The 86,784-nt window shown below is 45.5% G+C and carries 69 protein-coding genes, 2 tRNA genes and 3 pseudogenes; 33 read left to right on the top strand and 41 right to left on the bottom strand.

The annotated features are described in order from the left end of the window. The first annotated feature begins 19 nt into the window (after nucleotides 1–19). The 8 genes from EKG38_RS22590 (at nucleotide 20) to EKG38_RS22555 (ending at nucleotide 7,712) form a co-directional block, all read left to right on the top strand. Nucleotides 20–95, top strand: a tRNA-Val gene (locus EKG38_RS22590). 41 nt (nucleotides 96–136) lie between these two features. Continuing rightward, nucleotides 137–212: transfer RNA gene (locus EKG38_RS22585), tRNA-Val, on the top strand. 350 nt (nucleotides 213–562) lie between these two features. After that, nucleotides 563–790, top strand: coding sequence for a hypothetical protein (locus EKG38_RS22580; protein WP_126523240.1), 228 nt, complete (start codon nucleotides 563–565; stop codon nucleotides 788–790). Between the two features lie 392 nt (nucleotides 791–1,182). Beyond that, complete coding sequence (locus EKG38_RS22575; protein ID WP_126523239.1) at nucleotides 1,183–2,217, top strand: TRAP transporter substrate-binding protein; 1,035 nt, start codon at nucleotides 1,183–1,185, stop codon at nucleotides 2,215–2,217. A 75-nt stretch (nucleotides 2,218–2,292) separates the two neighbouring features. Next, on the top strand, nucleotides 2,293–3,003 hold the full coding sequence (locus tag EKG38_RS22570; protein ID WP_126523238.1) for a TRAP transporter small permease: 711 nt from the start codon (nucleotides 2,293–2,295) through the stop codon (nucleotides 3,001–3,003). Next, nucleotides 3,003–4,400 (top strand): TRAP transporter large permease, encoded by a 1,398-nt coding sequence (locus tag EKG38_RS22565; protein WP_126523237.1) that lies wholly within the window; start codon nucleotides 3,003–3,005, stop codon nucleotides 4,398–4,400. Before EKG38_RS22570 ends, EKG38_RS22565 begins: the two co-directional genes overlap by 1 nt. A gap of 116 nt (nucleotides 4,401–4,516) precedes the next feature. After that, nucleotides 4,517–6,358 (top strand): sensor histidine kinase, encoded by a 1,842-nt coding sequence (locus EKG38_RS22560; protein WP_126523236.1) that lies wholly within the window; start codon nucleotides 4,517–4,519, stop codon nucleotides 6,356–6,358. Continuing rightward, nucleotides 6,345–7,712: a sigma-54-dependent transcriptional regulator gene (locus EKG38_RS22555; RefSeq protein WP_126523235.1), complete on the top strand. Its 1,368-nt coding sequence runs from the start codon at nucleotides 6,345–6,347 to the stop codon at nucleotides 7,710–7,712. Before EKG38_RS22560 ends, EKG38_RS22555 begins: the two co-directional genes overlap by 14 nt. Before the next feature lie 52 nt (nucleotides 7,713–7,764). Here the strand turns inward: EKG38_RS22555 and EKG38_RS22550 are convergent, their stop codons facing one another. Further along, nucleotides 7,765–9,048, bottom strand: a complete 1,284-nt coding sequence (locus EKG38_RS22550; RefSeq protein ID WP_126523246.1) for an MFS transporter — start codon at nucleotides 9,046–9,048, stop codon at nucleotides 7,765–7,767. 154 nt (nucleotides 9,049–9,202) lie between these two features. On the opposite strand from EKG38_RS22550, the gene EKG38_RS22545 reads away from it, so the two are divergent. Then, the gene (locus EKG38_RS22545; RefSeq protein ID WP_126523234.1) at nucleotides 9,203–10,090 is read left to right on the top strand and encodes a LysR family transcriptional regulator; all 888 of its coding nucleotides are present in this window, start codon (nucleotides 9,203–9,205) and stop codon (nucleotides 10,088–10,090) included. A gap of 28 nt (nucleotides 10,091–10,118) precedes the next feature. Here the strand turns inward: EKG38_RS22545 and EKG38_RS22540 are convergent, their stop codons facing one another. The 17 genes from EKG38_RS22540 to phhA form a co-directional block, all read right to left on the bottom strand. Continuing rightward, nucleotides 10,119–13,226, bottom strand: a complete 3,108-nt coding sequence (locus EKG38_RS22540) for an efflux RND transporter permease subunit (RefSeq protein ID WP_126523233.1) — start codon at nucleotides 13,224–13,226, stop codon at nucleotides 10,119–10,121. Continuing rightward, nucleotides 13,223–14,572, bottom strand: coding sequence for an efflux RND transporter periplasmic adaptor subunit (locus EKG38_RS22535; RefSeq protein WP_126523232.1), 1,350 nt, complete (start codon nucleotides 14,570–14,572; stop codon nucleotides 13,223–13,225). Before EKG38_RS22535 ends, EKG38_RS22540 begins: the two co-directional genes overlap by 4 nt. Then, complete coding sequence (locus EKG38_RS22530; RefSeq protein WP_126523231.1) at nucleotides 14,562–15,218, bottom strand: TetR/AcrR family transcriptional regulator; 657 nt, start codon at nucleotides 15,216–15,218, stop codon at nucleotides 14,562–14,564. Before EKG38_RS22530 ends, EKG38_RS22535 begins: the two co-directional genes overlap by 11 nt. A gap of 274 nt (nucleotides 15,219–15,492) precedes the next feature. After that, on the bottom strand, nucleotides 15,493–15,663 hold the full coding sequence (locus tag EKG38_RS25030) for a hypothetical protein (protein ID WP_185826939.1): 171 nt from the start codon (nucleotides 15,661–15,663) through the stop codon (nucleotides 15,493–15,495). Between the two features lie 62 nt (nucleotides 15,664–15,725). Continuing rightward, nucleotides 15,726–17,096, bottom strand: a complete 1,371-nt coding sequence (locus EKG38_RS22525; protein WP_246033251.1) for a multiheme c-type cytochrome — start codon at nucleotides 17,094–17,096, stop codon at nucleotides 15,726–15,728. A gap of 222 nt (nucleotides 17,097–17,318) precedes the next feature. After that, a complete protein-coding gene (locus EKG38_RS22520) occupies nucleotides 17,319–18,284 on the bottom strand; it encodes a LysR family transcriptional regulator (RefSeq protein ID WP_126523230.1) in 966 nt (321 codons plus the stop codon). Between the two features lie 118 nt (nucleotides 18,285–18,402). Next, nucleotides 18,403–18,858, bottom strand: a complete 456-nt coding sequence (locus EKG38_RS22515; RefSeq protein ID WP_126523229.1) for a hypothetical protein — start codon at nucleotides 18,856–18,858, stop codon at nucleotides 18,403–18,405. Nucleotides 18,859–18,876: 18 nt separating this feature from the next. After that, nucleotides 18,877–19,533, bottom strand: coding sequence for a TorD/DmsD family molecular chaperone (locus EKG38_RS22510; protein WP_126523228.1), 657 nt, complete (start codon nucleotides 19,531–19,533; stop codon nucleotides 18,877–18,879). Nucleotides 19,534–19,595: 62 nt separating this feature from the next. Continuing rightward, on the bottom strand, nucleotides 19,596–20,231 hold the full coding sequence (locus EKG38_RS22505; protein ID WP_012143259.1) for a DMSO/selenate family reductase complex B subunit: 636 nt from the start codon (nucleotides 20,229–20,231) through the stop codon (nucleotides 19,596–19,598). Nucleotides 20,232–20,243: 12 nt separating this feature from the next. After that, the gene (locus EKG38_RS22500) at nucleotides 20,244–22,676 is read right to left on the bottom strand and encodes a DMSO/selenate family reductase complex A subunit (protein ID WP_012143260.1); all 2,433 of its coding nucleotides are present in this window, start codon (nucleotides 22,674–22,676) and stop codon (nucleotides 20,244–20,246) included. A gap of 37 nt (nucleotides 22,677–22,713) precedes the next feature. After that, entirely contained in the window at nucleotides 22,714–24,717 is a 2,004-nt protein-coding gene (locus EKG38_RS22495) for an MtrB/PioB family decaheme-associated outer membrane protein (protein WP_126523227.1), read from the bottom strand. A gap of 15 nt (nucleotides 24,718–24,732) precedes the next feature. Further along, nucleotides 24,733–25,680, bottom strand: coding sequence for a DmsE family decaheme c-type cytochrome (locus EKG38_RS22490; RefSeq protein WP_126523244.1), 948 nt, complete (start codon nucleotides 25,678–25,680; stop codon nucleotides 24,733–24,735). Between the two features lie 906 nt (nucleotides 25,681–26,586). Then, complete coding sequence (maiA, locus tag EKG38_RS22485) at nucleotides 26,587–27,249, bottom strand: maleylacetoacetate isomerase (protein ID WP_185826940.1); 663 nt, start codon at nucleotides 27,247–27,249, stop codon at nucleotides 26,587–26,589. A 138-nt stretch (nucleotides 27,250–27,387) separates the two neighbouring features. Next, a complete protein-coding gene (locus tag EKG38_RS22480) occupies nucleotides 27,388–28,374 on the bottom strand; it encodes a fumarylacetoacetate hydrolase family protein (protein ID WP_126523225.1) in 987 nt (328 codons plus the stop codon). 230 nt (nucleotides 28,375–28,604) lie between these two features. After that, a complete protein-coding gene (gene tyrR / locus EKG38_RS22475; RefSeq protein WP_126523224.1) occupies nucleotides 28,605–30,143 on the bottom strand; it encodes a transcriptional regulator TyrR in 1,539 nt (512 codons plus the stop codon). A 227-nt stretch (nucleotides 30,144–30,370) separates the two neighbouring features. Then, nucleotides 30,371–30,703, bottom strand: a complete 333-nt coding sequence (locus EKG38_RS22470; RefSeq protein ID WP_126523223.1) for a 4a-hydroxytetrahydrobiopterin dehydratase — start codon at nucleotides 30,701–30,703, stop codon at nucleotides 30,371–30,373. Between the two features lie 68 nt (nucleotides 30,704–30,771). Next, on the bottom strand, nucleotides 30,772–31,569 hold the full coding sequence (gene phhA / locus EKG38_RS22465; protein ID WP_126523222.1) for a phenylalanine 4-monooxygenase: 798 nt from the start codon (nucleotides 31,567–31,569) through the stop codon (nucleotides 30,772–30,774). Between the two features lie 295 nt (nucleotides 31,570–31,864). Here phhA and galU point away from each other — a divergent pair, with 295 nt between their 5' ends. The 4 genes from galU to EKG38_RS22445 all read left to right on the top strand — a co-directional run bounded on the left by galU (nucleotide 31,865) and on the right by EKG38_RS22445 (nucleotide 34,964). Further along, nucleotides 31,865–32,785: a UTP--glucose-1-phosphate uridylyltransferase GalU gene (galU, locus tag EKG38_RS22460; protein ID WP_126523221.1), complete on the top strand. Its 921-nt coding sequence runs from the start codon at nucleotides 31,865–31,867 to the stop codon at nucleotides 32,783–32,785. Continuing rightward, nucleotides 32,785–33,798, top strand: coding sequence for a UDP-glucose 4-epimerase GalE (galE, locus tag EKG38_RS22455; RefSeq protein ID WP_126523220.1), 1,014 nt, complete (start codon nucleotides 32,785–32,787; stop codon nucleotides 33,796–33,798). Before galU ends, galE (EKG38_RS22455) begins: the two co-directional genes overlap by 1 nt. A gap of 139 nt (nucleotides 33,799–33,937) precedes the next feature. Beyond that, nucleotides 33,938–34,426 carry a ferredoxin-type protein NapF gene (gene napF / locus EKG38_RS22450; RefSeq protein ID WP_126523219.1) on the top strand — a complete coding sequence of 163 codons (489 nt, stop codon included), beginning with the start codon at nucleotides 33,938–33,940 and terminating at the stop codon, nucleotides 34,424–34,426. Nucleotides 34,427–34,568: 142 nt separating this feature from the next. Continuing rightward, nucleotides 34,569–34,964, top strand: a complete 396-nt coding sequence (locus tag EKG38_RS22445) for a bactofilin family protein (RefSeq protein WP_126523218.1) — start codon at nucleotides 34,569–34,571, stop codon at nucleotides 34,962–34,964. A 138-nt stretch (nucleotides 34,965–35,102) separates the two neighbouring features. Here EKG38_RS22445 and EKG38_RS22440 read toward each other — a convergent pair whose 3' ends face one another. The 3 genes from EKG38_RS22440 to mak all read right to left on the bottom strand — a co-directional run bounded on the left by EKG38_RS22440 (nucleotide 35,103) and on the right by mak (nucleotide 37,639). Beyond that, a complete protein-coding gene (locus tag EKG38_RS22440; RefSeq protein ID WP_246033250.1) occupies nucleotides 35,103–35,780 on the bottom strand; it encodes a DUF2982 domain-containing protein in 678 nt (225 codons plus the stop codon). A gap of 37 nt (nucleotides 35,781–35,817) precedes the next feature. Further along, nucleotides 35,818–36,573, bottom strand: coding sequence for a YdcF family protein (locus tag EKG38_RS22435; protein WP_126523216.1), 756 nt, complete (start codon nucleotides 36,571–36,573; stop codon nucleotides 35,818–35,820). A 175-nt stretch (nucleotides 36,574–36,748) separates the two neighbouring features. Then, complete coding sequence (gene mak, locus EKG38_RS22430) at nucleotides 36,749–37,639, bottom strand: fructokinase (RefSeq protein WP_126523215.1); 891 nt, start codon at nucleotides 37,637–37,639, stop codon at nucleotides 36,749–36,751. Between the two features lie 386 nt (nucleotides 37,640–38,025). Here mak and EKG38_RS22425 point away from each other — a divergent pair, with 386 nt between their 5' ends. Next, complete coding sequence (locus EKG38_RS22425; protein ID WP_126523214.1) at nucleotides 38,026–39,489, top strand: capsule assembly Wzi family protein; 1,464 nt, start codon at nucleotides 38,026–38,028, stop codon at nucleotides 39,487–39,489. Nucleotides 39,490–39,551: 62 nt separating this feature from the next. Here EKG38_RS22425 and EKG38_RS22420 read toward each other — a convergent pair whose 3' ends face one another. The 4 genes from EKG38_RS22420 to EKG38_RS22405 all read right to left on the bottom strand — a co-directional run bounded on the left by EKG38_RS22420 (nucleotide 39,552) and on the right by EKG38_RS22405 (nucleotide 46,419). Then, nucleotides 39,552–40,292 (bottom strand): phosphatase, encoded by a 741-nt coding sequence (locus tag EKG38_RS22420; protein WP_126523213.1) that lies wholly within the window; start codon nucleotides 40,290–40,292, stop codon nucleotides 39,552–39,554. A 113-nt stretch (nucleotides 40,293–40,405) separates the two neighbouring features. After that, the gene (locus EKG38_RS22415; protein WP_126523212.1) at nucleotides 40,406–41,908 is read right to left on the bottom strand and encodes a sigma-54-dependent transcriptional regulator; all 1,503 of its coding nucleotides are present in this window, start codon (nucleotides 41,906–41,908) and stop codon (nucleotides 40,406–40,408) included. A 69-nt stretch (nucleotides 41,909–41,977) separates the two neighbouring features. Continuing rightward, nucleotides 41,978–45,487: a PAS domain S-box protein gene (locus tag EKG38_RS22410; protein ID WP_126523211.1), complete on the bottom strand. Its 3,510-nt coding sequence runs from the start codon at nucleotides 45,485–45,487 to the stop codon at nucleotides 41,978–41,980. Then, nucleotides 45,487–46,419: a phosphate/phosphite/phosphonate ABC transporter substrate-binding protein gene (locus tag EKG38_RS22405; protein WP_126523210.1), complete on the bottom strand. Its 933-nt coding sequence runs from the start codon at nucleotides 46,417–46,419 to the stop codon at nucleotides 45,487–45,489. Before EKG38_RS22405 ends, EKG38_RS22410 begins: the two co-directional genes overlap by 1 nt. Before the next feature lie 273 nt (nucleotides 46,420–46,692). Between EKG38_RS22405 and EKG38_RS22400 the strand changes: the two genes are divergently transcribed. The 12 genes from EKG38_RS22400 to EKG38_RS22345 all read left to right on the top strand — a co-directional run bounded on the left by EKG38_RS22400 (nucleotide 46,693) and on the right by EKG38_RS22345 (nucleotide 62,942). Next, nucleotides 46,693–48,102 carry a SpoIIE family protein phosphatase gene (locus tag EKG38_RS22400; RefSeq protein WP_126523209.1) on the top strand — a complete coding sequence of 470 codons (1,410 nt, stop codon included), beginning with the start codon at nucleotides 46,693–46,695 and terminating at the stop codon, nucleotides 48,100–48,102. 47 nt (nucleotides 48,103–48,149) lie between these two features. Further along, nucleotides 48,150–48,542 (top strand): ATP-binding protein, encoded by a 393-nt coding sequence (locus EKG38_RS22395; protein WP_126523208.1) that lies wholly within the window; start codon nucleotides 48,150–48,152, stop codon nucleotides 48,540–48,542. Between the two features lie 806 nt (nucleotides 48,543–49,348). Further along, nucleotides 49,349–49,690 carry an STAS domain-containing protein gene (locus tag EKG38_RS22390; RefSeq protein ID WP_126523207.1) on the top strand — a complete coding sequence of 114 codons (342 nt, stop codon included), beginning with the start codon at nucleotides 49,349–49,351 and terminating at the stop codon, nucleotides 49,688–49,690. A 123-nt stretch (nucleotides 49,691–49,813) separates the two neighbouring features. Further along, nucleotides 49,814–51,133: a polysaccharide biosynthesis/export family protein gene (locus tag EKG38_RS22385; protein ID WP_126523206.1), complete on the top strand. Its 1,320-nt coding sequence runs from the start codon at nucleotides 49,814–49,816 to the stop codon at nucleotides 51,131–51,133. Nucleotides 51,134–51,167: 34 nt separating this feature from the next. Next, the gene (locus EKG38_RS22380) at nucleotides 51,168–52,577 is read left to right on the top strand and encodes a GumC domain-containing protein (RefSeq protein ID WP_126523205.1); all 1,410 of its coding nucleotides are present in this window, start codon (nucleotides 51,168–51,170) and stop codon (nucleotides 52,575–52,577) included. Between the two features lie 78 nt (nucleotides 52,578–52,655). Further along, nucleotides 52,656–53,903 (top strand): O-antigen ligase domain-containing protein, encoded by a 1,248-nt coding sequence (locus EKG38_RS22375; RefSeq protein WP_126523204.1) that lies wholly within the window; start codon nucleotides 52,656–52,658, stop codon nucleotides 53,901–53,903. 568 nt (nucleotides 53,904–54,471) lie between these two features. Then, nucleotides 54,472–55,839 carry an oligosaccharide flippase family protein gene (locus tag EKG38_RS22370; protein ID WP_126523203.1) on the top strand — a complete coding sequence of 456 codons (1,368 nt, stop codon included), beginning with the start codon at nucleotides 54,472–54,474 and terminating at the stop codon, nucleotides 55,837–55,839. Next, nucleotides 55,829–56,872 (top strand): glycosyltransferase family 2 protein, encoded by a 1,044-nt coding sequence (locus EKG38_RS22365; RefSeq protein WP_126523202.1) that lies wholly within the window; start codon nucleotides 55,829–55,831, stop codon nucleotides 56,870–56,872. The genes EKG38_RS22370 and EKG38_RS22365 overlap by 11 nt, the downstream gene beginning before the upstream one ends. Nucleotides 56,873–57,450: 578 nt before the next feature. After that, the gene (locus tag EKG38_RS22360) at nucleotides 57,451–59,553 is read left to right on the top strand and encodes a WecB/TagA/CpsF family glycosyltransferase (RefSeq protein WP_126523201.1); all 2,103 of its coding nucleotides are present in this window, start codon (nucleotides 57,451–57,453) and stop codon (nucleotides 59,551–59,553) included. Nucleotides 59,554–59,611: 58 nt separating this feature from the next. Then, the gene (locus EKG38_RS22355) at nucleotides 59,612–61,129 is read left to right on the top strand and encodes a sugar phosphate nucleotidyltransferase (RefSeq protein ID WP_126523200.1); all 1,518 of its coding nucleotides are present in this window, start codon (nucleotides 59,612–59,614) and stop codon (nucleotides 61,127–61,129) included. Between the two features lie 90 nt (nucleotides 61,130–61,219). After that, complete coding sequence (gene tagD, locus EKG38_RS22350) at nucleotides 61,220–61,615, top strand: glycerol-3-phosphate cytidylyltransferase (RefSeq protein ID WP_126523199.1); 396 nt, start codon at nucleotides 61,220–61,222, stop codon at nucleotides 61,613–61,615. Next, nucleotides 61,605–62,942, top strand: a complete 1,338-nt coding sequence (locus tag EKG38_RS22345) for a CDP-glycerol glycerophosphotransferase family protein (protein ID WP_246033249.1) — start codon at nucleotides 61,605–61,607, stop codon at nucleotides 62,940–62,942. The genes tagD and EKG38_RS22345 overlap by 11 nt, the downstream gene beginning before the upstream one ends. A gap of 289 nt (nucleotides 62,943–63,231) precedes the next feature. Here the strand turns inward: EKG38_RS22345 and rfbA are convergent, their stop codons facing one another. Then, nucleotides 63,232–64,131 (bottom strand): glucose-1-phosphate thymidylyltransferase RfbA, encoded by a 900-nt coding sequence (gene rfbA, locus EKG38_RS22340; RefSeq protein WP_126523242.1) that lies wholly within the window; start codon nucleotides 64,129–64,131, stop codon nucleotides 63,232–63,234. 439 nt (nucleotides 64,132–64,570) lie between these two features. Between rfbA and EKG38_RS22335 the strand changes: the two genes are divergently transcribed. Then, nucleotides 64,571–65,023 carry an REP-associated tyrosine transposase gene (locus EKG38_RS22335; RefSeq protein WP_126523198.1) on the top strand — a complete coding sequence of 151 codons (453 nt, stop codon included), beginning with the start codon at nucleotides 64,571–64,573 and terminating at the stop codon, nucleotides 65,021–65,023. A gap of 144 nt (nucleotides 65,024–65,167) precedes the next feature. Here the strand turns inward: EKG38_RS22335 and EKG38_RS22330 are convergent, their stop codons facing one another. The 5 genes from EKG38_RS22330 to cysD form a co-directional block, all read right to left on the bottom strand. Further along, complete coding sequence (locus EKG38_RS22330) at nucleotides 65,168–66,166, bottom strand: DHHA1 domain-containing protein (RefSeq protein ID WP_126523197.1); 999 nt, start codon at nucleotides 66,164–66,166, stop codon at nucleotides 65,168–65,170. A gap of 424 nt (nucleotides 66,167–66,590) precedes the next feature. Then, complete coding sequence (gene cysC, locus EKG38_RS22325; RefSeq protein WP_126523196.1) at nucleotides 66,591–67,232, bottom strand: adenylyl-sulfate kinase; 642 nt, start codon at nucleotides 67,230–67,232, stop codon at nucleotides 66,591–66,593. Nucleotides 67,233–67,602: 370 nt separating this feature from the next. Then, nucleotides 67,603–69,330 (bottom strand): SLC13 family permease, encoded by a 1,728-nt coding sequence (locus EKG38_RS22320; protein WP_126523195.1) that lies wholly within the window; start codon nucleotides 69,328–69,330, stop codon nucleotides 67,603–67,605. Nucleotides 69,331–69,573: 243 nt separating this feature from the next. Beyond that, nucleotides 69,574–70,983, bottom strand: a complete 1,410-nt coding sequence (gene cysN / locus EKG38_RS22315; protein WP_126523194.1) for a sulfate adenylyltransferase subunit CysN — start codon at nucleotides 70,981–70,983, stop codon at nucleotides 69,574–69,576. A gap of 181 nt (nucleotides 70,984–71,164) precedes the next feature. Then, complete coding sequence (gene cysD, locus EKG38_RS22310; protein WP_126523193.1) at nucleotides 71,165–72,070, bottom strand: sulfate adenylyltransferase subunit CysD; 906 nt, start codon at nucleotides 72,068–72,070, stop codon at nucleotides 71,165–71,167. Nucleotides 72,071–72,800: 730 nt separating this feature from the next. Between cysD and EKG38_RS22305 the strand changes: the two genes are divergently transcribed. Further along, complete coding sequence (locus EKG38_RS22305) at nucleotides 72,801–74,405, top strand: MBL fold metallo-hydrolase RNA specificity domain-containing protein (RefSeq protein ID WP_246033248.1); 1,605 nt, start codon at nucleotides 72,801–72,803, stop codon at nucleotides 74,403–74,405. A gap of 289 nt (nucleotides 74,406–74,694) precedes the next feature. Here the strand turns inward: EKG38_RS22305 and EKG38_RS22300 are convergent, their stop codons facing one another. After that, complete coding sequence (locus tag EKG38_RS22300) at nucleotides 74,695–75,024, bottom strand: hypothetical protein (RefSeq protein WP_126523192.1); 330 nt, start codon at nucleotides 75,022–75,024, stop codon at nucleotides 74,695–74,697. 949 nt (nucleotides 75,025–75,973) lie between these two features. Between EKG38_RS22300 and EKG38_RS22295 the strand changes: the two genes are divergently transcribed. Then, on the top strand, nucleotides 75,974–76,225 hold the full coding sequence (locus EKG38_RS22295) for an MbcA/ParS/Xre antitoxin family protein (protein WP_126523191.1): 252 nt from the start codon (nucleotides 75,974–75,976) through the stop codon (nucleotides 76,223–76,225). 1,172 nt (nucleotides 76,226–77,397) lie between these two features. After that, nucleotides 77,398–78,402 carry a BMP family lipoprotein gene (locus EKG38_RS22290; protein ID WP_126523190.1) on the top strand — a complete coding sequence of 335 codons (1,005 nt, stop codon included), beginning with the start codon at nucleotides 77,398–77,400 and terminating at the stop codon, nucleotides 78,400–78,402. 163 nt (nucleotides 78,403–78,565) lie between these two features. Here EKG38_RS22290 and EKG38_RS22285 read toward each other — a convergent pair whose 3' ends face one another. Continuing rightward, the gene (locus EKG38_RS22285) at nucleotides 78,566–78,847 is read right to left on the bottom strand and encodes a hypothetical protein (protein ID WP_185826941.1); all 282 of its coding nucleotides are present in this window, start codon (nucleotides 78,845–78,847) and stop codon (nucleotides 78,566–78,568) included. Here EKG38_RS22285 and EKG38_RS22280 point away from each other — a divergent pair. Continuing rightward, nucleotides 78,843–79,037 (top strand): annotated as a pseudogene (locus EKG38_RS22280) (IS66 family transposase); the annotation flags it as partial. The gene EKG38_RS22285 and the pseudogene EKG38_RS22280 overlap by 5 nt on opposite strands. A 1,067-nt stretch (nucleotides 79,038–80,104) precedes the next feature. Here EKG38_RS22280 and EKG38_RS25025 read toward each other — a convergent pair. The 7 genes and pseudogenes from EKG38_RS25025 to EKG38_RS25485 form a co-directional block, all read right to left on the bottom strand. Beyond that, nucleotides 80,105–80,248: a hypothetical protein gene (locus EKG38_RS25025; protein ID WP_185826938.1), complete on the bottom strand. Its 144-nt coding sequence runs from the start codon at nucleotides 80,246–80,248 to the stop codon at nucleotides 80,105–80,107. A gap of 169 nt (nucleotides 80,249–80,417) precedes the next feature. After that, nucleotides 80,418–80,915, bottom strand: a complete 498-nt coding sequence (locus EKG38_RS22275; protein WP_126523188.1) for a GNAT family N-acetyltransferase — start codon at nucleotides 80,913–80,915, stop codon at nucleotides 80,418–80,420. Then, nucleotides 80,912–81,184 carry a type II toxin-antitoxin system TacA family antitoxin gene (locus tag EKG38_RS22270; protein WP_126523187.1) on the bottom strand — a complete coding sequence of 91 codons (273 nt, stop codon included), beginning with the start codon at nucleotides 81,182–81,184 and terminating at the stop codon, nucleotides 80,912–80,914. Before EKG38_RS22270 ends, EKG38_RS22275 begins: the two co-directional genes overlap by 4 nt. A 719-nt stretch (nucleotides 81,185–81,903) precedes the next feature. Further along, nucleotides 81,904–82,641, bottom strand: a pseudogene (gene galE, locus EKG38_RS22265) (UDP-glucose 4-epimerase GalE); the annotation flags it as partial. A 1,381-nt stretch (nucleotides 82,642–84,022) separates the two neighbouring features. Next, nucleotides 84,023–84,193, bottom strand: coding sequence for a hypothetical protein (locus EKG38_RS25020; RefSeq protein ID WP_185826937.1), 171 nt, complete (start codon nucleotides 84,191–84,193; stop codon nucleotides 84,023–84,025). Beyond that, on the bottom strand, nucleotides 84,190–84,891 hold the full coding sequence (locus tag EKG38_RS22260; RefSeq protein ID WP_246033253.1) for a hypothetical protein: 702 nt from the start codon (nucleotides 84,889–84,891) through the stop codon (nucleotides 84,190–84,192). Before EKG38_RS22260 ends, EKG38_RS25020 begins: the two co-directional genes overlap by 4 nt. Before the next feature lie 75 nt (nucleotides 84,892–84,966). Continuing rightward, nucleotides 84,967–85,047: pseudogene (locus tag EKG38_RS25485) on the bottom strand (RHS repeat-associated core domain-containing protein); the annotation flags it as partial. 127 nt (nucleotides 85,048–85,174) lie between these two features. On the opposite strand from EKG38_RS25485, the gene EKG38_RS22255 reads away from it, so the two are divergent. Beyond that, complete coding sequence (locus tag EKG38_RS22255) at nucleotides 85,175–85,579, top strand: type II toxin-antitoxin system RelE/ParE family toxin (RefSeq protein WP_342775876.1); 405 nt, start codon at nucleotides 85,175–85,177, stop codon at nucleotides 85,577–85,579. Beyond that, the gene (locus EKG38_RS22250; protein WP_126523184.1) at nucleotides 85,569–85,877 is read left to right on the top strand and encodes a helix-turn-helix domain-containing protein; all 309 of its coding nucleotides are present in this window, start codon (nucleotides 85,569–85,571) and stop codon (nucleotides 85,875–85,877) included. Before EKG38_RS22255 ends, EKG38_RS22250 begins: the two co-directional genes overlap by 11 nt. Before the next feature lie 191 nt (nucleotides 85,878–86,068). On the opposite strand, the gene EKG38_RS22245 is transcribed toward EKG38_RS22250, so the two are convergent. Then, the coding region (locus tag EKG38_RS22245; RefSeq protein WP_126523183.1) for an IS256 family transposase at nucleotides 86,069–86,784 on the bottom strand (716 nt) is incomplete at its 5' end.

The raw sequence follows: 86,784 nt of genomic DNA, 5'->3' as shown, positions 1-86,784 counted from the left end.
GTACAAATAGAAAGTCCCAGGTCGATTAGCTCAGCTGGGAGAGCACCTCCCTTACAAGGAGGGGGTCACTGGTTCGAGCCCAGTATCGACCACCATTCTCTTTTGAGAAGTGTTACTGTACAAATAGAAAGTCCCAGGTCGATTAGCTCAGCTGGGAGAGCACCTCCCTTACAAGGAGGGGGTCACTGGTTCGAGCCCAGTATCGACCACCATTTATCTTAATCCCTTCATCTTTTTCATCTTTTTCATCTTTTTCATCTTTTTCATCTTTTTCATCTTTTTCATCTTAAACAATCTTATACTTACTCATTAAATATCAAATACCTACCTATTTTAAACAACACATATAGCAATTTCGTACATACAGATTCCTGCTTCAAATATATTATCCGTTACAACCTTATCGCCACCTACCCTTACTAGATCAACACTATTTCGGTGATCTTACTTAATCGAATAACATCCCTACTCTCTATAACATTTCTCAATATTGGCCTGTAGACTCCCCTAATACTGTGAATTTCAACTATTCTTCAATAATAATGCACATTGGAATCATATTATGGCAGATGTCAGTCAGTCCGCCTCGTTGAGCAGCATAGCGGCTTATTTGAAGCTAACTAACAACTGTGATGAACAGGCGGCGTTGAAAGAAGCAAAAGAAGTAATGCATAACCTTGTGACTATGAGGCAGAAAGGATTTATTACGGGTTGGTATTTCGACGAACACGGTCACTTAGAGTTACTACCCAGTGATTCATTAATCAAACATATTACGCCAGAGAAGTAGATATTGGATTTCACCGAAGCTGAAAAATCAGTTTTTCGATAGAATGGTATAAGCTCTTAAGGTACAAACACTTTTGGGCTTACAATTTATTTCGTGGGTGGTTTTCCACCCATTGAGCCCTCCCCCCTTGGCCACTTCCCACTCATCGACGAAAAAACCCTTAGCCGCAACAAAGCCGCAACACCATAACAACAAACGACTTCCCCTTAAATTTATAAAGTTGGCTTACTCTTTGCTGATGTCATTATGAAGTGATTTATATAGTGAAGCGTAAAGCCACTTTAAATTAGCTAAGGGAAGCCAGGTCGTATCCCTACGATGATAAACCCAACTCCAAGTGAATTTTACTGATTTACTCCGGAGATAATAAAATGAAATTAAAGGGAAAAAAGATGACTACTCAACTTATACCTACAAATATTTGTGCACTTACACGCCCACTGAAAGTGCTTTTAAAAATGACGGTACTCGCAGGTTGTCTAACCAGCAGTATTCAAGCTTTTGCCGAGCCAATACAGATTAAATTCTCTCACGTCGTAGCAGAAAACACTCCCAAAGGGCAGATGGCGTTAAAATTCAAAGAGCTTGTCGAACAACGTTTACCAGGTGAATACCAAGTGAATGTTTTCCCTAACTCCCAGCTATTTGGTGATAATAATGAAGTCGCAGCACTTCTGCTGAATGATGTGCAGTTTGTCGCTCCCTCACTTTCTAAGTTTGAACGCTATACAAAGAAACTGCAGATCTTCGACCTGCCTTTTCTATTTGAAAATATGGAGTCTGTAAACAGGTTTCAACAGAGTGACTCAGGACAAAAACTGTTAAATTCGATGAAACGTAAGGGAATTGTAGGTCTTGGGTACCTGCACAATGGAATGAAACAACTCTCAGCCAGTAGCCCTTTGATCCTGCCTACGGATGCTAACGGGAAGAAATTTAGAATTATGGCATCAGATGTTTTAGCCGCACAATTTCAAGCTGTCGATGCTATCCCAGTCAAAAAGCCATTTTCAGAAGTATTTACCTTGCTACAAACCCGCGCTATCGATGGCCAAGAGAACACTTGGTCAAACATTTATTCAAAGAAATTCTTTGAAGTTCAAAGTTATATAACAGAAAGCAATCATGGTGTACTCGATTATATGGTCGTCACATCGGCTGAATTCTGGAAAAGCCTGCCAGCAGACAAGCGTACCGTGATCAAAGCATCTCTGGACGAAGCGCTGGCCCACGGTAACCAAATCGCTGCCGCTAAGGTAAATAAAGACAAAGCGACAATTGAAGCCTCAAAACGCTCAGACATCATCCAGTTAACTGCAGAACAACGTCAGGAGTGGGTGTCTTCGATGAAACCTGTTTGGCGTCAATTTGAAGCAAAGATAGGGAAAGACCTTATCGACGCAGCCGTCGCTTCAAATAAGCTGTAGCAAAAATAATAACAATAATAATTAGGGCTGAGGTAACCACTCAGCCCTCACGATACATTCAGGGGGAGAGCGCTGGTGATAAAACGAATATTTTCTCATCTAGAGGAGGGGGTTCTCAATCTGTTGATCACCTCCATGACTTTTTTGGTCTTTATCGAAGTGATCGCACGATTTTTCTTTAATACCGGTTTTCTATGGATACAGGAGCTAACTCTGACCTTATGTGCCTGGTTTGTGCTTTTCGGCATGTCCTACGGAGTAAAAGTCGGCGCCCATATTGGCGTAGATGCTTTCGTCGTTAAACTGCCAAAGCAAGCCAGAAAAATGGTAGCTCTGCTGGCCGTAACGATATGTATCGCTTATTGCGTGATGTTCTTGAAAGGGAGTTGGGATTATCTGAACAAGATGTATGAGATCGGGATCCCGATGGAAGACATAGACTTCCCTCACCAGCTGTTCAGTAATATGGACCCGGATCTTGTATGGGAGACTCTTCGTATCGATGTAGAAGAACCTGCAGTTCCCCTTTGGATATCACAAAGCATATTGATCATTGGGTTTGGACTACTTAGTTTCCGCTTTATCGAACTCTTGGTTGCCATTTTAAAAAACCAAAAACTCGGATTTACATTAGCCGATGAGGCTGAAGAGAGCATGCACTTAGCCGAAGCTGTCAAAGATGCAATGCCGCAAAACAGTGAGGCTTCCGTTACGCCAACAGACCATGACACAAACAAAAAAATGGATATTTCATCTAAAAACCAAAATGAAAAGGATGACCGATAATGACGATAGCCACCCTATTCATCACCCTACTCGTTTGCATGATCTTAGGCATGCCGATCGCCATCGCGCTTGGCTTTTCAAGCATGCTGACCATCCTGCTATTTTCAAATGATTCATTAGCCTCCGTAGCCCTGAAGCTCTACGAATCCACATCAGAACATTACACCTTGCTCGCTATCCCTTTCTTTATCCTATCTTCAGCGTTTTTATCTACCGGTGGTGTGGCCAGAAGAATAATCGACTTTGCCATGGACAGTGTTGGACACATTCGAGGCGGACTCGCTATGGCCTCTGTTATGGCCTGTATGTTATTCGCAGCCGTGTCAGGTTCATCACCCGCTACCGTCGCCGCCATTGGCTCTATCGTTATTGTCGGTATGGTTCGCGCAGGTTACCCTGAAAAATTTGCAGCTGGGGTCATTACTACATCTGGCACCTTAGGGATATTAATCCCGCCATCGATTGTCATGCTTGTTTACGCTGCAGCGACCGAGGTGTCGGCGGCTAGAATGTTTATGGCAGGCCTTGTCCCCGGGTTAATGATGGGCTTTCTGCTGATGCTAGCCATATACATAGTTGCCAGAGTAAAGAACCTCCCCTCCAGGCCTTTTCCTGGTGTCAAAGTGCTGGCAATATCCAGTTCAAAGGCGATGGGCGGTTTAGCACTCATCCTTATCGTACTGGGTTCAATTTATGGTGGTGTGGCCAGCCCAACCGAAGCTGCGGCCGTGGCATGTGTATACGCTTACTTTATCGCTGTGTTTGGTTACCGGGACATCGGCCCCCTAAGAGGCGTAGCCTGGAAAAATAAACAGGAATCTTTGATTGGTGCCGCAATCCGCAATCTGGGATATATGTTACTCGCGGTAGTTAAAACCCCTATCGATAAAGAGATACGCCACGTAGTCCGGGATGGGGCAAAAGTCAGTATCATGCTGCTTTTCATTATTGCCAACGCCATGTTATTCGCCCATGTTCTTACGACTGAGCGTATACCTCATATCATCGCCGAAGCCATTGTGGGTATGGGCCTGCCAGCATGGGGATTTCTGATTATCGTTAACCTGTTACTTCTGGCTGCCGGCAACTTCATGGAACCATCGGCTATTTTACTTATCATGGCCCCCATCCTGTTCCCCATCGCAACCCAACTGGGTATCGACCCGATCCACCTGGGTATTATCATGGTGGTTAATATGGAGATAGGAATGCTGACGCCGCCGGTGGGACTCAATCTCTTTGTGACCGCAGGGATCACAGGAAAGAGTATGGGCTGGGTTATAAAATCTTGCGTTCCGTGGTTGGGGCTTCTGTTGATTTTCCTCATGCTGATCACATATGTACCGCAGATATCCCTATTCTTGCCTGAGTACATAGATAAATTGAATGGGTATTGAGTTTCCCTGTAACCCATTAAGCTAGTAATAATTAAGAGTTTCAAGCGTGCCTAACCAGTAGTATAGTTATTGAACTGTTAGGCGCGCTATATTTTCACCGGGATGTGTATAGCTTTATGGCATTTACAATAAAAATAAAAAAATATCTTCTCATCTCTATCATTTTACTCATAGGTCTTGCCGTTATATTGAAGGCAACTCATTGGTTATATCTTAATAAGGGATACACTCAAACGGCGCAAAAATCGAAGCAGCAGATGACTGAGCTCATCAACTTCCTCGATGGTTCTCTGTCACGATATGAGAGTATTCCGCATGTATTATCCACAAACCCATTATTAAAAAATGCACTTTTGGACCACGAAAATCCAGATAGCATTCAAACGCTCAACCTCTATTTAGAAGAGATCCAACATATCACTGAATCTCTGGACATCTATTTAATTGATGCTTCGGGCGTTGCGATATCGGCCAGTAACTGGCAGAAAAGTTACTCTTTTATTGACAAAGACTTCTCCTTTCGTCCTTATTATCAAGAAGCCATTTCCGGGAGGCTCGGCCGTTACTATGCCGTGGGCACCTCATCTAATAAACGTGGCTTTTACTTTTCATACCCTATCTATAATCAATCGATTATTTTAGGCGCAATCGTTGTTAAAGTAGATATCACCGAAATTGAACAGCAGAGCACAGGCATAGCCAGAGCCGGTGGTTATGAGTTTGCCATTACCGACCCCGATAACATTATTTTTCTCTCCAGCATCAATAGCTGGCGGTTAAATTCATTATCGCCCATAGAGCAACCCCGGCAATATGCGATAAATGAATCTAAACGGTACGCTAACAGAGTCATCAATGAATTAGCGATTAACCCCTCTTACGATGAAAGCGCTTCGGCAGAGCAAAGGATATACGCCATAAACTCCAGCAAAGGAGTTTTTGACTATATGGAAATCCATCAGTCGATGATAAAGGCCGGGTGGAATATACATATTATGGCGCCTCTATCCCCCATTTACAGCTCCCTACCCGCTTTTATGATGCTATATGCCACTGTGTATCTATTATTGGCATTAGGGGCTTTATTCGCCTTAGAGAAGCGTAAGAGTTCATTACGGATACAACAGGCCAATGACCAGCTCGAACAGCGTGTTCAGGCCAGAACACAAGCCCTACAAGCCAGTAATCAAAAGCTAAACGAGACACAAGATGAGTTAATACAGGCGGCTAAGCTCACCGTCATAGGCAGTTTGTCTGCGAGCATAAACCACGAGATAAATCAGCCTCTGGCCGCAATAAGAAGCTATGCACAAAATACTCAGACCTTGGTAAGCAGAAATCAACTCGAGCAGGTTTCCGACAATATAAATACCATCATTTCACTGACAGACAGGCTCGCTGCCATCGTCGGCCAATTTAAAAATTTCACCCGAAAAAGTCAGGGAGACGACAGCGCAACGAACATCAATCAATGTATTCAAGACTCTCTCACCATTATCCAACCTGAAATAGATAAGCAAGGCATTGAACTTATCCTCTCATCGAATGAAATCAGATGTGAGGTCTGGGGAGATAATATCAGGCTACAACAAGTACTCGTTAACTTAATGAGCAATGCCATCGTCGCAATGAAGCATTGCATACATAAAAAACTGATAGTCACTGCAGAGCAAGGCACAATGCTGCGTATTCGCATTCAAGACAGCGGCCCGGGCGTACGGGAAAGCCAGATGGAAAAGATATTCGAACCTTACTATACCACCAGCGAACGCCAAGGTTTAGGTCTGGGGTTATCCATCTCCAGACGCATTGTCGAATCGATGCAAGGCAATATTACGGTTTCCAACGCTCACCTTAGTGGTGCCATATTTGAAATCACCTTACCCATTTATCTTGATGGGACATCACTCAAATCAGCTAACGGTCAGCAGGGAGAATTTACCGATGAACATCAGTAATTTAGATAACATCAAAGTGCTCATTGTCGATGATGAGCCCTTAATCGGTTCAGCCCTAATGCAGCTATTTGAATTAGAAGGCATTCCAGCACTCGCCACTACTACGCCTAAGAGCTTACCGGAACAGATCCACCTCAATTGGCCCGGTGTCGTCATCACAGATGTCAATATGCCACAGCTTGATGGCATCTCCCTGATGCGTAACCTGCTGGCAAAAGATAAAGATCTGCCCATCATACTACTCACAGGCTTCGGCGATATCGCCATGGCAGTACAAGCACTTAAACAAGGTGCCTACGATTTTCTGGAAAAACCATTCAACAATGAACATATTCTGGATGTGGTGAAACGGGCCTTAGAAAAAAGAGAGTTAACCCTAGAAAACCGCAAGCTGAAGAGAGAGCTGGAATCACAGAGTCTGCCGGGTCCCAGAATATTGGGTCGTAGCCCCGGCATTGAACAGATGAAACACATCATACATCAGGTAATAGATATGCCTGCCGATGTGCTCATCGAAGGTGAAACCGGAACAGGGAAAGAGTTAGTCGCACGCTATCTGCACGATCACAGCATTCGTCATCAAGCTAATTTTGTCGCCATAAACTGTGGGGCGATACCGGAAACCATCATAGAGAGTGAGTTATTCGGGGCCGAATCGGGGGCATTTACTGGTGCAGATAAAACCCGTATAGGTAAGTTCGAGTATGCCAATGGTGGCACAATCTTTCTCGATGAGATTGAAAGTACGCCGCTGTCACTGCAGATAAAACTGCTGAGAGTCCTGGAAGATAGAAAAGTCGAACGACTCGGTTCAAACAGGAGTATTGAACTCGATATTCGGGTGATTGCCGCCACTAAGGTCGACCTGACTCAATTGTGTAAAACCGGCGAGTTCAGGCAGGACCTGCTTTACCGATTAAACTTAGTCACAGTGCCGATTCCCGCTTTGCGAGAGAGGCGCGAAGATATCGGTCTGTTATTTTTACATTTCGCTCGTATCGCGTCATCCCGTTACCATAAGGCTCTGATCGCACTCAACGCAGAACAGATGACTCAACTGGCCTCCCATGATTGGCCCGGAAATGTAAGAGAGCTCAGAAATCTGGCCGAGCGCTATGTACTCCTTGGAGGAGAAGCCGCTTTTGCCACGGCAATAAACAGCTCTGTAAACCTCAATTGTGGCATGTCGCTACAACAAAGAGTGGAGTTTTTTGAACGCCTCTTGATTGAAGAGGCGCTGAGTCACAACAAGGGCAGCATCAAACTCACCATGGAACAACTGGAAGTGCCTCGCAAGACACTCTATGACAAGATGCAAAAATATGAGTTAGACCGTAAACTGTTCATTCAATAGTTACTGCATCATTTGACTCGGTATCGGCACCTGTGTGTATGAAGACCTACACTTACGATGCACTCACCTGAGCGATGTCGAGTCGCTCCACTCTGGTCACTTTAACTATGGCCAAGGCTAACACAGCCAGTGCGATAATTGAGCCCAGTACGACTCCGCTCCAGCCCCAATGCTGCCAAAATGGCATCAGATATGGCCCACCCAATGCGGCGCCAAGATAGTAACAGCACAAATATAGGGCAGTGGCCTTTGCCCTGTGCAACTTAGCCCGCTGCGCAACCCAGGCATTACAGCTGCTGTGGATAAAGAAAAAGCCAAACGCCGTTAATAAAAAACCGATACAGATGAAGCCGACAGTATCAAATAGCGTCACGACACTGCCTGAAACCATTAATAACAGCGCCAGCTTAAACAGTCGCTCACGACCGTAGCGCTTTATCCAATGTACCGAATAATAGGAGGCTAATGTGCCACTCAGATAACAGAGGAAGATGAGCGTTACTTCAAAACGTCCCCAATTAAAGGGAGATGACATCAGGTGCAGCTGGATAAAGCTAAATTGATTCACCATCACCAAAAATGCCAGACCTCCAATCAGGTAGATATTACGTAGCTTAGGATCCCCAAGATGAAGCCTGAAGCCGTTAAAATCTGTAACCTTAAACAGTTTTCGCGTTTTAACTGCTGCTTCAACAGTCTCCTTATCAGACTCTGAAACCAGCGGCTTTATGCGGCTCGGTAACAGGTAGTGAACGATGATCACGCCAAACAGTGAAAGCAGTAAAATTACCGACATCAACTCCTGCCAGCTCATATAAAGCGATAAGCCGCCACCAATCAGTCTACCGGCTATTCCGCCCACACTGTTAGCTGCAATATAGATGGCCCCGGCCTTTAGCATCGCCCCTTGGCTCAGCTCATCTTTAAAGTAAGCCATAGCAATGGCCGGAACGGCCGCAAGTAATCCTCCCTGAAGTAAGCGAAGCACCACCAAATGGCTGAACTCGGCAACGAAGAGCATCATTAGATCTGAGAGTAATAACAGATATAAGCTGACGAGTAGCGGTGTCTTACGCCCCACCCTATCGGATAAGATGGCATAAAATAGCAGTGAAAATGCCATCGCAAAGCTGGTTACTGACAGCAGTAAGGTCGCATGACTGGTTGCAACATCGAAAGTTTCAGCGATTAAAGGCAAGATCCCCTGCACTAAATAGAGGTTGATATAGATAACCACAGAGGCGATTGACAGACCCCATATAAGGCGGATCTCCCTAGACTCTTTCAAGCCCCTTTCATCACAAGAGTGCTCATCACTAAGGCATCGACTCTCCATGCTAATGTCGTTAAAGCTTATGTTTCGTTGAGCCGTCATCTGTCTCTGCAATTAAATTATCCACACTCGATAGACATAGGTTAGCATCGGTAATAACATAACAATAATAGATTAAAACAATCACAATCATTGATTTTTGTTATGGGCGGTTATTGTGGACATTCGTCAGTTAAAACATTTAGATGCATTAGCTAAAGAGGGCAGTTTTACTAAAGCCGCCGAGAGCCTCAACATGGCTCAACCCGCCTTAAGCCAGAGTATTAAACGGCTAGAGCTCTCACTGGGTGTCACTCTGGTTAACAGAGGGGGCACGGCCAATAAACGAGAGAAAAAACTCAGCCTGACGGCAGAAGGTGCGGCTCTGCATCAACACGCCTTACTCATCATCAAACAACTCAAACAAGCCGAAGCCCATATCAAATCGATGGCAAACTTAACTAAAGGGGAGGTCCGGATAGGCGTACCCGGTATGTTGGGTTCATTTTACCTTCCCTCCAGACTGATGGCCTTTCGCCATCAATACCCGGATCTCAAGCTGTCACTGTTCGAAGGTGGGACCCGGGATTCACTGAAAATGCTATCCCGTGAAGAGGTCGATATCGCCATCATCACGGCTCAAGATCTCAGCCCTGAGTTTGAGAGTCACCTGCTGCTCACAGAGCAGATGGTGGTTGCCATAGGGACAGAACACCCGCTGGCCGATGAAACGGCTATCAGCCTGGAACAGTTCTTCGAGCATGAGTTGGTGATGTTCAAACCTGGCTACTTTCATCGGGAGTGGATGCTGTCACAGGCGAAAACATTGGGGTTAAATGCAAACATCGCCTTCGAAACCAACCTGATCAACTTAATCAAGCAAGTGGTCTCACAAGGCTTTGCCATCACCAGTGTGCTGGAGATGGTAATAAGTGAAAGAGATGACATCTTAGCCAAACCCTTTAATCCAGAGGTCTATCTTGACCTTCACATCGCATGGAAGAGAGAGAGACCGATAAGTCAGGCCGACAGAGCCTTTGTCGATTTTCTTATGAAGAACAGGTAGGCTCAGATCTGAGCCTACCTTATAGGTTCTATATTTTCTGGTGTTTCTTCACGACACCAAAGTCAGCCAAAATCGCGTAGGCACAAGGAATGATGAATAACACCATCAAGGTTGAGGCAAAGATCCCGAATACGATTGAGACAACCAAGGGCTGTACCACTTGCGCCTGAAGGCTGGATTCGAGTAACAGGGGTAACAGACCTGCTGCAGTCGTCAGCGACGTTAAGAATACCGCCCTGAATCGTTCCCGACTAGCGCTCACAACGGCTTCATGGACGCTATCCCCCTCATCGACATGATGACGTATATATTGCACTAACAAGATGGAGTCATTCACGACGATACCCGCCAGGGAGATGAAGCCCATAATCGATGGCATAGACAGATTATAGCCAAGTAGCACATGCCCCCAAAGCACACCAATCAACGCCAAAGGTATCGCCAACATGACGACCACGGGCTCCAGGTAACTTCTGAACTGAAAACTGAGTATGGCAAAGAGTCCAAATATTCCGATAAGGAATCCCTTCCCGAGAGAAGCGCCCGTCTTAGCCGTCTCTTTTGCCGAACCTTCGAAGTCGACTCTTACCCCGGGATAATCCTGTATGGCTTGAGGCAGCCAATCAGACTGTATCTTAGCTAAGGTTTCGGTGGAATTTCCCTTGCGGTTGTCCACATCGGCCATCACGGTAACCGACCGCTGGCTATCTATCCGTTGAATGCGGACATAAGATCTTTGATTCTCTAATTTGGCTATTGCCGATAGGGGCAGCTGATTACCATCGGGTAATATAATGGGGAAATTAGCCAAAGCATGCAGATCCCCGGCTTGTACTTTATTCAGCCTTACCTCAATTTCGATATTCTCCGGACCTACCTGGACCTCATCGGCGCGTTGGCCAAAGAACGCACTGCGTAACTGATTGGCAACTAACTGACCGTCTATGCCAAAGGTTTCCGCTCCGGGTCTGAGGCTCACCTTGATCTCCTCTTTTCCCGGACGCATATCATCGAGAATGCCGTTGATACCATCAAACTGAGCAAGATAAGATTGCAGCGATACAGAAGCCTGCTTTAGCATATCCAGATCGTCACCCTGCAGGCGAACCTCGATATCACGACCGGCTGGTCCCATTGTTGGCTGTTTAAATACCATAGACAAAGGAGCTGCCAGTTCACCTGTGCTATCACGCCAGTCATGGATAAACTCTTCTATTAGCGTGTCACGGGTTTCGGCCGACAAGATATCTAACCTGACCGTCGCCACATGAGGTCCCTTCTCTCCCGCATCGGCATTAAAATTATATTGAGCGGTAATATCTTGAATAAGCTCAACCCCCTCCTCCACCTCTTCGGTATAGCGAGCCGCAGTCTCTTTAGCACTGAAGATCACTTGCTCGACAACCTGTTGAGTCGAACTCAATGGGCTGCCAGGTGGCAAAATGATTCTAACTTCGGCGATATCACCATCGAGTTCCGGAAAGGGCACAAATTTCAACACCCCACCCGCGACGAGCGCGACAGATGACAGGAGAATACCTAAGGTTATGCCGACGCTGGCGTAGCGCCAATGAACCACAAATCTAACGGCATTGACGAGTGTAGTATTACGAAACTCTTCGAATTTAGCTAAGAAATCTCGCTTAAATTTAAGCTCGCCCCTCGCTGCTTTCTTGGGTGCATGGCTCAATGAATGGTTCAAATGGTTAGGCAAGATTAAAAACGCCTCAATCAAACTGATACTGAGCACCATAATCAGTACTGTCGGGATAGCCGAGAGTACGGCCCCCATCTGACCATCTAGCCCCAGCAAGCTACTGAAGATTAAAATGGTGGTCAAAAATGAGGAGACTACTCCCGGTGCGACCTTCTTGACTCCCTGCACCACCGCGTCGTGAGGCGCTAAGCCCCTGTCGACATGGGAGGCGATTGACTCGGCTATAACGATGGCATCATCCATCATTATACCGATTGCCATGAGCAAACCGACTAAGCTCATGATGTTGATGGAGACGCCGAAGAGACTCATCAAATAGATGCCGCCCAGAAAGGCGACGGGAAGACCTGCCGATACCCAAAAAGAGTAACGCAAAGAGAAAAATAACCACATACTGAAGAAGACCAGGATGATCCCTTGCCAGCCATTGGTTAACATCATATCCAGACGATCTTTAAGCAGCGAAGAGAGATCGTTCGTCAGCGTCAAACTCACCCCATCGGGCACACGTAAACGCTCCAGCTCGATAAAACTGCTTACCTTCTCTTTTATCCTTAACGCATCATCGGCTTTATTCTTTTGCACCTTGATTATGGCGGCGTGCTGACCGTTAAAAAGAATATGTTCTTCATCGAGTTCGAATCGGTCAGTAACGGTAGCAATATCTCCGAGTCGGACCACGCTCCCGTCGCTGGTAGAGGCCACGATGGTTTGCTTTAGCGCTTTGGGAGTGACTTTGCGCTCATCGAATCTGAGCAGTAGATTTTTATCCTTCAGCTCAATATTACCGGCCGGTATCTTTACATTTTGCCGACCCACTTTATCGGCAATGTCCGCCGCAGTCAGCCCCAGACGTCGCATATCTATTTGATTGAGTTCGACCCGCAGCTGATGGTCTGAAAAGCCTGCAACCGACACTAAACTCACTCCGGCATCGATTTTCAAACGATGCTTGAGATCCTCGGCATAACTCTTAAGATGTGGCCAGCTGGCATCGGCCGAGATAGCAATATCTACGACAGGCTCAGCCCAATCGAGCTCTTTAACGATGGGCGGTTCAATTTGTGCTGGAAAGTTTTTAATCGCATTGATCTGCGTCTGCACATCAACCAGAGAGCGCCCAATATCGGCTTTGCCGTCCAGCTTGATGGTCATGGACGCAACGCCTTCCTGCGCATCACACTTTACCTCTTCGACATTACCCAATCCATCGACCGCATCTTCCATGCGCAGACATAGGCTTTCTTCCACTTCTATCGGTGACGCGCCGGGATAAACGACGGTCGCAGTCACGTAGGGAGGCGCAAACTCAGGAAATGTCTCACGTTTTATCGAGCCCAGATTCAATAAACCGAGAAAGAGTAAGCTGAGCATCAACAGATTGGCTAATGTTGGATGACGGGTGATGTAAGCTATCACTGACCGGCCTCCTCTTGATTCACCTGAGACTGCTCAGCACCATTAGCGCTCAAGCCTGATGAGATATCTTTTAAAGACATCCCCTCGATAGCGGGAATAAGATCGTTCAACACAATTTTATCACCCACAGCCACTTCGGCTTTAATCGCCACTTGTTCTTGATTACGGAACAGGATTTTCACCGGCTTGATCATCAGCTTATTGTCCAGGCTCATCAGGTAGATCTTGTCACCATGAAGTGCCTTTTCAGGTACGAAGAAATGTGGCCTTGCCTGACCGTATATCAGCGCCGAAACAAACATTCCCTTCGTCAGAGGAGGCCTGCTGAATGGCTTAAGTTTCCGAAAATCCTGCTCGACCTCCAGATAAATGCCGATGGTAGCCTGATTCGGATTAACGGTTTCTGCCACTCTGGTGACTTTAGCTGGCCAGGTAAAACGATTGCTTCCTACCTGAAACTCTACGTTGGCTTGTAGTGCAAAAAGCTCGAAGGAGGGTAGACTATTTTCTTCCGGGATCATTTGAATACTGCTCACTAAGGTGCGCATGTCCTGCAGTGATATTTCAGCCATGATCTCCGCAGTGCCCAGTTTATGGGCGATCAACATGGTTGACCCCAGTGCAACCACCTGATCTTGTTCGATATTGATATCGGAAACTCTGGCATCGAAAGGCAGCACTACCTTGGTTTGCTTGAGCCTTCTGTGGGCATCTTCTAATTGCGCAATATCCACACTCTGCTGCGCTTGGGTCACTTTTCTATCGTCAGGGAGGAGCTTAATTGAATTTTGTAGATCTTCCACCAGCTTGGTTTGTACCAACAAGGACTGATGCTGGCTTTCAAGCTCAGAGCTCGATACCAGATTGCGCTTTTTAAGGGTAAGCTTACGCTGGTATTCTTGCTCAGCGAGGATCAGTTTCTGGTTCTCTATCTTCAGACTGCTATTAAGATTTCGCTCTTGTTGTTCCAGCCTCGTCAGTTGCGCTTGCGTCGCATTAAGACTCGCCTCTGCCTGTGCCAGCTTCAACTCATATTCCAGAGGATCGATTTCAAGTACCAATGTCCCCTTTGGTAACATCCGACCCGTTTCGAGCTGAGGATGGCGATAGATGACTTTCCCCCCGACTTCGGCGACGGCTTGCCAAATATGTTTAGGGGTTACGCGGCCAAATCCCTGAATTCTTGGGGCCAACTCAGCTTTTCCAAGCGTGAGAACTTCAACCGCCCTTGCTTTATCATAACCCTGAACAACCGGAGGGGATGGTTTTAGGGCGACAGCTAAGACCAGAACCAATACTCCGGCCAGGATACCGGGGAGTAGAAAACGTTTCTTATTACTGGTCATTATTTTTGTCCTTTGTAGCCATCAAGCCTCTTGTAAGCAGCTGGGTATTTTGCTCTGCAAGTTTAATTAAAAATTCCGGTGTAATTTGTAAATCGATCCTTTTCAATAGCCCTTCGGGCACAAGAAATGGGAAGATCATCATCGAAAAAAAACTCACTTGTGCGCATTGGATATCGACATCATCCCGCAGCAGCCCCTTTGCTTTGAGCTTATCGAACATCATGATGTCATCCATATCGACAATTTCATTGAACACCTTGGTTATCTCTTTATTTTCAGGAATGCTCTGATCTAGCCCTGCCAGGCGGAAGATCAACCTTGGAAAAAGGGGATAAGCCGACATGACTTGATAGTAGGTCTGCATGAGGCTTGCCGGGCCACCCGCCTTTTTTTCTTTAATCACCTTTTTGAGCTGCTGTTTAACGGGCGCCGCCGTCTCTCGCAACATCGCGGTGAACAGATTTTCTTTAGAGCCAAAATAGTAGCGAATAAGCCCGGGGTCTGTGCCAGCAAGCGCCGCGACATCACGAATGGTGACCTGAGAGTAGTCTCGCTCGACAAAGAGTGTTCTCGCAGCCTGAATAAGTTTATCGCGATTTTGGGTCTCTCCGCAGGGTCGTCCCACTTTATTCTTGGTATCAGGCATACACTATTCCTCAGTTAAAGAATTTATTTTAAGAGCTGATCAAACTAATTGGCAGTGAAATAATTCCACAAAATCAGCTGTAATGAAGAATACAAGAGTTAACAACCTGTTAAATATGAAAAAAAGTATTCATAACACCATGATTATAGCGCTTTATGTTTGGAGAGGAGGTGATTTTGTTAATGCTTTAGGTCCTTTGTTTGCCTGGTCCTGAAACCGTTTTCTGGTATACGCTTCTTAATATCGGCCTTCAAGAACGAGACTGAGGTTGGCATTAAAGATTTCTATCCATGCTGCGATATTGACGATGTCGCAGGCTTTGCAGCTTTTCAAGCTTCAGACAAAGATTGGAAATATGTTCCTGAAACAGCTTGAGTTCAGGTGTTCGACTCAAGATTTCTATAGATGATGTCAGACTTCCTGAGGCATTCTCTGCGGTCATCATGCCCCTACTTATTGCACAGGTAGTAATGCCAGCTGATTAGCTGGCATTACATTATACACTTATCAGAAGCCTACATCCTTATGGATCTTACCGATCTTCTGCGCTCTTGCATCATAGTCTTCCGCATGACAACCAGAACAACTATCCCAAGCACGAAGCCAAGGCATTTGAAACTCACCGTCTGCTGAGAAGTGTCTTGGGTCGTCCTTTGCGCCCTCAAGGTCAATCTTAAGCAGATGTGATTCTGTAGGCATATGGCAGTCTGTACACTTCGCAATGAACTCGTGAGCTGCTGAAGCGATATCACTACCTTGAACATCTGCAAACCCTTTGGTGTGGCAGTCTGTACACTGTCTAACCATCGCGTTCTCATGGCCAGCTTTATCATGATTTACTGCTGATTGGTGTGGATTGTGACAGGTTGAACAGGTAAAGCCTTTCTTCTTACCCATTGCAACCCCTGTATTAGGGTCAACACGTTTAAGCGTTGCCGCCGCATGTCTACCGCCACCACTAACATCATCTTTACGTCCTTCAGGCTGACCAAACTCACCTACAACTGGTAAACGTGAGTTCATAGTACCCTCACCGAATGCGTGCTCATACTCTGTCACATAATCAGGGTACAGTCTTCGCGCATCTTCAGTTGTATGGCACTCAACACATGAAACAGCTTTACCATTCGCCATATCTTCAGCAAGAAAATCCTCTGCAATTCGTGCTTCAGCTATTTTAACAATGTTATGTTTTGAAGGCCCTTTGATATGTTCACTACCCGCACCGTGACAACTTTCACACTGAATCCCAGTCATAGCGAACGTGCCTTGCATTCCATCCATATCATTCTGCATATGCAAGTTTCTTTCGTCACCAGAGGCAGAGGTATAAGCTTTCCAGCCTGTGGTATGACATCTACCACACGGCCCATAGGGATGACCGTCCGGCTCAGTGCTCCTTATGTATGGCATCATCATTTCAGAGGTGATTTGCGTTCCCTTTGGCTTTAGCATCATACCAGCCTTTTGACCGTTCATAATGTAGCCGTTCTTATCAATAAAGAGATTAGCCGTTATTGTCCCGCCAAGAACATACCCTACATCCTTCCAGCCATCAGGGTCACCAAGTGTATTGAAAAGACCCTCAATAACATCAGCAGCACCGTTTACAGATGTGAAGGGATATAGAGGCTCCTCATCGTTAACAACCTCCGTTAGCATCATGTTATGACCTGTCTCTAAGAATGATTTCTTATCTGAATGACAAGCAAGGCATTTCTCAGTTCCAATATACTCTAATACAACCTCTTCGGGCACTGTCTCAACTGGTGTTTCAACAGGCGTTTCAACAGGTGTTTCAATTGGTGTCTCAACTGGAACCTCTACAATAATCACCTCAGTGTCATCATCTCCACAAGCTGACAGCATTACTAGCATACTGGCAAACACCAGCGCCTTACGTGTTGTTCTAAAATGTATTAAGTTCATCATCAGTCCCTAAATAAGTTTTTCCTGCATTCGCAGTAGAACCAATATAAAAGAACCCAAGATAAATGATGTAATTAGGTGGTTAAATTGTGACTAACAATTAAAGATTCAGATATATTAATTTCAATATATTCAAAAGGTTATTTCGATAAGGAGAATCAATACCAATAATCATGAAGAAGCCAGTAGCTCTTTAATGGTATTGATTATTACCCCCCTGTTTTCAACTGTGTATCGGCGATGAGAAACTGGTTTTTCAATTAAATAGTATTTTTGGGGTAGCACATTACCATGAAGCTTATTTACCTCAACTTCGGGTAATCGCTCGACATGGATCCCGGGCATATTTTTATAAATTTCAGCCTCTACCGCTGGAGTAAATGCCAAACTCCCCATGGTCAATAAGTTGCTGTACCACTGCTCTTTACCTGTAACCTTTTCAACACTTACAGGCTTTATTCCTGATTGGTGGCTATAGACCTCCAGGGGGGCCATCTTGTCATTGACCCCCTTACACTCCTGATAAAGACAGGGGTATTTACAAATCTCATTTAAGGTAAAATGAGGAAGCCTTGCCCAAATGGGGTGTCTCACATTTCCGACCAGATAGACCGAGTCTAAGGTACCTAAATGTTCAAAATTAAGATCATGCTGACAAGAAGTATCTAAGGTCACCCCTAAATCTAACTCTCCACTATGAATTAACTCGGCTGAGTCATCTTTCCAAGAATGGAGCCGAACCAGCCCAATTCGATTGAGAGAACAGTTATTGGATAAAATCAGAGAGAGACTCGCCATTATGCCCGGCGTCACCGCGATATTAAGAATGGGAGTTGAGTCGCGATGGTTTACTTCAAACGCCACTTGTTCGATTTTAGCTACCGAGTAGCAAAATCGACAGATGGGCTCAAACAGATGCTCGGCTAACGGAGTTGGTTTCAAACCAAACTGGCGACGATAGAAAAGCTGATCATCAAACGTCGCCCGTAAAGTGGTTAGGCAGCGACTGATTTTAGGCGCAGATACATTCAGCTCTTTTGCTGCTGCATTCGCATGACCGGTTTGAAAAATGATTTTAAATACCTGTAAACAAAATACGTCGAGTTCACTGATTTTTTTGATTGCTTGATTAGTCATTTGATTTTAATTTTATCTGTTCATGTTATTAATAAATGGAGTCAGAGTGTGAGGGCCCCCACAAATTTAAAAACTAACTTGCGGCGTATCATATTCAGGCTAAAGTCGGTATCTGCCATTAAACGTTTCTCCCCATACTGCGATATTGACTACGTTGCAGTCTCTGCAGCTTTTCAAGTTTCTGACAGAGAGCACTAATATGCTCCTGAAACAGCTTGAGCTCAGCCGTATAGCCAAGCTCGGTTTCAGAGACATAGGTTTTGGAGGCATAATGTTTAGCAATTTGGATGATCAGGTGTTCGGCTTGGTTGAGTTTGTCGTGCTCAATCTGTTTAACCACCAGCAGCCTGAAGCAATCGAATAAGATAATAAGCATATGAGCATCATCGAGACTCTCCTCAAGGAACTCGTCATCCAGACCATAGTAGCTCATGGCTGCAATAAGGTTTGCCACTGCCATTATATTAGTCGCGCCGCAGAACAGATGTCGCACCTCAGTTTCGAGTACTGAAGCAATTTTTTCAGCAAACTCAGACTTCTTCCACTGCTCACCCACAGATCTTATAAAGTTCATGAGTCCTCCCAGACGGCATTAACGAAACAACTGAGCCGATATAGGCACAATTTGCAGTGACTTCGTCAGCTGTAACAGATAACTTTTAGTCAGCAGAGCAATACCGCGATAAAAATCACTCTCGGCGTGATGATGCATTAACTCGAGGCAGCGATCGGACCAGGGGAGTAGATGTTGCTGCAGCAAGATGATGCAACTGCCGACTAACTCAGGGTTATCTTCCTCGGCCAGTTGACCGAAGATCGGATCCAGTACGGCGAAGAATAACCCCAGGTGATCGATAGGCTGATTCGATTCCAGTTCAAACCTGATGCCCCTCTCCCGGTAGAAATTCATCAAAGACAGGGTGGACTCACCGTTGAGAAGTTGCTTCTCACTCAAATAGACAGAGCCCCAAGGGGCGGCACTGGGATCGCCCGGTCCATAAAAAAGTTGCCCATAATCCAGCTTTAGTGACAGCCTCTGCTCCTGACTCCAGTGTTTCAAGTAGTTGTTAATTAACTGCTTAGTCTGTGACTCATTATCATCCAGTCCATATTCTGGCCAACTCTCTATAGTCTTAAACGCAATAAAACTACCGATAAGATCGACGCTGGGATCAAAGAAGAGTACGTTGTGCAATATACGAGCGATCCCCTGATACTCCAGGTAAGTGTCTCTGGTCAAAGTTGACATAGGTTCCTCTGTTTTGGTTGCAAATTTTAACAAGCGGCGTCCCAAAGGACGCCGCTAACGGATCAGACCTCTGAATGGTTTAACACGACACCATCTATGCTGCCGCTGGCGCGAGCATGACGATTCGGTTTCATCAACAGATTCGGCGATGTGATACTGCTGCTGGGTAAAGGAGCGAAGTTGGGCTTAACTGCATCCGGGTATTTCTCTTTGAGCGCATCCATAGTGCCAAAGTCGATGGCGCGCATCGGACATGACTCGACACAGGTCGGATTCTTACCTTCGGCCAGACGCTCAAAGCAGCCATCGCACTTGGTCATCACCTTACGGGCCTTGTCAATTTGCGGCGCATCATATGGGCAGGCACGGGCACAACTCTCGCAGCCAATACATAGGTCAGACGCCACATGCACCAAACCATCTTGCTTACGTTTGTGCATGGCTCCCACCGGGCAAGCCTTGACACAGGCGGGCTCACTACAGTGGTTGCAGCCAATAGAGGTATAGTAGGCGAAAACATTCTGGTTGACAGTGCCATCGGCATTCTCTGTCCACAGACCGCCACCATACTCATACACCCGGCGCCAGTTGATACCTACGGGCAGATCCTTACGATCTTTGCACGTTACCTGACAGGTCTTACAACCCGTACACTTACTTGAATCGACATAAAAGCCGTACTGAACATTATTACTCATTGTTAACTCCTATCAGGCTCTGCGGATCTCGACCCGGTTAGTGTGCTGTGGATTGCCTTTCGACAAAGGCGTGGGGCGTTGTGAAGTAATAGTATTCACATTGCCTCCCTTATCGATGCCATCCTCAAATTTCGACCAGGCACCTTGGCCCAGTGCGGTGACACCTATCATGATCCGAGGCGTCACCTTAACTTCGACCTCCAGGGTGCCGCGATCGTTAAAGACATGCACCAAGTCGCCGGTTTTCAGGTTTCTCGCCTGAGCATCGATAGGATTCATCCACACGGCATCTTGCACCACCTCTCTGAGCCAGGGGATATTATGGTAACTGGAGTGAACCCGCCCCTTAGTGTGATAACAGGTCAGCTGCAGTGGATATTTTTCCCGGGTTTCACTGTCCTCATAGCCGTCCCAGGTGGGGGTATATTTGGGCAGCGCCGATATCACGTCCCCCTCTCTGAGCTCCCAGGTTTTGGCCTTATGGGCCAAACGTGATGAGTAGATCTCAATCTTACCCGATGGCGTATAGAGGCGGTTGGCCTCAGGATCGTCACGGAACCCCTTCATCGCAATCTGACTGCCGTGGGGCAGATACTTACGATAGATCCCCTGCTTCAACATCACCTCTTTATCGGGCAAACCAGGGTTGGCCGCTTGTGACATTGCATACATCTCATTTAGCCATTGCTGCATCGTCTTGCCTTCGGTGAACGCCTGTTCACAGCCCATTCTCTTGGCGATTTCGGTGCAGATATCATAGGAGTGACGGCTCTCAAACAGAGGTTCGATACCCGAACTCATCTGAATAACGGTCCCTGTATCGCCTGGTACATGGTTTTGATTGACCAGCTCTTCATCCTCCAGCCAGGTAGTATCCGGCAAGATGATGTCGGAGAATTTAGCGCTAGGGGTCATGATATTATCGACCGTAAGGATAAATTCACACAGACTTTCATCCTTTATCACCTCTTCAGACTTTCGCACATCTGAATGCTGATTAATCATGGAGTTGCTGAACCAGTTGACGATAGCCTTGATATCGGTACCCAGCTTGCCATCGCCATTCTCATCCAGTTCGACACCTCGAACGCCATCGGCTAACACGGTCATATTCTTGCCGTCTTCGACAGCCTGCAAATAGGTAAAGAAAGAGATCTCTTTCTTTACCGGATTTTCTAGTTCCGCGATACGGGGGACAACACAGTGGCCTCCCGAGCTATCTCCACCGTTATTGGTCCCGGGTAAACCAAGTTGCCCCAGCAGGATGGGGAGCATGTAACCGGCGCGCATATTGTTTTCACCTGCCGCATGACGGTTCAATGTGAGCCCTAACTTGATAAACGGCGCCTTGGCGGCGGCCAACTCCCTCGCCAATTCAATAATGGTGTGCTCGGGGATACCTGTGATACCCGCCGCCCAAGCCGGCGTCTTGGCATTATCTCCCGGGGTCAGCTCGCCGATAGTGGCATTGTCCAAAATATAAGACTTATAGCTCTCCCCATAGTCCACGCCCTCGGGTAGGGTCTTCTCGTCGTAGCCAACACAATACTTGTTCAGGAAGGCCTGATCGACTTTCCCCTGAGTGATCCACTCATAAGCCAGCGCCTCGAACAACGCTGCATCCGTCCCGGGACGAATGGCGATCCACTGATCTTCCTTACCCACAGCAGTATCGGTATAACGCGGATCTATGATGATGGTCTTAAAATTATTAGTTTGTTTCTGATTCAGGAAGTCATAACCTTGCCCCGAGCCACTCATGCGCAGCTCCGACGGGTTATGGCCTACAAATAACACCAGATCTGAGTGTTGCATCTCGGAATAGGTACTCCCCTGCAGCCCCACGAAGGGAGTTCCATAGGTATATCTTGACGCTTCGAACAACTGTGCATAGCTATACACACCATAGCGCTTCAAGCTACCGCCCATGGCGTTTAGCAGGCGGTGTACCATGGCGAGTGATTTAAAGTGTCCAAAAGTACCCGTCCCCGTCATATCAAAGATAGACTCGTTACCATATTGGTCGATAATGCCCTGCAACCTTTCGGCGACAGTATTCAGAGCCTCATCCCAACTGATCCGCTCGAATTGACCGCTGCCGCGGGGACCGACCCGCTTCATGGGGTATTTTAACCGCTCTGGCGCATACACACGCTTTCGTAACGAGCGTCCACGCAGACAGGCGCGCACATCGTGATTACCATAAGTGTCTTCGGTGGTAAACTGCGACTCTATGCGGGTGATCACCCCATCTTTTGAGTAGACTCTGACCGGGCAGTTAGAGCCACAGTTCACCAGACAGGAGGACCAGTTCATGGTTTCACCTTCGGTGACCGGAGGCGTTGGTGGCACAACGTCGACATCGCTTGAGCTGGAGTTACAGCCTGCCACCGTCGCGGCGCAGCCCATAGCGGCACTCATTTTTAAGAAACTTCTGCGTTCCATTATTTTTTTCCTCATTAGTAATGATTAGCTGCTGGCACTAGCGCAACTGGTAGCTAAACGACAACATCACCTGGTGCGCGTTATAGTTATGGTTAAGTTTGCCCAGAGTCGTTAATCCATCTATGGCATTGACATCGACCTGCGCATTGTCGGTGTCGTAGTATCGTTCGTACCGGTAACCCAGCCTGACGGCCATCAGATCGCTCAGCAGATAGTTGGCATACATCTCTACACTGTGGTTGTAGGAGTAGTAATCCCCCTGAGGCTGCGTGGTGGTATAAACCACCTGCTTATCGCTGTTTGAATTGGAAAACAGATAGTCCAGCCCCAGATTTAACTTATCTTGCATGAGTCCGGTGTAGTTCATCCCCGCCCCCAGGTTGATAAACTCATCATCAACGTCTGCAGACCAATCGGCTGTGCTAAAACTCTGGCTGCCATTTTGCTTAGACTCTATCCACTGCTGACCGGCAAAGGCATAACCCGATAGCTGTTTATCAAATTGCATATCAGCATTGAGGTTGTAGCTGTAGTCTTTCGATGATGTGAGGCCTAGGGCGGTATCGCTGTAATCATCTTCGGCATAGCGGCCAATAAGGCTCACGTTAATCCAATCTGCCAGGGCGTGATTGAACTTAGCTTCAAAAGCGCTGCGGTCACGGTCTGCAAGATAGAACTTACGCAGTAGTGGGTTTTCAATGCTCGATGTCAGACCGCTGGCTTGATATTGGCTACCATCACGCTGGCTGAAGCTGGCTTTAAGCTTGAGCTTGCTGTTGGCAAAGCTGCGGATATCGAGCTTGGTCCAGACGGTGCTTTCATCGGTTTGCTCGCGGGCACTGTGGCTACGCTCCAGCTCTTCGCGGTCAAAACCTGCTTGTAGGCGGTAGTCGCTATTGATGCGATAGCTGACGTTGACTTTGTAATTCAGCTTTTCCGTATCCAGCAGCACGTTTTGTTTGAAGGCGCCGCTGATACCGTCAGATTCCAGTTGAGCAAATTCCCATACCGAGCTCTTGTTATCACGCTTGGAGTAGCTGACACTTCCGCCAAGGCGGAGGCGATTATCCAGAACCGAGGTGATAGCCAGCTTGCCATCAGTGGTATCGACTTGGCCATCCCAGTTTTGGATAGGGTTACCTGTAGTTTGAATCACAGCCGCATCTTGTATCATTCGTCCTGTCGCAAGCTGAGTACTGATGGCGGTGCGATTAAACAAGTATTGACCTGACAGGCTGAGTTGATAGGCACTGTTATCCGGTGCCGGCGCGTAGATATCAGCCAGATAAGGCAGGCTGAGTGACTCGATTTGGTTATCGTATTCGCTGTATTGATAATTCAGAGAAGTCAGCCAATTTTGACCGCTGATGCTCAGGCCCGAAGTGAGCTTGTCAGTTGTGGCATCGAAAGGCTTGCCAAAATTAATGGGACGCGGCGTCACCATGCTCGCGCTCTGATAACCTGTCTTCTCTTCTTGGCTATAGCGGGCAAAGACTTGGTAGTTTTGCTCGCCCCATTGATGCCCGGCCGATAGGCCCATACCCATCTGTTTACGCTTAAGCGATAACTCTTGGGCTTGCACTTGGGCACTAGGGGTTAACGTCCCATCGGCATACCAGAGGTTGCTCTTCGCATTATCGTGTTGATATTGACTTAGCTGACGGTAATCTAACTCGGCTTGATAACTACCTACCTTACCCGCTTCAAGGTGAGCACGGCTGTTAGCCAGCCCCAGATTAATCGCCTGCGCCTTGGCTTGATAGCCCGTTTTGCCGCGATACTGCACATCTGCATTCAATACTCCATGGGTGCCATCTTCACTATTGAGCGCATTAGCACTATGAATATCATCACTGTCACTATAGGCCGCGCCTAACTCAACACTACCGCGGTAGCCTGTTGTATCAGGACAACGCTTACATTGAAATTTGTCAGCGTTAACACCATCGGTGTTGGCCTTGTTCACACTAAAATCGGCGGCCATCGCGCTGCCGGACACTGAGACGAGTGCAAGGGTGATGAGGTTTAGTTTGTATCTCATATATATTACTCCTCGTTAGCGCTGCAGCTTGCTGCCGGCAGGATGGTTAGAACCATGGATTTGACTGTGACAATTAAGACAACTCTTGCCACCACCGAAGGCATCTTGGCCATCTTGTGGTACAACGCGGCTGGCGTGACCATCATCCATATGACATTGCTGACAAAGCTGGGGCGCACGACTGTTGAGTAGTGACTCATTCACACTGCCGTGAGGGTTATGGCAGCTGGCGCAGTTGTCAGTCACTGGGGCATGCTCCCACAGGAATGGACCACGCTTCTCGGCATGGCAGCTATAGCAAGTATCGTTAACGGTTATCTGATTGAGGGCACTCTCGCCCATGGAGCCGTGTGGGTTATGACAATCGATACAGCTCATATGATCCCATTTCAGCAGATGAGAGGATCGCTTGTTCATCGCCGCTTTTACCTCGGCATGACAACTGGTACAAGTGTCATTGACACTCATCTTGTCCATCACAGGGTCTTTGGCAGTATGGATTTGATGACAATCCACACAGGCCACCTCATCAAGATTATGACTACTGCTGTGCCATGCCATCTGTTTCGGGTCGTTATGACAACCAAGGCAGACACTGTTTTTGCTACCTGCATCGAGCTGACTGTCTTTGCCAAAGGCAATCATAGGTTCCTTGCCACCCTTATTATGCTTACCTAGGGGGCCATGACAGGCTTCACATTGCAGACCCGCCATTGGTGATTTTGCATTATTTTCTTGTCCATGCACGCCATCAAATAGCGCCATCACAGTGTCACTCTTCTTGTGGCACATCAGACAGGTGTCGGCACCTTTTTTAGAATACTTGCCTTCGGCAAATTTCTGCTCAAGTTGCTGTGCGAGTTGCTCTGCGGTTAATTGGCTCCAGGGAACCGCCTGTATTGAAAAGGAGAGCAACACTAAAGCGGCTATCCCATAAAATATATTGTAGATACGGAGTTGCATCATTATCTTGGCCTTATACCTTTTACTTATGAATTAACGCAATTTTTATTAATTATTATCTCACCTGTTGCTCAACACTTTATTTATATTCAGGCACCTCCCGAGTCAGGATGTTTTTCATTGCCAAATAAATATCTAACCATTTATTAATAAGCGGCAATCGTAACAATCTAGGTATTTTCGAAACGAATATATTCATCAACCAAAAACAAAACAACAAAAAACAAACAAAAGTGTGACATCAATCTATTCCACCCAAGCAGGGAACACTGCGAATAAAAACAATTAAACTTATTAATGATTTATTGAAAATGTAACGAAAATTCTTCAACACAAGCTGATCAATGAATTTAATGTAGGATAGAGTTAATGACAGAACAGTATTGCACTGTCGATTACCGAACAGCGGCCAACCCTGAATAACACAGCAAAGAGCTTCAATTACAGCAGCTTGAGGCGGGGCCTGTGATTTATTTGAGGTAAGGATGACTGTGATCAATCTATAACGCACAGATTATGCGTTACACTTCAATGAAGATGTTATTAGGCCAAACACATATAACTATCACTGTTTATATAATCAAAAATAAATTCTACAAACATTTAAACATGAGGAATTATTTTTAATCGTGAAAAATGATAAACGAGAATGAGCAATCTTTACGCTGAATATTTAAAAGCAATAATTAATAAAATAAATTCTTCAATAGGTCATTTTAAAAGAATTGAATCTCGACCTAATTCTACACAGATCAGGCATTGATGAATTAACAAACCTTTATAATAAACACAACCTGTTGATTAATGGATACCGTCCCACCGCAAAACAGCAAACCTAAATATTTAAGACGAATGAGAGAAAGGGTGGTGAAAGCCTGATTCGAGCATTTCACCATCTCAAAGCAGCTAGCCTGCGTCGGCCTGATTCTCGGGGGCGGCATCGATAAATGCATCGAGTCGATTGCAATTATCTACAATGCGCACAATATTGGGGTATGGCGACAGGTCGACGTTAAAGCGATTAGCGTTATACACTTGGGGGATCAAGCATAGATCCGCCAGGGTAATGCTGTCACCGAAGCAGTAACGACCCGAGTATTTAACCAACTGTTTTTCGAATGCACTAAAGCCTTCATCTATCCAATGATGGTACCAGGCCGACTTAGCCTCATCATCGAGGGCGAGCTCTTTGGACAAGTATTGCAACACCTTTAGGTTATTGAGCGGGTGCACTTCACAGGCTATAGACATAGCCATAGAGCGAACAATCGCCTTCTCATGGAGGTCTTGGGGTAGTAGTGCGTTCTCGGGAAATTTTTCATCAAGATATTCGATGATGGCAAGGGATTGAGACAACACGAAAGCCTCCTCGCCCTCTTCTTTATTATCAATGTCGATAAGTGCTGGCACTAACTCCTGAGGGTTTAACTTGGCATACTCGGCCTGATGTTGTTCACCGCCATCTTTAACTAAGTGAACAGACACTAGCTCGGCATCGAGTCCTTTATGGTTGAGGGCAACTCTCACCCGATAAGCCGCACTCGAACGCCAATATCCATAGAGCTTCAACATAATTATTCCTTAAACAATATCGATTTGTATAAAAAAGGCCAATTCAACGAATTGGCCTTTTTAAAAGTATATACCCAAGCCACTTCTCGACATGTTGAATCCTGCATTTCGAGGTCGCTTGGGTATAGCTATGAATTACCCTTTATACTCGACAACTTGCTGATCGATAGAGCCAAAAATGGTCTGCTGGTTATCATCCAGCATCTCAATACGTACGCGGTCACCAAACTTCATAAATGAGGTCGATGGTTTGCCTTCTGCTATCGTTTCCAACATTCGCGTTTCGGCTAAACAGCTGGAGCCGGCACTGCGGTCATAATTTGAGATAGTCCCTGAGCCTATGATGGCGCCAGCACCTAAAGGGCGTGTTTTGGCCACATGAGAGACCAATTGACTGAAGTTGAACGTCATATCGACGCCCGCATTGGGGCGACCGAAAAGGGATTCATTCAGATGGGTGATTAAAGGCAGGTGCACCTTAGAGTCTTCCCAGCGTGCACCTAACTCTTCCGGTGTCACCGCAACCGGAGAGAAGCTGCTCGACGGCTTAGCTTGATAGAAGCCAAAGCCCTTCGCCAATTCACCAGGAATAAGGTTACGCAACGACACGTCATTGACGAGCATTAACAGCTTAATGTGCTTTTCGGCATTCTGCGTTGTAACGCCCATCGGCACATCATCTGTTACCACCGCGATCTCAGACTCAAAATCGATGCCCCACTCTTCACTCGCTAACGGGATATCGGCCTTAGGCGCGATAAAACAGTCGGAGCCACCTTGGTAAACCAGAGGATCGGTCCAGAATGTTTCTGGCATCTGTGCGCCTCGCGCCTTACGCACCAATTCGACGTGATTAACATAGGCACTACCGTCGGCCCATTGATAGGCGCGCGGCAGAGGAGACAAACATTGCGCTTCATCAAAATCGACAGCACTGTCAATCAGGCCATCATTTAACGCTTCATACAACTCTTGCAGTTGTGGCTGAAGCAGCTCCCATGTATCGAGTAATTGCTGCATGGTATGGGCAATGGCGGGGACAGCCACAGCTTTAGATAGATCTTTACTCACTAACATCAACTGACCGTCGCGACGACCATTGTTATAACTGGCTAACTTCATACCTGCTCCTGTGGACAATCTCACCATACGATAGCTCGTATGTTTATCTAATTAACAGAAATACCCTAAGCTTAGACAGATAGAAATAGTGTGATGTGAATCACGCTCGGCTCAATGAAGCACTAAAGCGTAAATAAACAATTACACTCTATCTATGCGGCTCAAACTTGGGCTTTTCACACTGAAACTGATGAAAAACCCGGCATTGTTGTGGCAACAAGCTTTTACATCTATTTTTGCTTGCTGATCTTATATTCTCGCAATTTATTCGCAATCGCCGTATGGGATACGCCTAGCTTCTTGGCTAACTGACGTGTACTTGGGTAAGCCGGATACAGCCTTCTCAGCAGGCTCGATTCGAACTGCTTCATCGCTTGATCTAAGCTGCCTTCGAATTGGTGATCGAAATAACCGAATCCTTCGGCGTAGGAGGGAAGCTTCAAATGCTCCACCGATAGCTCGGCTGATCCGTCCCACATGGATACCGCCCGAAAGATGGCATTTTTAAGCTGCCTGACATTACCGGGCCAAGCGTAGTTGAGTAGATGTTCACGACACTGGGCCGAAATACGTCTGATCGGAATCGATAATTGCTGGCTGTAATGTTCTAAAAACATTTCGGTTAAGGGGATGACATCGACTTTTCGCTCTCGAAGCGATGGCAGATGAAAGCTCAATACATGGATCCGATAGTAGAGATCTTCTCTAAACTCTCCCGTTTGGCACATTTCGGCGAGGTTTTTTTGAGTCGAACAGATGATTCTGACATCGGCCCTAACCTCACTATCCTCTCCCAAGCGTCTGAAGGTGCCATCCTGCAGTAAACGCAGTAACTTTACCTGGGCAGATTTTGACATCTCGGCAATCTCATCGAGAAAAACCGTGCCACCTTTGCCCTCCTCGAAGAAGCCCCTCTTGACTATCTCTCCGTTACTCACAAACCCAAAGAGCTCCTCCTCTGCGGCGCTGTCTGGTAAAGCGGCGCAGTTAATCGCAATGAAGGGGTGCTCTCTACGCATGCTCGCATCATGGCACGCGCGCGCCATCAGCTCTTTCCCCGTCCCGGTTTCACCGGTAATAAGTAAAGGGGCATCGAGTTGCGCCATGCGCCTGGCCTGAACCAGAACTTCTTTCATCTTGTCACTGGTGGCAAGTACGCTTTCAAAGCCCGTTGTTTGACTCTGTAAAGCGTTAAACTGCTTACCGACCCTGGCGGGTGATTTAAGTGATACGACGGCGCCGGCAAGAATGGATTTATCACTCTCATCCGGTAGATAAATAGGCAACATCTCAGCCAAATATTCATTTTGACCTATGTTGACGCGTGTTGCTTGGGCAAGTACTAAGGTTTCACTTAGCCAACGACTGAAATTGAAGCCCTGAACCCAATGGTTGAGTGACTCATCGAGTATTTCATGCTCACTCATGCCTACGGTCATAAGAGCCGACTCATTAACGATACGAACGCGCCCTTTCACATCGATAGAAAACACCGAATCAGGCAGTGTCTTTAAGAGTGTTTTCAAGGCGTAGTGCTCTTGCTCAGACGGCATAAAAGAGACGGTACGAACATCATGAACGCCTTCAACCTTTCTGATCGAGGGCAGCAATTCGCTAAGCGTATCGAAATTAACTTCAGCAAATTGTAAATAGAGAAACCCCTGATTACTGGCATCGATAGCAATCAAGTTAATGCCATAACCTTCCAAGACCATCAAAATATCTTTCGCTAGACCAACACGGTCCAAGCAACATACTTCAAGACGCATACTGTAATATTTCCCTTTATTAAGAGTATTGTTTTTATCCCTTGGTGCAAAATTTTCAATGCGAAGAGTGAATACGGCAAAGAGAAAGACAGCAACTCAGGCGCTTATACCCTAGAAGGTTATGATTATTGTGGCAAGTCTTGTTTACAGCAGAATGGGGGTTAGTTGAAATTAACAGCAGGTTTATTAGAGTTAACCTGCTGATAATCAAGATTTAAGCTTTAACTTTATAACTGGTCGGTCTTGGCCGCCATAATGAAATCGTTACGGTGAAGTCCTTTAACAGAATGAGACCACCAGGTCACAGTGACTTTGCCCCACTCGGTTAAGATCCCCGGGTGGTGAAAATCGGCTTCAGCGAGATCGGCAAGTTTATTGGTAAACTCCATCGCCAACTTGAAATTTTTAAACTTATATACCCGTTCCAGCTGCATAATTCCATCACGCACTTCAACTCCCCAATCCGGGATCATACGGATCAGTTCCGCGAGTTCACTGTCAGTCACTTGAGGAGCATCTGCCTGGCAGGCTTCACACTTCATATCGGCTAATTTTGTCATCTGGATTCCTTTGCCATCTTGATTTAGTTATTGTTATTGATGTTATTTTTGCATTATTATTTCGAGCATTAACCCGCTTTAGACTTAGGTTCAAAAAGCGGTTCAAATAAACCGAGTTTCTTAGCCTCACGCACGCCAGCCATGATATCCATATTAACGATTTCATCAAGGAACGCTATGCTCTCTATGGCGTAATAGACAGGCTGCATAATATCGATACGATAAGGCGTCCTCAGCACATCCACTAGATTAAACGGCTTAACCAGCGGCTTATCACCCATCGCATATTGCGTCTCGCCGGGTGAGCTTAAAATGCCTCCACCGTAGATCAGAAGTGAGCTATCTTTGGCTTGAAGTAAGCCAAACTCTACGGTAAACCAATACAACCTGGCCAGATAAACTCGATCCTCTTTACTGGCCGCCAATCCCAGTTTCCCATAGGCATGGGAAAACCTCGCAAAAGAGGCATTGGTGAGCAAGGGGCAATGACCAAATACTTCATGAAATATATCGGGCTCTCTCAAATAATCGAACTCCTCTTTGCTGCGTATGAAGGTAGCAACGGGGAACTCCCTATTAGCCAGCAGCTCAAAGAAACGCTCGAAAGAGATCAGTGCCGGCACGGCGGACGTTTTCCAGCCACTGGTCTCTAAGAGCACCTTATCAATTTCAGTCAACTGCGGGATCTTTTCACCCGATAAACCCAGATCTTTCAACCCCTGACGGTATTCAGGACATGCATATTGAGACAAATTACCCACTTGCCTTAAATACAACTCTCGCCAAATATCATGCTCTTCTTGTGGATAATGAATGTGACCGTTTGCATCAGGCTGCCGGGCCACATACTCAGTTATTTTACTCATAGTAGGTTGTAATCATTTATGGATCCCATATTCATAGTTGACCAAACCGAGGTTTTTGTTAACTCCATCACAGTTTATTTTCTGGTCTTCCAACCCCCTCATGCGTAACAAATTGCTTACAACTCATTTTCGCAATCTGGTAAGCACTTTAAAAACAATGGATTACCTCGTCACCATTTATTGACAAAAACTGGCCGAATATTCATTTTTTGACTAAGTTCACTATTAACATGGCTTTTCCGTGTCAATTTATTAAAATATGTCTATTGAGCTTTAAGTGTATGAAAGGGAAAGAATGAAACCACATAGAATTCGTAAAGCCGTTATCCCCGTCGCGGGACTGGGAACAAGGATGCTTCCGGCCACTAAAGCTATTCCAAAAGAGATGCTGCCAGTCGTCGATAAACCCTTGATACAATATGTTGTTAATGAAGCCATTGCGGCCGGTATCAATGAGATAGTATTAGTTACCCATGCCAGTAAAAACCCCATTGAAAACCATTTCGACACGAGTTTCGAACTGGAAGCTCAGCTAGAGAGGCGTGTTAAACGTCAGCTACTCTCTGAGGTTCAATCCATTTGCCCCAAAGGGGTTACGGTTATCAGCGTGCGTCAATCTCAGGCTAAAGGCTTAGGACACGCCATTTTATGTGCCAAGTCCGTCGTAGGCGACGCTCCATTTGCTGTGTTACTGCCGGATGTCATCGTCGATGAAGCCAGTTGCAACCTCAATAAAGATAATCTGGCAGAGATGGTCAAGCTATTTGAACAAACTGACACCGGACAGATTATGGTGGAAGGCGTACCGGAAGATCAGGTTAACCAATATGGTATCGCTGATGTTAACGGGCTAGAACTTCAACCCGGAGAGTCTAAGCCTTTGGTTCAGCTTGTAGAAAAACCCAGTATAGATGAGGCACCATCAAACCTTTCCGTTGTGGGCCGTTACATATTACCCGCTGATATTTGGTCACTCTTGGCTAAGACGCCCGCCGGAGCCGGCGATGAGATACAGTTAACCGATGCCATCGCCATGATGATGGAGAAAAAGACGGTTAATGCCTATTACATGAAAGGAAAAAGCCACGACTGTGGTAATAAGCAAGGTTATATGCAGGCCAGCGTCGAGCATGCCCTGCGTCATAAAGAGATTGGAACTGATTTCAAAAACTACCTGAAAAAGCTGGTAGAAGACTTCGACAAGGATATGAATTAATGACGATATTAGTCACAGGTGGTGCGGGATATATTGGTAGCCATACCGTGGTTGAGCTTTTAAACGCTGGCCAGAAAGTTGTCATCGTCGATAACCTCGTTAATTCGAGTATAGAAGCGCTGCATAGAGTCGAGAGCATCACCGGAAAGTCTGTGACCTTCTATCAGGGAGATGTACTCAACAAGGCACTCCTTCAGAAGGTATTCAGCGATCACCAGATCCACTCAGTCATCCATTTTGCAGGCCTTAAAGCCGTTGGTGAATCTGTCGCCCAGCCACTGAAATATTATGAAAATAATGTCACCGGCACTCTGGTTCTCTGTGAAGTCATGGCCGAACACGGCGTCAAGAATTTAGTATTCAGCTCATCGGCTACCGTTTACGGCGACCCTGCAAGTTTGCCTATCACTGAAGATTTCCCTACGGGCGCAACGAACCCTTATGGCCAATCTAAACTTATGGTTGAACAGATCTTACATGACCTCCATCACTCAGATCCGAGCTGGAATATTGCACGCTTACGTTACTTTAACCCGGTAGGCGCACATGTTAGTGGCCGCATCGGCGAAGATCCAAATGATATTCCCAATAACCTGATGCCCTTCATTGCTCAGGTCGCCGTGGGAAAAAGAGAAAAGTTGAGTGTATTTGGTGGAGATTACCCCACTCATGACGGCACGGGGGTACGTGATTATATTCATGTTGTCGATCTCGCTACCGGCCATTTGAGAGCCCTTGAAAAACTCAATACAAAACCAGGTTTGGTCACCTATAACCTAGGAACGGGTAAAGGGTATAGTGTTCTCGATATGATCAAGGCTTTCGAGAAGGCCTGTGGGAAATCGATTCCATATCAAATTGTCGAACGCCGGCCCGGAGACATCGCCGCCTGTTACGCTGCGCCTCAAAAAGCGAAAACTGAATTAGGCTGGCAAGCGACTCATACGCTGGAAGATATGGCAAATAGTAGCTGGAAATGGCAATCGACTAACCCAAATGGGTATTCAAACTAAAAGAAGAGCTTAGGTTCCGGGTTTAAAAAAAGGAAGGGTTTGGTATTGCAGTCGTTTGACATTCACCGTGTAGGAGCGGCTTTAGCCGCGAACACTTCAGGATTCAATGTACCAGCCCCTTCTTTAAAGAGATAAATAGATGAGTAATGTAAACCAGAGCCGTCGACGTCTTTTCAGTCGAAGAAAGTCAAATGTAATCAGGCCCCCGTGGAGTAAGCAGGATATCGAATTTACCGATATCTGCACCCGTTGCGACAGATGCATTGAGGCCTGTGAAACCAAGATTATGATCAAGGGCGATGGTGGTTTTCCTGAAGTTAACTTCACTATAGATGAATGCACCTTTTGTCAAAAATGTGTCGAGGTGTGCCCCGAACCATTATTTCGTGATACCAGCGAACAAGCCTGGCAACTCAAAGCCAATATCAATGATACTTGCCTTGCCCAGCAAGGGATCTGGTGTCAGAGTTGTAAAGATGCATGCGACCCACGAGCCATCAGTTTTATCCCCGCTATAGGTAAAGCCCCTCAACCACAGATAGATACCGATATCTGCAACGGTTGCGGTGCCTGTGTAGCCCCCTGCCCCAGTAATTCAATTACCCTATTTGATAGGAAAAAGCTGTGATCTTAAGCGAAATAACACAAAAAACAGAGCCAAAATAATGACATTAAAGTGCCAAATATTAGTGGTTTTTTTATTGTTAAATTAGGGTTACTATCTGGATATCTCGAAGTCTGCGATAGACAATTTTATTCGGAAAAAAGATATGTTCGGAAAAAAGAAAGCATCAGGGCTCACCTTTGTCGCCCCAGGTACCAAATTATCCGGTGAAAGCCATTTCGCCGGAGAGGCGTTAATCGGTGGTGAGGTCTTCGGTAAGATAAGCTCAACGGGTAAGATCACGATCGAAGTAGAAGGTTATGTGGATGGCGAGCTCAACTGCGATGAATTAAAAGTTGCGGGACACTTCAAAGGAAAACTAAAGTGCGGCAAGCTTAACATCACCAGTACAGGCACTGTAGAAGGTGAGTTGGCTTGCGAATCTATGGAGATCTTCGAAGGTGGACAATTTATCGGTATTCGGGTCAAAGAAGATATTGCACTACTCAACAACTTTGACTCACAACAGGCAGAGATTGAAGGTGAGTTGCAAACGGGCTAACTTCTTTCTTCATTCTGATTCAAACACTTGAATGTTATTTACTCTGCCTTACAGAGAAAATTTCTGTGAACAGAAACCTGCGAACAAGGATGTTCAAAGCATTCTCCTAAACCATTCACCCAAAACACTCGGCTCAATCTAATCCCCTACCTGCCGAACACGCAATAGATAGTCCCGTAGTAAGCGAACAAACTCATCCGATGTTCTGTCTAAGCAATCGACAGGAATATAGATATGATAGCCTAAATTTTTGCTGAGCATTTCACAGCGGTGACCAAACATCGCCAGCACACCTCGATAACGCTCTTCATTTACAACTAAGGGGGTAAACTCAGAGTTCATATAAGACTCCAACTCTTCCAGGTTCTCATCTAGGGTGACTGCCGACATGAGTAAGGGTCTCTGCTCAGTAAGCAGCCCGGTTGCAAGCCGTCCCGGGATAATGTCTAAAACAGGATTGATCTGTTTTAGTTTTATTCCGATAAAGGGCAGCTCAATCATCTCTATGCCATCCACGCCTTTGGGAGTATCGAAACGCTGAACATTATCCCAACCGATAAACAGGCTACCCCGTCTATGATGGTAGAAAAGCCCTTCTTGATTAAGCTCTACACTTACCTCAGGTTCGATCAGTTTAGATATTCCCAGTACGGCAGATATCGCGCCGAGTGCAAAGCAGAGCATTCCGGGAGCGAATAACCCGGAAGAGGATAAAAACATACCAAACCCGAGAAACAATCCCAACATCCCCAAAAAAGTTAAGGTTAAGGCATTTCGCTTAGTCAGCGAGCGGATCTGTATTACTTCAATTTCCAAAATTCTTCCTAAATTAATGAGCATCTACCTTAGTGCTTTAATTGGATAGACCTATCTCACTTTGATGTTTAATCTGAAACCAAAGCTGGCCAACATATTCATGTATCGCTCTTTGAGAAGACCACAAGTTATGTGCATCTAATTGCCACCAATAGCCTTCTCTGGTGATAAAATCTGTCGGAGCCGCTTGTGGCGTTAGCCCAATATTTGCAAATGTCGACATAGATCTGGGCATATGGCTGGCTGAAGTCACTAATCTAAAGGGAACATTACCGATTTCCCATTTCATAAATTGTGCTTCTTCAATGGTGTCCTTTGCCAGCGGGAAGGTGATAATACGGTTTTTAGGGATACCGAGTTCAATTGCAGCAGCGGCCATCACCTCAGCATGAGAACGTAAGCCGGTACTGCCATTCCAACCACTAAACACCAATTTACAGTCTCTGCCAAGATTAAACTGTCGCATCCCTTCGCTTAACCTGGCAAGAGCCGTAGATGAAAGCTGCTGAATGGCCGTTCCCGATATCGACTCATCATGACCACTGCCCAGAACCATAACCAAACAGCCATCGGCGATAGGACGACTATTTACCGGATATTGACTCTCGAGCGGGGAACTCAATAGATTACTGCCCGGCGTACTACTGAGAAATACCAGTAACACAATAGAAACGGATAGAATTGAACGAACCAACTTCCTGTTGCGTAATATCACGAGCGCAAGTAACAGTAATAGCACCAATAGAGGCACTGGCATAAAGAGCTGAGAAATTATTTTTTTAAGCCAAAACATCGCAATCAAAGTCCATTTTAAGATTATCCCTGGCTAGTCTAGCACAATCATTCGACCCATTATCATCATTACTGAGCCCTTTATTTGTCGCCGATTCCAAATTCGACCTTGGCTCAGCGACACGATTTAGGTCACGATAAGTCGCCTAACGCTTCTGATCGTAAAGACTGCGGGTTCACCACAACCAGGCGGCGCCACGAACGCCCGATGAGCCACCATAGATATTCTTTACTACAGGCGTGCGGCACTCTCTGCCCAACACATATTTGGGCAACAGATCGGGAAGCAGAGGGTAGATAACGTCGATATTAGATACGCCACCGCCCAATACGATGACGTCCGGATCGAGTATATTAATCACATGGGCCAATGAGCGTGCCAGTCTATCCATGTATCGTTCGAATGCAGCCTTTGCCAGCCTATCGCCGCTCTCCATTAATGCGGCAATTTCAATGCCACTGATGGCATTTCCGCCCGCGGCCTTAAAGTCTCTCACGAACCCGGTTCCCGAGATAAACGTCTCGATACAGTCTTTATTGCCACAAAAACAGGAGGTCGTATTAAACTCATCCTTCGTCATCCACGGCAGTGGGTTATGGCCCCACTCACCACCGATGCCATTACCGCCACCATGTACCTTGCCATTAATCGCTACACCGGCGCCGCAACCTGTACCTATGATCACGCCAAATACCACTCCTTTACCCGCCGCTGAGCCATCTATCGCTTCGGATACAGCAAAACAGTTTGCATCGTTGGCAACCCTGACCTCTCGCCCTAACCGTTCACCCAGATCGATATCGAGTGGCTGACCATTAATCCAGGTCGAGTTGGCATTTTTTACTAACCCCGAAAATGGTGAAATTACACCTGGGATACCCACACCTACGCTTCCCTTCTGCCCTAATGTCGACTCTGCGTCATTTACTAAACTTTCGATGGCATTCAGTGTGGCAATATATTCTCTTGGAGTAGGGATACGTTTACGAAAAAGCTCTTTCCCTTCACCATCTAAAGCAACAACTTCTATTTTTGTTCCACCAAGATCTACGCCTATTCGTAACATCGGCTCTACTCCACTCATATTTTCTAATTTTATTCTGACTTAAGAATATTAAGTCAGTAGGCTATGTAATTAAAGCAATCTCGGTTGAACTGTATTTGTTTTCAACCCTTTAATAAAAATTCTGTCCATAGTTCTATGCTCTCAACATATCAATACGTTTTATCCTTTTCGGCAAACCATTCTCTCCCCTCAAACAACAACCTCAATACAGCAACAACAACTCACATTAACAACAAGAAAAAAACGCCGCGGTTACAACTGTTCATCTCAGAGCATGAAAACCATGATGCTTGGTTAAATTATTCATAGCCTCTTTTACCCTCCGCTCAAATCACTTAAGATGCCGGGCAATGACATAAGGGATCACAATGAAACAAGGGATCGCAATGAAATTCAAGATACTATCTGGATTATTACTATTAAGTTGCAGCTCGGTGCAAGCTGCGTGGTGGGTTGAGCCCGATGACTTAGCGTTAAGGGCTGATATACAGCTGCTTTCCGATACCGGTGTTATCGTGCAGCCTATCACTACCTACCCATTGATGTGGGCAGGTTTAAAGCAAGATATGGATAAGGCTGATATCAGCCAATTACCAAAAAACCAGGCGATGGCATTTGAAAGAGTCATGAACGCCTACCAACATGACCATCAAAGCTTCAACAGCAAGGTAGAGATCGCAGCGGCCACAGATACAGCGCGCTTTATTGGTTTTGGCCAGGACTACCGCGACAAGGCGGAAACGACTGTAAATGCTGAGGTCACTAAAGACTGGTTCAGTGGACGCGTCTCAGCCAGTTACCACTATGACCCTATCGACGGTAACAGCGCAAGATTAGATAACAGCTTTGCGGCCGTCATGCTAGGCAACTGGATAGTCAGCGCTGGTGCACAACAAAAATTCTGGGGACCGGGCTGGGATACGGGATTAATACAAACCACGAACGCTCGCCCCATGCCAGGCATCACCCTAAGCCGAAATAACAGCCAGGCTTTCGAAACACCATGGCTTAACTGGGCAGGTCCCTGGACCTTTACCACCAGCTTCAGCCAGATGGAGAGTGACCGCTATGTCCCCGAGGCCAAACATTGGGGCGCTCGCGGAACCTTGCGTCCAATATCTAAGCTCGAGGTCGGCTTTTCATGGACCATGCAGTGGGGCGGCGAAGGCTACGGTAATAGCTTAGGCGACTGGTGGGATGGACTATTTAATGGCGGCGGAGTCGAAGGTGACCTGGAAAACGGTCAGGAGAACATGTTAGCTGGCTATGATTTCCGTTGGTCAGATACCGCTTTCGGGATCCCGTATGGGATCTACTATGAGCGTACTCATGAAGATTATCATACTGAAAAGCACAAACTCATTAACGCATCCAATATGGGCGGTATCGATTTTGTGTTGAGTGACATCAATACTCGTGTCTTTGTCGAGTATGCAGATACCACGGCCTCATGTGGAGCTAGCGACAAGGTATATAACTGCATGTATGAGCATGGCTTCTACAAAGATGGTTATCGTTACTATGGTAAGAGCTTGGGCAGCACCTATGACAATGACTCCCGAACTTTAGTTATCGGTGGGATCACTCAACTGGGAGGCGGTCAGAACATCACCAACAAGCTGAGATGGTTAAAGCTCAATATTGACGGTAGCGATGTCGCATCTCCCGGCGGAAACCCGGTTTCGCCAGGCGAGTATGAGCAGATGTATCAGTTTGACACCAGCTATCACCGTCCTTTCTACCAAGGAACCTTGAAACTGGGTGGCACTCTGGGCTATAGCCAATATAAGACGACCGGTGGCAACGACTGGGATAGCACGGTATACGCGGGTTGGGAAAGAAGTTTTTAACCTGTAGAAGGGCCTAGGACCTAGCTCCTGGGCTCTTAATTAATCTAGCACCTTCTATTAAATTAAAGCTCAGCAAAATCATCCAGAGTCTTGTGCCCTCTTTTAGAGAGAAATGCGAGCAGCGCCTCCGGACTTCTATTTAACAATCGCTCTTCGGGAAATTCAGCTTCCTTTATGATAGCCAAAGCCTGCGAGAACTCGCCTAAACTGAAGGCGACGTGAGAATCTGAGCCCATCACTAATAACCCTCCCGCATCGCGAACGGCTTTCGCTATTGCTACACAGTTAGCTTCACTGCCTTTTCGGGACATTTCAAACGACGAGTTATTGATTTCAAGTGCCACATGGCATCTGGCCGCGGCGGCTGATACAGCCGTGATATCTATGGGGTAAGCGGGGTTCCCCGGATGAGTGATAATATCGACATTACCACTCTCGATGGTATTGATCAGTGCTTGGGTATGAGTCTGTTTATCTGAAGGGGGAAACACGGGTTCATGAAAACCTGCAAGCACGATATCTAACTCTTGCAGATAATCCCCAAAGTAGTCAATTTCTCCCGAATCATTCTTAATATTCGCCTCGATACCTCTTAATATCCCCACCCCATCTACGATTCTGGGCAGTACTCTTAAATTAACAAAATGCCAGAAATGGGGGGCATCGGCCATATCCGGGCCATGATCGGTTATTGCAAATAACTTAAGCCCTTTCTGTTTGGCTACAGCGATGTAATCATGAACCGTACTATAGGCATGAGTAGAGGCAATGGTGTGGGCATGAGTGTCTACAAGGTACTTCATAATGACTCTTCTTAATGTCTTTACAGAGAAAATATCAGAGTCTGAGATTCTACGCCTTTCTATCTACTTAGACTAATAGACACTTAACCTAATTTTCAGAATAGTCACTTAGCCTAGTTTTCAGCAACCGCGCCTTGTAATTCATCCCACCCTTGACGCTTTCGATAAATCGTCGAGGCACTGATATCTAACAGTGCTGCGGCCTTAGGCACATTACCGCCACATTGCTCTATGGCAGCCTCAATCGTCTGCTTCTCTGACAGCCATAAAGGAATGATCGCCTCTGGTTTATCTGCTTCTGAGTCTGATGATTGCAGATTTTGGCTTCCGGCCTGCTCGTCTATAACGAGTGACTCATGGCGATTAAGTGTCGAAGGCTGATTAGCACTCGCGATAGCGATAACTGGCTTAATTGAGGCCTGACTATTGCCTGGGCCTGATGTAAATAACGAGGGTAACATCGACGCCTCAACAATATCGGAAGAGTTAAGCACGACCACCTGTCTAATCACATTTTGTAACTGACGTACATTCCCTGGCCAATCATAGCTTTGAAGTAACTTTTTGGCCTCTGCAGTAAAACTTTTAAACTGCTTCCCCTCCTCACGGTTGTACTCTTTAAGAAGTTTATTTGCCAACAACAGAACATCTTTCCCCCTCATTCGAAGCGGCGGAAGTTCGATAGGAATAACATGAAGTCGGTAGAAGAGATCTTCTCTAAAACGTCCATGCTTTACCTCCTCCCACGGGACTCGGTTTGTCGCACTCACAAAGCGCACATCGACCTTCTCCTCCTTCGTCCCCCCGACCTTTTGAAAAACGCCGGTCTGAATAAATCGCAGTAATTTACTTTGTAACTCCAGATCCATCTCACAAATTTCATCGAGAAATAGCGTGCCTCGGTTGGCGCGGCTCGCCGCTCCCTCTCTATTTGCCACCGCCCCCGTGAACGCCCCTTTAGTGTGGCCAAATATTTCACTCTCGATAAGATCTTTTGGGATTGAAGCACAATTGAGCGCAACGAAAGGTTTCTCGCTTCGATTCCCCGCATGATGAATCGCATGAGCGCAAACTTCTTTACCCGTCCCACTTTCCCCGACGATGAAAACTGAAGCCTTACTATTAGCGACACAGTCTATGGTTTTATATACGGTCTGCATGGCGAGAGACTCCCCCACAAACCCCATATAATTTTCTTTGGGTAGACTTTGCTCGTACCTTTCCACCAGATTAACAAGCTGGCGCTGTTTTAACGCATTTCGAACCGTAATAGAGAGTCGCTTGGCATCGAAGGGTTTAACTAAGAAATCGAACGCCCCTGACTTCATCGACTCAACCGCTAAGTCTATCGTTCCGTGGGCCGTTATCATGATAACCGTGATACCTGGATAGCTGGTTTGGACTTTTTGCAGGATATCCATACCCGACATATCGGGTAACTTGATGTCTAACACTAATAGATCGGGCTGCCACTGTGCTAACTCGGTTAGTGCATCTTCCCCATGGTTGACATGGGTGACCTTCGCGCCTTCAGCGCGTAGATACTCGGTATACAGCGCACCCAATGACATGCTGTCTTCAACAAGTAAAGCGGTAAAAGACTGATTAATTTCCATATTTAACGCCATCCTTAAATAAAAATTCGAATGCTCAGGTTCTGAACCTGTCGACTAATGAGGGAGAGTTCAAGCCGCAAAACGCGCTTTGAAGGCCTTAATAGTTTGTAGCCCTACTTGTTGAACTTCAGTCATATATGACTCAACTTCTTTTTCATCTTGCTCTCGGGCGCTTTTCTCAAGGCTTTTTGCAACCTCATACAGGGCCTGAGCGCCAAAACTGCCGGAACTACTTTTTAAGGTATGCGCCTGATTATCTATTTCGATAAAATCCATCGTCTGCATTAAAGCGTTAAGTGTATCCAACCTTTCGTGAGTTTCTTGAAGGTAGACACTAAACATCCCTTTCAAGGACTCTATACCTAACGCATCGGTGAGCTCAGCAAGTACAGATTCATCAAATAGTCTCTCCAAGCTTAGCTCCTCGGAGTTTGCACCATTCTCACACTTACCACTTTCTATTTTTAGTTCCATTACCACTCCATTTGAAGCGTCGTTATCCAAGTGTAATTCGAGCCCCCCGGCTTCACAACTTTCCGGGCTAATTTTAGTTTGCACTTCAAGAGTTTCACCACCGATACTACGAACTTCCGGCAACCACTTATTGATAACTCGCACTAAATCAACCTTATTAACAGGCTTAGGCACAAAGTCTTTCATCCCAGCCGACAAGCAGTTTTCAATATCCTCCTGCTGAACATTAGCCGTCATAGCCAAAATAATAGTATCAGGTTGATGCAGTAGAATATTTTCAGTCGCTTCAACGCCATCCATCTCCGGCATCCGCATATCCATCAATATCAAGCCATAATTTTTAAGGGCTGCCATATTCATGGCCTCAATCCCATTATTAGCATATTCCACTTCGAAACCAGATTTTGTCAACATGGCCCCGGCAACGATTTGATTCGATGGGCTATCTTCGGCCAGAAGAAGTAATTTATTCTTGGGTGTAAGTTCCGGAAGCAAGAGTTCTGCTTCTGGCTTCTCTTCATGGTTAACATCATCACCATTCAATAACCCTAGCATCATCTCCCGGCTCAATGGCTTATTTATCACCTGCTCCAGCCCTATCTCTGACACTAAGCCAGACATTTCAGGCCTTAGCTCTGACATTAATACTGCGATTAGCCCCCCTTCGAATAAAAAATCTCGCTTTAGGAGGCTGGTTAATTTAATACTTAATTCAGATAAGCCGGTGTCATCGATCAAGATAAGATTAAAGCGTCCCTTAACCTCTTTAGAACTCAAGATATCGGTAACCCGACTGACATTAACGCTACTCACGCCATACTGGCTATACTGCTTTCTGACCAGATGGGAAAAGGTCTTATCGGGGTGAACCAATAGTACTCTGGCATGCGCAGGCAAGTGAGTAAGAGGGGTTAATTGTCGCTCCTCAAGCCTTAACAACACATCGAATCTAAAGCTGCTTCCATGCCCCAATCGGCTGCTTAGTTCAATTTTCCCTCCCATCATCTCAATCAGCTCAGCGCAGATAGCTAAGCCAAGCCCGCTACCCTTGTAGTTAGTGTTATGTTGATCGTGAACCTGGCTGAACTCTTTAAACAGTTTCTTTTGAGCCGCCATGCTTACCCCAATACCCTCATCGGTGACGGTACAATACAGCTGCACCTCTTCGTGATGGCTATCGGGGATCCACATCTCTACCGAAACACAGCCCCCACTCGAAAACTTTATCGCATTATCAACCAGATTATGTATCACCTGACGTAACCGTTGCCCGTCTCCTTTGACAAGTTCAGGCACATTCCGATTGATGAAACATACGAGATTAACGCCCTTCTCATGGGCATTAGGCGCTAATATTCTCAACACTTGAGCCACTATCTTGGCAGGCGAAAAACTCACACTCTCCAACATCATCTGCCCGGCTTCAATTTTTGAAAAGTCTAAAATATCATTAATGGTGCTGAGTAGAGCGGTCCCTGCTTCTTTTGCTGTATGGGCATAAATGCGTTGCTCTTTATTCAATCTCGAATCCAACATGAGCTCGACACTGCCCAATACCGCATTGAGTGGAGAGCGGATCTCATGACTCATGGTTGCCAGAAACCTCGACTTGGCCTTACTCCCCGACTCGGCTTGATCTTTTGCCTGTTTTAACTGAGTTTCATATTCAATTCTCTTCGAAATATCATGCAAAAAGGCGGTCAGTAAGATCTCCTCTCCAAGCTGTACCGGGATCATCTTCATCTCAACAGGAAATGAGCTGCCATCACGCTTGATTGACATCATCTCAATGCTTTTCTTTATAGCTGGCCCCTCACCCGTTTGTCTGAACAGCTGCATGCCTTGTTTAAAGGTTTTCCTTTCAATATCGACAAAAATCAAGTCTTCGAGGAGCTCACCTAAAGCCTGTTCACGCTGATGTCCGAATAACTTACAGGCTGCATCATTAAACTCTTGAATTCTGCCGGTGATATCTATGGTGATAAGCGCATCCTGACTGGCTTCCAGGGTTGCCAACAAGATGGTCTCGGTGCGAAGCGCTGCTACCTCTTTACGCTTTATATCACTCAGGTCTTTTACCAGTCCCAACAACATGGTTTCATTCTCGATGGCCATCTTGGAGATAGACAGCTCAATTGGAAATAGTTTGCCACTCCTTTTTTGCGCAGTAAGCTCTCTCCCTTTTTTAGCGTCTCGGCCGGACTGAATAAACCTATCCAGGAAACTATCATGCATATGTCTTTCATGCATCGGCATAAAAATTGAGACATTTTCACCGATCAATTCATCAAGCTCATACTCAAACAGACGACAAACGGCGCTGTTTACCTGGGTGATGTTCCCGGAGGTATCGACGATGATAAATCCATCTACCGCCGTCTCTAAAATCGTACCCAAACGGGTGTTTGCACTCTCCAGCTCGCTCCTGTTTTTCTCTACCTTCTCAATCATCCGGTTAAATGCACGGGTTGTTTGACCAATTTCATCGGTTGCGGTCACAGGGATCTGTATGCCTGTCTCGCCGCTTAAAATACGTTTTGAAGCCGTTTTAAGTTCAGTTAGATTACGGGTCAAATAGTGCCCTAATAACCATGAAAATAGCGCAACCAACAACATCTCTAACCCGGCAATGGAAAAGAAACGGGTCGTCGCACTCGCTAAGAATTGATCAAACTCATTCACACCAACACCGAGTTCAACCCGTCCGAATATATAACCAGACTCCATGATATTTGCTTCGACATCTAACACGCCATCATCGACGCTGGATAAACCTTGATCCCGACTCGATGCTACAGTCGATGACGCTCCGGATGGAGTCTCTCCAGCCCGAACTAAGCGCGAGTTTTTATCATAGATATTTACATATAAGACCTGAGTATGTTCGAGCAACTCATTGGCTAACACTTGCAAGGTGGATACATCGGTACTGATCACAGCATCTTTGGTCGCCGCGGCAAAAAGTGTCACAATTGAATCGGCTCGTTTCTCAATTTCAGCTTCATTGGAGCTTCTTAAGTAATCGACACTGGTATAAACCAATAGCAGCAGTAAAACGCCCTCGATTAGCGCAATACCGAGTACCGTTTTGAGTCTAAAAGACACTACAGCTCTCCTTTCACTGACGGCTTATCAGCTATGTCACTGGAGTTTTCTAAAGGTTTTTCAAACGTACCTAAACCCAGCGAGCGTACATCATCCCAATCGCTATTTTTAGCAGCCTCAAAACTTTTAAGGCCCAATACATTTAGCACTTCAGCACCTTGGGAAGATGATGATAACTCGACAAAACCTTGTCTAAGTTCCTCAACAATACCTGCCGGAACTCTTGGATGAACGGCAATGGCATGAGGGGTATAACCCGGGGTCTCCCATAAAACTCTAAGTTGGCTTGTCGTCGCCTTATCCATCGTCTTGAAGGTTCTTTTTACTCCCCCTCCGGCATCTGCCAGCCCTTGTTCCACGGCAAGATAAACAGAATCGTGAGAACCTACATATTTAACCCGATTCTCAAGCCCTCTAATCTTTAAGTTTGCTCTGGGGAGCACACTGGCGGCAAAAGCCGCGGGCGCGGGAAAGAATACATCTTTATTATTCAGCTCATCGATAGAACGAATAGATGATTCTTTGCGAACCACGATAATGCCTTTAATCTGCTTGCCCTTCTGCTTGACCAAGGCTTGGTAACCGGGAGCTTCATGAAATACCGTGTAGTGATAGGGATTCATATAGGCGACATCGTATTCACCCGAAGCGAGTCTCTTTTCAAAAGTGGGAATATCCGGCGCCGTTGCAAAACGCAGTTGAAAATTTGCATTTTGCGATAACTCTGAGAGCACCGGAGACCATAACCGGGCAAGTGTACTGGCGGCTTGCTGAGGAACAACGCCAAAAGTTATCGTACGAGCTATCGTGGAGCTAGAGCCTAACTGATTGCTTTCACTGCTCTTATCATTATTGTCACCATAAGCACTTCCTGTGACACCCAACACACATGATAGAAACAGAACCTTGACGCTCAACCGTGAAATTTTCATTTTGCATATCCTTAGCAGTAGGTATTCCTATACAAAAGCAAAGGTTATGCCAGAACAAAATAATACCAGCTACACCTTAAGCGCCTTAAACAGAATATGAATGACTGAATTGCATTTTGCAATGAGGCGAGAAATGGTCACCTTTAAAAGGCATGACTCAACTATAGCCAATGGGAGCTTTACCTTTAAATACAATACTATATTTAAACATAACCCGTAGAGGCATATTTTTTGCTTATATCAACGAGTGTGTCTATTTGATGAGTGGAAACGATGACAATGATTACGGAAGGAACAGCAACTTCATTTCAACGTCAAACAGAAGGCCTTAAGGTTCTCGTGGTTGAAGACACTCAGAGTGAACGCTGTTTTATTACACATTTATTAGTCGCGATGGGATTAGAAGTATCAAGCTGCGGCAGTGCAGAGGAGGCTATCGAGTCTTACCAACAAGAAAAGGCCGACATTATCATTAGCGACTGGAGAATGCCGGGAATGACCGGACCTGAACTCTGTCAATATTTGAAAAAGCTCCCCCTTTCCCCTTATATGATTCTGCTTACGGCAAATAATCTCACTTCGCACACAGTAACAGGCATTGAGTCCGGTGCCGATGACTTCCTGACAAAACCATTTATCCCAAACATACTCAAAGCCAGAGTATTAGCCGGCGCGCGTATTGTGAACATGCAGCGTCAGCTGGAAAACAGAAACAGTGAACTCAACACTTCACTGACAAAGGAGCAGGCCTACCTGCAACAGATACAGGAAGATATTGATAGCGCGGCTAAATTGCAAGGCTCACTGCTTCCCACTTCAAGCACGCTACAAAATGGCTGGAGACTTGCCACGCAATTTCAGCCGGCTCAAGAACTTGCCGGAGATATATTTCAATGCCTGGAGATCGATGACTCTCATCTGGGATTTTACCTCTTAGATGTTACAGGCCACGGGATCGCGGCCTCAATGCAGAGCTTTACCCTCGCACAGAGATTAAGTTGCAACAGCTGTGACTGGGCGAGTCTGGATCCCGCGCTCATTGTCACTCAACTGAACGCTGACTTTGAAGACCCTGAGCATTCAGGCAGGTTTGCCACGTTAGTGCTAGGGGTTATTAATACGATTAGCGGTAAAGTTAAATTAACGATTGCCGGTCACCCACTTCCCATATTGCTTAAAGGGAGTGAAACAGAGGCAATGGAGCTAGCTTCTGGCATACCATTAGGCATAGATAGCCATTACCATTATGAGTACAACACCTTTTTTCTAAGCCCTCAGCAGCAGCTACTCTTGTATTCTGATGGCCTATACGAATGTCGCCACCCCACTTTTGGTGAATTTGGACAGCAGAGGCTAATCAACACATGCACCAACGCACACCAACTTGAGCCTAAATCATTACTTCATTATCTGGCTCACTCCATCGATCTTTGGCAACAAAAAAAACCGCAGGATGACATCTCTATGATGCTGATATCTGCGCCAGATAGCTTTGCCACAAAGAAGTACAGTCAACGGCCCACATCTGGCCCTGCCACAAAGGATAACAGCAGCAATAAAGGGATTCTGCCTAGCAAAAACAATAGGAACGCGAATGAAACTGAATCAATTGATGACTGGCCAGCGTTTAATCATGAAGCTCTGATTGACAATGTACTTATCGAAAGTGAACTAATTTTGTAGCAAAAAACTGATAAAAACATGACGTGAAATCGGTACCCGGAGGATATATGAATAGTATTCAATTAAATCTATCTCAAACTGTCTGGAACAGTAATCTACTTTGCCAAGAGCTGGAGCAATTTCTGCAGCAGAACAGTGTTCAAATACAGCAGAGGTTTAAAGTCATTACCTGTGTGCTCGAAGCATTATCAAATGTCCTCGAACACACGGATAACCAATGCGAAGACATCGTCATCATCATGCATTGTAACCCAGACCGCATAACCATAGATCTTTTAGACAATGCTCCCTACACGCCTATCGGCGATCAAATCGAATGCCCCTCTCCCTTCTCTATCTCAGGTCGGGGATTGTGGATCATTCAAAACTGGATGGACCAAGTGAGGTTTCAGGCATCCGTGGCCGGCACACACCTAAGGTTAAGTTTGTTGAGGAGTTAGGGGTGGGGAAAACAAACTGCGGGAGCGGCTTTGATGTAAGACCGGCTTCAGCCGGGAAAGATTTTGTGAACATTTCATAGCTGACTCGATTCGCTGATAAAAATATTCGCGGCTAAAGCGCGCTCCTACAGAGGAGGGCAAATTGGAGAACGATAATGTAGGGCTGGCCTTGATGTAAGACCGGCTTCAGCCGGGAATGGTTTTGTGAACATTTCATTGCTGATTCGATTCGCTGATAAAATGATTCGTGGCTGAAGCACACTCCTACATAGAGAACATAGCGAATTGCCTATTTCGATATCGTGTAGGACAGCCTTTGATGTAAGACCGGCTTCAGCCGGGAACGATTGTGTGAACATTTCATCGCTGATTCGATACGCTGATAAAAAGATTCGCGGCTAAAGCACGCTCCAACAAGAACGGGCGAATGATTAATCGATAGTGTAGGAGCGGCTTTATGTAAGAGCGGGTGGGGGTTACCTCTTGTGTAGGACCGGCCTTAGCCGGGAAGGATGATAAAAACACATCTATAACAAGAACAATCGCGGCTGAAGCACGCTCCTACAACGACCAAAGCACGCTCCTACGGGAAAAATACTCTTTGCATTCTGCTTCGCAATTTTCACATTTCATTTTTCACTTTAAAACATCACGCCTCTACAACTTGTATAACAATCACAATTTCCCTTTAAATTCATAACGATAAATATTGGCCTGAGTTGTGCAACCATGCTTATATAAGTAAAGAAATAATAGTAAGTAAACATAAATACAATAAATATCAGCGACTCTCTAAGGAGCTTAATATGAAATTTTCACCATTAGCGCTCGACAATGCCTGTTTAATTACACTCCCGAAAGAGATGGTGATGTCACAAACTCCCACGCTCAGGGCTGCTATCACACGTCAAATTGAAGCGGGCAGCAACAAACTCGTGTTGGATCTACATCAGGTTGAATATATCGACTCCAGTGGCTTGTCCATTTTAGTCTCCGCACTGAAACTCACTCAGAAGAAAGCTGGGGAGATCATTCTCCTCTCTCCATCTGCGGGGGTGCGCGCATTGATCGAACTCACACGACTACATCAGATATTTACCATCTATGAGGACGAAGCAGCCGCAATAGAGCATATCTGCGAACAATAAAGATACCTATTCTGTAAAGCTGCGATTGCTTAAAGCATTCAAGCTAGACCCTGAAATGAATTCAGGATGACAAGCCCTTAAACGTACAAACACTAAAGTTAATTTTCAACAAGGAGTTGCCACATGTTTTTTAACTTTATTCAGCCACTTAAGGCTAACCTCCTACTAGTCATTTTTAGCCTTTGCTTTATGCTTTCAGGGTGTGTCACTCCTACGCTGACTCAAGACAATAACTTATGTCATCAGCAAACTAGTGCTGTTAACAAGAGTGCCGTTAATACCAGTTCTGTTAATAACAGTACAAAGAAAGAGGCTCAGCCCTGCCACTATTACGATAGTACTACACCCTATGTGAGGAGAAGATGGCAAGATGACTCGACAGTTCTCGTCAATAAAATGGAGCCGGATCCCACTTCAAACTCCTTAGAAAACGAAGGACCGGGTCTACAAACCGACTTAAAAGCGCAATTTAACGTCTTAAACCTCTCCAGTGGCGACAGACTCAATATCGTGATCTTAAATGGTGAGGAGTTTAGCAGTGAAGTCGAGGTCAATGCCGATGGCTTTATCTACCTCCCCTTTATTCCGGCTATCAAGGCACGGGGATTAAAGATTGAATCACTGAAAGCCAGTATCAAACAGCTACTGATCGATGAGCAGTTAATGCTTGCCGGTACCATCAGGATAAGTATTACCCCACTAAAATGGGCGCCGATTGAAGTCAGTGTCTCTGGTGCAGTATTTGAACCCGGCACTCACTTTATCAACCATAAATCAGACACCGAGATCACGGATGATAATGGCGGTCATACCGGAGATCAGGCTTCGGGGCGGAGCATCACTTCGGCCTTAAGATCCTCGGGTGGGATCAGTCCGGACGCCGATATCGGCGCCATCACTGTCACACGTGGCGAACAAACTCTCAGCCTGGATCTATCGGGAGTCATCGATGGCAGCTCGACTCCTCACCTGACGCTAATGGCAGGTGATCATATTCATGTTCCTCAGCTGAATCAGTTTAATGATGAGCTGGCGAGGCCCTCACAAATTACGGTTCCGGGAATTAGGGTATTCATCTCCAACCTGACTCAGCCCGCCAGCAGTAACTCGCAATCGGCAGTCGATACAGAAGCCACCCGCTTTCCCTACGGAACTCGTCTGCTCAGCGGCGCCATAGGTGCAAACTGTATCGGGGGCGCACAAAGCACTAACGCGAGTCGACATGTTATTTTGATCACCAAAAATCCGATCACTAAACAGATTGATGTTGTTGAGCGTTCACTGGATAACTTAATGGTTCATTCGTGGAGGCCCAACATGAACCCTATCTTGCTGCCCGGTGACGGTATCGCATGTTACGACTCTGGAGTCACAAATATTCGGGAGATTGCTAAAACCTTCACCGAAATATTACTCCCCGCAACCTTACTCGGCCTACTTTAACGCTTGATAGATAGCGGTCCCAAGGATGAAGAAGATGAAAAACAAACATCACCCAAGCCAGCTTCTCTGGTTAAAAAGAGCCGCGATTAAAGGCAGCAGTTTGCCTGTTAATGCGCGTCGCTGGGTGTATATAAAAACAGCGTTAGCGGCACTCACCCTCATCTGGACGCTAGTAACCATTGCGATAATGAATACTCCCACACGCTTTGTCAGTAAGTGGACACTTATTCTGCCTGGCAGCGGAGCGGGTGCATTAGTCAGCCTGGACAGCATAGGTCAGGCCACCAGCACAAGCAGCTCTCCCTACTTAAGCTCGGCCATCGATCCCAGAGAGAATTATAAGGCACTATCTATGAGTCAGATCTTACTCGATGCCGCCGCCAAAACCGTAAAGCTGACACCTCCGGCCATGGGAAAGCCCAAGTTAAAACTGCCAAATCAAACTGGATTGATGCAGTTCAATATCAGTAGCACAACGGCACAAGAGGCGCAGGATAAGGCGTGGGCCCACTATCACAGTTTGCAGGCATTGCTGTCTCAACTCAGAGAAGATGAGATTAATCAAAGAGAGAATGGGATCAAGATGGGCATTGATGGCTTTGCCACTAAGGTGAGTCAAAGTCAGGCAAAGATACTCAACTTTCAATCTAAGATAGGACTGGTGTCACTGGATCAATTTAAGGAGCTTGCGCTCACAATAGAGAGGCTCAGACACAGTAAAGTTAATATGGTATCCAAGCTGCAGGGCGTGATAGCAAGCCAGAAGATGCTGGAAATGCACCTATCCCTTAACGCCCAACAGGCTGCCGATCTGCTCAAGCTGAAGAATGACCAGTTGTACCAGCAGCTACTGGTAATTTACACCGAGTCGACCACAAGTCTCGCCGAATATTCAGGACGTTATGGCAAGAAGCACCCCCAGATAATGACCCAAACTCAGCAACAACAAGCACTTTTTAGCGCTTTAAGAAAACGCTGCAAAATTCTCTTAGGTTATCAGGACGACACCTTGATGTTGATGCTGTCTGCCGATGATATCGATGGTAGGGCACAGTTAATGAAACAACTGCTCTCTCTAACGACGGAGGCGGAGGGGTTAAGTCACGAGCTCCGCTCCCTTACAGAACAGATAAACGCCTGGGACACTCGTCTGGAGGACAGTAATGATGACGCCGCAAAACTTGAAGATCTTCACCGGGAACATCAGGTAGCGACGGCGGTATTTACCTCGGCATTGGCAAAGATGGATGTTGGAAAAGCCGATATCTACTCGGCTTACCCATTAATTCAACTACTTGCTCCGCCAAGCTTGCCATTGAAACCCAACACTATGTCAAGGGTTTTAACCTTAATGGGCGGGATTGTGGCATCCATTTTTTCACTAGCGGGGTTAAGCATCATGTGGATCAGAAAGCCGATACTGAAGAAGATTTTAACGGCATAGAAATGTCCAGCGCAGAAGAGAACTCTAGGTTCTAGGTTCTAGGTTCTAGGTTCTAGGTTCTACAAAAAGGTAACGCATATGAGCAGAGATACTCTCAAGCCAGAAAACAGTGATGAAAAGCTCATCTGGTACAGCATTACCTGCACCTACCTGTTCTGGCTGCTCGGTGCCATGTATCTTGTCGCCCCTGTCATAGGTTGGATTTTGCTCCTTCGCATGCTCAAACGTTTTATTTTTGACAGACAAGACTTCATCATGACTACGGCTCAGTTATGCTGGATAGTTGGCATGTTTATCATGCTGATAGCGTTAGTCATCGCTCACTTTGAACATGAACTCGGCCTGCCTAAACTGATTAAATCAAGCATCGGCTGGGCAAAAGGCTGGGCACTACTCGCGATTTTCCCTTTAATTGGTTCACTCAATATCCGGCCTGAAATCATCTATCGCGCCACCTGTATTGTATGTAAGCATACCTTCTTCCTGTTTCCTTTTTGTGTCGTCGCCTGGTTAGTTGGATTACCCGGCACCTTATATGTCTCGCCACTGAGTATCATAGGCGGACCCGGACCTGAGTTTTTCAGTGTCAGCCTGTATGAGATAGATCCGGGTAGTGGCACACCCAGATGGCGACTCTTTACCCCTTGGGCACCGGCACTGGGTATGATGGGAAACCTATTCTTAAACTTCGCCATACAGGAAAAAGATAAACGCTTTAAAACCTACGGGATCCTTGGCAGCCTGCTGTTGGTGCTGATTTCACAATCACGATTAGCCTTAGTCTGTTACTTCACTCTACTCGGATATTTTGCCTTTATTCGCTACCACAAGTCTCCCTGGCTCTACTTTATCGCCACTCCAATCACCCTCTTATCTGGCATATTTGGTACACAGGCGATCGAAAGGATAGAGATGAGTATCACGGCCATCAAGGCCGCCAGAGCCGGCTCAACCAGAGTACGTAAGCATCTGGCTGATATCGCCTTGGAGAGGTGGGCCAACGAAGCCCTGGTTTGGGGACATGGCATAGTGGAACGAGGACCCCATCTGGTGGAATATATGCCGATAGGCTCACACCACACCTGGTACGGACTCCTGTTTGTGAAAGGGTTGGTGGGAGCCATCTCGCTGGCTTTGCCTTTTCTTGTCAGTTTTATCACCCTGATAGGTTCAATTTTAAAGTCCCCCATCGCGGCATCCGCAGTGGCCGTATTGCTGCAGCTTTTTCTATACACCTTCGGAGAGAATCTGGAGATCCTCGCCTACCTGTTCTGGCCAGGGTTAATCGTAATAGGTATAGCGCATAAGAGTGGGCGTATTGTGTAGGACCGGCTTCAGCCGGGAACCGTTCACCCCATAATTAAAAGCTTCGCGGCTAAAGTGCGCTCCTACAAAGGAGGGCAAATTGGTAAGCGATAGTGTAAGACCTGCTTCAGCCGGGAAGCGCTCACCCCATCATTAAAAGCTTCGCGGCTGAAGCACGCTCCTACAAAGGAGGCTATAGCCTATTTCGATATCATGTAGGACTGGCTTTGATGTAAGACCGGCTTTAGCCGGGAACCGCTCTCCCCATCATTAAAAGCTTCGTGGCTGAAGCACACTCCTACAGCGGCTAAAGCGCTCCTACAAAAACCATGTTCAATTCGCATTTTGCAAATACCTCACTCCAGCATGCAACGAATCAATCGCAGAACAGAAACAAGCAAGCTTGACTCTCACCTCGACACTAACCAATAAACCAGAATAAACAATAAAATCAATGTACTAAATCAAGGCTATTAGTTGGCATGAAACCTGTAATGCTTATCTTAAGAAGATTTGAAAAAGTGATTTAAAGAAGTTCGTTGAAACACGTTTTTAATCACTAGTTCTTACCATACTAAAGGTCTCTTTAATGAATAATGCATCCAAGCAATCTACCGATATTGAACAACCAGCCAAAAGCACTTTCTCAAAGAGTCTTTTCTGGTTAGGTTCGGCTCAGGTACTTGGGCGCATAGTAAGATTAGCTTCCAGCATCATTTTAGCGCGCCTATTGACTCCAGAGGTCTTCGGGCAAGTCGCTATTATTCTCACCTGTTTCGAGCTTATCTGTACCCCGACAAGACGAATAACCTCTGCCGCATTGATAAAGATGGATGATGAATCGTTAACCGCTTCACTCCCCAATGCAAACAGAACAAATTGGATTGCCGCAATAACCGCCTTCGTTGCCATGAGCTTACTCAGCTGGCCCCTCGCCTTCTTTAATCAAGACACAACGCTCATCGCGCCTATGATACTCATGGCAACAAGCTATCTATTACTTCCCTTCGGGATGCTCTACGCCGCTATCAATCTCAGAGCAAATAACATGCGTCGCGTCGGTCGCGCAATACTGTGGCAGACCATCTTTGATGGATTGCTGACGGCTACTTTCGCTCTATTGGGACTCGGTATTTGGGCCATTATTCTGCCTAAGGTGTTGGTTATTTTTGTCTGGATTGCCATACACAGATATCACAATCCGCTCTTTCAAGCTCAATCACTCAGCAAACCAGACCAGGCTACCCCCCGCTCAGCATGGACTATCACACAGATGATGCGCTTCGGCTCTCAGGTCGGTTTAAGCGATTTCAGTATCGCATTAAGACAAAATATCGATTACCTGCTTGTCGGGTATTTTCTTGGCGTCGAGGCGCTGGGGATATACTTTTTCGCCTTCAATACCAGCTTGGGGATCAGTTTAGGGATCATACAAAGTTATGGTACGGCACTGTATTCGCACCTATGCGATAAAAGTAATCAAGCTTGGGATAACATGGAAGTGGAACTTCAGAAACGCTATGTCCATTCACTTAAGCTTATCCTGAAAATCACAGTTCCCGTTATCGCGCTGCAATCGATACTCGCCCCCGTCTATCTTCCATTCGTCTATGGGAGCCATTGGATAGAGGCAGGCGCACTTCCTGTATTTATTTTACTTTGCTTAAGCGGGCTCGTCAGACCTATCGGTGAGGCGACAAGTCAATTACTCATCAGCATCGATGAGAGTAGATTAAACCTCTCATTTAACCTGGGTTTTACCTTGCTATTGGCTATCACCATTAGCGTATGCAGCCAGTGGGGCTTAACGGCTGTAGCCCTGGGTATCTTAGTGATCCATCTGATTGCAATGCCGGCATTTAATCTCTATATCCATCACTTCATTCTGAGCTCTCGAAAAGGGGCTAAACAAGACCAACTCAAGGGTTTTAACCAGGAGGTTCACCATGACGCCTAAAGTATCTGTAGTTATGCCTATTTATAACGTTCAACACTTTGTCAAACAGGCAATTAACTCTGTGTTAGCTCAAACCTTCACAGATTTTGAACTCATTCTTGTCAATGATTGCTCAACCGATAAGAGCCTTGAGATTAGTCGCACAATACTCGACCACAGGATCCGTGTCGTTAATCACACCACCAACAAAGGACTGGCCGCGGCGCGTAACACTGGAATTCGCCATGCCATCGGGCGATATGTCGCCTTCATCGACTCCGATGATATGTGGCATGCCGACAAACTTAAGATGCATGTCGAACATCTGAACAAGTCACCGCAAGTGGGAATAAGCTTCTCTCGCTCAAGCTTTATGAACCACAAAGGCAAACTGATCCATTTCTTTCAGATGCCACAATTAAAAGGGATCACTGCAGCGCATTTGCTATGCAGAAACCCCGTTGGCAACGGCTCAGCACCGGTGATCCGCCGGGAAACACTCAACGATATTCGTTTCCAGCCACTGGATCACGCTGAACACTATAGCTGTTACTTCGATGAAAAATTTCGTCAATCAGAAGATATAGAATGCTGGTTGCGCATAGTCGCTACAACTAATTGGAAGATGGAAGGGATCCCGGCGCCACTGACCTTCTACCGCCTTAATCAAGAAGGGCTCTCATCTAACATCATGAAGCAACTCGCCTCGTGGGAGCAGATGATCGATAAAGCCAGACTCTTCGCCCCTAAATTGCTAAAGAAAAATGAGCAGAGTGCCAGGGCCTATCAGCTCAGATATCTGGCTCGCCAGTCTATTCGCAATGGACAAGGTAAGGCTGCGATTAAACTGATTAACAAGGCGCTAAGCGTATCGCCGTCAATCATGCTCGATGAAACAGGCAGAACCTGTGTCACCTTAACCGCCGCCTATCTGCTCTGGTTGCTGCCATCATCACTGTACAAGGTGTGTGAAAACATAGGCCAGTTTGGTATGGGCCACATCCAAAAGATGCGAATAAGCAGAGATGGCGTGAAATCGTCGCTGATACTGTAGGACCGGCTCCAGCCGGGAATGGTTTCGACATAAACTCACTGCCGATTCGTAGCAAGAAATTTGTGGCTAAAGCACACTCCTACAGCGGCTAAAGCACGCTCCTACAAAGGGAACATGTCCTATCGCGATATCGTGTAGGACTGGCTTTGATGTAAGACCGGCTTCAGCCGGGAAAGGTTTCGTGAACATTTCATGGCTGATTCGATTCGCTGATAAAAAACTTCGCGGCTGAAGCACGCTCCTACATAGAGAACATGGCGTATTGCCTATTTCGATATCGTTTAGGACAGGCTTCGATGTAAGACCGGCTTTAGCCGGGAATGATTTTGTAAAAATGTCATCGCTGATTCGATTCGCTGATAAAAAGATTCGTGGCTAAAGCGCGCTCCTACATTCAAAACCGTTTATGCATTGCAAACTGCAACCCTGAATCCCCCCACAGAATAACAAATCCGAACAAACACATCTAACAAGCTGAAAATAAAGACAAATAAAACATGGCCTGAACGATGCATTACATCATGTATACAAGAGGTTTAACGCATTTAAACGGCTATATTGGCTTAAGGTAGGCAAGGATGACAACTCAGACTCATGTCACTCAAACGGTCATTAAACCGTTTTCGGTAAGAGCTATCGACATCCTGGCAGCAGTATTGCTGATGGCCGCGGCTTCACCGATATTGATATTCAAGTATATCTATAGAAAATGTCGTTATGGCTCTGCCATTGAATATGTCTACATCTACGGTTCGGACAACACACAAATAACCCTGTATCAATTCACCGGAGAGGGGATCTGTTGTCAATGGCCACATCTGCTCAACTTGCTAAAGGGTGACATTTCACTGCTGGGCACCGAGCAGAGCTATATTCTTGAAGAGGCCAGTGTTCATAACCAATCCTCTCATTTAACCCACCAGCTCATAAATCTAACGGAGATAAAACCGGGCCTGCTCTCTTTCAAACTCATGCATCAACAGGTGGGATTAAGTTTCGAAAATCAAGATAACGCCATTATCAACGCTCATCGGAGCGCACTAAGCTACCTGCTCGCCATCTCCAGAACCCTTATCATCTGGTTATTCTCGAGCCATGACGCTAACAAGCACACGAAAACGATCCCTCTGTTTAATATCGAGTTGAACAACTTGAGTATGTCTGAGTTACTCACAAGGATCACCAGTCAAGCAAGCCGTGATAGAGCACTACCTACGTATAAACAAGCGATGGATAAACCAGCCATGGCTCAATACGCATTTGTTAATGCTGACTGTATGAACATCAGCATTAAAAACAGCCAGTACCGACATTGCCTGCAAAATGCCTGCGACATGGTTTTTGCCGATGGTTCAGGGATCAGACTAGCAAGCCTCTGGAAGGGCTTAGCACCGAAGGACAATTTAAACGGTACCGACATGTTCCCCCTATTGTGCCAGCAGCTTGCCGATAACGGGCTCTCCCTGTTTCTCTTGGGGGGTGAAGAGGGAATAGCGGCATCGACCGCAGATAAGATGCAGTGCAGATACCCAAACCTCAAGGTTGCCGGCACTCACCACGGCTTTATCGATACCCCACAGCTTAATGATGCAGTCATCAAACAGATAAACGAGTCAGGAGCATCTGTGTTACTCGTCGCCATGGGAGCCCCGAAACAGGAACTATGGCTTGCCAAGCATAAACATAAACTCAATGTCGCCGTCGGTATCGGCGTTGGTGGTCTTTTCGACTTCTATGCGGAAAAGGTCAAGCGAGCGCCACTATGGGTGAGACAGATAGGGATGGAATGGATATGTCGCCTATCTGAAGAGCCTGGACGTATGTGGAAGCGCTATATCTTAGGAAACCCCTTGTTTATCTACCGGGTATTGAAAGAGATCCGTCGGGACAGAGCACTGGCAGCACTGACTCAGAAAAATATCCGCAAAGATAGCCATTCGGGTAATAACGCGATGTTCAAGCCTGACTGTAAAACGAACAATACCCGTTCAAAAATCAGTATCGCAGACTTATCGAATATTGAAACTAAAAACCGACTCGCGCTCAACCGCTGCCAACGTCAAAGGATCAGCAGCAGACTAGGCTGCGGCGTTAAGAGAATATTTGACCTGTCTGGCGCCTCATTTTTACTCTTACTTCTACTTCCCGCTCTGATGTTAGTGGCCTTGCTGATCCGAATCGAATCGAAGGGTCCGGTGCTATTTAGCCAGCAAAGAGCGGGAAGAAATAACACCCCATTTACCATGTGGAAATTCCGCTCCATGTACCAGGACGCCGAGCAGCGACTGAGTAGACTGCAAGCTGACAACGAGATGCAAGGGGGCGTGTTGTTCAAAATGAAACGTGACCCTCGTATCACCTTAGTAGGCAAATTCATAAGAAAAGCCTCTATCGATGAACTGCCTCAACTGTGGAATGTCATTCGCGGAGAGATGTCTCTGGTGGGCCCTCGCCCGGCTTTGGATTCAGAAGTAAAACAATACTCCCAAAAAGAGAGAAAAAGATTAGCCGTAAAACCAGGCATAACTTGTATCTGGCAGGTGAGTGGACGTTCAGATATTCCATTTGACCGACAGGTGGAGCTGGATGTGGATTATATCTACCAGCAGTCGCTGCTCACCGATATCTGGATTTTACTGAAAACCATACCGGCCGTATTGCTCGCACGAGGTGCTTACTAGCCTGAGAGAAAACTCTTTAACTATAAAAACAATCACTTTTTACTACGGAGAGTAACCTATGCAAGCGATAATTTTTGCCAATCGACTCGGAGATGAACTCCCCCCTCTGAATCAGTACTACTGCCCAGCCTTGCTCCCCGTAGGCAACAAGGCCGTCATTGACTATACGTTAGAAGATATCGCTTCATCAGGCATCACGCAGATAAAGCTGGTCATCTCGCCCCAGGCAAAAGAGATTGAGCAACACTTGGGTTCGGGTAAAAGGTGGGGAGTCGAAATTGAGTACTTCCTGAGTAAACCAGAGGAGGAGACCTCGGCCGTTTTAAAGCGCCTCTCACTCGATGCGCAAGATAAGTTACTGCTCGCCAGAGGCGATATATTCCGTTCGCCCTCCATTGCGCAGTTTATCGAGTTCTCAAAAGCGTTCCCGGACAACTTTGTACAAGCCAAAATGGCTAACCAGAATGCGGGGATGATGTTATTACCGGCAGCCCTCCCCCACATCGCCGATCTTAACTGGCCGCTGTGTCACCAAAGCAATGACGAAGCCGTTGTCACCTTGGTTCTTCATGGACATTGCTGCATGCTGGACAGTTTCCAATCATATATGGATACCAACCTAAGCCTGGCGGCCAACGAATTTCCTTCATTAACGCCAATGGAGCGCAGTTACAACTCGGCCAACCCCGAGCAAGACTTTTATGTTGGCGCAAAGGCGCGAACAGGACAGTTAAACGAGCAACAGGGATGGGGAATACTCGGAGAAAACGCTTGGATAGATCCCAGCGTCACCATGAAAAACTGTATTTTGGTCGGCAATGATTGCCAGGTAGATAAAGGTTCAATACTGAACAACTGTCTGGTGTTACCTCATACCTACGTTGGCGAAGGCTTAGAGGTAAAAGACAGCATTTTGTGTAAAAACCTGCTGATAAATGTAAGAACCGAGGGCGTCATAGAGATAGACGATCAGGCTCTGATAGGCTCTTGCGAAATGGCTGTAAAAGGGGGCACAAATAAAACGGGCTTAATCACGCGATTTTTACTCTTCATTTTACTTACTATGAGTTTACCTTTATGGCCTCTGTTACAGGCGGTTTCAATCATCAACAGCTACGGAGTAAAGAATAGCGGCAAAAATAAGAGCGACTCACCGAAAGATTCGCTATCCGAATCGGCATTCGGAGCAAGAATCACACAGAGTTACCAGGATAATCTGGGGCATACTTTCCAGACATGGAAGTGGAACATATCCCCAATGATATTGGCATTAATGCCTCAACTGTATTACGTCATCAGTGGCAGATTAGATCTCTTTGGATCCTCCCCGCAAATAAGTTATTCCCACGGGCAAGCAACAGACCGCTTGGGGGTATTTGGCCCCGTGCAACTCCTTCTCGATGAATCGGCTCCACAAGAGGAGAGAGCCCTGTTAGCACTAGAATTTCAAGCCAATAATGACAGTACAAAATACCTTTCACTTATTTGGCGCTCCTTGCGAGCAGACAGCCAGTCCCTTGGCTTCAACCATAGAGGCTCAAAACAGCGTGGCTCAATGAGTGAATTTAAGTCGTAGATTTAAAACCAATAGTGAGTGAGCAAAGCCCGTAGAAAAAAGCTTTTAGAGAGCAGCATTTAAAATATCCAAGGTTCGAGGAGAAGACCCATGAAGACGATTATCACATACGGTACATTCGATCTGTTTCACTTCGGCCACGTACGCCTGTTTCAGCGCCTCAAGTCATTGGGTGACAGACTCATCGTCGGCGTCTCAACCGATGAGTTCAATGCTCAAAAAGGCAAGGCTGCATTTTTCAACTATCAACAAAGGGCTGAAATTGTTGCCGCGTGTCGCTATGTCGACCTCGTCATTCCAGAGATGAATTGGCAGCAGAAACAACACGATATTAAAAGACTAAAGATAGACATTTTCGGTATGGGCAATGACTGGGAGGGGAAGTTCGACTCACTCTCCAATCACTGCCAGGTCATCTACTTAGACAGAACCGGCAATATCTCCACCACGGAAATAAAGAGCAGTCTCGCGGTTAATGGCCGATAGAAAAAGTGAGAAGAATATGATGAAGGTGATCACATCAATATTAAGAAAAATAATCTATCACTGCTCTGGTTTCAGCCCGAGAATGAATAAGGCGGTACTGGGTAGTTACAAGGATCAGTTTTCAGATAATGCCAAGTATTTATGCCTTCATTGGCAACAGACCCGCTTTATTCGTGCCATCTGGATAAGTGGAGATGCAAGCCTGATAAAACAGTTACGTGAAGAGGGTATTGAAGCCTATCACCGAAGAAGCCTGCGAGGGCTCTATCATTGCCTGACCTCAAAATACTATTTTTATAACACCTATATTGGCGACATCAATCAGTATGTCGCCAAGGGAGCAATAAAAACAAACCTCTGGCATGGCTCACCGCTTAAGAAGATTGAGTTCGACATTGAATCAGGGCCGTTAGCTCACATCTATCATGCTGTGGGACCACTGGGTCGAGTACTAAACTCTATGAAATTCCACCAGCAACATATCACCCCCGATATCATGCTGAGCCCGAGTCCGGTTATCGACCCCCTTTTCATATCGGCTTTCAGGATCACACCGCAGCAGGTGATACGAAGTGGTAATCCGAGAACCGACTATCACAGACGCTACCCCAATCAAAAAAAATCCCTGAAGAGCATTTTTAATGTGCAGTATAATCAGGTGATCTTGTATGTACCTACCTGTCACGACGTCACGCAGACTCAGGGGAATAATAGCCAGATTAAGAGTCAGGCCTCGAGCTTGAGCCAGAGCGAGATGGGTCGCATGAGTCATTACGATAAAGGCTTCGACTGGCCTAGACTCTCAAAACAACTGCAGCAGAATAACCAGCTATTCTTAATTCGCTTTCATCCGAATGAAGCCCATCTGGGCAAGCAACTAAGCCAGTACCCCAATATCATAGATATCTCATCCTGGCAGGATGTTTACAGCACCTTGCACGAAGTCAATCTGTTAATCACCGACCAGTCATCTCTGTTTGTCGATCTGCTATTGTATCGGGTGCCAATCCTTTTTTACCGCTTCAACCAAGTGGAAGAATCGATTCAACTCAGAGAAGCTTATGACTATGCAGAGTGCCTACCCTTAGTCGGTGGGCTTTCAACAAGCTGTAACTCTTCATCGAATAGAACCGTACATACATTCCCGGCACTATTGGAGGTGTTAAACAAAGAGGAGAGTTTCCTTATCGACACCGAGACGGAAAAAGAGTATCGATTACTTCAGCAAATTTATTGGCAGACTGAGGATAACGACGCCTTCTCGACAATAGAAAATGAAATTATCGGAAGGGATGAACTAGCTCAGCTTAAATCGATCCGACAATAGCTATTCCCGGCTAAAGCCAGTCCTACACAAGAGACAAATACCCATCCCCCTTGTAGGAGCGCGCTTCAGCCGCGATGCTTCAAGAAGCTGATAGCGATAAGCAGTAAGTTTTAAGTGATAAGTAAGAGCAAGCAGGTTGTGATATTTTTCCGTCATTCTGAACTCGTTTCAGAATCTATGTTTATGATGTTCGATGCTTATAGGCTTGATGGGCTATCACCCTGAAACATCGTCAGGACTACTGGTGTTATTGCAGGAGTGGGAAACTCGCGATGTAGGAGTGCGCTTATTATCTTTCCCGGCTGAAGCCGGTCTTACATGAGTCATCTAACAGGCTTAATAGATACTCACCATATCCACTTTTCAACAAGGGTTGTGCTAATTTATTTAGCTGAACGCCGTCTATTAAACCTAAACGGTAAGCGACCTCCTCAGGACAATTCACTTTGAGGCCTTGTCGTTTTTCGATTGCAGCGATAAATTGCGTCGCTTCAGATAGTGCATCGGGATTCCCGGTATCTAACCAAGCAGTTCCCCTTCCCATAATGTTTACGCTCAACTCACCTGCCAATAAGTAAGCATTAATTACATCGACAATCTCTAGCTCATTTCGAGCCGAAGGTTTAACCTGCTTTGCGAATTGAGAGGCTCGATTATCAAAGAAGTACAGCCCTGGCATAGCGTATTGAGATTTAGGTTGATTCGGTTTCTCTTCAATAGACAAAACCTGACCAGAACTATCAAAAGAAACGACGCCGTAATCTTTGGGGTTAGCAACATGATACCCAAAAACGGTTGCCCCTTTTTTTGTAACGTTAATGTAGCTCAAAAATGGCGTCAACGAATCACCGTAGAATAGGTTATCCCCTAAGATCAGTGCACAAGCTTCACCATCAAGAAATGGCTCGGCAATGATTAATGCCTCAGCGAGTCCATTTGGCATTGCTTGCTCGGCATAGTGGAGGGATATTCCCCATTGATTTCCATCTTTCAATAAGGTTTCAAACAAGGGCTTATCTACGGGGGTGCAGATAAGTAATATTTCAGTAATCCCCGCTTGCATCAGGGTAGATAGCGGGTAATAGATCATTGGCTTATCATAGACAGGCAGCAGCTGTTTACTCACGACCTGTGTTATAGGGAACAATCGAGAGCCTGTGCCACCCGCTAAAATAATGCCTTTTCTCATCACTGCTATTTTCTTCAAAAGAGGTTACAGCGAAGTGTACCGTTAAAAGGAGAGCAATCAAAGGGAGCGCTGCTACCTCTGTAGGAGCGCACTCTAGCCGCGAAGCTTTTAGCAAAGGGAATAGATGCAAGGTCCTAGGTTCTAGGTCAAAGCAGGTATCATGTTCCGACCAAGGACTATTTCATATCTTCTTCCCGGCTAAAGCCGGTCTTACATCAAAGCCAGTCCAACATCAAAGCCAGTCCAACATGATAGAAGGTTACACCACATCCCTCTGTAGGAGCGTGCTTCTGCCGCGAAGCTTTTTTACCCTGAAGAACCATACCTGGCTAAAACAGCGATAAAGCACTGATTATTTCCAAACGATATTTCAAATAATCAAATCTTTAACTAAAGTAACTCTTACCAAAGAGTTATCAGAATCTAGAAGGAACTAGTGATGAAACATTCAAAGGACTTAAGAGCTGGAAGATATAGTAACAACAATAATTATTATTTTGTGACAACGAATACATATAACAGAGAACCACTTTTCCTCGATTTTTGCTGCGCTCGTATTGTCATTAATAACCTAAAACAAACTGACGGCTTAAATATCACCAACACGATAGGGTTTGTTTTAATGCCCGACCATCTTCATTGGCTGTTTCAGTTAAATGAGACAGCCGATTTAAGCCATGCAATAGGTTCAACGAAAGGCCGGAGTGCAAAACAGGTTAATGCACGATTAAATAGAGATAAGCAGGTGTGGCAGCCTGGTTTTTACGACCATAACCTTAGAAAGAGTGAAGATATTAAGCAAGTAATGCGATATATAGTTGCTAACCCCTTAAGGGCTAACATTGTCAAAAATATCGAAAAATATTCCCATTGGGACTGTATTTATCTTTAAAGCCTACAGGAATGATTCATTCCTGAAGCACCATTCCCGGCTAAAGCCGATCTTACATGATAGAGCACTACGCCACATCCTTCTGTAGGAGTGTGCTTCAGCCACGAATCTTTTTATCAGCGAATCGAATCAGCTATGAAATGTTCAGAAATCTTTCCCGGCTGAAGTCGGTCCTACATGATAAAACGCTTCTACGGCTTTTATAAAATCGGCAATCTGCTCTTTCGGCAATGCGTTGATCCCTGCGGCGGCGGCCCTGCCCCCCCCAGTTTCGAACTGACTGCAGATATCCCCCGCTCCTTGCTTATTCGACAATGGCGCACGTAGAGAAGCGGTATAGGTACCATCACGGTTTTCCGTTAATACGGCGTGTGCAGAGTTGGGATTTTGATTGGCAAGCTGGTTGCCATACACACCGCTTATTCGTCTTGCCCATGGCTCATTAGGGAGCTCAAACGCCGATACAACATCACTGCGATACTCAGCTTGTATGGCTAACGCATTATCCATATCCTCTTGATACGCGCTTTGAAGCCGATAAAAAGGAGAGCTGTTATCAGCAATCACATCGAAAGGAGAGGGATACTTAAGAAGCGCCATATACAGCTTAGCCGGATGAAAGTGTAGATCTTCAACCACAGCTCCATAACCATTGTAATTGATTAGGGTGCCAAGCTCTTTCAATTGCTCAGACTGCTCAACAGGTAACCCCGCCACCTTTGAAAGTTGATCGCCTTTAGCAATCAAGTTATCGCCATAGGCTGCCGTGATAGCCCAATAGTGATACTCTCCGTTTAAGACTCCATCCACAATTAAAGCGGTACAGGTGTTGGCATCTAAATCGATATGCGCATCTAAGTGCTTACTAACCGCTATATCACCGGTTCTATGATGATCGGCATAAAAAACATCGATTTCACCATCGAGTGCACAGACTAAACCCGCTTGATTTTTCTCCATAGATATATCGAGCACGGTAAGCTTATCTCCCTTAGCCAACTCCACTTTGTCCACCAGCTTGGAGAGGAGATTAATGTCTCGTTTAACGCCGGTCACCAGCTCACTCTCGATAGGGTTCGCTAAGCGAAGCTGCAGTAATGAAATAATGCCATCGGCATCACCATTAAAAATATCGTAGTTCATATGATCCTTAAGAGAAGCTGTCAGTTTTAAATAGAGCCAAGAAAGATTCGAATCGCGAGCGAAAGATAAAGGCAATGGATCCTGAAACTAGTTCAGGATGACGGTTCCCGGCTAAAGCCGGTTCTACAACAAATATCGCCGCGCCAAACCTATCATTGCGATCATCATCTACAACCGCCTCCCCCTGTAGGAGCGTGCTTTAGCCGCGAATTTTTGGCCGTATCTGTATCATCCTTCCCGGCTAAAGCCGGTCTTACAAATAACTAAAGCCACTCTTACATCAAAGCCGAGCCTACAACACATCAATCACACCGACAGCTATCATCGAGCTCATCACCTACAACCGAGCCACTCTCCTGTAAGAACGTGCTTTAGCCGCGAATTTTGGCCGGGTTTGTATTATTCTTCCCGGCTAAAGCCGGTCTTACACATCGATATAACCATTCTCTTTCAGGTAATCGACCACTTGTAGTGCGCAGGCTTCGATAGATTGCTCTGCGGTCTTAACATGCACTTCGGGGCTGGTCGGCAGTTCATAGGCCGAATCGATACCGGTAAAGTTCTTTATCTCACCATTGCGAGCCTTCTTATACAAGCCTTTAGGATCGCGCTGCTCACACACTTCGATAGGCGTGTCGATATACACTTCGATAAATTGATTGTCTCTAAGCTGAGCTCGCACACTCGCTCTGTCTTCGACAAAGGGAGAGATAAACGCGGTAGAGACCAGCAGCCCTGCATCGACAAACAATTTCGAGACCTCACCGATACGGCGGATATTTTCAACTCGATCGGTATCAGAAAAACCAAGATCGCCATTTAGACCATGACGAACATTGTCTCCATCCAGCACATAGGTTTTACACCCTAAATCGTGCAGCATTTTATCGACGGCATTAGCAACTGTGGATTTTCCCGAGCCACTCAAGCCGGTAAACCAGAGTACCGCAGGTGCATGACCATTGGCCGCCTCTCGCTGCGCATGAGATACACTAGCCAGATGCCAGACAACATCAGAGGACTTTTCATTCGCCACATCAACTACTTTATATTTTTCTTGTGTCATTTTTTGTCCATTTTAATCGTTCCCGGCTGAAGCCGGTCTTACAACAAACAATAATCGCGCCAAATAGCTATCATAGCTCATCATCTACAGCCGAACAGCCCTCTGTAGGAGCGTGCTTCAGCCGCGAGATCTTGGCTGTGTTTGTATCTTCCTTCCCGGCTAAAGCCGGTCTTACAAATAACTAAAGCCAGTCTTACACCAAAGTCGAGCCTACAACACATCAATCACACCGACAGCTATCATCGCTCATCATCTACAGCCGAACCGTCCCGTGTAGGAGCGCGCTTTAGCCGCGAAGCTTTTAATAACGATAAGAGATCTTCCTGACTAAAGCCGGTCCTACAAATAACTAAAGCCGATCCCATAACTATTAAAACGGAAAAAATATCGGTACGGCGGTTAATACGATTACGGCATACACCAGGCTAACGGGTAGGCCAATTTTGATAAAATCTATGAGTCGATATTGACCTGCGTTATAAACCATTAAATTTGTCTGGTATCCGTAGGGGCTGATAAAACTGCCGCTGGCGGCAAAGGCCACTGTCATCACGAAAGGCAATATATCAACCCCGAAACCTAATGCGATACTGTAAGCGATAGGAAACATAAGCGCAGCGGCCGCATTGTTGGTCACCAGCTCAGTCAACAACCAGGTCATCAGGTAGACTAAGATCAAAGCTAAATAGAGGTGTTCACTGTCCGTCACACCGTTCACCCAATGGGCTAACAGTTCGACGACGCCGGTATTGACCAACGCATGAGAGAGCAAAATAGCCGAAGAGACGATAAGCCAGATATCGACCGGAAAGCGGCGAACGACTTCATTTACGTTCAGGCATTGGCTAAAGATCAGCACGCCCAGGAGTAATATTAACCCCTGTAGCATCTCAATGACCCCGGTCGCCGCCAAGGCTATAGTTAACACAAAACCACCGATAGAGAGCCAGGCTTTATAACCATTGATACGGGTTTCTGGCTCGACGCCACTGATGACGATGAAGTTTTTACTGATATTACGACGAGACTTGAAATCCTCGCCCACGGCTAGCATCAAAAAGTCACCGGTTTGGATCACGACCTCACCTAACTTACCCGATACCTCCTCACCATCACGCCTGATCGCAACCACGGCGGCATCAAACAGTGCCCTGAAACCGGCTCCTTTTAAGGTTTTACCGATCAGCACACTCTCTTGCTTAACGACGACTTCGGTCAGGTTCGAGTCTAACAGGCCATTTTTCTCGGCAAACATCTCGAGTCCTGAGAACTGACTCAGCTGCATCATCTTAGTGATATCGCCGCTGAAGATAAGCCTGTCATTGACAAGCAGCACTTCCGTAGGGGTTACGGGGCTTATTAATCGCCCATCACGCACCACCTCAACCAGAAACAGTGACTCGAGATGTCTTAAGCCATTATCTTCTACCGAACGGCCGATTAACTCGGAGCCATCGATCACTTTCGCATCGATAAAATAGCCTTTCGAGCAGGTCTCTCTATGCTCAATTTCGGGAAGCCAACGAGACGCCACTCTTAACACTAATCCACACGAGAACACCAAAATAGCACCGATGGCAGTGAACGAGAAGAAACTCAGCGACTGCCCTTGTGCATCAATATAGAGGCTGTTCACAATCAAGTTGGTGGAGGTACCGATGAGAGTTAACGTTCCACCCAGAATCGCGGCATAGGAGAGAGGCAGTAATAACTTACTGGCAAAATGATGCGGGTTATTACGAATAGGCGAAAGCAAAGTTGCGACCACGGCGGTATTATTCAGCAGAGCCGAGCTCAGGGCGGTAATACCAAACAAGCGCAACCAGGTAGAGTTGTAACTATTCACTATCACTTTAGAGGCGATGACACGCAGCAGACGTGTCTTTTCCAGTGCAAAAGAGCACAAAATCAATAGTACCAAGGTGACGAGTCCAGGATTGGACATACTCGAAAGCAGCTGCTCCCTAGAGACCAGATTCAACCCGACCAAGGCTAACAGCGCCACACCGAACACCACGGCCGGTCGACTCTGAAACCGGATAAGCCCCACAATGGTCGCGAGAAATATTCCAATAGTAAAATAAGCATCTAGAGACATAAGTTCCTATCTTTTCATTGTAGGATTGGCTTTAGCCGCGATTGATACAACCCAGAGATTCGGGGCTAAAGCCAGCCTTACATCAAAGCCGGTCCGACATAATCATATAATCCACAACCTTCATCGTAAGAGCGTGCTTTAGCCGCGATGCTTTTTATCGATGAATAGAATCACCCGATAATGTATACCCCAGTTCCCGGCTAAAGTCGGTCTTACATCAAAGCCCCTCCTACATAAAACCGCTTATCCCTTCGAGATATCCTTCGCACCCCAGTGTGGGAAATGCTTACGAACTAATGCGTTCATCTCTAACTCAAACTCTGAAAAATCATGGGATTTTTTCTTTTGGCCTTCGATAGAGTTACGGATCATTCCCGCACCGACGGTGACATTGGTTAGGCGGTCGATAACGATGAACGAGCCCGTCGAACGGTTAACATCGTAAGCGTCGAACTGTATGGGTTCGGTCACAGCAAAATGACAATTACCAATCTCATTCAACTCGAGCTGCCCAGCGGGTTGTTTCTCCAGCGTATTCACATCGACTCTATGATTAATGGCATCGGCATAGCCGTAAACAGACTTACTGCCAACTTTAATGGCATACTCGCGGTCGACACAGAGCGGCTCTTCTGTCATCCAAACCACATCGGCCTCAAAATGACTCACCGAATGGGGCTTATCGTGGGGGCGCACCAACATATCGCCACGACTAACATCAATCTCATCTTCGAGTGTCAATGTCACCGCTTCTCCGGCACCAGCCTTCTCCAGCTCACCATCGAAGGTTACTATCGACTTGATGCGGCTCTCTTTGCCCGAAGGCAGTGCAACCACTGTGTCACCGACCCGGATCTCACCCGAACCAATATTGCCGCAGAAACCACGAAAATCGAGATTTGGCCGATTAACATATTGAACTTGAAAGCGAAAAGAGTCACTGCGTTCTTGCGTCACCGAAACTGTATTTAATAATTTAAGCAGTGTAGAGCCCGGATACCAGGTCATCTGCTTACTCTCATTCACCACGTTATCACCCTTTAGTGCCGAAATAGGCACAAAGCGAACATCGGTAAATGACAAGTCTTGAGCAAACTCGCGATACTCTTTCTTTATCTTCTGATAAGTCGACTGATCATAATCAACGGCATCCATCTTATTGATGGCAATGATCACGTGCTTAATGCCTAACTGTGAGCAGATAAAGCTATGACGACGAGTCTGAACCTGAACGCCATGGCGGGCATCGATTAAGATAATAGCGAGATCACAGGTCGACGCACCCGTTGCCATATTGCGGGTGTACTGCTCATGGCCAGGAGTATCGGCAATAATAAACTTTCGTTGCTCGGTGGCGAAATAGCGATAGGCCACATCGATGGTGATCCCCTGCTCTCGCTCAGATTGAAGACCATCGACTAACAAGGCCAGATCGAATGCGTTATCAGTAGTATTAAAACGCTTCGAGTCTTTCTCTATGGCCGCCATCTGATCTTCGAAGATCATCTTGCTATCGAATAACAAACGACCAATCAGAGTAGACTTACCGTCATCGACACTACCACAGGTCAAAATGCGCAGCATATCTTTGTTTTCATGAACTTTCAGATACGCTTCGATGTCAGAAGCAATCAAATTAGAACTGGTGGTCATTTTTATTCCTTATCTATGAGCTTCGAGAAAGCCTTGCTCACGGTTAAATCGATATTCAATATTTTCAAAAGCCCAAAATCTATGTAGGAGCGCGCTTCAGCCGCGATTGTTCTTGTTATAGATGGGTTTTATCATCCTTCCCGGCGCAAGCCGGTCCTACTTCTAAAATCGCTTCTCAATTTTAGAAGTACCCTTCCATCTTTTTCTTTTCCATCGAGCCAGCCGAGTCGTTATCGATTACGCGTCCCTGACGTTCTGATGTGGTACAGAGCAACATCTCTTGAATAATCTCCGGCAAGGTTTGCGCTTGTGATTCAACCGCACCGGTTAAGGGGTAACAACCTAAGGTTCTGAAACGCACCATCTTGGTTTGCACATCTTCACCAGGCTCAATCGGCATACGCTCATCATCGACCATGATCAGGGTGCCATCGCGCTCTACCACCGGGCGCTCGGCTGCCAGATAAAGAGAGGGGATCTCAATGCCTTCTAAATAGATGTACTGCCAGATATCCAGCTCGGTCCAGTTAGATAGCGGGAAAACTCGAATGCTTTCGCCTTTATCCACCTTGCCGTTATAGATATTCCAGAGTTCAGGGCGCTGATTCTTAGGATCCCAGCGATGCTTGTTGTCGCGGAAAGAGTAGACACGCTCCTTGGCACGAGACTTCTCTTCATCGCGGCGTGCACCACCGAAAGCGGCGTCGAAACCATGCATATCGAGCGCTTGCTTAAGCCCTTCAGTCTTCATGATGTCTGTATGCTTGGCGCTGCCATGTGTGAATGGGCTAATTCCCATCTCTATACCACGGGGATTTTTATGGACGATAAGATCGAAGCCATGCTTTTGCGCCATCTGATCACGAAACTCAATCATCTCCTTGAACTTCCAGTTAGTATCGACGTGCATCAAGGGAAACGGGATTTTTCCCGGATAGAATGCCTTACGTGCCAGATGCAGCAGTACAGAGGAGTCTTTACCTACTGAATAGAGCATCACAGGATTATCAAACTCAGCGGCAACTTCACGCATGATTTGAATCGATTCAGCTTCCAGCTGCTTCAGGTGGGTTAGATGTTTTGACATATCGATTTCCGTGTAAACGATTGTAAAAATTACTTTTGCAAGCTCATATTTATTGTTTAAGACGCTTTCATCTAAATAAAGTTATTTGAGCACTGTCACATGAGCCAAAGCATCAGGCAAACCAATCATTTGTTAACCTGGTGCTTACCTAAGCCCTACCTGACAACCTAAGGTCATTGACACACCATGCTCTGTCTAAGGAAAAGTAACCAAGTACAAGCAAGTCCAAAATATCGTCAAGATGACGCTCTGAAATCATCATACCCAGCAGACAAACGAATTTAAAGTTATAAATACCATAATACTTATAACAAAATACGATATGAAGTTCTCAATTGTATGTTTACAACCTATATCTTTGATTAGTGAAGTGTGTCTAGAGAAATGTGGAGATTCGAGGCTTCAGGCCATTCCCTCTGTAGAAGCGTGCTTTAGCCGTTGTAGGAGTGTGCTTCAGCCACGAATCATTTTATCCGCGATATAGAGTCATCTATGCATCAATCTCAAAGCTATTCCCGGCTGAAGCCGGTCTTACATCAAAGCCAGTCCTACGCCACAACCCTATACGGTACATCCCCCATTGTAGGAGCGTGCTTCAGCCGCGAAGCTTTTAGCAACAAATCTTTTTATCGGCAGCAACAGAAACAGGTTTTCAACGGAAACCGCTTGCTCTCCCTTTGAAAGGCTATATATTCAAAAAGGATAGAGACAAACATACAGGGAGTGTATTTTGCCAAAAACTCAAACCATATCTTCAAAACAAGCTGTAGATATCATCCATCATGGTGCAGTAAATGGCGTGACAGGCTCTTGCCACCAGCTGGTTATCAATGAGCAAACCAGTCTGCTTATCGATTGTGGTCTGTTCCAGGGAGCTGAAACTGTCGGAAGCTCGAATGCTGAACAGTTAGAAGTAGCATTCGATATAGGTAATATCACAGCACTCTTAGTCACACACTGCCACATCGATCATGTGGGCCGTATCCCTTACCTTCTAGCGGCCGGCTTTGATCAACCCATTTTCGCCACAGCTGCGACGGCAGCCCTACTGCCAATGGTGATCGAAGATGCTATCCGCGTAGGTGTCACTAAAGATAAGAGGCTTATCAAGCTTTACCTGGAAAAGTTAAGACAACTACTGGTGCCTATCGAATATAACCAATGGTTTCCACTCGAAGTAAACCGTACCCAATCAGTTCAAAGCAGCAACGAGGCCAACACTTCAGGCTTTAGCAAGGCTAAGGCAAAATTTAAACCTGCGGGTCACATTCTTGGTTCGGCCTACATAGAGATAGAACTCAGCAGACCAAAAACAGATAGACTGAATCCCAAAACGGTAAACAAACATAGAGTCGTCTTTTCCGGCGATCTGGGCGCAACCTATACACCGCTTCTTGCCAGCCCCAAGAGTCCCTACATGGCGGACACCTTAGTGATCGAATCCACCTATGGCGACAGAATCCACCAAGGTCGTAAGAAGCGCACTCAGAGCCTGAAAAAAGTGATAGAAAAAGCCGTATCAGACAATGGCGTGGTACTCATTCCGGCCTTTAGCATAGGTCGAACCCAAGAGCTGTTATATGAACTCGAACAGATCATTTTTCAGCAGCGCAAGCTATCCGATACCCGCTCCGGTAACAATGTTCCTGACACAGAGGGCAAGCACGGAAGCACTATCAAGCAAGAGTTCAATAATCAGCCCGGCCAGCAAAAAAGTAGCAAGATGTGGCAATCTCAAATGTGGAAAAGCATTGAAATCATAGTCGACTCCCCCATGGCCGCAAATTTCACCGACAAATACATCGAGTTCAAAGAGCTGTGGGACAAGGAGGCCAGGCAAAAACTTAAGCAGCACAGACACCCACTCGACTTCGAACAACTTTATACCGTCGACAGCCACCAAGAACACCTATCGACGGTAGAGTACCTATCTAAAAGAGATAAACCTGCCATAGTCATCGCCGCCAGCGGCATGTGCAGTGGGGGGAGGATAATGAACTATCTGCGGCAGTTCATCGATGAACCGACTGCCGACATTCTATTTGTGGGATATCAGGCACGGGGAACGCCAGGAAGAGATATTCAGACCTATGGCCCTAAGGGAGGTTATGTCTATCTGAAAGGAGATAAGCGTGACATAAAAGCCGGCGTGCACACCATCAGCGGCTACTCGGCTCATGCCGATCAGAATAACCTCATCAACTTCGTCAACCGTATGCACCATAAACCTACGCATATCCGCATAGTCCATGGCGATGATGAAGCTAAAGAAGCACTAGCTGTTGAGTATAAAAAGCTTTTACCCGAGGCTGCAATAGAGATAGGTAGAGACTAGAAAAGGTAGACACGTTCCTCTGTAGGAGCGTGATTTAGCCGTTGTAGGAGTGTGCTTCAGCCACGAATCTTTTTATCAGTGATAAAAATCAGCTATTAGATTTACACCAAATCTTTCCCGGCTGAAGCCGGTCTTACATCAAAGCCAGTCCTACACGATACAAAAATCGCTGTACTCTTCTGTAGGAGCGCGCTTTAGCCGCGAACCTTTTAAGACACGAAGATGTTATCGAAGGAAACAAGCTCGAAAGCTGAAGATCGCATTCGATATAAACAAGTTCACGACCCTATTAGTCAGTCACTGCAATATCGATCATGTCGTGTGTATCCTCTACCGGCTCAAGGTTCTCTTTAGGACCCCTATTAATTTTTTTAGAATTAATTTTAACTAGGCAACGTCTAATCCGTTGATCTTGTTTTTCATTGGCCTTCTTCCAACCCACACTTAAATTATCTGCAGCCCAAAGTGATTTAGACTCTGAGGTGCACTTAGCTAGCGCATGATCTGCTGATGCTGGAAAAGCCACTAAAAACGGGACCGTCATAAATATCAAACCCAACAGCCTAAAAATAGATCTACGTGAATGACTGTTTTTATTGCTTACACCATTTAACTGCATTGTTAAATCCTTCTAACATTATGTTTTTTTTTCATTTTTACAGCAAAGGAAAGTACTCCCTTTTAGGTGTTAACTCCATGACAAAAATCAAAAAGGTAAGTATATTTGTAGAATTTGAGACAGACGTCAAAAAACTGTCACTGCCACAAACGTGACACTGGTAGGGCAAATATTCACACTAACCAACGTAATTAACATTACGCTTACAATAAGCCATAAAAAACAAGGTTACATCACATCTTCTTGCCATATTGTAGGAGAGTGCTTCAGCCGCGATTGTCTGGCCGCATTTGTATCATCTTTCCCGGCTAAAGCCGGTCCTACATTAAAGACAGATAGACGGCTCAACCTGGAGGTGCTCATCATGGGGTGAGCTTAGCGGTTATAGCCTTTATGTCGAGTTGAACTGCGGGCCTTTTTCCAGAGCTAGGCCTTTTTGTCGGCTGACAATAATGTTTAATTATTCTTGTCACGCTTTTGGACAAAACCACGTTGAATTAAACACTCCACCTAACTTGATTTGAATTAGGGAAAATATGGGAGCGAATATGCTGATAGTACGTCTAAATCAAATGCGTCGTAGGTATCACCTGAATGCCTTGTTCGCAGTCTGTAATAAATGGTTAGTTTTTTATTTGAGATGATTATCTGCGTCTTTATTTCCATAATGTTGTCATAAAAACTATTAACAAAATCTTTAGATCAGAGTTCATTTCCTCTTATGTTTTTCAGCTTATATTTTATATCTACTGATAATAAATAATCTGATTTTAAAGCAATAATTAGTCGAACTTAGATGCTAAGTCGATAAGCATACTCGCGGCATTAATGTTTACAAACCGGAGCGAAAGTAGGGTTCAACATCTTGCCAGTCTCAGAAGTAAGGTTTGAAGGCCTATCCGAGATAAGCTAAATTCTAATGAGCAGAAAGTGATAAGGAGTAGAAACAATGGTAGATGTATCAAAATCACGCGAGTTGTTAGAAAAAGCGATTGGCCAATACTTTTCTGAAAACGAAAAGAAGTACATTTATCCTTTATTACTAAATTGGTCAGGCAACGCAGATAACATAATCAGCTGGTTTGAGAATGAACCTATACCTGCTTTTGGTAATAAAACGGCCAAATCACTTTGTGGATCAGGCCAAGCTGAACAAGTTATTGAGTACCTTAAGGCTATAGAGTCAGGCGGCTTTGCTTGAGAAAACATCAATCGTTAATTAATCCGGCGATCCAGTAATAATGTGGCTTGCAACGATTCTTTGCACTTTTAGAACATTGGTCATTTATGGACGGAGCGACCATAAGATAGAAGTGAGCAGTACTCTTGGCTGTGCGTCTTCACCAAAATATGCCCTAGAGGAGTGACAATTTTATATAGGACAGCTCAATATAAACAAAAAAGCCTCATTAAAGAGACTTTGTTATGTATAACCGTGTGATACTTATCTACTTATATCACAAATGATGGTGCAGAAAGCGGAGCGTTACTTTTACGACTGCGGCCTAAGTTAGATCTTCGACTAACAGATGCTGCAAAACCATTGCAGTGCAATTTAGCAACATATCGAGATTGGCGGGCGCTTTTTTCAGCTTTTATATCCGAGTAACTATTACTCATGAGAACTCGCTCCAACGTTGACCTTGGCTAAATTATACTCAGTAATAAAGCAACTATCAACGTCCGTAATTCGAGTGTAGCTGACACATCATCATCCCGATGAGAGCTATGGCTTTTTCCTAACTTGGCGCATTTATATGAAACAGCCAAAATGCTGCCCCCCCCTAATTTCAACGTTAAATAACTCCAATACCGATAAATTATCAAAGAAAATGAATGTTAAATTTGCAGTTCACTGCTCACCCATAGGGGTAGGAACGATCACAATTCCTGGACATAAATGAGTTTCTCCGCTAGCACACTTCTTCAATGAGCAAGAAGTTTGACTCTCGCTTTTGAAGTTTTGATTAAAAAATGTATTCCTAATGATGTGCCCAATATTTTTAGCCACTACACTATGTTGTGGACAAAAATATTGGCCACGGTTTTGTAAGTCAACCAGCTCCAACTCGGTGTCTATCAGTGCAGTACAGGTTTATGGGCTTGTAGATGACCGCGTCAAGGCCTGAGTTAATGAAAAACGGTCGTTTTTTTACGTACTGAAATTACAAAAAAAACAAACCAGACATATACTTACACCGAATGAGACCCAAGACGCATTATAAGCTGGTAATCCTATCTTTTAGTACAGTAACCTCTATCCTCGCAATGAACCAGTTCAGTATCTCAGCTTAATGATTTGCAACCATAGCAAGCCACAGATGAAGACTCATGCTGAACTCAAAACAATACCTACATACCAAGAGGACGAGAATGATGAAACTCCTATCCGCAACTACTGCTGTGGTTTCGTTAGCAATGTGTTCATTTGTTGCTACCGCCGCCGATTTCAAACCTGCAGTTGCATTCAGTACTACCGGTAAATTCGATAAGTCGTTCAACCAAGCCGTGTATCAAAATGGCGTACTCAAGTATATGGCTCAATCCGACATCGACATTCGTGAGTTTGTGCCTGCCAATGGTGCCCAACGTGAGCAGGGTCTGGAGCGCCTAGCGCGTCGCGGGTTTAATCCGATAGTTGTCGTCGGTTTCATGTATGGTTCGGCGCTGGAGAAGGTTGCCAAGAAGTACCCTGACACAGATTTCGTCATCATAGATTCGGTCGTCGACTTACCAAATGTTAAGTCACTGGTATTTAAAGAGCATGAAGGCTCGTTCCTCGTGGGGGCACTGGCTGCAATGAAGTCTAAGACCAACAAGGTCGGCTTCGTTGGTGGTATGGACATTCCGCTTATTCGTAAATTTGCCTGTGGTTATGAGCAGGGCGCCAAGTACATCAATAAAGATACTCAAATGTTCCAAAACATGACAGGTTCTACCAGTGCGGCCTGGAATGATCCGGGACGGGGTAGCGAATTAACCAAGAGCCAGTTCACCAAGGGCGTCGATGTTGTCTTCGCCGCCGCTGGTCCTACCGGTGACGGTGTTTACCAAGCCGCCAAGGACGAGGGTAAGTTTGCCATCGGTGTCGATTCGAACCAAAACCACCTTCAACCTGGGGTCATGCTGACCTCTATGGTTAAGCTGGTTGGCGTGGCTACATTCGATATATTTAAGGCTGCCGAGGGTGGTTCATTCACTGCCGGCATCGACAGCCGTGGCCTGAAAGAGAATGGTGTCAACTGGGCGTTAGACGAGTATAACCGTGAACTGGTCACCCCCGAGATGGAAGCCAAGGTTGGCGAGATCACCGCCAAGATCCAATCCGGTGAGATTAAGGTGCATGACTACATGGTCGACAACAGCTGTAACTACTAAGGCTTAACCACAGGGCTCCTCGGTGCAGGGGAGCCTTAGATATGGCCATTTATGTAATAATATTTATGTCGTAGCTTGAGGACTGCAACGAAAAATGTCTCGGGTCGAAATTCGATGATGCTCTTGCCATCCCTGACTAGGTGACAGTCACACGCTTCAAGCATCACTCCCCCCTTACCTCTACTCGGCCAAATGTTGACATTTTTTGTTTTGCCTGCTCTTGTCCAATCTCACGGGCCTTGAGTTTCTTAGCTACAGGATCATTGGGATAATCAGTCACATCTAAATAAGGTATAGGATCAAGCTGCCAGATGACTTGGGGTTTAGGTTTATCTAAACTGCCGTCCTTTAAAAGTACTGACTGACAACCGGCTAGCATGAATAGCACAATATAGAGTGCAATATTGGTTACCAAGTACTTACGAAGAACGCTCGACACAGACATACAACTCAATATTGACAATAACCGTGCAGAGCGCGCAGTAAAACCGATTGTGATAGGGCGTAAACATTGGCTGTTTAACCACAATCATCGTGGGGCTGAGGCAAGTGCCATTTTGTACAGCATCAGAGAAACAACCACAGCGAATGGGCTAACGCCATTCGCTTACATCAAACACTGTTTAGAGCAATGATCTCACTCTAACTGCGACCTCAACAGCCTATTACCCAGGCACGTCAAACTTAACTAGACGTAGTTCGCCGGACGCTTACAGTAAGGTCATGATTCTTGCCTGATGTATTCACTCAAGTATGGTAAGTTTCGATAAGTCATATGTGAAGGACATACTGTTCCAACACTCTTAGGGGCGTGCAACGGATTAGAGCGATCCCCCTAAGATGTACCTGGACAGAATGAGTCAGTCCCTCTCCACGGACTCGCGCTTAAACCGATAAACGTGACCAACGTGACTGTCATTGAGCAGACTTTATTGTCTGCCGCCACTTTTCGCTGGCGATCCCTTCTGTCCGGGACGATTCGCGGGGGTGACCAACACCTAAAACATCGGGACAAAGCGAAAATCAACGATCGAATACGGCCGTTGACGGGTATTGAACGTCCTGTTTTGGCGCCAAAGTAAGGCCGCCAACCAGGGCCGTATTCGGCTATTCGTCGCCAGAATAAATTGCGAATCGGGTATTGTTGATGGGCGGTCAGCGATAGCGAAGAGATTAAGCTCAACAGTACGCGATCTGCTGCAGGTTGTGATCGACAGTCACGTTATGCAACCTAAGACATGAGCAATAATGGCCCTTTCGTCAAACCGTGTTAAAATAACGATGAATAATAATTTTGAGTATGGTTATCATGAGCATCGAAACCGTTAGTGAATGGATGCCTTACCTCTGCCTAGGGGGCTTTTTTGTCTTTGCTTTAGGCGTGAGTATTTATCATGTGGTGACGTTTGATGCATATAAAGCCAAGCAAAATCGTGAATAGTTCAGGGCTATTTTACCGAACTCAGCAAATGCCGGAGTTTCCCTTTAAATTTAAGGATTTTCGGAGCCCCTCCCCGTCCGCATGAGACTGAAAATGGCCTATGTCATTGCGTTTGAGACAGTTTTGACTGAGATAAAAAAGCGATAAAACTCACGGCAAGCACAGCCTATAGGCTAATGCAAAATGAGGGGGGGGATAGCGATGGGTTACTGTCATATGTTGGATTTGACCAGCAACTGAATAGTCGTGTATCTGTTGGGGTTACCCTAACAGGACCTCTTCTGTTTTCGCTATTTCATGGATAGGTTGAATAGGTAAACTTAGATCATGATAAACAAGATCTATTTTTTGCTCACCGAGTAGATCTTGTAACGCTATTTTTATCTCTCGTTCACTTAACCGCATTAACATCTCCTTCTCATGTAATACCAACAGAAGACAAATAGACTTTAACATTAGCTAATTTAGCAAGGTGGCTGACAGTTTTTTTGTCCGCAATTTAGTTTTAGAGATCTATTCAAGACAAAATATTATCACAAACTGTGAACTTAGTTAGCTAAAGGCTAGCGGTTATTTAGCTTAAACTTGCTCTGACATCATCGATGGTGATGAAGAGTTTTTTCTCTGAATTTTGAAACGCTTGAAACCCATAGCGTTCATAGAAGTATTTTGCCCCATCTTTGGCGTCAACGATAACGACAGGAAAGGCGACGCTGTCACTAGCCGCTAACAGCTTTCGGAGTGCGTCGATAAGTAACCACTCGCCAAAGCCTTTTCCTTTATATTGGTCATCGACAGCTAAACGAGCAATGAGACCACCTGAAGTAGATGATTGGTGCTTCTTCTGTAACTTATCAGGCAATACCTTTAAGTCAATTGGTGTCATTGTTAGCGTGTAAAAACCGATGATATGTGAGTTGTCGTGATCATCTTCCAAAACGAAAGTTCTGGTGTTGTCTTTCTTTGCTTGCTGACTAGCCATTACTTTTAAATAGTTATTGAGAGCTTCGATGCCGCAGTTGAATCGGTTTCTATCGTGATTACTTTTATCTAGAAGTACCGTATTCATCATTGAATTTTGCTCTCATAGCGGTCAGAAGCAGCTTTCAGTTTAGGGTTCGGTGTTGCTGGGCGGTCTAAAGCTTCCATTAACAACATAGCGTCAGCTTGGCTCAGTTTAAGGGTTTGTTCACGATCGATTACTTGTTTAGCTTTTTCAATCGCAGCACTTAAAACAAATGAATTAATACTGGACATGCCAGCAATAGCGGCAGCTCTTGTAAGTAAATCTTGAGTATCGACATCAACTCTAGCGGTAATGCGAGGCAAAGTCGTCGCCATAATGTTATCTCCTATTGTGTCAAAGTGTCACATGGACATTATGGTCTTAAAGTGTGCAATAAGCAATCGTTGTGTCACTTTGGCACGCGAGATAAAGATTTAAGGTTTCAAGTACTCTTATTAATCTATTACGGTTGAGTTAATGCAATAGCACTAGCCAATTTATGTCCGTGCGACCTGAAGTTGTATGAAGCGTTGTTCACCGCGATAAGAGTGAACCATGATTACGCCACATGATGAACGCACCTATCGCAACCACCATCAATGTGGCAACAGAAAAACCTACAAAGCATAAATGATGAATGTTTGAGGTGTCACAATGGCGTCTCTCACTGCTAAGGCGATGTGATCATTTTAGCGATGCAAATTAACACTCAAATCGATAGTATTGATATTCGCTCATATTAACCAGCTAATCCTGTGTATTGAATGCAAATGCCTGTGTTAACAAAGGTTGAGCTGCAATTTATATAATGCTCAAATATCACACAAAAAGCTTAAGCCATGAACATTAAATTGCGTAGGAGCGACTTTAGCCGCGAACAACCTTTCCATTCATTGGCATAAACAAAAGCTTCCCGACTAAAGTCAGTCCTACAAGATAACACCACCCCACCACCGTAGGAGTGGCTTTAGCCACGAATCCTCATCCACGACAAGCCACAACGCCAATTCTAACCACCGTAGGAGCGGCTTTAGCCGCGAAAAAACTACAATTCTTATTCTTGATAACCATTTGGATTCATAGACTGCCATTTCCAACTGCTTTCAACCATATCATTCAACGAATGTACCGCCTTCCACTCTAGTTCATTCTGAGCGAGAGCCGGATCAGCATAGCAGGCAGCGATATCTCCCGGACGACGATCAACAATTTGATATGCAATCTGCTTACTACAGGCTTTCTCAAACGCATTGACCATCTCAATCACGCTCACGCCGACACCCGTACCGAGGTTATAAGTTACCAGACCAGACTTACTGGCTAGCTTTTCAAGTGCTTTGAGGTGACCTAGCGCTAAATCGACCACATGGATATAGTCACGCACACCCGTACCATCACTGGCATTATAATCATTTCCAAAAACACTCAACCGCTCTCGCTTACCTACGGCAACTTGCGCAATAAAAGGCATGAGATTGTTTGGAATATCATTTGGGTCTTCACCGATCAAGCCACTTTCATGGGCTCCCACAGGGTTAAAATATCGAAATCGAGCAATATTCCACTCAGGATCGGATGCATATAGATCTGCAAGAATATTCTCAACCATCAACTTTGATTGACCGTAGGGGTTTGTTGCACAAGTGGCAAAGTCTTCGGTTATTGGTAGGCTAATAGGATCACCATACACAGTGGCGGAAGAACTAAAGACTAAGTTTTTCACTCCAAATTTACTCATTACATCGCAAAGCACAAGCGTACCAGCGACGTTATTTTGGTAATACTTCAGCGGTTAAGCAATTCCACAATCGTATGACTACCAATATAGCTGGCACCACCAGTGACTAATGCTGCCATCATATTTCCTTTAAAAAAATTACAACACCAACTACTCAAAAGTTGACATTTTAAAACAAAAAAACCAGCAAACATTTAGTCTGCTGGCGCATATCATTTACATTTTCACACATTACTAGGTAGCAACTACGCTCAGGTTGATGAGCAGGGATATTCGCAAACTCTAATTTAATTTTTTGCTTCGGCAACTCCTTGCGTTATGGTGCAGTCCCCCTGGGGCGAATTAAGCGTTAAAATAGGGATGAGATTAACTAACAGATTTTGGTTCGATAAAAGCCTTGCAACTTGGTTTAGTGCTGACAATGCTCTTGCTGCTGCAGGGGATGCCTTTTCAAGATAGCGATAGTTTCGATACCTTCGATTGGTAATGTAGGTAAATCGTAGGGCTGTTCAGGATTGAACATTCTAATGACTTATATTGTGTATCCGCCCCTAATTAGGTTACCAAGAGTGACATCAAAACATGATAGGTTAATTTTTACATGATTTTTTAACCTATTAGGTTTTACATGTTATGCCAACTACCATGCACACCTTATACGTTAATTTTTACACGTTATTTTAACCTATTATTTGAAGGCTAGCGTGGCGCTGTTGATCAAATAGTAGTTCTAGATGTAACTACTCTAGGTGTTTTTACGGATCAGACAGCTTGTTTCCTAAACAAGCCTAATAATAAGCCTACAACGCCGAATGTAACAAATCGCACTGATGGCTTTTTCAAGCCACAATGACACGCCATAATAACTGAATAAACAACTAATTAGAGACCGTTATGACCACAAGAATTTAATCTGTTGTTCAACAGCTTAAATGTTACCCAGACGTTCATCTAGTCTTTCTCTGTACTAGCATTATGGTTCTTTAGAAAAAATCAACTTTAATAATAGAGACATACTCATCTTCAACCAGCTTTATCACTTTACAAAGGGCCATCAGAAAATATGGGAATTTCTAAACAAATAAAGCCAGGAAAAAAGTCCTCCATTTTCAGGCTTAGCACCTTGTTATTAATTGAATATTCTACAGTGTAGGCACTGGCACCAATAGCTCACGCTGCTGGTGAACAGGGATCGGCTCTACTGGCTAAGACGGCTCAGGCTGCTGGTAAAAAATGGAGCAAGTAGGCAGAAAAAAGTCCCGCCAATTATAAAATGAGTGAGACCTGAATTTTTGCGTTAATGCCCAATACTTATGATGGATGGCACCTTATTTTCCAGCTAGTAATGGATGATTGTGATGATGGAAGTGTTCAGACGGGTGGTTTAAAAAGGGCGACCAATCTTGTTGGTGCGCCCCATACAAACAGGCCAACCCTAAGTAACTGATAAATCAAGTGGTTTATCAGAGTTTATGAATAATCTCATTCCATTTGTAAACTTAACTAAAATTTCGCCCTCTTCATTTCTGATGCACTCCAGCACCTCGTTACCCCTGAGTAGCTGAGTTAACTGAGAGGCTTGTTCATCTAATTCATTTTCTGTCATTTTTTAAACTCCTGCTTTGGTCTGCCATCTTCCCAGACTGCCCTATCACGCTTACCTTTGTCGTAATTTTTCCTGTTTTTATAAACTTCATAATGCGGCTGATTTTTGTGGAGTAAATCCTTTTCCCATATTTCTCCAGTTTTGATGTTGCAATCAGCTTTACAGCCCCTAACACTTCTAAATAAATTAGGGTCAGTAAGTGGTGTTTTATCAAGAAGGTTTTTGGCTATCTTAGCCTTTCCTACTATTACACCTACTCCGGCAGCTAAAACCCCTTTAGCATCGCCTTGGCCTACTGCAATGATTGCATCAGCACCAGACCTAACTCCAGTAATTTCCGTTAATGAATCTCCGTCAATGATGCCGCCAGTATTATCTGTGATGGAGTCAGCGGCAAGATCAACAGCACCAGCTATTATTTCATCCCGATAATCCCAGAAGACACTAGCCATTTCTTTAATGGCATCGACAGCACCTAATCCTTGGCTATTCTCATTGCCATTGGCACTTCTCTGTTTACCAGTATTCTTAGCATAAGTCTCTATCGCTTCTTTAGCGCTATCTTCTACTTTTTGCTCATTCTTTTGACCACTTGAAACAGCAGTTTGGTCTGTTTTCTTTTTCTTATTACCAGTTTCGGCTATTTGGACAACAGAACAAAAAGCTTGTGTACCACCGGCGGCTTTTGTCTCACACACGCCCTGAGACTTGTACCCTGTCGGATCCACCCCTGACATCGGATAATTCAAGATATACGAGTAAGGGTTGGCACTCTGGCTGTTCTCGGGGAACTGCAAGAAGGGGTCAACACTCAGGAAGCGACCCACGTTGTAATCGTACACCCGCCCGTTCATGTGGATTAATCGAGCAGAATCATTTCATTATCATAGCAAATACCGTAGCCACAAGTTTCTAGCTAGACGAATTATTTGAAGCATTGCTGCACCCTTTCAAAGTATGGTAATCTTTACTACACTTTAGATAAGTGAGATCACAGTAAAAATATACGTCACCGATGAATTTGAAAAGCTGATGCATAAAGCCAAACTAGATGACGATGTCATCGTAAAGGTAGCCAATGAGCTGAATAATGGTCTACATGATGGTGAGCTGCAAAGTGGGAGCCTATATAAAAAACGGATCCCTTCACCAGGCCAAGGCAAGCGAGAATCAAATCGAAGTGTGATCGCTATCCAAAAAGGTGACCGATTGTTTTTTATAGATGGCTGGCGAAAAAAAGACGTCCCCAAAAAAGGCAAAGAGATCCCAGATAAGTTAATGGAAACCTATAAATTAATTGGTGATAGCTTCCTGAGCTTTACAGACGAACAAATAGAGCAGAACATCTTAGATGGCCTGCTAAGAGAGGTTAGAAATGACGGATAAACGTTTAGAAAACATGCAAGAAATGGCGAAGCGCTTTAGTGAAAACGGCTCTGTTGATCAACTCACCATGCGTAAAATTGATGCCCTCGCGATGAGTGCAAAGAAAGAAGACATGACCGCTGCCAGAATTCAACTATTACGAAAACGAGAGCACATTAGCCAAGGCGTTCTTGCTACCGTTCTCAATATGAGTAGCGAAAGTGTTCAGAAGTGGGAACAGGGCAAAACCAAGCCTCAAGGGGCTGCATTGCGCCTATTAAACATTATCGATAAGAAAGGAATTACGGCTGTCATATAGTATGAGCCACATTGGATTTAAACGCTCATCAATAGCGGCTAAATGATAAAGGCTCCGACAAGGGAGCCTTTATCAAGTCCTGATAAATATTGTCTATTGGTTTTTTACACATTCACTAACAATAACGCCATAATTAGATATGTCTTTTCGCCCCCCTAGACCCTGTAGCAGATTCTGTGTAACTACCTAATTTATATGTAGTCTGCTATTCGATCTTCAAACTCGATAATAAAGCGATTTAGTGCTGGTTTCCAGTTTCTAATCGGCATCGTCCACTTCTTAGATGCTTGCATAATTGCCAAGTAAACAACTTTTTTTGCTGAGTCATCATTTGGGAAGAGCTTGCGGTTCTTGATAGCTTTCCTAATCACACTGTTTAATGACTCGATTGCATTGGTTGTATAGATGGCTTTTCGGATGTCTTGAGGATAATTAAATAGCGTATTAAGATTACCCCAGTGTCGGTGCCAGGATGTTGAGATATTAGGGTATTTTGAATCCCATTGTTCACCAAAGCGCTCTAAGTTAAGCAACGCTTCCTCTTCGGTCACAGATTGGTAAATCTTCTTTAAATCAGCTGCCACGGCCTTATAGTCTTTGTACGGCACAAACTTCATCGAGTTTCTCACCATATGGACGATACAAAGTTGGATTTGAGTATTTGGGAACACGGTATTTATCGCGTCAGGAAAGCCTTTTAAGCCATCGATACAGGCGATGAGGATATCTTTTAACCCACGGTTTTGAAGCTCAGTCAGCACATTTAACCAAAACTTAGCGCCTTCGTTCTCAGCTATCCACATGCCAAGCAGCTCTTTGTGGCCTTCGAGATTAACCCCAAGCGCGAGAAATATAGCTTTGTTGATGACCTTATTGTTTTCTCTTATTTTCACCACTATGCAGTCAA

This window comes from Shewanella canadensis, assembly GCF_003966225.1.
Lineage (GTDB): Bacteria > Pseudomonadota > Gammaproteobacteria > Enterobacterales > Shewanellaceae > Shewanella > Shewanella canadensis.
The sequence above is the reverse complement of the archived record's forward strand: the minus strand, read 5'-3'. Positions and strand labels throughout refer to the sequence as shown.

What these genes read in the sequence shown, in the direction of transcription:
- EKG38_RS22580 (WP_126523240.1), top strand. Translation starts at nt 563, where the DNA reads ATGGCAGATGTCAGTCAGTCCGCCTCGTTGAGCAGCATAGCGGCTTAT.
- EKG38_RS22575 (WP_126523239.1), top strand. Translation starts at nt 1,183, where the DNA reads ATGACTACTCAACTTATACCTACAAATATTTGTGCACTTACACGCCCA.
- EKG38_RS22565 (WP_126523237.1), top strand. Translation starts at nt 3,003, where the DNA reads ATGACGATAGCCACCCTATTCATCACCCTACTCGTTTGCATGATCTTA.
- EKG38_RS22560 (WP_126523236.1), top strand. Translation starts at nt 4,517, where the DNA reads ATGGCATTTACAATAAAAATAAAAAAATATCTTCTCATCTCTATCATT.
- EKG38_RS22555 (WP_126523235.1), top strand. Translation starts at nt 6,345, where the DNA reads ATGAACATCAGTAATTTAGATAACATCAAAGTGCTCATTGTCGATGAT.
- EKG38_RS22550 (WP_126523246.1), bottom strand. Translation starts at nt 9,048, where the DNA reads ATGGAGAGTCGATGCCTTAGTGATGAGCACTCTTGTGATGAAAGGGGC.
- EKG38_RS22535 (WP_126523232.1), bottom strand. Translation starts at nt 14,572, where the DNA reads ATGACCAGTAATAAGAAACGTTTTCTACTCCCCGGTATCCTGGCCGGA.
- EKG38_RS22530 (WP_126523231.1), bottom strand. Translation starts at nt 15,218, where the DNA reads ATGCCTGATACCAAGAATAAAGTGGGACGACCCTGCGGAGAGACCCAA.
- EKG38_RS25030 (WP_185826939.1), bottom strand. Translation starts at nt 15,663, where the DNA reads ATGATGACCGCAGAGAATGCCTCAGGAAGTCTGACATCATCTATAGAA.
- EKG38_RS22525 (WP_246033251.1), bottom strand. Translation starts at nt 17,096, where the DNA reads ATGCTAGTAATGCTGTCAGCTTGTGGAGATGATGACACTGAGGTGATT.
- EKG38_RS22520 (WP_126523230.1), bottom strand. Translation starts at nt 18,284, where the DNA reads ATGACTAATCAAGCAATCAAAAAAATCAGTGAACTCGACGTATTTTGT.
- EKG38_RS22515 (WP_126523229.1), bottom strand. Translation starts at nt 18,858, where the DNA reads ATGAACTTTATAAGATCTGTGGGTGAGCAGTGGAAGAAGTCTGAGTTT.
- EKG38_RS22510 (WP_126523228.1), bottom strand. Translation starts at nt 19,533, where the DNA reads ATGTCAACTTTGACCAGAGACACTTACCTGGAGTATCAGGGGATCGCT.
- EKG38_RS22505 (WP_012143259.1), bottom strand. Translation starts at nt 20,231, where the DNA reads ATGAGTAATAATGTTCAGTACGGCTTTTATGTCGATTCAAGTAAGTGT.
- EKG38_RS22500 (WP_012143260.1), bottom strand. Translation starts at nt 22,676, where the DNA reads ATGGAACGCAGAAGTTTCTTAAAAATGAGTGCCGCTATGGGCTGCGCC.
- EKG38_RS22495 (WP_126523227.1), bottom strand. Translation starts at nt 24,717, where the DNA reads ATGAGATACAAACTAAACCTCATCACCCTTGCACTCGTCTCAGTGTCC.
- EKG38_RS22490 (WP_126523244.1), bottom strand. Translation starts at nt 25,680, where the DNA reads ATGCAACTCCGTATCTACAATATATTTTATGGGATAGCCGCTTTAGTG.
- EKG38_RS22480 (WP_126523225.1), bottom strand. Translation starts at nt 28,374, where the DNA reads ATGAAGTTAGCCAGTTATAACAATGGTCGTCGCGACGGTCAGTTGATG.
- tyrR (WP_126523224.1), bottom strand. Translation starts at nt 30,143, where the DNA reads ATGCGTCTTGAAGTATGTTGCTTGGACCGTGTTGGTCTAGCGAAAGAT.
- EKG38_RS22470 (WP_126523223.1), bottom strand. Translation starts at nt 30,703, where the DNA reads ATGACAAAATTAGCCGATATGAAGTGTGAAGCCTGCCAGGCAGATGCT.
- phhA (WP_126523222.1), bottom strand. Translation starts at nt 31,569, where the DNA reads ATGAGTAAAATAACTGAGTATGTGGCCCGGCAGCCTGATGCAAACGGT.
- galU (WP_126523221.1), top strand. Translation starts at nt 31,865, where the DNA reads ATGAAACCACATAGAATTCGTAAAGCCGTTATCCCCGTCGCGGGACTG.
- galE (WP_126523220.1), top strand. Translation starts at nt 32,785, where the DNA reads ATGACGATATTAGTCACAGGTGGTGCGGGATATATTGGTAGCCATACC.
- napF (WP_126523219.1), top strand. Translation starts at nt 33,938, where the DNA reads ATGAGTAATGTAAACCAGAGCCGTCGACGTCTTTTCAGTCGAAGAAAG.
- EKG38_RS22445 (WP_126523218.1), top strand. Translation starts at nt 34,569, where the DNA reads ATGTTCGGAAAAAAGAAAGCATCAGGGCTCACCTTTGTCGCCCCAGGT.
- EKG38_RS22435 (WP_126523216.1), bottom strand. Translation starts at nt 36,573, where the DNA reads ATGTTTTGGCTTAAAAAAATAATTTCTCAGCTCTTTATGCCAGTGCCT.
- mak (WP_126523215.1), bottom strand. Translation starts at nt 37,639, where the DNA reads ATGTTACGAATAGGCGTAGATCTTGGTGGAACAAAAATAGAAGTTGTT.
- EKG38_RS22425 (WP_126523214.1), top strand. Translation starts at nt 38,026, where the DNA reads ATGAAATTCAAGATACTATCTGGATTATTACTATTAAGTTGCAGCTCG.
- EKG38_RS22420 (WP_126523213.1), bottom strand. Translation starts at nt 40,292, where the DNA reads ATGAAGTACCTTGTAGACACTCATGCCCACACCATTGCCTCTACTCAT.
- EKG38_RS22415 (WP_126523212.1), bottom strand. Translation starts at nt 41,908, where the DNA reads ATGGAAATTAATCAGTCTTTTACCGCTTTACTTGTTGAAGACAGCATG.
- EKG38_RS22405 (WP_126523210.1), bottom strand. Translation starts at nt 46,419, where the DNA reads ATGAAAATTTCACGGTTGAGCGTCAAGGTTCTGTTTCTATCATGTGTG.
- EKG38_RS22400 (WP_126523209.1), top strand. Translation starts at nt 46,693, where the DNA reads ATGACAATGATTACGGAAGGAACAGCAACTTCATTTCAACGTCAAACA.
- EKG38_RS22395 (WP_126523208.1), top strand. Translation starts at nt 48,150, where the DNA reads ATGAATAGTATTCAATTAAATCTATCTCAAACTGTCTGGAACAGTAAT.
- EKG38_RS22390 (WP_126523207.1), top strand. Translation starts at nt 49,349, where the DNA reads ATGAAATTTTCACCATTAGCGCTCGACAATGCCTGTTTAATTACACTC.
- EKG38_RS22385 (WP_126523206.1), top strand. Translation starts at nt 49,814, where the DNA reads ATGTTTTTTAACTTTATTCAGCCACTTAAGGCTAACCTCCTACTAGTC.
- EKG38_RS22380 (WP_126523205.1), top strand. Translation starts at nt 51,168, where the DNA reads ATGAAAAACAAACATCACCCAAGCCAGCTTCTCTGGTTAAAAAGAGCC.
- EKG38_RS22375 (WP_126523204.1), top strand. Translation starts at nt 52,656, where the DNA reads ATGAGCAGAGATACTCTCAAGCCAGAAAACAGTGATGAAAAGCTCATC.
- EKG38_RS22370 (WP_126523203.1), top strand. Translation starts at nt 54,472, where the DNA reads ATGAATAATGCATCCAAGCAATCTACCGATATTGAACAACCAGCCAAA.
- EKG38_RS22365 (WP_126523202.1), top strand. Translation starts at nt 55,829, where the DNA reads ATGACGCCTAAAGTATCTGTAGTTATGCCTATTTATAACGTTCAACAC.
- EKG38_RS22360 (WP_126523201.1), top strand. Translation starts at nt 57,451, where the DNA reads ATGACAACTCAGACTCATGTCACTCAAACGGTCATTAAACCGTTTTCG.
- EKG38_RS22355 (WP_126523200.1), top strand. Translation starts at nt 59,612, where the DNA reads ATGCAAGCGATAATTTTTGCCAATCGACTCGGAGATGAACTCCCCCCT.
- tagD (WP_126523199.1), top strand. Translation starts at nt 61,220, where the DNA reads ATGAAGACGATTATCACATACGGTACATTCGATCTGTTTCACTTCGGC.
- EKG38_RS22345 (WP_246033249.1), top strand. Translation starts at nt 61,605, where the DNA reads ATGGCCGATAGAAAAAGTGAGAAGAATATGATGAAGGTGATCACATCA.
- rfbA (WP_126523242.1), bottom strand. Translation starts at nt 64,131, where the DNA reads ATGAGAAAAGGCATTATTTTAGCGGGTGGCACAGGCTCTCGATTGTTC.
- EKG38_RS22335 (WP_126523198.1), top strand. Translation starts at nt 64,571, where the DNA reads ATGAAACATTCAAAGGACTTAAGAGCTGGAAGATATAGTAACAACAAT.
- EKG38_RS22330 (WP_126523197.1), bottom strand. Translation starts at nt 66,166, where the DNA reads ATGAACTACGATATTTTTAATGGTGATGCCGATGGCATTATTTCATTA.
- cysC (WP_126523196.1), bottom strand. Translation starts at nt 67,232, where the DNA reads ATGACACAAGAAAAATATAAAGTAGTTGATGTGGCGAATGAAAAGTCC.
- EKG38_RS22320 (WP_126523195.1), bottom strand. Translation starts at nt 69,330, where the DNA reads ATGTCTCTAGATGCTTATTTTACTATTGGAATATTTCTCGCGACCATT.
- cysN (WP_126523194.1), bottom strand. Translation starts at nt 70,983, where the DNA reads ATGACCACCAGTTCTAATTTGATTGCTTCTGACATCGAAGCGTATCTG.
- cysD (WP_126523193.1), bottom strand. Translation starts at nt 72,070, where the DNA reads ATGTCAAAACATCTAACCCACCTGAAGCAGCTGGAAGCTGAATCGATT.
- EKG38_RS22300 (WP_126523192.1), bottom strand. Translation starts at nt 75,024, where the DNA reads ATGCAGTTAAATGGTGTAAGCAATAAAAACAGTCATTCACGTAGATCT.
- EKG38_RS22295 (WP_126523191.1), top strand. Translation starts at nt 75,974, where the DNA reads ATGGTAGATGTATCAAAATCACGCGAGTTGTTAGAAAAAGCGATTGGC.
- EKG38_RS22290 (WP_126523190.1), top strand. Translation starts at nt 77,398, where the DNA reads ATGATGAAACTCCTATCCGCAACTACTGCTGTGGTTTCGTTAGCAATG.
- EKG38_RS22285 (WP_185826941.1), bottom strand. Translation starts at nt 78,847, where the DNA reads ATGTCTGTGTCGAGCGTTCTTCGTAAGTACTTGGTAACCAATATTGCA.
- EKG38_RS25025 (WP_185826938.1), bottom strand. Translation starts at nt 80,248, where the DNA reads ATGCGGTTAAGTGAACGAGAGATAAAAATAGCGTTACAAGATCTACTC.
- EKG38_RS22275 (WP_126523188.1), bottom strand. Translation starts at nt 80,915, where the DNA reads ATGATGAATACGGTACTTCTAGATAAAAGTAATCACGATAGAAACCGA.
- EKG38_RS22270 (WP_126523187.1), bottom strand. Translation starts at nt 81,184, where the DNA reads ATGGCGACGACTTTGCCTCGCATTACCGCTAGAGTTGATGTCGATACT.
- EKG38_RS25020 (WP_185826937.1), bottom strand. Translation starts at nt 84,193, where the DNA reads ATGACAGAAAATGAATTAGATGAACAAGCCTCTCAGTTAACTCAGCTA.
- EKG38_RS22250 (WP_126523184.1), top strand. Translation starts at nt 85,569, where the DNA reads ATGACGGATAAACGTTTAGAAAACATGCAAGAAATGGCGAAGCGCTTT.